Origin of the sequence: Rhodanobacter aciditrophus (genome assembly GCF_050026795.1) — a bacterium.
GTDB lineage: Bacteria > Pseudomonadota > Gammaproteobacteria > Xanthomonadales > Rhodanobacteraceae > Rhodanobacter_A.
In genome coordinates, this window is sequence record NZ_JALBWP010000008.1 from 111,072 (window position 1) to 226,414 (window position 115,343).

93 protein-coding genes and 1 other RNA gene (1 of these 94 only partly in view) are annotated in these 115,343 nt (G+C 70.0%); 44 read left to right on the plus strand and 50 right to left on the minus strand.

The window, feature by feature from the left end; translation table 11 throughout:
- On the minus strand, positions 1–633 hold the 5' portion of the coding sequence (locus ACQGNW_RS02350) for an ABC transporter ATP-binding protein (RefSeq protein ID WP_426661456.1). 54 nt of this gene lie to the left of the window's left edge; the window shows 633 of its 687 coding nt (coding positions 1–633); its start codon is at positions 631–633; its stop codon lies beyond the left edge, outside the window.
- A 63-nt stretch (positions 634–696) separates the two neighbouring features.
- The gene (locus ACQGNW_RS02355; protein WP_426661457.1) at positions 697–1,944 is read right to left on the minus strand and encodes an efflux RND transporter periplasmic adaptor subunit; all 1,248 of its coding nucleotides are present in this window, start codon (positions 1,942–1,944) and stop codon (positions 697–699) included.
- Between the two features lie 582 nt (positions 1,945–2,526).
- On the opposite strand from ACQGNW_RS02355, the gene ACQGNW_RS02360 reads away from it, so the two are divergent.
- The 4 genes from ACQGNW_RS02360 (at position 2,527) to ACQGNW_RS02375 (ending at position 5,844) form a co-directional block, all read left to right on the plus strand.
- Positions 2,527–3,090, plus strand: coding sequence for a hypothetical protein (locus ACQGNW_RS02360; RefSeq protein ID WP_426661458.1), 564 nt, complete (start codon positions 2,527–2,529; stop codon positions 3,088–3,090).
- A gap of 10 nt (positions 3,091–3,100) precedes the next feature.
- Positions 3,101–3,787, plus strand: a complete 687-nt coding sequence (locus tag ACQGNW_RS02365; RefSeq protein ID WP_426661459.1) for a fumarylacetoacetate hydrolase family protein — start codon at positions 3,101–3,103, stop codon at positions 3,785–3,787.
- 98 nt (positions 3,788–3,885) lie between these two features.
- Entirely contained in the window at positions 3,886–4,296 is a 411-nt protein-coding gene (gene mscL / locus ACQGNW_RS02370; RefSeq protein ID WP_426661460.1) for a large-conductance mechanosensitive channel protein MscL, read from the plus strand.
- Positions 4,297–4,410: 114 nt separating this feature from the next.
- Positions 4,411–5,844 carry a M20/M25/M40 family metallo-hydrolase gene (locus tag ACQGNW_RS02375; RefSeq protein WP_426661461.1) on the plus strand — a complete coding sequence of 478 codons (1,434 nt, stop codon included), beginning with the start codon at positions 4,411–4,413 and terminating at the stop codon, positions 5,842–5,844.
- 53 nt (positions 5,845–5,897) lie between these two features.
- On the opposite strand, the gene ACQGNW_RS02380 is transcribed toward ACQGNW_RS02375, so the two are convergent.
- The 3 genes from ACQGNW_RS02380 to ACQGNW_RS02390 all read right to left on the minus strand — a co-directional run bounded on the left by ACQGNW_RS02380 (position 5,898) and on the right by ACQGNW_RS02390 (position 11,056).
- Complete coding sequence (locus tag ACQGNW_RS02380) at positions 5,898–9,002, minus strand: efflux RND transporter permease subunit (protein WP_426661462.1); 3,105 nt, start codon at positions 9,000–9,002, stop codon at positions 5,898–5,900.
- 136 nt (positions 9,003–9,138) lie between these two features.
- A complete protein-coding gene (locus ACQGNW_RS02385; RefSeq protein WP_426661463.1) occupies positions 9,139–10,266 on the minus strand; it encodes an efflux RND transporter periplasmic adaptor subunit in 1,128 nt (375 codons plus the stop codon).
- 325 nt (positions 10,267–10,591) lie between these two features.
- Positions 10,592–11,056 (minus strand): MarR family winged helix-turn-helix transcriptional regulator, encoded by a 465-nt coding sequence (locus tag ACQGNW_RS02390; protein WP_426661464.1) that lies wholly within the window; start codon positions 11,054–11,056, stop codon positions 10,592–10,594.
- A 57-nt stretch (positions 11,057–11,113) separates the two neighbouring features.
- Here ACQGNW_RS02390 and ACQGNW_RS02395 point away from each other — a divergent pair, with 57 nt between their 5' ends.
- Positions 11,114–11,635, plus strand: a complete 522-nt coding sequence (locus ACQGNW_RS02395; RefSeq protein WP_426661465.1) for an O-acetyl-ADP-ribose deacetylase — start codon at positions 11,114–11,116, stop codon at positions 11,633–11,635.
- Here ACQGNW_RS02395 and ACQGNW_RS02400 read toward each other — a convergent pair.
- From ACQGNW_RS02400 to ACQGNW_RS02450, 11 genes are all read right to left on the minus strand, one after another.
- Entirely contained in the window at positions 11,622–13,292 is a 1,671-nt protein-coding gene (locus tag ACQGNW_RS02400) for a BatD family protein (RefSeq protein WP_426661466.1), read from the minus strand. The two genes, ACQGNW_RS02395 and ACQGNW_RS02400, sit on opposite strands and share 14 nt — an antisense overlap.
- An 86-nt stretch (positions 13,293–13,378) precedes the next feature.
- Entirely contained in the window at positions 13,379–15,343 is a 1,965-nt protein-coding gene (locus tag ACQGNW_RS02405) for a tetratricopeptide repeat protein (protein ID WP_426661467.1), read from the minus strand.
- Entirely contained in the window at positions 15,340–16,320 is a 981-nt protein-coding gene (locus ACQGNW_RS02410) for a VWA domain-containing protein (protein WP_426661468.1), read from the minus strand. Before ACQGNW_RS02410 ends, ACQGNW_RS02405 begins: the two co-directional genes overlap by 4 nt.
- The gene (locus ACQGNW_RS02415) at positions 16,313–16,831 is read right to left on the minus strand and encodes a DUF4381 family protein (protein ID WP_426661469.1); all 519 of its coding nucleotides are present in this window, start codon (positions 16,829–16,831) and stop codon (positions 16,313–16,315) included. Before ACQGNW_RS02415 ends, ACQGNW_RS02410 begins: the two co-directional genes overlap by 8 nt.
- A complete protein-coding gene (locus tag ACQGNW_RS02420) occupies positions 16,828–17,763 on the minus strand; it encodes a DUF58 domain-containing protein (RefSeq protein ID WP_426661606.1) in 936 nt (311 codons plus the stop codon). The genes ACQGNW_RS02415 and ACQGNW_RS02420 overlap by 4 nt, the downstream gene beginning before the upstream one ends.
- Before the next feature lie 8 nt (positions 17,764–17,771).
- On the minus strand, positions 17,772–18,767 hold the full coding sequence (locus tag ACQGNW_RS02425; protein WP_426661607.1) for an AAA family ATPase: 996 nt from the start codon (positions 18,765–18,767) through the stop codon (positions 17,772–17,774).
- A gap of 140 nt (positions 18,768–18,907) precedes the next feature.
- Positions 18,908–21,112 carry a type IV pilus secretin PilQ gene (locus ACQGNW_RS02430; RefSeq protein ID WP_426661470.1) on the minus strand — a complete coding sequence of 735 codons (2,205 nt, stop codon included), beginning with the start codon at positions 21,110–21,112 and terminating at the stop codon, positions 18,908–18,910.
- Between the two features lie 56 nt (positions 21,113–21,168).
- Positions 21,169–21,705 carry a pilus assembly protein PilP gene (locus ACQGNW_RS02435; protein ID WP_426661471.1) on the minus strand — a complete coding sequence of 179 codons (537 nt, stop codon included), beginning with the start codon at positions 21,703–21,705 and terminating at the stop codon, positions 21,169–21,171.
- Positions 21,705–22,367 carry a type IV pilus inner membrane component PilO gene (locus ACQGNW_RS02440; protein ID WP_426661472.1) on the minus strand — a complete coding sequence of 221 codons (663 nt, stop codon included), beginning with the start codon at positions 22,365–22,367 and terminating at the stop codon, positions 21,705–21,707. The genes ACQGNW_RS02435 and ACQGNW_RS02440 overlap by 1 nt, the downstream gene beginning before the upstream one ends.
- A complete protein-coding gene (locus ACQGNW_RS02445; RefSeq protein ID WP_426661473.1) occupies positions 22,364–23,095 on the minus strand; it encodes a PilN domain-containing protein in 732 nt (243 codons plus the stop codon). The genes ACQGNW_RS02440 and ACQGNW_RS02445 overlap by 4 nt, the downstream gene beginning before the upstream one ends.
- Positions 23,095–24,153: a pilus assembly protein PilM gene (locus ACQGNW_RS02450; protein ID WP_426661474.1), complete on the minus strand. Its 1,059-nt coding sequence runs from the start codon at positions 24,151–24,153 to the stop codon at positions 23,095–23,097. Before ACQGNW_RS02450 ends, ACQGNW_RS02445 begins: the two co-directional genes overlap by 1 nt.
- A 298-nt stretch (positions 24,154–24,451) precedes the next feature.
- On the opposite strand from ACQGNW_RS02450, the gene ACQGNW_RS02455 reads away from it, so the two are divergent.
- Both ACQGNW_RS02455 and ACQGNW_RS02460 read left to right on the plus strand, forming a co-directional pair.
- Complete coding sequence (locus tag ACQGNW_RS02455; RefSeq protein WP_426661475.1) at positions 24,452–26,980, plus strand: penicillin-binding protein 1A; 2,529 nt, start codon at positions 24,452–24,454, stop codon at positions 26,978–26,980.
- Between the two features lie 70 nt (positions 26,981–27,050).
- Positions 27,051–27,725 carry a hypothetical protein gene (locus tag ACQGNW_RS02460; RefSeq protein ID WP_426661476.1) on the plus strand — a complete coding sequence of 225 codons (675 nt, stop codon included), beginning with the start codon at positions 27,051–27,053 and terminating at the stop codon, positions 27,723–27,725.
- 78 nt (positions 27,726–27,803) lie between these two features.
- Here ACQGNW_RS02460 and ACQGNW_RS02465 read toward each other — a convergent pair whose 3' ends face one another.
- The 7 genes from ACQGNW_RS02465 to rpoZ all read right to left on the minus strand — a co-directional run bounded on the left by ACQGNW_RS02465 (position 27,804) and on the right by rpoZ (position 35,949).
- Positions 27,804–29,099 carry a citrate synthase gene (locus tag ACQGNW_RS02465; protein WP_426661477.1) on the minus strand — a complete coding sequence of 432 codons (1,296 nt, stop codon included), beginning with the start codon at positions 29,097–29,099 and terminating at the stop codon, positions 27,804–27,806.
- Positions 29,100–29,423: 324 nt separating this feature from the next.
- A complete protein-coding gene (locus ACQGNW_RS02470; RefSeq protein WP_426661478.1) occupies positions 29,424–29,669 on the minus strand; it encodes a type B 50S ribosomal protein L31 in 246 nt (81 codons plus the stop codon).
- A 57-nt stretch (positions 29,670–29,726) separates the two neighbouring features.
- A complete protein-coding gene (locus ACQGNW_RS02475; protein WP_426661479.1) occupies positions 29,727–30,683 on the minus strand; it encodes a nucleoside hydrolase in 957 nt (318 codons plus the stop codon).
- Between the two features lie 95 nt (positions 30,684–30,778).
- Positions 30,779–32,881 carry an ATP-dependent DNA helicase RecG gene (gene recG, locus ACQGNW_RS02480; RefSeq protein ID WP_426661480.1) on the minus strand — a complete coding sequence of 701 codons (2,103 nt, stop codon included), beginning with the start codon at positions 32,879–32,881 and terminating at the stop codon, positions 30,779–30,781.
- Positions 32,882–32,897: 16 nt separating this feature from the next.
- Entirely contained in the window at positions 32,898–33,281 is a 384-nt protein-coding gene (locus tag ACQGNW_RS02485; RefSeq protein ID WP_426661481.1) for a RidA family protein, read from the minus strand.
- Between the two features lie 81 nt (positions 33,282–33,362).
- The gene (locus ACQGNW_RS02490) at positions 33,363–35,531 is read right to left on the minus strand and encodes a RelA/SpoT family protein (RefSeq protein WP_426661482.1); all 2,169 of its coding nucleotides are present in this window, start codon (positions 35,529–35,531) and stop codon (positions 33,363–33,365) included.
- Positions 35,532–35,658: 127 nt separating this feature from the next.
- Entirely contained in the window at positions 35,659–35,949 is a 291-nt protein-coding gene (rpoZ, locus tag ACQGNW_RS02495; RefSeq protein ID WP_077484992.1) for a DNA-directed RNA polymerase subunit omega, read from the minus strand.
- Positions 35,950–36,156: 207 nt separating this feature from the next.
- Between rpoZ and ACQGNW_RS02500 the strand changes: the two genes are divergently transcribed.
- Positions 36,157–37,020 (plus strand): MlaA family lipoprotein, encoded by an 864-nt coding sequence (locus ACQGNW_RS02500; protein WP_426661483.1) that lies wholly within the window; start codon positions 36,157–36,159, stop codon positions 37,018–37,020.
- A 69-nt stretch (positions 37,021–37,089) separates the two neighbouring features.
- Here ACQGNW_RS02500 and ACQGNW_RS02505 read toward each other — a convergent pair whose 3' ends face one another.
- From ACQGNW_RS02505 to ACQGNW_RS02535, 7 genes are all read right to left on the minus strand, one after another.
- Positions 37,090–37,398: an STAS domain-containing protein gene (locus ACQGNW_RS02505; protein ID WP_426661484.1), complete on the minus strand. Its 309-nt coding sequence runs from the start codon at positions 37,396–37,398 to the stop codon at positions 37,090–37,092.
- The gene (locus tag ACQGNW_RS02510; RefSeq protein WP_426661485.1) at positions 37,388–38,065 is read right to left on the minus strand and encodes an MlaC/ttg2D family ABC transporter substrate-binding protein; all 678 of its coding nucleotides are present in this window, start codon (positions 38,063–38,065) and stop codon (positions 37,388–37,390) included. The genes ACQGNW_RS02505 and ACQGNW_RS02510 overlap by 11 nt, the downstream gene beginning before the upstream one ends.
- A 37-nt stretch (positions 38,066–38,102) precedes the next feature.
- Positions 38,103–38,999 (minus strand): outer membrane lipid asymmetry maintenance protein MlaD, encoded by an 897-nt coding sequence (mlaD, locus tag ACQGNW_RS02515; RefSeq protein WP_426661486.1) that lies wholly within the window; start codon positions 38,997–38,999, stop codon positions 38,103–38,105.
- 34 nt (positions 39,000–39,033) lie between these two features.
- Complete coding sequence (mlaE, locus tag ACQGNW_RS02520) at positions 39,034–39,807, minus strand: lipid asymmetry maintenance ABC transporter permease subunit MlaE (protein ID WP_426661487.1); 774 nt, start codon at positions 39,805–39,807, stop codon at positions 39,034–39,036.
- Positions 39,804–40,631, minus strand: a complete 828-nt coding sequence (locus tag ACQGNW_RS02525) for an ABC transporter ATP-binding protein (RefSeq protein WP_426661488.1) — start codon at positions 40,629–40,631, stop codon at positions 39,804–39,806. Before ACQGNW_RS02525 ends, mlaE begins: the two co-directional genes overlap by 4 nt.
- Before the next feature lie 69 nt (positions 40,632–40,700).
- Positions 40,701–41,321: a guanylate kinase gene (gene gmk / locus ACQGNW_RS02530; RefSeq protein WP_426661489.1), complete on the minus strand. Its 621-nt coding sequence runs from the start codon at positions 41,319–41,321 to the stop codon at positions 40,701–40,703.
- A gap of 78 nt (positions 41,322–41,399) precedes the next feature.
- Positions 41,400–42,257 (minus strand): YicC/YloC family endoribonuclease, encoded by an 858-nt coding sequence (locus tag ACQGNW_RS02535; protein WP_426661490.1) that lies wholly within the window; start codon positions 42,255–42,257, stop codon positions 41,400–41,402.
- 72 nt (positions 42,258–42,329) lie between these two features.
- On the opposite strand from ACQGNW_RS02535, the gene rph reads away from it, so the two are divergent.
- From rph to cydC, 11 genes are all read left to right on the plus strand, one after another.
- Positions 42,330–43,067 carry a ribonuclease PH gene (gene rph / locus ACQGNW_RS02540; RefSeq protein ID WP_426661491.1) on the plus strand — a complete coding sequence of 246 codons (738 nt, stop codon included), beginning with the start codon at positions 42,330–42,332 and terminating at the stop codon, positions 43,065–43,067.
- A 3-nt stretch (positions 43,068–43,070) separates the two neighbouring features.
- Entirely contained in the window at positions 43,071–43,670 is a 600-nt protein-coding gene (rdgB, locus tag ACQGNW_RS02545) for an RdgB/HAM1 family non-canonical purine NTP pyrophosphatase (RefSeq protein WP_426661492.1), read from the plus strand.
- A gap of 1 nt (position 43,671) precedes the next feature.
- Positions 43,672–44,838: a radical SAM family heme chaperone HemW gene (gene hemW, locus ACQGNW_RS02550; protein ID WP_426661493.1), complete on the plus strand. Its 1,167-nt coding sequence runs from the start codon at positions 43,672–43,674 to the stop codon at positions 44,836–44,838.
- Between the two features lie 115 nt (positions 44,839–44,953).
- Entirely contained in the window at positions 44,954–47,350 is a 2,397-nt protein-coding gene (locus ACQGNW_RS02555) for a DUF1631 family protein (RefSeq protein ID WP_426661494.1), read from the plus strand.
- On the plus strand, positions 47,347–47,676 hold the full coding sequence (locus ACQGNW_RS02560) for a PilZ domain-containing protein (RefSeq protein WP_426661495.1): 330 nt from the start codon (positions 47,347–47,349) through the stop codon (positions 47,674–47,676). The genes ACQGNW_RS02555 and ACQGNW_RS02560 overlap by 4 nt, the downstream gene beginning before the upstream one ends.
- A 76-nt stretch (positions 47,677–47,752) precedes the next feature.
- Complete coding sequence (gene pepQ / locus ACQGNW_RS02565) at positions 47,753–49,072, plus strand: Xaa-Pro dipeptidase (RefSeq protein ID WP_426661496.1); 1,320 nt, start codon at positions 47,753–47,755, stop codon at positions 49,070–49,072.
- Between the two features lie 463 nt (positions 49,073–49,535).
- Entirely contained in the window at positions 49,536–51,119 is a 1,584-nt protein-coding gene (locus ACQGNW_RS02570) for a cytochrome ubiquinol oxidase subunit I (RefSeq protein ID WP_426661497.1), read from the plus strand.
- A 3-nt stretch (positions 51,120–51,122) separates the two neighbouring features.
- Positions 51,123–52,256, plus strand: coding sequence for a cytochrome d ubiquinol oxidase subunit II (cydB, locus tag ACQGNW_RS02575; RefSeq protein WP_426661608.1), 1,134 nt, complete (start codon positions 51,123–51,125; stop codon positions 52,254–52,256).
- A 9-nt stretch (positions 52,257–52,265) separates the two neighbouring features.
- Positions 52,266–52,478 carry a hypothetical protein gene (locus tag ACQGNW_RS02580; protein ID WP_426661498.1) on the plus strand — a complete coding sequence of 71 codons (213 nt, stop codon included), beginning with the start codon at positions 52,266–52,268 and terminating at the stop codon, positions 52,476–52,478.
- A 64-nt stretch (positions 52,479–52,542) separates the two neighbouring features.
- Positions 52,543–54,273 (plus strand): thiol reductant ABC exporter subunit CydD, encoded by a 1,731-nt coding sequence (cydD, locus tag ACQGNW_RS02585; protein WP_426661499.1) that lies wholly within the window; start codon positions 52,543–52,545, stop codon positions 54,271–54,273.
- 8 nt (positions 54,274–54,281) lie between these two features.
- Complete coding sequence (gene cydC, locus ACQGNW_RS02590; RefSeq protein ID WP_426661500.1) at positions 54,282–56,036, plus strand: thiol reductant ABC exporter subunit CydC; 1,755 nt, start codon at positions 54,282–54,284, stop codon at positions 56,034–56,036.
- 5 nt (positions 56,037–56,041) lie between these two features.
- Here the strand turns inward: cydC and ACQGNW_RS02595 are convergent, their stop codons facing one another.
- Positions 56,042–57,385: an aminopeptidase P N-terminal domain-containing protein gene (locus ACQGNW_RS02595; RefSeq protein ID WP_426661501.1), complete on the minus strand. Its 1,344-nt coding sequence runs from the start codon at positions 57,383–57,385 to the stop codon at positions 56,042–56,044.
- Positions 57,382–57,951 carry a UPF0149 family protein gene (locus ACQGNW_RS02600; protein WP_426661502.1) on the minus strand — a complete coding sequence of 190 codons (570 nt, stop codon included), beginning with the start codon at positions 57,949–57,951 and terminating at the stop codon, positions 57,382–57,384. The genes ACQGNW_RS02595 and ACQGNW_RS02600 overlap by 4 nt, the downstream gene beginning before the upstream one ends.
- A gap of 169 nt (positions 57,952–58,120) precedes the next feature.
- Between ACQGNW_RS02600 and ACQGNW_RS02605 the strand changes: the two genes are divergently transcribed.
- From ACQGNW_RS02605 to ACQGNW_RS02625, 5 genes are all read left to right on the plus strand, one after another.
- Positions 58,121–58,360: a TIGR02449 family protein gene (locus ACQGNW_RS02605; protein ID WP_426661503.1), complete on the plus strand. Its 240-nt coding sequence runs from the start codon at positions 58,121–58,123 to the stop codon at positions 58,358–58,360.
- A complete protein-coding gene (locus ACQGNW_RS02610; protein ID WP_426661504.1) occupies positions 58,357–58,707 on the plus strand; it encodes a cell division protein ZapA in 351 nt (116 codons plus the stop codon). Before ACQGNW_RS02605 ends, ACQGNW_RS02610 begins: the two co-directional genes overlap by 4 nt.
- An 85-nt stretch (positions 58,708–58,792) precedes the next feature.
- Positions 58,793–58,979: non-coding RNA, 6S RNA (gene ssrS, locus ACQGNW_RS02615), on the plus strand.
- 62 nt (positions 58,980–59,041) lie between these two features.
- Positions 59,042–59,662, plus strand: coding sequence for a 5-formyltetrahydrofolate cyclo-ligase (locus ACQGNW_RS02620; RefSeq protein ID WP_426661505.1), 621 nt, complete (start codon positions 59,042–59,044; stop codon positions 59,660–59,662).
- Positions 59,659–60,126 carry an EVE domain-containing protein gene (locus ACQGNW_RS02625; RefSeq protein WP_426661506.1) on the plus strand — a complete coding sequence of 156 codons (468 nt, stop codon included), beginning with the start codon at positions 59,659–59,661 and terminating at the stop codon, positions 60,124–60,126. Before ACQGNW_RS02620 ends, ACQGNW_RS02625 begins: the two co-directional genes overlap by 4 nt.
- 311 nt (positions 60,127–60,437) lie before the next feature.
- On the opposite strand, the gene ACQGNW_RS02630 is transcribed toward ACQGNW_RS02625, so the two are convergent.
- From ACQGNW_RS02630 to kch, 3 genes are all read right to left on the minus strand, one after another.
- Positions 60,438–60,842: a type II toxin-antitoxin system VapC family toxin gene (locus ACQGNW_RS02630; RefSeq protein ID WP_426661507.1), complete on the minus strand. Its 405-nt coding sequence runs from the start codon at positions 60,840–60,842 to the stop codon at positions 60,438–60,440.
- On the minus strand, positions 60,839–61,087 hold the full coding sequence (locus ACQGNW_RS02635) for a type II toxin -antitoxin system TacA 1-like antitoxin (RefSeq protein ID WP_426661508.1): 249 nt from the start codon (positions 61,085–61,087) through the stop codon (positions 60,839–60,841). The genes ACQGNW_RS02630 and ACQGNW_RS02635 overlap by 4 nt, the downstream gene beginning before the upstream one ends.
- 88 nt (positions 61,088–61,175) lie before the next feature.
- Positions 61,176–62,384 (minus strand): voltage-gated potassium channel protein, encoded by a 1,209-nt coding sequence (gene kch, locus ACQGNW_RS02640; protein ID WP_426661509.1) that lies wholly within the window; start codon positions 62,382–62,384, stop codon positions 61,176–61,178.
- Positions 62,385–62,508: 124 nt separating this feature from the next.
- On the opposite strand from kch, the gene rpiA reads away from it, so the two are divergent.
- Positions 62,509–63,150 carry a ribose-5-phosphate isomerase RpiA gene (gene rpiA, locus ACQGNW_RS02645; RefSeq protein ID WP_426661510.1) on the plus strand — a complete coding sequence of 214 codons (642 nt, stop codon included), beginning with the start codon at positions 62,509–62,511 and terminating at the stop codon, positions 63,148–63,150.
- An 18-nt stretch (positions 63,151–63,168) separates the two neighbouring features.
- On the opposite strand, the gene ACQGNW_RS02650 is transcribed toward rpiA, so the two are convergent.
- From ACQGNW_RS02650 to ACQGNW_RS02665, 4 genes are all read right to left on the minus strand, one after another.
- Positions 63,169–64,806: a L,D-transpeptidase family protein gene (locus ACQGNW_RS02650; protein ID WP_426661511.1), complete on the minus strand. Its 1,638-nt coding sequence runs from the start codon at positions 64,804–64,806 to the stop codon at positions 63,169–63,171.
- 95 nt (positions 64,807–64,901) lie between these two features.
- Positions 64,902–66,263 carry an alkaline phosphatase family protein gene (locus tag ACQGNW_RS02655; RefSeq protein WP_426661512.1) on the minus strand — a complete coding sequence of 454 codons (1,362 nt, stop codon included), beginning with the start codon at positions 66,261–66,263 and terminating at the stop codon, positions 64,902–64,904.
- Between the two features lie 91 nt (positions 66,264–66,354).
- Positions 66,355–67,962, minus strand: a complete 1,608-nt coding sequence (locus tag ACQGNW_RS02660; protein WP_426661513.1) for a glycoside hydrolase family 30 protein — start codon at positions 67,960–67,962, stop codon at positions 66,355–66,357.
- Positions 67,963–68,151: 189 nt separating this feature from the next.
- A complete protein-coding gene (locus tag ACQGNW_RS02665) occupies positions 68,152–71,079 on the minus strand; it encodes a TonB-dependent receptor (protein ID WP_426661609.1) in 2,928 nt (975 codons plus the stop codon).
- A 254-nt stretch (positions 71,080–71,333) separates the two neighbouring features.
- Here ACQGNW_RS02665 and ACQGNW_RS02670 point away from each other — a divergent pair, with 254 nt between their 5' ends.
- A complete protein-coding gene (locus ACQGNW_RS02670) occupies positions 71,334–72,035 on the plus strand; it encodes a murein L,D-transpeptidase catalytic domain family protein (RefSeq protein ID WP_426661514.1) in 702 nt (233 codons plus the stop codon).
- Between the two features lie 65 nt (positions 72,036–72,100).
- On the opposite strand, the gene ACQGNW_RS02675 is transcribed toward ACQGNW_RS02670, so the two are convergent.
- Positions 72,101–74,041: a chloride channel protein gene (locus ACQGNW_RS02675; RefSeq protein ID WP_426661515.1), complete on the minus strand. Its 1,941-nt coding sequence runs from the start codon at positions 74,039–74,041 to the stop codon at positions 72,101–72,103.
- A gap of 179 nt (positions 74,042–74,220) precedes the next feature.
- Positions 74,221–74,601: a hypothetical protein gene (locus ACQGNW_RS02680; RefSeq protein ID WP_426661516.1), complete on the minus strand. Its 381-nt coding sequence runs from the start codon at positions 74,599–74,601 to the stop codon at positions 74,221–74,223.
- Between the two features lie 280 nt (positions 74,602–74,881).
- Between ACQGNW_RS02680 and ACQGNW_RS02685 the strand changes: the two genes are divergently transcribed.
- From ACQGNW_RS02685 to ACQGNW_RS02755, 15 genes are all read left to right on the plus strand, one after another.
- Positions 74,882–76,612 (plus strand): phospholipase C, encoded by a 1,731-nt coding sequence (locus ACQGNW_RS02685; protein WP_426661517.1) that lies wholly within the window; start codon positions 74,882–74,884, stop codon positions 76,610–76,612.
- Between the two features lie 68 nt (positions 76,613–76,680).
- Positions 76,681–78,048, plus strand: a complete 1,368-nt coding sequence (locus ACQGNW_RS02690; RefSeq protein ID WP_426661518.1) for a cytochrome-c peroxidase — start codon at positions 76,681–76,683, stop codon at positions 78,046–78,048.
- Between the two features lie 110 nt (positions 78,049–78,158).
- A complete protein-coding gene (locus ACQGNW_RS02695) occupies positions 78,159–78,881 on the plus strand; it encodes a FadR/GntR family transcriptional regulator (RefSeq protein WP_426661519.1) in 723 nt (240 codons plus the stop codon).
- The gene (locus ACQGNW_RS02700) at positions 78,878–79,810 is read left to right on the plus strand and encodes a 2-dehydro-3-deoxygalactonokinase (RefSeq protein ID WP_426661520.1); all 933 of its coding nucleotides are present in this window, start codon (positions 78,878–78,880) and stop codon (positions 79,808–79,810) included. Before ACQGNW_RS02695 ends, ACQGNW_RS02700 begins: the two co-directional genes overlap by 4 nt.
- On the plus strand, positions 79,804–80,433 hold the full coding sequence (locus tag ACQGNW_RS02705; protein WP_426661521.1) for a 2-dehydro-3-deoxy-6-phosphogalactonate aldolase: 630 nt from the start codon (positions 79,804–79,806) through the stop codon (positions 80,431–80,433). The genes ACQGNW_RS02700 and ACQGNW_RS02705 overlap by 7 nt, the downstream gene beginning before the upstream one ends.
- Positions 80,430–81,578, plus strand: coding sequence for a galactonate dehydratase (gene dgoD / locus ACQGNW_RS02710; protein ID WP_426661523.1), 1,149 nt, complete (start codon positions 80,430–80,432; stop codon positions 81,576–81,578). Before ACQGNW_RS02705 ends, dgoD begins: the two co-directional genes overlap by 4 nt.
- A 5-nt stretch (positions 81,579–81,583) precedes the next feature.
- The gene (locus ACQGNW_RS02715; protein WP_426661524.1) at positions 81,584–82,351 is read left to right on the plus strand and encodes an SDR family NAD(P)-dependent oxidoreductase; all 768 of its coding nucleotides are present in this window, start codon (positions 81,584–81,586) and stop codon (positions 82,349–82,351) included.
- Positions 82,348–83,265 (plus strand): SMP-30/gluconolactonase/LRE family protein, encoded by a 918-nt coding sequence (locus ACQGNW_RS02720; protein WP_426661525.1) that lies wholly within the window; start codon positions 82,348–82,350, stop codon positions 83,263–83,265. The genes ACQGNW_RS02715 and ACQGNW_RS02720 overlap by 4 nt, the downstream gene beginning before the upstream one ends.
- A 90-nt stretch (positions 83,266–83,355) precedes the next feature.
- Positions 83,356–84,870, plus strand: a complete 1,515-nt coding sequence (locus ACQGNW_RS02725) for a sugar porter family MFS transporter (protein ID WP_426661610.1) — start codon at positions 83,356–83,358, stop codon at positions 84,868–84,870.
- A 673-nt stretch (positions 84,871–85,543) separates the two neighbouring features.
- A complete protein-coding gene (locus tag ACQGNW_RS02730) occupies positions 85,544–88,405 on the plus strand; it encodes a TonB-dependent receptor (RefSeq protein ID WP_426661526.1) in 2,862 nt (953 codons plus the stop codon).
- Between the two features lie 210 nt (positions 88,406–88,615).
- A complete protein-coding gene (locus ACQGNW_RS02735; RefSeq protein ID WP_426661527.1) occupies positions 88,616–89,821 on the plus strand; it encodes a glycoside hydrolase family 27 protein in 1,206 nt (401 codons plus the stop codon).
- Positions 89,822–89,873: 52 nt separating this feature from the next.
- A complete protein-coding gene (locus ACQGNW_RS02740) occupies positions 89,874–90,770 on the plus strand; it encodes an aldose 1-epimerase (RefSeq protein ID WP_426661528.1) in 897 nt (298 codons plus the stop codon).
- A gap of 198 nt (positions 90,771–90,968) precedes the next feature.
- A complete protein-coding gene (locus ACQGNW_RS02745) occupies positions 90,969–93,815 on the plus strand; it encodes a beta-galactosidase (protein ID WP_426661529.1) in 2,847 nt (948 codons plus the stop codon).
- 40 nt (positions 93,816–93,855) lie between these two features.
- Complete coding sequence (locus ACQGNW_RS02750; protein WP_426661530.1) at positions 93,856–95,406, plus strand: alpha-N-arabinofuranosidase; 1,551 nt, start codon at positions 93,856–93,858, stop codon at positions 95,404–95,406.
- Between the two features lie 71 nt (positions 95,407–95,477).
- Positions 95,478–96,878, plus strand: a complete 1,401-nt coding sequence (locus ACQGNW_RS02755; RefSeq protein ID WP_426661531.1) for a DNA polymerase Y family protein — start codon at positions 95,478–95,480, stop codon at positions 96,876–96,878.
- Positions 96,879–97,106: 228 nt separating this feature from the next.
- Here the strand turns inward: ACQGNW_RS02755 and ACQGNW_RS02760 are convergent, their stop codons facing one another.
- Entirely contained in the window at positions 97,107–98,618 is a 1,512-nt protein-coding gene (locus ACQGNW_RS02760; protein ID WP_426661532.1) for a serine hydrolase domain-containing protein, read from the minus strand.
- 359 nt (positions 98,619–98,977) lie between these two features.
- On the opposite strand from ACQGNW_RS02760, the gene ACQGNW_RS02765 reads away from it, so the two are divergent.
- Both ACQGNW_RS02765 and ACQGNW_RS02770 read left to right on the plus strand, forming a co-directional pair.
- Positions 98,978–99,457 (plus strand): SRPBCC domain-containing protein, encoded by a 480-nt coding sequence (locus tag ACQGNW_RS02765; protein WP_426661533.1) that lies wholly within the window; start codon positions 98,978–98,980, stop codon positions 99,455–99,457.
- Positions 99,458–99,688: 231 nt separating this feature from the next.
- Positions 99,689–99,790, plus strand: coding sequence for a DUF1737 domain-containing protein (locus ACQGNW_RS02770; RefSeq protein WP_426661611.1), 102 nt, complete (start codon positions 99,689–99,691; stop codon positions 99,788–99,790).
- A 106-nt stretch (positions 99,791–99,896) separates the two neighbouring features.
- Here ACQGNW_RS02770 and ACQGNW_RS02775 read toward each other — a convergent pair whose 3' ends face one another.
- Together ACQGNW_RS02775 and ACQGNW_RS02780 are read right to left on the minus strand one after the other, a co-directional pair.
- Complete coding sequence (locus tag ACQGNW_RS02775) at positions 99,897–100,781, minus strand: methylglyoxal synthase (protein ID WP_426661534.1); 885 nt, start codon at positions 100,779–100,781, stop codon at positions 99,897–99,899.
- A 51-nt stretch (positions 100,782–100,832) separates the two neighbouring features.
- On the minus strand, positions 100,833–101,642 hold the full coding sequence (locus tag ACQGNW_RS02780) for a helix-turn-helix domain-containing protein (protein WP_426661535.1): 810 nt from the start codon (positions 101,640–101,642) through the stop codon (positions 100,833–100,835).
- 76 nt (positions 101,643–101,718) lie between these two features.
- Between ACQGNW_RS02780 and ACQGNW_RS02785 the strand changes: the two genes are divergently transcribed.
- On the plus strand, positions 101,719–102,483 hold the full coding sequence (locus tag ACQGNW_RS02785; protein WP_426661536.1) for a class I SAM-dependent methyltransferase: 765 nt from the start codon (positions 101,719–101,721) through the stop codon (positions 102,481–102,483).
- 19 nt (positions 102,484–102,502) lie between these two features.
- Here ACQGNW_RS02785 and ACQGNW_RS02790 read toward each other — a convergent pair whose 3' ends face one another.
- The 6 genes from ACQGNW_RS02790 to ACQGNW_RS02815 all read right to left on the minus strand — a co-directional run bounded on the left by ACQGNW_RS02790 (position 102,503) and on the right by ACQGNW_RS02815 (position 115,267).
- On the minus strand, positions 102,503–103,945 hold the full coding sequence (locus ACQGNW_RS02790; protein WP_426661537.1) for an FAD-dependent oxidoreductase: 1,443 nt from the start codon (positions 103,943–103,945) through the stop codon (positions 102,503–102,505).
- A 196-nt stretch (positions 103,946–104,141) separates the two neighbouring features.
- Entirely contained in the window at positions 104,142–108,584 is a 4,443-nt protein-coding gene (gene gltB, locus ACQGNW_RS02795) for a glutamate synthase large subunit (protein ID WP_426661538.1), read from the minus strand.
- 536 nt (positions 108,585–109,120) lie between these two features.
- Complete coding sequence (locus tag ACQGNW_RS02800; RefSeq protein WP_426661539.1) at positions 109,121–110,623, minus strand: sensor histidine kinase; 1,503 nt, start codon at positions 110,621–110,623, stop codon at positions 109,121–109,123.
- Positions 110,580–111,260, minus strand: a complete 681-nt coding sequence (locus ACQGNW_RS02805) for a response regulator transcription factor (RefSeq protein ID WP_426661612.1) — start codon at positions 111,258–111,260, stop codon at positions 110,580–110,582. The genes ACQGNW_RS02800 and ACQGNW_RS02805 overlap by 44 nt, the downstream gene beginning before the upstream one ends.
- Before the next feature lie 105 nt (positions 111,261–111,365).
- A complete protein-coding gene (locus ACQGNW_RS02810) occupies positions 111,366–112,865 on the minus strand; it encodes an alkaline phosphatase family protein (RefSeq protein WP_426661540.1) in 1,500 nt (499 codons plus the stop codon).
- Positions 112,866–112,930: 65 nt separating this feature from the next.
- Positions 112,931–115,267, minus strand: coding sequence for a TonB-dependent receptor (locus ACQGNW_RS02815; protein WP_426661541.1), 2,337 nt, complete (start codon positions 115,265–115,267; stop codon positions 112,931–112,933).
- Positions 115,268–115,343 lie beyond the last annotated feature (76 nt).

Here is a 115,343-nt window from a genome sequence, read left to right on the forward strand (position 1 = left end):
CGCGTATTCGGCGGCCTTGGGGTCGTGGGTGACCATCACGATGGTCTTGCCGTGCTCGCGGTTGAGCGTGCGCAGCAGGCCGAGCACCTCCTCGGCGCTTTGGCGGTCGAGGTCGCCGGTGGGCTCGTCGCAGACCAGCAGGGTGGGGTCGGAGACGATCGCGCGGGCGATCGCCACGCGCTGCTGCTGACCGCCGGACAGCTCGCTGGGCTTGTGCGAGGCGCGCTCCGCCAGGCCCACCAGCTGCAGAGCGATGGCCGCGTTCTTCTTGCGCTGTGCACCGGAAAGCCTGGTGAGCAGCAGCGGCAGCTCCACGTTCTTCTGCGCGGAGAGCATCGGCATCAGGTTGTAGAACTGGAACACGAAGCCCACGTTGGACGCGCGCCACTTCGCCAGCGCGCCGCCGCCGAGCTGGTCGATGCGCGAGCCGGCCACGCTGATGCTGCCGGCGCTGGGCGAATCGAGGCCGCCGATCAGGTTGAGCAGGGTGGTCTTGCCCGAGCCGGACGGCCCCATCAGCGCGAGGAAGTCGCCCTCGGCGATGTCGAGGTTGATGTGGTGCAGCACCTCGACCTTCTGCTTGCCGCGCTCGTAGACCTTGGAGAGGTCGCGGATCTCGATCAGTGTGTCCATGGCGTTGCTCCGATGGATGTTGGCCGGATGTTGGAGCCGTGCCCGCCCGTGCGGGCACGGCCATCAGGGGGAGGTCTTTTCCGTCTTCACGTCCGCACCGTCGCGCAGTGCGGCCGGCGGCGACAGCACCACCGCGTCGCCCGCCTGCAGCGCGTCCGGGATCAGTTTCATGTCGCCGTAGCGCTGCGCCGCCGGCTGCACCGCGCGCAGCTGCGCCTTGCCGCCGGCGACCACGAACACCACGCTGCGGCCGTCGCGCTGCGCGATCGCCTTCGCCGGCACCAGCACGCCCTTCGGCGCCTGCGCCACGTCCGTCGACTTCTGTTCGAGGAAAGACACCCGCACGCCCATGTCGGGCACGATGCGCGCGTCCTTGCGCTCCAGCGCCACGCGCACCTTCACCGTGGCCTTGCCGCGGTCGGCGGCGGGCACGATGGCAATCACGTGGGCGGGGATCTTCCAGTCCGGGTAGGCATCGAGCACGGCCTCGGCGGGCATGTCCGGCTTCACGCGGCCGATGTAGGCCTCGTTGACGTCCACGTCCACTTCCAGCGAATCCATGTCGACGATGGTGCCGATGCCGGTGCGGGTGAAGCCGCCGCCGGCGGAGAACGGCGAGACGATCTCGCCCACCTGGGCATCCTTGGTGGTGATGACACCGTCGAACGGCGCGCGCACCACGCAGTAGTCGAAATTCACCTGGGCCTGCTCGACCTGGGCATCCGCGGCAGCCACCTGCTTCCGCTGCGCGGCGAGCTGGGCACGCGTGCTGTCGGCCAGCGTGCGCGCCTGTTCGGCGGCCTGCTTCGGCACCAGCCCCTGTGCGGCCAGTTCCTGCTGGCGCCTGGCGTCGCGCTCGTTCTGCGCCAGCTGCGCCCGGTACTGCGCCACCAGCGCATGCGCGGCGGCGGCCTGCGCCTTGGCCGCGTCCAGCGCCGCCTTGTACGCGCTGTCGTCCAGCCTCGCCAGCACCTGGCCCTGCTTCACGTGGTCGCCTTCCTCGATCAGCACCGCGGTGAGCGTGCCGGTGATCTGTGCCGATACCGTGGCCTGCCGCCGCGCGGTGACGTAGCCGGTGGCCTGCAGCACCGCGCCGGCGCCCGGGTCGGATGCGGGCGAGACCGCAGTGGCGGTCTGCACCGCGATGGCGCGGTGGCCCACCGCCCACCACGCGCCGGCACCGACCAGCGCGAGCAGCAGCACGATCGCCAGCACGATCCATGGCCAGCGCGCCGGATCCCGGCGGTGGTCGTCGCGCTGGTGCTTCTCGATGCGCAGTTCCTTCAGCAACTCGGCCTGACTCACCGTCATCTCCATGACTCCGCGGTGCGCAACACTGTAAAGACCCCCGCGCCATCGCGGCCACGGGCGGTTATCAGCCATCGACGATGACAGATGTCATCCCGCCTGCGCAATCGGCGGCGATGGCCCGGCCCGTGCCGGCCGAATGGGCCACGCCACCCGGTCGGCCAAAGCCACGGGCGGACGAGCCGGCCGCACACGGCCGGTTCGGGCGCCGCTGCGCTTCGCGCGGTTCGGCCACCGACATCCCCGGCGCCCGGCATCGAGCCCGCCTTCCCTGTCACCACTACCCGCATCGTCCGCCTCCCGGCCGGAACATTCCACCCGGCCTCAGCTGGAGCGACGAACGGAGCCGTCGAAGATCGACGTCGCCCCCGCGGATCTTTCGGCGGCTGCCGGAAGCAGGCCTGCCGGAATCGATGTTTCGGCCCAGGCGGAATTCTCCGCCGGGATGCGGCACAGCGCCTGGCTGGTCGGGGCCGGCTCTTGCGGGCGCAGGACGGCCACGCGGGGCAATGCGGGATATTGAACAACCCTCGGGGAACCTGCACGCTGGTGTGCACCCCACCTCTCATGTCCGCGGAGCCGCCCGTGCCGAACCGTCTGCATCTCGCCTTCCTCGTCGCCGCCCTCGGGTTCGCCACCCCCGCAGCACCTGCGCTCGCCGCCGCGCCGCCAGCCGGGCATTGCACCGCGCCCGCCTACCGGCAGTTCGACTTCTGGCTGGGCGACTGGGACACCTACCGCGTGGACACCGCGGGCAAGGTGCCGCCCGGCGCGCCGTCGGTGGCGCGCAACCGCGTCACGGCCATCCTCGGCGACTGCGTGCTGCACGAGGTGTACCGGCGCACCGACGGCTACACCGGCGAGAGCTTCACCATCTACGACGCCACCCGCCACGTGTGGCACCAGAGCTGGGTGACCAACGAGGGCGAGCTGCTGGTGGCCGAGGGCGGCCGGCACGGCCAGGCCATCGTGCTGACCGGCGCCAGCCGCGACGCGCAGGGCCCCCAGCTGCAGCGGGTGAGCTGGACGCCGCAGGGCGACGGCGTGCGCGAGACGGCGCTGCAGTCGCGTGATGGCGGCAAGACCTGGACGCCGCTGTTCGACATCCTGTTCCGCCCGCATCCGCACCGGGCGGCGGCCAGCCGCTAAACTCGCGGGCATGGACTACGCCATCGCCCCGCCCGCCGTCCCCAGCCTGCCGGTCCAGGGCAGCGCGCTGCGCTTCCCGGTTCGGCGCATCTTCTGCATTGGCCGCAACTACGCCGAGCACGCGAAGGAAATGGGCGCTACGGTGGAACCCGGTCGGCCGATGTTCTTCTGCAAGCCGGCCGACGCGGTGGTGGCCGACGACGCCGACGTGCCCTACCCCTCCGCAACCAACGAGCTGCATCACGAAGTCGAGATGGTGTTGGCTCTGGGCGCGGGCGGCCGAGACGTGCCCGTGGAGCACGCCGCATCGCTGGTGTGGGGCGTGGGCGTGGGGCTGGACCTCACCCGCCGCGACCTGCAGGCGCAGGCCAAGGCCAAGGGCCACCCCTGGGACGTCGCCAAGGCGTTCGACCATTCCGCGCCGGTGTCGGCGCTGCGCAGGCTGGACGGCGCGCTGCCCGGCCCGGACACCGAGCTGCGCCTCAGCGTGAACGGCGCGTTGCGCCAACAGGCACGGCTGGGCGAGATGATCCACGACGTGCCGCATATCCTCGCCGCGCTCTCCGCGCTGTTCGAGCTCAAGCCCGGCGACCTCGTATTCACCGGCACGCCGGCCGGCGTGGCTGCGCTCTCGCGCGGCGACCGCTTCCACGCTGCGCTGGCCGGATACGCCGAACTGGACGGGCGGATCGCCTGAACCGGTCGCGGGTTCGCGCTGCGCCCTTCATGCCGCGACGGCACGTGCTGCGCTAGAGTCCGCCTGCCATCCGGCGTACCAATCGGGGAGTAGCACCAATGAGCATGCTGCAGGAGTTCAAGGCATTCGCCATGCGCGGCAACGTGATGGACATGGCCGTCGGTATCGTGATCGGCGGTGCGTTCGGCAAGATCGTCAGCTCGCTGGTCAGCGACGTCATCATGCCGCCGATCGGCGTGCTCACCGGCGGCATCGACTTCTCCGCGATGAAGTGGGTGCTCAAGCCCGCCGACGACAGCGACCCCAAGCACAAGATCGCCGAGGTGGCGATCAACTACGGCAGTTTCATCAACACCATCCTCACCTTCATCATCATCGCGTTCGCGATCTTCATGGTGATCAGGCTGATGAACCGGCTGCAGAAGAAGCAGGAAGAGGCACCCGCCGCGCCGCCGGCCGACGTGGCCCTGCTCACCGAGATCCGCGACCTGCTGAAGAACAGGCAGTGACGCCGGTCCGCGGGGCGGCCCCAGGCCGCTCCGCGCCCCGCACGCCGTGACTTCCGGCCCGAGCGGGATACCGCATCGGCGCGATAATCGCGGCTCCATCGCAAGGAGTCACGCATGCGCCGCCCCGCCCTCGCCATTCTCGTCGCCGGCCTGCTGCTGGCCGGCGGCCCCGCCAGCGCCGACACCGTCGTTCCCGCCGCGGCCGTAAAGACGGCCAAACAGCTGCGCGACAAGGCGCTGCACGACGACACCGCCTGGCAGCTGGTGAAGTCGCTGACCACCGAGGTCGGCCCGCGCCTGGCCGGCAGCCCCAGCGACCAGCGCGCCCGCGACTGGGCGGTGGCGAAATTCAAGGCACTGGGTTTCGACAAGGTTTACACCGAGCCGGTGAGCTACCCGCTGTGGGAGCGCCGCCACGAGAGCGGCGCCATCGTGGCGCCGTTCCCGCAGCGTCTCGTGCTCACCGCGCTGGGCTATTCGCCGGCCACCCCGAAGGGCGGCCTCACTGCGCAAGTGGTGGGCTTCGACAGCCTGGCCGCGCTGAAGGCCGCGGACCCGGCGACCATCAAGGGCAAGATCGTCTACGTGGGTTACCGCATGCAGCGCCACCGGGACGGCCGCGACTACGGCACCGGCTCGGCGGTGCGCGTGGCCGGCCCGGTGATCGCCGCCCGGAAGGGCGCCGCCGGCTACCTCTTGCGCTCCGCCGGCACCGACGCGCACCAGCGCATCGCCCATACCGGCGTCACCGGTTTCCGCGATCCGGCCAAGGCCATCCCCGCAGCCGCGCTGTCCAACCCCGACGCCGACCAGCTCGAACGCGTGCTGGCCTACGGCAGGCCGGTGATGGTGAAGCTCGACCTCGATTGCGGCATCGTCGGCGAATACACCGGCGCCAACGTGATCGGCGAGATCACCGGCCGCAAGCACCCGGACCAGGTCGTCGCCATCGGCGGGCACCTGGATTCCTGGGACCCGGGCACCGGCGCGATCGACGACGGCGCCGGCGTGGCCATCGCGATGGCCGCCGCCAGGTTGATCCACGACCTGCCGCGGCGTCCCGACCGCACGATCCGCGTGATCGCCTTCGCGAACGAGGAGATGGGCCTGTGGGGCGGCCGCGCCTATGCCGACAAGCACGCGGCGGAAGTGGCGAAGTTCCAGCTCGGCACCGAATCCGACCTCGGCGCCGACAAGGTGTACCGCATGAGCGCCAGCGTGAAGCCGCAGGCGCGGGGTGCAATCGCACAGATCGCCGAGGTGCTGAAACCGCTGGGCGTGGCCTACGACACCACGCGCCCCGGCGGCGGCGGCTCCGACCTGTCGCAGATGCACGCCAGGGGCATGGCCGCGCTCACCCTGGACCAGGACGCCACCCGCTACTTCGACTGGCACCACACCGCCAACGACACGCTGGACAAGATCGACCCGCAGCAGCTGGCGCAGAACGTGGCGGTGTACGCGGCGTTCTCGTACATGGCTGCCGAAGCGGACGGCGACTTCGGTTCGGCGCCGGGCGCGTTCGCGGGGGATGGCGCGGAAGACTGACGCCTGCGGAAAGCTGCGGAACGAAGAAGGCGGCTCCGGGGCCGCCTTCTTCGTCATGACGCCGGCAGGCTCTCGGGGGCCGGCTTGCGCTTGTGCCCGAAGCGCCGCTGCAGGCGGTCCATGTAGAGGTAGATCACCGGCGTGAGGTACAGGGTGAGCACCTGCGACACCAGCAGGCCGCCCACCACGGCCAGGCCCAGCGGGCGGCGCGAGGAGGCGCCAGCGCCGATGCCCAGCGCGATCGGCAGGGTGCCCGCGAACGCGGCCATGGTGGTCATCATGATCGGGCGGAAGCGCACGTGGCAGGCCTCGACGATGGCTTCGGCCGGCGACATGCCCTCCACGCGCTGCCGCTCCAGCGCGAAGTCGATCAGCATGATCGCGTTCTTCTTCACGATGCCGATCAGCATCACGATGCCGACGAAGGAGAACAGGTCCAGCGGCGCGTGGAACAGCATCAGCGTGAGCAGCGCGCCCACGCCCGCGGCCGGCAGGCCGGAAAGGATCGTCAGCGGGTGGATGAAGCTCTCGTACAGGATGCCCAGCACCAGGTAGATCACGAACAGCGCCAGCACCAGCAGCAGGCCCATGCCCTGCATGGATTGCTGGAACGCCTGCGCGGTGCCCTGCACGCTGCCGGTGATCGAGGCGGGCAGGTCGAGCCGGCGCATCGCGCCGTCGATCTCGTTCACCGCCTGGCTGAGGCTCACGCCCGGCGCCAGATTGAACGATACGGTCACCGCCGGCAGCTCGCCCTGGTGGTTCACGGTGAGCGGCCGTGCCTTGCGCGTGAAGCTGGCCACCGTGCCGAGCGGCACCAGCTTGCCGGTGTTCGAGGTGACGTAGAGCTGCGACAGGATGGCCGGATCGTTCTGCAGCGCGTGCTCCACCTGCAGAATCACCCAGTACTGCGTGGCCGCACCGTAGATCGTGGAGACCTGGCCTTCGCCGAACGCGGTGCCCAGCGCGCCCTGCACCTGGCGCATGGTGAGGCCGAGCGGCGCCAGCTTGGCGCGGTCCACCTTCACGTCGATCGCCGGACCGTTGAGATCGAGGTCACTGGTGACGTCCTGGAAGCCGGGCAGCTTCGCGAACGCGGCAAGCACCTTGCCGGACCCGGCGTACAGGGCGTCGAGATCGGTGGACTGCAGTGTGTACTGGTACTGCGCCTTCGACGCGCGGCCGCCCACCTGGATCGCCGGCGGGTTCTGGATGTAGGCGCGGATGCCCGGCACCCTGGCGAACTTCGCCCGCAGTTCCTGCACGATCTGCCCGGGGTCGAGCTTGCGCTGGTCCGCGGGCTTCAGGCGCATGAAGATCGAACCGTTGTTGGTGGTGGTGCGCGGGCCGCCCGACCCCACCGAGGACATGTAGCTGGCGACGTTCGGATCCTGGCCCACGATCGCGGCCAGCTGCTGCTGGCGCGCCGCCATGCCGGCGATGGAGATGTCGTCGGGCCCCTCGGTGTTGACGAACAGCTGGCCGGTGTCGCCGGCGGGGATGAAATCCTTGTTCACCACCACGAACAGCACCGCCGTGACGACGAGGCTCGCGAAGAACACCCCCAGCACCGCGCGCGGATGCGCCACCGCCCACGCCAGCGATCGGCTGTAGTCGTCGCGCACGCGGTTGAAACCGCGGTCGAAGGCCAGCGCCACGAGCGATTTCTGCTCGTGCTCGGCATGCTTCACGAAGCGGCTGCACAGCATCGGCGTGAGCGTGATCGAGACGAAGCCGGAGATCAGGATCGCGGTCGAGATCACCACCGCGAACTCGTGGAACAGCCGGCCCACGATGCCGCCCATGAACATCACCGGCAGGAACACCGCCACCAGCGACAGCGTCATCGAGAAGATGGTGAAGCCGATCTCGCCGGCGCCGACCAGCGAGGCCTGGTAGGGATCCATGCCGGTCTCGACGTGGCGCACGATGTTCTCCAGCATCACGATCGCGTCGTCCACCACAAAGCCGACCACCAGGGTCAGCGCCAGCAGCGAGAGGTTGTCGAGGCTGTAGCCCAGCGCGTACATCACGCCGAAGGTGCCGATCACCGACACCGGCAGCGCCAGCGCGGGGATCAGCGTGGCCGAGGCGTTGCCGAGGAACAGGTAGATCACCAGCACCACCAGCAGGCCGGCCAGCAGCAGGGTGAACTGCACGTCGTCCACCGAGGCGCGGATCGAATCGGAGCGGTCGTACAGCGTCTGCAGCCTGATCGACGGCGGCAGCGTGGCCTGGAACTGCGGCAGCACCGCACGGATGCGGTCGATCGTGGCCACGGTGTTGGAGCCGGGCTGGCGGTCGATCGCCAGCACCACCGCGCGACGGCCGTTGAACCAGCTCGCCACCTGGTCGTTCTGCACGCCATCCCTGGCGTGGCCGAGCTGCGAGAGCGTGACCGGCGCGCCGTTGCGCCACGCCACGATGAGGTCGTTGTAGGCCGCGGCATCCTTGAGCTGGCCGTCCGAACTCACCTGCAGCAGCTGCCGCTGGCCGTTGAGCGAGCCGGTGGCGAGGTTGACATTGGCGTTCGCGATCGCCTGCTGCAGCGTGTCGATGCCGATGCCGTGCGCGGCCAGCTTCGCGGGATCGATGCTGATGCGCACCGCGTACTTCTGCGAGCCGAACACGCTCACCTGGGCCACGCCCTGCACCATCGACAGCTCCTGCGCCAACCGCGTCTCGCCGTACTCGTCCACGGTGGACAGCGGCAGCGTGTCGGAGCTGAGCGCGAGGTAGAGGATGGCCTTGTCGGCCGGGTTCACCTTGCGGAAGGTGGGCGGCGTGGGCATGTTGGTGGGCAGCTGGCGCTGCGCCGCGGAGATCGCCGCCTGCACGTCCTGCGCCGCGCCGTCGATGTTGCGGCTGAGGTCGAAGGTCAGCGTGATCGAGGTCGAGCCGAGCGCGCTGGTCGAGGTCATCTGGCTGATGCCGGCGATGGTGGAGAACTGGTTCTCCAGCGGCGTGGCCACCGCGGTGGCCATCGTCTCCGGCGAGGCACCGGGCAGGTTCGCGCTCACCGAGATGGTGGGAAAGTCCACGTTCGGCAGCTCGTTCACCGGCAGCTTCGGGTACGCGGCCACGCCGAACACCACCAGCGCGACCATCAGCAGCGCCGTCATCACCGGCCGGCGGATGCACAGGGCGGGAAGGTTCAAAGGACACGACCTCCGTGCAAGCCCCGTGCTCCATGTTTACCGCACCATCCGGCAGGCGAACCCGCACGGCACGCTTGCCCCCTCGCCCCTCCGGGGAGGGGGTTGGGGAGAGGGGTCACGCTCGCCGCAGTCCCCATCACCCTTCCACCACCTGCACCTTCGTGCCGTTCGTCAACAGCATCTGCCCATCGGTGACCACCCGCTCGCCGCCGGCCAGGCCCTTCTCGATCACGACGCGGCCGCTGTTGCTCACGCCCGCGTTGACCATGCGCTGCTGCGCCTTGCCGTCCGCGTCCACCACGAACACGAAGCTGCCGTTCGGCGAGTTCTGCAGCGCCGTCACCGGCACCGACACCACGTCGTGCAGGCGCGCGGTGGGCAGGGTCACCTGCACGAACTGGCCGGGGGTGAGGCGATCGTCGGTGTTCGGGTAGTTCGCCTTCAGCTGGATCGTGCCGGTGCCGCTGTCCACCGCGTTGTTGATGAAATCCAGCGTGGCCTGCAGCGGCGCCGTCGTCGCGCCCGGCACCTGCACGCTCACCGCCAGGCTGCGGCGCGCACCCGCCGCCTTGATGCCGTCCAGCGCCGACTCCGGCACGGCGAACGTCAGGTGGATCGGCCGCACCTGGTTGAGCACGACGAGATCGGTGCTGTTCGCGGCCACCTGGGCGCCGGGGTAGACCAGCGGCGCGCCGGCGATGCTGTCCACCGGCGCTGCGATCTGCGCGTAACCGAGCTGGGTCTGCGCCATCTCCACCGCGGCCTGGTCCGCCTTCACCGACGCGGCATAGACGCCCACGTTCGCCTTGTAGCCGTCGTAGTCAGTCTTGGCGACGTAGCCCTTGGCGACCATCGGCGTGTAGCGGCGCAGCACCTGCTTGGCGTTCGCGAGCTGGGCCTGGTCCCTGGCGAGGTTGCCGCGCGCCTGGTCCAGTTGCGCCTGCAGCAGGCTGGGGTCGATGCGCGCGATCACCTCGCCCTTGCGCACGCGGCCGCCCGGCGTGAACGCGATGGCCTGCAGCTGGCCGCTGACGCGCGACTGCACGGTTACGGTGGAGTACGCCTCGGCATAGCCGTTGACCTTGAGCGAGAGTTCGAGATCGCCGCGCTGCGCCACCGCCACCTTCACCGGCACTGCCCGGATCGCCGCCGGCTTGTCTGCGCCGGTCTTGCCGCCGCCCGACCAGACATGCGCGGCCAGCGCGGCCAGCACCACCACGGCCAGCAGCGCGGCGGGTTTCTTCAGGGGAATGCGCTGCGGCATGAGGTCTCCGCTATGTAATCCGGACTTTCCCGCCGAGTGGGGAACCCCGGCATCGGAATGCCGGGATATCGGCGGGAATCAAACAATGGCTCAACGCACCGTGCGCCGATGCGTTGACTGTCACGACATATTTTGTGCCGGTGCGCCATCGCGTCGCCCGTGGCGCCGGGCACCTGGCAGATGCGACGGATGCCGCCAGGGCCTGTTCAGGCCCTACGCGCGGGCAGCGGCGGGCAAACCGGCCCGACCGCGGGGCCGCCTTCGCACGCCGTCATGCGGGGGCAACACCGTTGCGTGGCGACATCGACAAGGTGCCGGGTCCGCGTCATTCCTTGCGCGCCGCCGGCGGTTCGGCCGCATCCAGCGCCTGCAGGTTCTCCTTGATCCGGCCGATCACCGCCAGCGCCTGCAGCAGTTCGTCGTACTCGATGCCCTCGGTGACCTCGCGGCGCAGCTCGCGCGCGATCTGCTCCATGTCGTCCACCACCTCGTGCGCCTGGGCAGTGACGTACAGCCGCCAGGCGCGGCGGTCGCGCGGGTCGGGGCGGCGCTCCACGAAGCCCGCCGCCTGCAGGCGGTCGATCACCCGGCCCACCGCGATCGGCTCCATCTCCAGCGCTTCGGCCAGCTCGCTCTGGCGCATGCCCTCGCGGTGGTACAGCATCTTGGTGGCGCGCCACTGCGCGCGGGTGAGGCCGAACTTCACCGCCCGCCGGTCGAAATGCTTGCGGAACAGCAAGGTCACGTCGTTCAGCAGGTAGCCGAAGGAAAGCTCTTCCGTTTTCGCCATGATGGTTGCAACCTCGCCGTCACCTGCCTCAAGCATAAGCCGAAAGCCGCCGCGCACATGCCCATTGCCGTGATCGCCGCCGACATCACCACGCTCGCCGCCGATGCCATCGTCAACGCGGCGAACGAGGCCCTGCTGGGCGGCGGCGGGGTCGACGGCGCCATCCACCGCGCCGCCGGTCCGGCCCTGCTGGCCGCCTGCCGCGCATTGCCGGAAGTGGCGCCCGGCGTGCGCTGTCCCACCGGCGAGGCGCGCATCACGCCCGGCTTCGCGCTGCCGGCGCGCTGGGTGATCCACACCGTGGGACCGGTCTGGCACGGCGGCGGACGCGACGAAGCGGCGCTGCTGGCGGACTGCCACCGCAATGCCCTGCGGCTGGCGCGCGGACATGGCCTGCGCCGCATCGCGTTTCCCGCGATCAGCTGCGGCGTGTACGGCTACCCCGCGCCGCTGGCCGCCGGGGTGGCGCTGGGCACGCTGCGCGAAGTGCTGGAGCGCGATCCGGCGTTCGACATCGTGCTGTGCTGCTACAGCGAACCGATGCGCGCGGTGTTCCAGGCCGCGCTCACTTCAGCTTGAACGGGTACAGCGGCGGCAGGGCATCGCCATCCGCCTTGTCCACCTCACGCCACGCGAAGCCGCGCCTGAACGCTGCGGCTAGCTCGTCGTCCGCCGCAGCGGCCGGCGCGGCGGCACCATAGCAGCGGCGCTGCAATGCGACGAGCGCCTGCCGTTGTGCCGGGTCCGCCAGCGCCTCAGCCAGTGCGCCAGGATGGCGGATCGCCGGCCGTTCCGCCTGCGCCCACGCCAGCAGGCTGCGCAGCTGCGTCGCTGCATCGCTGCCGCGCGCGGCGGCGAGGAACGCCTGCTGCAAGCGGCGCGCGGATTCACCATGGCGATCGCCGGGTGCCGCGGCGGCGATCCGCTGCGGCGCCGCACGCCGCCGCCACAGCCACCACGCGAGCGCGCTGAGCAGCCACAGCAGCAGGCTGGCCAGCGCGATGGCACGCCATGGTCCGCCCTTCGACGGCGCACTTGCCGTTGCCGCCACTGACGGCGCGGCCGACGCGGCGGCCGGCGCGGCGGCGACGGGCGACGAGGTGGCCGCACCCGCCGCCGGCAGCACGGTGATGCTGTGCGCGGGGATTTCGGCGACCCGGGCCTCGCCGGTGCTCACGTCGAACCAGCGCAGCGTGGTGGCCGGCAGGGTGAGCGTGCCGGCCTGCTCGGGCACCACCGCGAATGCCCGCTGCCGGCTGCCGACCAGCCACGGCCCGTCGTTGGTGGTGGCGCTGGCCGGCTGGTCGGGATAGACCGTGGCGCCCTGCAACGCGGGCAGGCTGAGCTGGGGCAGGGTCTCGAACGGCAGGCCAGTGGCGCTGAGCTTCATCGTCAGGTTGATCGGCTGGCCCACGCGCACCGTGGCGTTCGCATCGGGCCAGCCCGTCAGCGTGAGGCTGAGCGCGCGTGCCGGCAGCCACGCCGCCTTGCCCCAATCCGCGGGCGCGGCCTGCACCTGCGCCGCGAGCGGGGGCGCGCTGGCCGACACCGGCGTGCCCGCGCCGAAGAAGCTGTCGGGATCGGCCGGATCGAGCGCCTCGCCCTGGAAACCCAGCGCGGGAATCCGCAGCGTGCCGGCACGCTGCGGCACCAGCGCATAGTGCCGCTCGATCACGTGGTACTGGCGGCCGCCGCGCACCGCGTCGTAGCGCAGGTCGCCGCCCACCTGGCTGAGCTGCACGCCGTCGATCCGCGGCGTGTCCAGCGAACCGCTGCTGATGTTGCCGCTGTAGTAGAGCCGCACTACGTAGCTGAGCTGCTGCCCCACCCAGGCCTGCTGCGGCGTGACCTCGGCCTCCATGAACACGCTGCGGTGCATGGCGGCGGCCGCGGCCGGGTTCGGCGGATCGACCTCGAGCTGCAGCGGCGCGGTCTGCGCGCCCGCCACCGTGAGCGACGGGATGGTGATCGTGCCGGCATGCTTCGGCCGCAGCACCACGCCGATGACCAGCTCGGAGCTGCTCCTGCCGTTGACGATGCTGAGGCTGCTGCTCTGCGAGCGGCCGAGGATGTCGAAATCCTGCTGCAGGGCGCCGAGGTCGGGCATCGCCACGTTGCCCCCGCTGCCGGCAACGTGCAGGTTCAGCGTCACCGTCTCGCCCAGCTGCATCGTGCCGCGATCCAGCGTGGCCTGCACAGTGGCGGCCCGCGCCAGCAGCGGTACCGCCAGACACAACAGCAGGCACAGACACTGAAGAGTGCGGCCAGGGATGGCCACCCGTTTGACCTCCGCGGTCAGGGACGACCGCACAAATGAAAGCATCACGGCCCGTCCTCGTCGGGTGCGCCGCCGTGGCGGCGCTGGTATTCCAGCTCGAACTTGCGGCGCAGCAGCGCGCCCGGATCGTCGGGCACGCGCTGCAGCGCCTGGCGCAGGTCCGCCGGCAGCTTCGATTGCGGATCGCCTGCACCGTCCGCGCCGAGCTGGTGCGCGGGCGGCACGGCGGCCGCGGGTTTGCCCGCCGCGCCCAACGCCTGGTCCAGCTGCCGCTTCAGCGCCTGCTGTGCCTTCGCGGCCTGTGCCTGTTGCGCGGCCTGCTGCCCGGGCGTCGGCGGCGGCTCGTTCCGCGGCGCGGCGGGCTCACCGGAAGACTTCCCGCTGGTTGGCTTCGCCTTGTCCTGCGGAGACTGGCCCGCGTCGTTCGACGAGTCCGGCTGCTTCTGCGACTGCGCTGGATTGCTGTCTTGTGGCGACGAATGCCCGGCCTGGCTGCCGTTCTTGTCCTGCCCGTCCTTGCCTTGCCCGTCGTTTCCGTGGCCGTTCTGGCCCTGCTTGTCCTGCCCGCTGGTGCCCCCCTGCCCCTGCGTCGAGGACGAACCGCCTTGCTTCTGCTGCTGCGGTGACGAGGACTTCTGCGGCGGCGGCTGCTTGCGCAGCCAATCCTCGACGGCTTGCCGGTTCGCCTTCGCATCGAGATTGGCAGGGTCGAGCCTGAGCGCCCGGTCATAGGCCTTGATCGCATCCTGGTACTTGCCTTCCCGTGCCAGCGCATTGCCGAGGTTGTAGGCCGCGTCAGTGCCCTTCGCCTCGCGCAGCGCCTGCGCGGCGGCGGCATAGTCGCCCGCGCGGTAGGCCGCGGCGCCGCGCCATGCCGGATCGCGCGCCAGTTGCATCGCCTGCTTCGCGTCGCCCCGTTGCAGTGCCGTGGCGGCCTGCTGGTCGCGGCGCTGCCACAGGTCGCGCCAGCTCGCGGCATGCGCGCTGCCGGGCAGCATCGGCAGCAGCGCCAACGGCAGCAGCAGCAGCCAGCCGCGGCGGAAAGCCAAGGCGGCCAGCGGCAGCAGGAGCAGCAGCAGCCAGGGGCCGCGATCCTGCCATTCATCGCCGAGCTGGCCCTGCGCCGTTTGCGTGGCGCCCGCGCGCAGCTCGCCGCGCAGCGCGGCGACATCGGCGTCGTTCGCGCTCATCGGCACGTAGCGCCCGCCGCCGGCAGCGGCGACGGCGGCGAGTGCCGCGTCGTCGCGGCCCGCCAGCTGCAGGTGGCCCTGCGCGTCGTGCAGGAAGCCCCCACCCGGCAAGGGTACCGGCGCGCCGTTCGGCGTGCCCACGCCCAGCACTGAAACGCGCACGCCTTCGGCGCGTGCCTTGCGCGCGGCAGCCTGCGCCGCCACGTCGGCGGTATCGGCGATCAGCACCAGCGAGCCGCCGCCGATCTTGGCATCGCGGATCAGCGCCGCGCCGCGCTCGATCGCCGCCGCCGCGTTGTCGCCGTCCACCGGCATGGTGTCCGGCGCCATCGCATCGAGCAGGGTGCCGAGACTGTGCGCGTCGGAGGTGAGCGGTGCCACCACGAAGGCTTCGCCGGCGTAGCCGATCAGCGCATTGAGGCCATCGCGGTTCGCCGCCAGCAGGTCGTGCGCCTTGAAGCGTGCGCGATCGATGCGGCTGGGCGCCACGTCGTGCGACAGCATGCGTTGCGACAGCGAGATCGCCACCACCTGGGCGGCGCGACGCGCGTACAACGGCTGTTCGACGCGGCTCCAGGCAGGCCCCGCCAGCGCCAGCACCGCCAGCAGCCACGCCAGCGCGAGCAGGCCGAGCGGCAGGCGCTGTCGCGCGCCGCGGCCACGCAGTTGCTGCGGAAGCAGCTCCGCATCGACCAGCCGCGACAGGGCCTGCAGGCCGCGGCTGCGCCGCGAGGCCTGCCACAGCAGCCACGGCAGCACGGCCAGCGCGCACAGCCACCAGGGCCGCAGGAAGTGGAACTGCGCCAGCACCGCGTTCATGCCGGCATCTCTCTCGTTCGCCAGCGCGGCAGGCCGGCCAGCAGCCACAGCAGCAGCGCGGCGCCCAGTGGCCAGGTGAACCATTCCTGGCGCGGCCGCAGGCTCGGGCCGTGCTGCGGCATCGGTTCCAGCGCGTCGATGGTGCGGTAGGCCTCGATAAGCTGGTCGCTGTCGGTGGCACGGAAGAAGCGGCCGCCGGTCTCGTCGGCGATCTTCGTCAGCATGCCCGCATCGAGATCGGCCGACGGATTGACGATCTGGCTGCCGAAGAAGCCCGGCACGCGCATGCGGGTGGCGCCGATGCCTACGGTGTAGATGCGCACGCCGGCTGCTTTCGCGGCGCGCGCGGCCTGCCGCGGGGAGATGCTGCCGGCGTTGTTGACACCATCGGTGAGCAGCACCAGCACGCGTGCCTGCGCAGGCAACGCGGACAGGCGCTTCACCGCGATCGCGATGGCGTCGCCGATCGCCGTCTCGCTGCCGGCCAGGCCCACCGCCACACCCTGCAGCTGCGCGCGTACCGCGTCCAGGTCGTAGGTGACCGGCGTCACCAGGAACGCCTGGCTGCCGAACAGGATCAGTCCCATCTCGTCGCCGCGGCGGCGGTCGATGAAGTTGCCGGCAATCGCCTTCACCGCGCCGAAGCGGCTGACCGGTTGGCCGGCCAGTTCCATGTCGGGCGTGCGCATGCTGCCGGAGAGATCCACCGCCAGCATCAACGCACGGCCGCTGCGCACCTGCGCCTGCGGCGGTCCCACCCATTGCGGGCGGGCGGCTGCCACCACCAGGCACAGCCAGGACAGTGCCAGCAGCCACGGCGTGAAGCTGCTCGCCGTGCTGCCGCCCGCCAGCGCAAGCCGCAGGCCCGGCTGCGGCAGGCGCAGCGCCTGTGCCGGCGTGGTGGGCGGCAGCGCGCGGCGCAACAGCCATGGCAACGGCAGCAGCAGGAACAGCCAGGGCCAGGCGAACTCAAACATCGCCATGCTCCATCGCCGCCGGCTTCCACGCGCGCGGCCGCGCGGCCACCTGCAGCCAGTCGCGCGCCGCAGCCAGCGTGGCCGGCGCGTCGAAGTCCGGATGCGGGCGGTAGATCACCGTCTCCAGCGCGAGCAGGCGCTCCAGCACCGGTATCGCCACCGGCACGCGTGCCAGTGTCTGCCGCCAGCGCTCGCCGCGCTGCTGCGTGGCGCCGGCGTCGTGCCGGCGCGCCACCCTGCGCAGCAGCTGCTGCAGGGCTGCGGCCAGTGCCGCGTCGTCGCCGTCGCACTCGTGCCGTTGCGCGAGGCGGTCGAGCTCGTCGAGGATCAGCCGATACCGCTGCCGCCTGCGGCGCCACCGGCGCCAGCACCATGCCGTCGCCAGCACGATAAGCAGCGCCAGCGCGGCCAGCAGCCACCAGCCCGGCGCCGGCGGCCACCACGCGGGCGCGGGCGGCAGGTGGATGTCGCGCAGCACCGGGCCGGCCTGCGGGGGCACCGGCGAGGTCATCGCCGTTTCCTCGCCACGCCCAGCAGGGCGCTTGCGGCAGGCAGCGGATCGTCGCGCGTGTCGAGCACGCGGCAACGAAGTCCCATGTCACGCGCCAACGCTTCCAGTCGTGCCGGCCCGGCACCCAGCGCCTGCTGGAACTCGTGTCGCTGGCGCTCGCCCAGCAGCACCACGTCGCGGCGTTCGCCGGCGTGCTCCAGCGGATAGCGCCCGGGTGGCGGCGGCTCGCGCTCCAGCACGTCGGCCACCACCAGCACGCCGACAGCGGCCCGCGCCCGGAGGTCGAGCAACTGGCGGCGGGAGGCTTCGTCCGTGCAGAAACCGTCGCTGACCAGCAGCACCCTGCTGGCGCCGTGCTGCAGGCGCCGCGCGCGCAGCAGCGCGTCGGACAAGGGCTCGGCATGCCCCGTGAGCGGCAACGCGTCCCAGTCCGCCAGCGCGCCGCACACCGCGAGTGCCCCATGCACGCCGCCCTGCGGGCGCAGCAGGCGATCGTTGTCACCGAAGGCCATCAGTCCCACGCGCTCGCCGGCGCGCACGGCAAGCCACGCCGCGACGGCGGCGGCGCGCGCGGCCTGCACCGACTTGAAGCGGACGCGGGTGCCGAAGCGCAGGCTGGCATGCGTGTCGAGCAGGATCAGCAGACGCCCTTCGCGCTCCTCCTGGAACAGCTTGGTGTGCAGCCGGCCGCTGCGTGCAGTGAGCCGCCAGTCCAGCCGGCGCACGTCGTCGCCGGGCTGGTAGATGCGCGATTCGGCGTAGTCCATGCCGCGGCCGTAAAGGCGGCTGGACTGCTGGCCGCTGCGTTCCGCGCGGCTTTCCGTCGGCGCCAGCTTCACGCGTCCCGCGCGGGCGCCCAGCGCGATGAGCTCGGCCAGCGACACGCGCGTACGGCCGTCTCCATCGACACGATGCGGCAAGGCGGCGTCCATCGCCACGCTCACGGCAGCGGCACGAGATCCAGCAACCGCGCGATCACCTGGTCGCTGCGCACGCCCTCGGCTTCGGCCTCGTAGCTCGGCAACACGCGATGGCGCAGCACCTCGTGCACGATCGCGTGCACGTCCTCGGGCAGCACGTAATCGCGACCGCCCAGCCAGGCCTGGGCACGGGCGCATCGGTCGAGTGCGATGGTGGCGCGCGGGCTTGCACCCCACGCGATCCAGCGCTTCAGTTCCGAGCCATAGCGGCCGGCGTCGCGCGTGGCCAGCACCAGCTGGGCGAGGTACTCCTCCAGCGCCGGCGCCATGTGTACCGCCATCGCGGCATCGCGCGCGGCGAACACCTCGGCTTGCGTCAGCAGGGCCGCCGGCGCCGGAGCGGGGTGCGCCCGGCGCTGCGCCTGCTCGCGGGCGAGCCGCAGGATCGCCAGCTCCGCTGCCGCATCGGGATAGCCGATGGTGACGTGCAGCAGGAAGCGGTCGAGCTGGGCCTCGGGCAGCGCGAACGTGCCTTCCTGCTCGATCGGGTTCTGCGTGGCCATCACCATGAACAGGTCGGGCAACGGCCGGGTCGCGCGGCCCACGGTGATCTGCCGCTCGGCCATCGCCTCCAGCAGCGCCGACTGCACCTTGGCCGGTGCTCGGTTGATCTCGTCGGCCAGCACGATGTTGTGGAACAGCGGCCCGTGCTCGAACTCGAAGCTGCCCGTCTGCGGCCGGAACACGTCGGTGCCGGTGAGGTCCGCGGGCAGCAGGTCGGGGGTGAACTGCACGCGGTGGAAATCCGCCTCGACGCGCGCCGCCAGCGCCTTCACCGCGGTGGTCTTCGCCAGTCCCGGCACCCCTTCCACCAGCAGGTGGCCGTCGGCGAGCAGCGCCACCAGTAGGCAGTCGACCAGTTTCGGCTGGCCGATGACGCAGGCGCGCAGGTCGTCGCGCAGCTGCGCGAAAGCCTGCTGCAGGCGGCTGCGGGGCGGGGTTTCGGGCATGTCCATCATGGGGGATTCCGGCAGCAGGTCGCCGCTGTTGACCACGGCGGGGCCCGGAAGTTTAGTCGACGGCACCAGCGCGTTCAGACGCTCAACGCAAAGAGGCGGCCGAAGCCACCTCTTTGCGTGCCGCTGAACGCGGAGCCTTACTGCAGCGAATCGTTGAGGATGCGCGGCGTCACGAAGATCAGCAGTTCCGCCTTGGTGTTGTTGCGCTGAGTGTTGCGGAACAGGTAGCCGATGCCGGGGATGTCGCCCAGGCCAGGCACCTTGGTGATGGTGTTGGTCTTGTTGATCTCGTAGATGCCGCCCAGCACCACGGTCTGGCCGTTGTCCACCAGCACCGACGTATTCACCGACTGGGTGTTGATCTGCGGCACCTGGCCGTTCGGCGTGGTGAGGAACTTCGCCAGCGAATCCTTCTTCACGTTGATCGCGAGGTAGACGCGGTTGTCGGCGGTGATCGTGGGCGTGACCTTGAGCTCCAGCACCGCGTCCTTGAACTGCACCGACGCGGTGGGCGCGGCGGTGCCGCCGATGCCGCCCTGGTAAGTCACGTAGCCGATCTCCTGGCCTTGGCGGATCACCGCCTCCTGCTGGTTCGCGGTGATCACGCGCGGACTGGAGATCACTTCGCCGCGGCCTTCGGTCTGTGCCGCCGACAGCTCCAGGTCCAAGGCGTAGTTCTTGCCGAGGATGGCCAAACCAAGCACGCCGCCCGCAGATGCTGCGGTCGATGCCGGCAGGTTCACGTTGAGGCCACCGCTGCCGAGCGTGCCGGGGCTGGTGTTGTTACCCTGCTTGGTGCCCAGCCCGCCGCCAACCTGCAGCACCTGGCCACTGGGGTTGGTGCGATTGCCGTTCGCCCCCCACTTCACGCCCAGCTCGCGGGTGAAGTCGTCGGTGGCGATCACGATGCGCGACTCGATCAGCACCTGCTGCACCGGCTTGTCCAGTTCCGCCACCAGCTTGCGGATCTGCTCGGTCTTGTCCGCCGTGTCGTTGAGCAGCAGGGTGTTGGTACGCTCGTCGTAGGAGACGCTGCCGCGCGGCGACAGGAAGCCGCGTGACACGCCGGCCCCGCCGGCCCCGGCGCCGCCGCCACCACTGCTCTGCATGCTGCCGGTGGTCAGCAGCTTGGCGATATCGGCCGCTTTGCCGTAGCTGATCGGGATGTAGGTGGTGACCAGCGGTGCGTTGTCTTCGGCCTTGATGCGCGCGGCGGCGACGTCCTCCTCGTACTTCGCCAGTTCCGACTGCGGCGCCACCCAGATGACGTTGCCGTCACGACGCTTGTCCAGGCCCTTGGCGCGCAGGATCACGTCCAGTGCCTGATCCCACGGCACATTCACCAGGCGCAGCGTGATGCTGCCGGTGACGCTGTCGGAAGCCACGATGTTCAGGCCCGAAGTGTCGGCGATCAGCTGCAGCACCGAGCGCACCGGGATGTCCTGGAAATTGAAGGTGGCGCGCTTGCCGGTGTAGGCGGGTTGCTGGCCCAGCGCCGGCTGGCCGCCGGCCGCGGCAGTGTTCTCGCCTTTCTTCGCCGCTACCTCGACCACGTACTGGTTGCCTTCCTGCCAGGCCGAGGTGTCCACCACGCCCTTGGTCGCGATCGTCATCTGCACGCCGCCCGCGGCACCGGTGCGGGTGCTGATCGACTGCACCGGGGTGGCGAAGTCCAGCGTGTCCAGCCGCTGCGCGAGGTTCGCCGGCACGCTGGCGTTGGGAATGCTGACCTCGACCTTGTCGCCGATCGTGCGCATCTGCGCATCGGCGCCCGGGCCACTGAAGCTGACCAGCACGCGGCCCTGGCCGTTCGCGCCGCGCCGGAAGTCGATGTTGGTGACGCTGATGCCGCCGGCGGCTGCGGCCGGCAGGTGCTTGGACGGATCGATGATCGCCGCGGTGGTGATGCTGTGCTGCGCCGGCGCCGGAGTGGCTGCCGTCTGCGGCGCGCTGCCGTTGGCCACGGTGAGCACCAGGCTGTCGCCCTCGACCGCCGACTGGTACGACACGGGGCGCATCAGCTCCACGATCACCCGCGTACGGCCACCGGCCGACACGGCCGAAACGCCCGAGGTGGCGCCCTGGCCGATGTCCGTGTGCCGCTGGGCGGTGGTGCCGGTGTTGGCGAAGTCGATCGCGATGCGCGCAGGGTTGTCGGTGGTGAAGATGCGTGGTTGCGGCACCGCGCCGGCGAAGTTCAGGTGCAGCTGCACGCTGCCGCCGGGCAGGGTGGTGTAGCTGATGTCCTTCAGCGTGCTGTTGCCGGCGGCCAATGCGGCCTGACCGAAGCCCGCACCGGCGAGCAGCAGCAGAGACAGGAGACAACGAATGGCGTGGCGCATGACCCGGCCCCGGACGGATTGAATGTGGTTGCTCATTGCATCAGCCCCTGTGTCCCCTATTTCTCGCCGAGCGCGATACTGGCCGGACGTTCCATCCAGCCACCATTGCCGTTGGATACCAGTTCGATCAGATCGATGTGGTCGTCGCTGATGGCGGTGATGTGGCCGTAGTTCTGGCCCATGTATTCACCGCGGTGCACCGGATGGATCACGCCGCTGGGATCCTTGATCAGTGCCTCGGTGCCCGGACCGGTGCCGATCGTGCCGACCATCTTCAGGCTGTCCAGCGCGAACATCTCCAGCGGCTGCTTGGGCCGGTTCTGGTCCGGTCGCGGCCCGCTGGTGGCGGTCGACTGCTCCGTGGCGCTGGGGCCGAACGGATCGCGCAGATCCTGATCCGCGTAGGTGAAGGTTTCGAAGGTCTTGATCACCGGCAACGGCGGAATAGGCGCGCCCTTCTTCGCCTTCTGCTGGGCGATCCACTCGCGCAGATCCGAGGTGCCGCGCGTGCAGCCCCCCAGCATCAGCGCGGCGAGCAGCAGCAGGGCGAGACGCGCGAGCATCGAAGGCTTCGTGACAGTGGACAGCTTCATCACTTGCGCCCCCCTGCCTTGGCCGGATTCTTCTTCGCCTCGGCGGCGGCCTCGTCCTCGTCCAGGTAGCGGTAGGTCTTCACCGTGCCCTGCAGCACCAGCTGGCCGTCCGCGGAAGTGCCGTTCTTGCCCGCATGCTCGGGCGTCAGCGAGACGTCATGCATGGTCAGGATCACCACGCGCGGCAGCGAGGCCACGCCGCTGATGAAGGTGCCGAACTGGTGGTAGGTGCCCACCATCTTCAGCTGGATCGGTTTCTCGGCGTAGAAGTCCTTCGGCACCTCGGGTTGCGGCACGAAGGAATCCACCTGCAGGCCGGCCGACAGCGCGGTCTGCGAGATGTCGATCAGCAGTTCGGGCATTTCGGTCTTGCTGGGCAGCTGGCGCAGCAGCTGGCGCAGCATGTCCTTCATCTCGTCGAGCTGCTGCTGCAGTGCGTCGAGGTTCACCGCCTTGGCCTGCTTGGTGGTGAATTCCTGCCGGAGCTGGGTTTCCTTGCCCGCCAGCGAGGCCAGTTCGTCCTGCTGGCTGCTGACGTAGAAGTACCAGCCCAGCAACACCACCAGCAGGAACAGCAGCGCGGTGAAGAAGATCTTGACCGACTGGGGCCAGCCGCCGACGTTGTTGCGGTCGAGGCTGCGCAGATCGTCGAGGAGTTTCATGCCTTGGCCCCTCCCTTAGCGACGGCGGCGGTCGGCTTGCTTTCAGGCGCCGGCCCGGCTGCCGGTTTCGCTGCGGGCGCGACGGCGTGCGCGGACGGCAGGGATGCCGGAACGCTGCCGGCATGTGCCGGCGCCGCGGCCGAAGCCGCACCCGCCGGCACGTCGGCGGCGCCGGCCTCGTCCGGCTTGGGCTTGTTCAATTTCACGCTGAGGCCGAAGCCATAGGGCATGCGCGTGGCGTCATGGCTGTTGACGGTGCTGCGCAGGTCGACGTGGCCCATCCACGGCGACACCTCGATATTGCGCATGTATTCGGCCACGCTGGCGTTGGACTGCGCCACGCCGTCCAGCGACATGGTGTCGCCGGCCTGCTTGAGGGCGGTGAGGCGCACGCTGGCGGGGATCGTCTTCACCAGCTCGTCGAACAGGTGCACCATCTTCGAGCGATCGGACTGCAGCTGCTCGATGATCTGCTTGCGCGCCAGCAGATGCTCGCGCACCTTTTCCAGATCCTTGATCTTGGCGATCTTGACGTCGAGCTGCTTGATCTCGCCCTGCAGGATGGCGTTGCGGTCGTTCTGGTTGTCGATGCGCGCGCTCATCCAGATCGCCCACAGCAGCACGAAACCCAGTGCGGCCACGAAGGCGGCGCCAAGCTGCCCGTAGAACTCGCGTTCGCGCAGCTTGCGCCGCTCCGCACGCCAGGGAAGGAGGTTGACGTGGGCCATCAGTCGAAACTCCTCAGGGCGAGGCCGACCGCGATCATCAGCGCCGGCGCGTCCTGGGACAGCGACTGCCCCTGCACCTTCGGCGACATCGACATGCGCGCCAGCGGATTGGCCACCACGCAGGGCACGCCGATGTGCTCTTCCAGCATCGCGGCGATGCCGTCGATGGTGGCGCAACCGCCGGCCAGCACCACCTGGTCGACCTTGCTGTATTCGCTGCCGGCGAAGAAGAACTGCAGCAGGCGACTGACCTGCTGCACCAGCGATTCCTTGAACGGCTCCAGCGCCTCGCTGTGGTACGACTCGGGCAGGCCGCCCTTGCGCTTGGCGCGGCCGGCCTCCTCGTAGGACAGGCCGTAGCGGCGCATGATCTCGTCGGTGAGCTGCTTGCCGCCGAACACCTGTTCGCGCGAGTAGATCGTGCGCTGGTTGCGCAGCACCGACAGCGTGGTCATCGTCGCGCCCACATCCACCACCGCCACCAGCGCGTCGCGGCCCACGTTGAGCTGGTCGGTGAGCAGGGCGAACGCGTTCTCCATCGCGAACGCCTCCACGTCGATCACCTTGGCGGTGAGGCCGCCCAGCTCCAGCGCAGCCACGCGCATGTCCACGTTCTCGGTGCGCGAGGCGGCGAGCAGGATGCTGTTCATCTCGGGGTTGTCGCGCACCGGACCCAGCACCTCGAAATCGAGGCTCACTTCGTCGATCGGATAGGGGATGTACTGGTTCGCCTCGACCTGGATCTGGCCTTCCAGGTCCTCCTCGCTCAATTCGCTCGGCATCGGGATGATACGGGTGATCACCGCCGAGCCGGCCACCGCGGCGGACGCGTGCTTGAGCTTGGAGCCGGAGCGCGCCAGCGCGCGGCGGATCGCCTCGCCCACCGCCTCCACCTCGACGATGTTCTTCTCGACCACGGCATTGGGCGGCAGCGGCTCCACCGCGTAGTGCTCGACGCGGTAACGCCCGCCCGCCTGGCTGAGCTGCAGCAGCTTGACCGCGGTCGAACTGATGTCGACGCCGATCAGTGCCGGCTTCTTGGGTGTGAAGAGCCCCACGGTGTTCCCCCTTTGCCCCTGGGCGCCAACCGCCGGAGTTCCGGCGTGATGTGCGCAGGCATTAGATCGAAAATTTAACGGCCCCGCAATGGCCTGCCGCAGCTTTCTCAAGTATTTCCCGTGATGGCGCCCACATTTGGACCACCGCCTTCGCGCAGCGTGACGGAGGCCTCGTTTCGACGCAGACGGACGATCTTGCGGTCGATCCTGTCACGCTCCCGCAGATGTACCCCTCCGCGGCGGTTTGCGGCACAACCTCTATACTCAGCCGGGTTTTGACACGGGCCATCCGCCACACATGCGTATTCTCAAGCGTCTGCTGCGCTGGGCATTGATCCTGGCGTTCTCGGGTTTTCTGCTGGCGGTGCTCGCGGTCGGGGTGGCGTACTGGCTGGTGGCGCCGCGGCTGCCTTCGGTGGCAGTGCTGAAGGATTACCACATGCAGGTGCCGCTGCGCGTGGAAAGCGCCGACGGCAAGCTGATCGCCACCTTCGGCGAGACGCGGCGCATCCCGGTGGCGATCGCCAACGTGCCGGCCAACCTCAAGCATGCCGTGCTGTCGGCCGAAGATGCCGACTTCTACCATCACCCCGGCATCGACCTGCGCGGCATCGTGCGCGCCGGCTGGCACGTGATCCTGGCCGGCGGCGACAAGGTGCAGGGCGGCTCGACGATCACGCAGCAGGTGGCGCGCAACTTCTTCCTGAGCCCCGAGAAGCTGTACTCACGCAAGCTGATCGAGGTGTTCACCGCGCTGCGCATCGAGCACGAGCTCTCGAAGGACCAGATCCTCGAGCTCTACCTCAACAAGATGTTCCTGGGCCACCGCTCCTACGGCGTGGCCGCGGCCGCGTCGTACTACTACGGCAAGACGCTGGACCAGCTGACCATTGCGGAGTGCGCGGCAATCGCCTCCACCTTCCAGCTGCCTTCGGTGGTGAATCCGCTGAACAGCTCGGCGCGCCTGCTGGCGCGGCGCAACTGGGTGCTGGGCGAGATGCTGCGTCACCATTACATCACCGACGCCCAGTACAAGGCGGCCGTCGCCGAGCCGAACGACGCCGCCCCGCACGAGGCGCCGATTCAGGTGGACGCGCCCTACCTCGCCGAGATGGTGCGCCGGCAGGTGCTTGATCGCCTCGGCAACGACGCGCTCACCGAAGGTTACGTGGTGAAGACCACGATCCAGAGCGGGCGCCAGCAGGCCGCGACGGAAGCGGTGCGCAAGGGCCTGATCGACTACGACCGCCGCCACGGCTGGCGCGGCCCGGAGGCGCACCAGGATCTCGCCGCCGACGCCGGCCCGCAGGACTACCAGCGCATGCTTGCCGGCTACACCGACACCTCCGGCCTCGTCCCCGCCCTGGTCACCGCCAGCTCCGCCGATGCCGCCACGGTGTTCGTCGCCCCCAACCAGAGCATCCGCCTCGACCTCGCGGCCGTGGCGTGGGCACGGCCCTACGTCAACGACAGCCGCACCGGCCCCGCGCCGACGCGGGTGGATGCGGTGCTCAAGCGCGGCGACATCGTGCGCGTGTCGCAGGACGACAAGGGCGCCTGGCAGCTGGCGCAGATTCCCACCGCGCAGGCCGCGCTGGCCTCGATCCGGCCGGAGGACGGCGCGGTCGAGGCTCTGGTGGGCGGCTTCAGCTTCACCCGCAGCAAGTTCAACCGCGCCGTGATGGCGGCGCGCCAGCCCGGCTCCAGCTTCAAGCCCTACCTGTATTCGGCCGCGTTCGACCACGGCTTCACGCCGGCCTCGATCATCAACGACGCGCCGCTGGCGCTGCCCGATCCCTCGCGCCCCGGCGGCCTGTGGACGCCGAACAACGACGACGACAAGTTCGCCGGCCCGATGCGCCTGCGCGAGGCACTGGTGCAGTCGAAGAACCTGGTCTCGATCCGCCTGCTCGACGCGATCGGCGTGCGTTACGCGCGCGAGTTCATCACCCGCTTCGGCTTCCCGCTCGACGCGCTGCCGCCGAACCTGTCGATGGCGCTCGGCACCGCGTCGGTGTCGCCGATGAACATGGCGCGCGGCTACGCGGTGTTCGCCAACGGCGGCTACCTGGTCACACCCTACTTCATCAGCGAGATCGACGACCGCAGCGGCAAGCCGGTCTACATCGCCAATCCCGCGCGCGCCTGCCGCGAATGCCAAGAGCGCCTGCTGGAGAACACTCCCCCTGGACCGCCGCCCGCCGACATGAGCAAGCGCCCGGCCAACCGCCTGGCGGAGACCGCCAGCGCTCCGGCGCCCGCCGGCGCGGCCAGCGTCGACGACTCCGGCGTGGAGACCCTTCCGGCCGACGCCCACGGCACCGGTGCGCACCCGCCGGTGCTGGCGCCGCACGTGCTCGGACCGCGCACCGACTTCCTGATCACCTCGCTGATGAAGGACGTGATCCTGCGCGGCACCGGCGCGGCGGCGAGGGCGCTGGACCGCGCCGACCTCGCCGGCAAGACCGGCTCCACCAACGACCACCGCGACGCGTGGTTCGTGGGCTTCAACGGCGACGTCTCCACCTCGGTATGGGTGGGTTTCGACAACTACGGTTCGCTGGGCCGCGGCGAGTTCGGCGCCAAGGCGGCACTGCCGATCTGGATGGACTACATGGGCACGGTGCTGAAGGGGACCCCGCTGGATTCGCTGCCGATGCCGCCGGGCATCGCCACCGTGCTGATCGATCGTGCCAGCGGCCTGCCCACCACGCCCGACGACCCGGACAGCATGAACGAGTACTTCAAGGTCGAGGACGTGGACCGCCTGCGTGCCCAGGCCACCCAGCAGCAGCAGGAACAGCAGAACCCCTACAACATCTTCTGATCCCGCGGCCGCTGTTCCCGCCTTCCGCCGCTTGCGCTAGTCTGGAGGCGCAAGCGGCGGAGGAACCGACATGGCCCGAGGCGAACATCACCGCATCCATGCAAGCGACCGCCAGCAGCGCAACCGGCGGCGCGTAGCCCAGGAAGCGGCCCGCCTGATGAGCGAGCACGGCATCCGCGACTTCCACCGCGCCAAGCTCAAGGCCGCCGAGCGGCTGGGCATCCTCGACACCCAGGCGCTGCCGCGCAACCAGGAGATCGAGCAGGCGCTGCGCGAGCACCAGCGCCTGTTCCTTGCCGACAGTCAGCCGCAGTTGCTGCGCACACGCCGCGAGGCAGCGCTGGAGGCGATGCGCTTCCTCGCCCGATTCGAGCCGCGCCTGGTCGGTGCGGTGCTGGACGGCACCGCCGACGCGCATTCGGCGATCTGCCTGCACGTGTTCAGCGACGATCCCGACGCCGTGCACCGCTACCTGCACGAACACGGCGTGCCGTACGAGACGCAGACGCGCCGCCTGCGCACCAGCCGCGACGGGCAGGCCGAGTTCCCGGTGCTGCTGTTCGCCGCCGATGCGTTGCCGTTCGATCTCACCGTGCTGCCGCGCGACGCGCTGCGCCAGGCGCCGCTGGACCGCGTCGACGAGAAGCCGATGCGCCGCGCCGCGCTGGCCGCCGTGGAGGCATTGCTGGCCGAAGACGATGCCGGCGACGAACTCGAACGCATGCTTGCCGCCGTGCGGCGCTGAACCGCGCATTCCAGGAACCGCGAAACGCGAACGCCCCGGCATGACCGGGGCGTTCGCGTTTCGACGAGGCAGCCGCGCTCAGCGCTTGTTCGACGCCTGGTAGTCGCGCACGTCGTGCCCGGTGTAGATCTGGCGCGGGCGGCCGATGCGCGAGCCGGGGGTCTCGTGCTGCTCGATCCAGTGCGCGATCCAGCCGGCGGTGCGTGCGATCGCGAACATCACCGTGAACATCTCGGTGGGAATGCCCAGCGCCTTGTAGATGATGCCGGAGTAGAAGTCCACGTTCGGATACAGCTTGCGCTCGACGAAGTACTCGTCCTTCAGCGCGGCCTCCTCCAGCTTCATCGCCACGTCCAGCAGCGGATCGCTGACGCCCAGCTCGGCCAGTACCTTGTGGCACATCTCGCGGATGATCTTTGCGCGCGGATCGAAGTTCTTGTAGACGCGGTGGCCGAAGCCCATCAGGCGGAAGCTGTCGTTCTTGTCCTTGGCGCGCTTCACCGCCGACTCGACGTTGTCCGGCGTGCCGATCTCCTCCAGCATCTTCAGCACCGCCTCGTTGGCGCCGCCGTGCGCGGGCCCCCACAGCGCGGTGATGCCGGCGGCGATCGACGCGTAAGGGTTGGCACCGGTGGAGCCGACCAGGCGCACGGTCGAGGTGGAGGCGTTCTGCTCGTGATCGGCATGCAGGATGAACAGAAGGTCGAGCGCCTTTGCGGCCACCGGGTTCATCTCGAGCGGTTCGCTCGGCACCTCGAACATCATGTGCAGGAAGCGGTCGACGTACTCGAGGTTGTTGCGCGGGTAGCGGAACGGCCAGCCAATCGAATAGCGGTAGCAGGCCGCGGCGATGGTCGGCATCTTCGCGATCAGGCGGATCGCCGCAAGCTTGCGGTCGGCCGGGTTCTCGACGTCGAGATCGTCGTGGTAGAACGCCGAGAGCGAGGCCACCGCCGCGGCCAGCATCGCCATCGGGTGCGCATCGTGGTGGAAGCCCTGGAAGAAGTTCTTCAGCGACTCATGCATCATCGTGTGATGCGAGACGTCGTGCTCGAAGGCGGCAAACTCGGCCGGCTTCGGCAGTTCGCCGTTGAGCAGCAGATAGGCCACCTCGAGGAAGCTGGATTTCTCGGCCAGCTGTTCGATCGGATAGCCGCGGTACAGCAGCACGCCCTTGTCGCCGTCGATGTAGGTGATCGCGCTCTTGGTGCTGGCGGTCGAGCCGTAGCCCACGTCGTAGGTGAAGTGGCCGGTGTCCTTGTACAGCGTGCTGATGTCGATGCAGGCCGGGCCAAGGGTGCCGGCGACCAGCGGCAGTTCGCTGCTGCGCTGATTCGACTCGTCCACCAGCTTGACAGTCTTGGGATCGGACACGGGAACCTCCTTAGCGTGGGTCGTCGCCAGCCGGGGCCGCGGGGCGACGCTGGCCAGCGAGGGGAAACGGGCATCGTGCGGGGGAAAGCGCCGATGCGATCCGGGCATTATCGCACATCGATCCCGCGCACATCCGTTCGCGGATGGTCGTACGGACGGCGCAAAAAAATCGCCTGCGGCAATATCGGCAACGTGCCGGTGATGGCGCGAACGGTACCTGCCGACGATGGCCGGCACAAAAGCGCACGGGGCAGGCCTTGGCCTGCCCCGTGCGGGGGTTCGTCGCTCGCCGCCGCCGACTGGCGCGACGGCAGCGGAGCGCGCTTACTTCTGCGCGTAGCGCTTGCGGAACTTGTCCACGCGGCCGCCGACGTCCAGCGTCTTCTGCTTGCCGGTGTAGAACGGGTGCGAATGGCTGGAGATATCCACCTTGATCAGCGGGTACTCGTTGCCGTCCTCCCACTTGATGGTTTCCTTGGCGGCGATCGTCGAACGCGTCAGGAACGCGAAGTCGGACGACAGATCCTGGAACACCACCGGGCGGTAATTCGGATGGATATCGGGCTTCATGACGGGCTCAGTGCAACGTGAAAAGAGGACAAGTGTAGCCAGCGATGCGGCGTCGCGTCAACCAAGCCCGACGGCCATCCCATGCCCCACTCCCAGCGCCCTGCGCACCATCGCGGCGAACCGCTCCTGGTCCACCTCGAGCACGATGCGCGCCTGCGCGGGCCGGCCCAGCCGGTTCGCCCAGTCGACCACGGTGGCGCCGCGGGTCAGCCGACCGTCCAGCTCCACCGCCACCGCGCACGTTTCGCTGCGGGTCACGATCGCGGGATCGATCGCCACCGCCATCGCCAGCGCGTCCGCCGCGACCACGCCGCGGCGGTCGCGTTTCGCGTTGTAGTCGCGTGCGCTGCGGAACACCCGGCCGAAGAATTCCGCACGCCGGTCGCCGGCCGCCAGCCAGCCGTCGAATACGGCATCGTCGAAACCGTGGCGCAGGGTGGCCTCCCAGTCGACCAGCTCGAACGCGGGGAACGCCTCGAACACCACGTGCGCGGCCTCGGGGTCGAAGCCGACGTTGAACTCGGCGGGAATCTTCCCGGTGTTGCCGTGGCCGGTCACCGCGCCCCCCATCACCACCAGGCGCTTCACCCGCTGCGGCAGGGACGGATCCAGGCGCAGCGCCAGCGCCAGATTGGTCAGCGGCGCCAGCGCCACCAGGGTCAGGTCGCCGGGGCGTTCGCGGGTGAGCCGGAGCAGCGCCAGCGCGGCAGCCTCGGCATCGGCCGGCGTCCTGGGCTCAGGGAAGCCCACGTCGCCGAGGCCGTCCATGCCGTGCACGAACGCGGCATCCTCCTCCGGTGCGCGCACCAGCGGCGTGGCGCAACCCGCGAACACCGGAAACGAAGCGCCCAGCAGGTCGCGCAGGATACGCGCGTTGCGTACGGTGTGGCCCAGGCCCACGTTGCCGGCGGCCACGCTCAGGGCCGCGATGTCGGCATGCGCGTGCGCCATCATGATGGCCAGCGCGTCGTCCACGCCGGGGTCGGTGTCGATCAGGAGTTGGGGCTTGCTCATGGCCGACTTTTCCTCGGAAAAGTCGGCAAGTCTAACTCAGCATGCTCTAGGCAATTCTGTCGCCACCCTGCCCCTGCGCTCGCACAATACCAACGCTACGCCCGCGCATAGCGTGCCGCGCCGCCGATCCAGCGCGCGATCAGGCGGTCCGCCGCGCGCGGATGCTCGGCCAGCAGGTGCTCGCCCACCCGCTGCACCGCGGGCAGGAGATGCGCGTCGCGCGCAAGGTCGGCGATGCGGAAGCTGAGCTGGCCGGTCTGGCGCGTGCCCAGCACTTCGCCGGGGCCGCGCAGCTCCAGGTCCTTCTCGGCGATGCGGAAGCCGTCGTTGGTTTCGCGCATCACCGCCAGCCGCTCGCGCGCCAGCTGGCCCAGCGGTGGCTGGTAGAGCAGCACGCAGTTCGAGGCCACCGCGCCGCGCCCCACCCGTCCGCGCAGCTGGTGCAGCTGGGCCAGGCCGAGGCGCTCGCTGTTCTCGATCACCATCAGGCTGGCGTTGGGCACGTCCACGCCCACTTCGATCACCGTGGTGGCCACCAGCACCGCGAGCTCGCCGGCCTTGAACGCGTCCATCACCGCCTGCTTCTCCTTCGGCTTCAGGCGACCATGGATCAGGCCGACCCGGCAGCCGGCGAGCGCGGCGGTCAGCTCGGCATGCGCCACCTCGGCGGCCTGCGCACGCAGCTGTTCGGATTCCTCGATCAGGGTGCACACCCAATAGGCCTGGCGCCCTTCGGCGCAGGCCGCGCGGATGCGCTCGATCACCTCGGCGCGGCGCGCGCTGGACACCGCCACCGTCTGCACCGGGGTACGCCCGGGCGGCAGCTCGTCGATGACGGAAACGTCGAGGTCGGCGTAGGCGCTCATTGCCAGCGTGCGGGGAATCGGCGTGGCGGTCAGCACCAGCTGGTGCGGCACCTCGCCGCGCGCGTGGTCGGCGCCCTTGTCGTGCAGCGCCAGGCGCTGCTGCACGCCGAAGCGGTGCTGCTCGTCCACGATCACCAGGCCCAGCCGGGCGAACGCCACTCCCTCCTGCATCAGCGCATGGGTACCCACCGTCACCGGCGCACCCTCGGCCACGCGGCGCATCGCCGCCTGCCGTGCGCGTCCCTGCTGCTTGCCGGCCAGCCATTCCACCTCCACGCCCAGCGGCGCCAGCCAATGGCGGAAGTTGCGCAGGTGCTGCTCGGCCAGGAGTTCCGTGGGCGCCATCAGCGCCACCTGGCAACCGGATTCCACCGCGGCCAGCGCGGCCAGCGCGGCGACCACCGTCTTGCCCGAACCCACGTCGCCCTGCACCAGCCGCAGCATGGGGTGCGCCCTGGCAAGGTCGCGCCGCACTTCCGCATCCACGCGCTGCTGCGCGGCGGTGAGCGCGAACGGCAAGGCTGCGATCAGTCCGCGCCGCAGCGGCCCAGTCACGGCGAGCGTCGGCGCCTTGCGCCGCTGCACCGCCGCGCGCATGCGCTTCAGGCTGAGGTGCTGGGTCAGCAACTCCTCGAAGGCCAGGCGCTGCTGCGCGGGATGCCGGCCGTGCAGCAGCAGGTCCAGTCGCGCGTCGGGCGACGGGTGGTGCACGGTGAGCAGGGCCTCGCGCAGCGAGGCGAGGCCGTATTCCGCGCACAGCTCGTGCGGGATCAGCTCCAGCGCCGAGTCCGGCGGCAGCAGCGCCAGCGCCTTGGCAATCACGCCGGCCAGCCGCTTCTGGCCGAGGCCTTCGGTGGTCGGATAGACCGGGCTCAGCCGGTCTTCCACCGCCACCGCCTCGCCAGCGCCAAGCCGGCGATACTGCGGGTGCACCATCTCCAGGCCCTGCGCCGCGTGGCGCACCTCGCCGAAGCACACCAGGCGCGCACCCGGCGCCAGCTGCTCGGCCTGCGCGCGGTTGAAATGGAAGAAGCGCAGCTGCAGTGTCTGCCGCGACTCGTCGGCCAGCGCCACCTTCAGCTGCGGGCGATAGCGGAAGCCGCGCTCCACCGCCTCGACCGTCCCTACCACCTGCGCATCCTGGCCAGGGCGCAGGGCGGCGATCGCGGTGACACGGGTACGGTCCTCGTAGCGCAGCGGCAGGTGGAACCACAGGTCCTGCACGCGCTCCAGCCCCAGCTTGTGCAGCAGGGCCGCAAGCGCCGGGCCCACGCCCGGCAGCGTCGACACGGCTTGCGCGCCCGCGTCGACCGTCGCGCTGGCGGCGTTCATCGCCGGAGGGGACGACTCAGCCCAGCACCATGATCGCGTCGACTTCCACCTGCACGCCCTTGGGCAGCGCGGAGACCTCGATGGTGGAACGCGCGGGATACGGCGCCTGGAAATACTCGGCCATCACCGCATTCACCGCGGCGAAGTTGGCGAGGTCGGTGACGTAGATGCCCACGCGCACCACCTGCGTCAGCGAGCCGCCGGCCGCCTGCGCCACCGCCACGAGGTTGTCGAACACGCGGCGCGCCTGCGCCGTGATGTCGCCTTCGACCACGCTGCCGGTGGCCGGGTCGAGCGGTATCTGCCCGGAGAAGTACACGGTGTCGCCGGCGCGCACGGCCTGCGAGTACGGACCGATCGCGGCGGGGGCCTTGTCGGTGGCGATGATCTGACGGGTCATGGGTTGTCCTCGGGATGGGGGCGGATTCGCAAAGGCCAAAGCGTAGCGCGCCGGCCCCGCCCTGCCCACCCGAACCCCGCATCACAGGGGATAGCGGTAGACCCCGCTCACCACCCCGGTGCGGCGCACGCGGCGGATCACGTCGGCGAGGTGCTTGCGGTTCTTCACCTCGATGGCGAACAGCAAGGTGGCGGCGGCGAGGTCGCGCTCGGCGTATTCCACGTTCTCGATGTTGGAATCCGCGGCCGCGATCGCCGCGGCGATGGTGGCGAGCACGCCGGGGCGGTTGATGACCTCGATGCGCAGCTCCGCCCGATAGTCGCCCTGCACGTCGTGGTCCCATTCGATCGCCACGCAGCGCTCGGGCGACTTGCGCAGCTCGGCCACGTTCGGGCATTCCTCGCGGTGCACCACGATGCCCTTGCCCGGCGACAGGTAACCCATGATCGGATCGCCCGGCAGCGGATGGCAGCAATTGGCGAAGCTGAGCACGCCGCGCTCGGCACCGGTGATGCGTATCTTCTCGTGCACCGGACTGGCGCCCGGCGCCACGTCGTCGGATTGGCCGTCGCGCAGGGCGAGCAGGTGGCGCGCCACCAGGTCTGGCATGCGGTTGCCCAGCGCGATCTCGGCCAGCAGTTCCTCCAGCCGCTTGAGCCGCGCCTCGTGCAGGAAGCGGTCCAGCACCTCCGGCGGGATCGCGTCGAGGCTGCCGCCGCGGGCGTCCAGCGCGCGGTCGAGCATGCGGTGGCCGAAGTCCACCGCGTCCTCGTGCTGCAGGTGCTTGAGGTACTGGCGGATCGCGGTGCGCGCCTTGCCGGTGACCACCGACTCCAGCCAGGCCGGGTTCGGCACCGCCGACGGCGCGGTGATGATCTCCACCAGCTGGCCGGATTCCAGCCGCGTGCGCAGCGGCAGCAGCTTCTTGTCCACGCGCGCGGCCACCGCGTGGTCGCCCACATCGGTGTGCACGGCGTAGGCGAAGTCCAGCGCGGTGGCATTGCGCGGCAGCGCGAGGATGTCGCCGCGCGGGGTGAACAGGTAGACCTCGTCGGGAAACAGGTCGATCTTGACGTTCTCGATGAACTCGGCCGACGAAGCGGTGTTGATCTGGCTGTCGGCCAGCGAGGACAGCCACTCGCGGGCACGCGCCTGCGCACTGTTCGCCGGGCCGGAATCGGTCTTGTAGGCCCAGTGCGCGGCCACGCCGCGCTCGGCCACCGAGTCCATCTCGGCAGTGCGGATCTGCACCTCGATCGGCGCGCCGAACGGACCCAGCAGCACGGTGTGCAGCGACTGGTAGCCGTTCGCCTTGGGGATCGCGATGAAATCCTTGAAGCGCCGGTCCACCGGCTTGTACAGCCCGTGCACCACGCCGAGCGCCATGTAGCAGTTCATCGCGCTCTCGACCACCACGCGGAAACCGTACACGTCCATCAGCTGGGCGAAGCTCTTGTGCTCGCCGTGCATCTTCGAATAGATGCTCCACGGCGACTTGATGCGCCCCACCACGCGCGCCGGCAGATGCTCGGCAGCCAGCCTCTGCGACAGCGCCGCCTCGATCTTGCCCATCGCCTCGCGGCGGTTGCCCAGCGCGGCGCGGATGCGCTCGCTGATGACGCGATAGCGGTCCGGGTACAGCGCACGGAAGCCGAGGTCCTGCAGCTCGGCCTTGATCTTGTTCATGCCGAGCCGCTGGGCGATCGGCGCGTAGATCTCCAGCGTCTCGCGCGCGATGCGGCGGCGCGAGGAGGCATCCTTCGCCCCCAGCGTGCGCATGTTGTGCAGGCGGTCGGCCAGCTTGATCAGGATCACGCGCAGGTCGCGCGCCATCGCCAGCAGCATCTTGCGGAAGCTTTCGGCGTCGGCCTCCTGGCGGGTGCCGAAGCGCATCTTGTCCAGCTTGGTGACGCCGTCGACCAGCTCGGCCACGGTCTCGCCGAACTCGCCGGCCAGCGCGGTGCGGCTGAGCGCGGTGTCTTCCAGGGTGTCGTGCAGGATCGCCGCGATGATGGTCTCGGCGTCCATGCCCAGTTCGGCGAGGATGCCGGCCACGGCGACCGGGTGGGTGATGTAGGGCTCGCCGCTCTTGCGGGTCTGGCCCGCATGCGCATGCGCGCCGACCTGGAACGCGCGCAGCACGCGCTCGAGTTGCGGCGCCGGCAGGTAGCCGAGCTGGTCCTTCAGCGCCAGCACGTAGGACGGCAGCGCAGCGGGATCGGTGGCGGCTGGCGTGCTGGCGGCGGTCATGGCTGGACTTGCCGGCGGCGCTGCGTCACCGGCGCGGTCATGCGGCAGGGCGGAACGCGGCAGGCTGCGCATGCGTGCGCATCGGCCGCCCCGATGCGATGCATGCGCGGTCTACAGCCGCCCTCCATCAATCGTCGCCGACCTTGGACAGGTCGTCGTCCACCTCGGCGGCGGCCCACTCCAGCGCCTCGCGCTCGGCGCGCTCGCGCTCGGCCTTGTCGATCTCGTCGATGGTGGCCTGGTCGATGCGGCGGCCGGCGATCTCGCGCAGTGCCAGCACCGAGGGCTTGTCATTGTCGGGATTGACCGCCGGCTCGGCACCCTTGGCGAGCTGACGGGCGCGCTTGGTCGCCATCAACACCAGCTCGAATCGGTTGTCGACCACCTCGAGGCAGTCCTCCACGGTAATGCGTGCCATGCCAAATCCTCAGGGAAATAGAGACTTATACAGATGGTCAGTGTAGAGCAGCCGGCGCTGGCCTGGCAATGCGGACCGCGCGTACCATGTGGGGTTTCGCCACCGGCACGCGGAAGCAGGACAAAACGCGTGCAGAATATAAAACCAGACAGTACACTATTGAAGTTCCAGCGTTTCCAGCCACGCCCCCACCCTGGCCGCGACCCCATGCCGACGCTTTCACCGCTCCGCTCCTTCCTGCCGCGCCGCGGCCCGCGCCTGCCCACCGCGGCGCTCCTGCTCACCGTGGCGCTGCTGGCCGGTTGCGCGATCGCGCCACCGCGCACCGATGACCCGCTGCAGAAGATCAACCGCAAGGTCTACGCGTTCAACGACCGCCTCGACAAGGCGGTGCTGCGCCCCGCCGCTGTGGGCTATCGCAAGGTGACCAACCCGCCGGTGCGGCGCTCGGTCAGCAACTTCTTCACCAACATCCAGATGCCGATCACGATCGCCAACGACCTGCTGCAGGCGCGGCCTTCCGACGCGCTGGGCAGCACCGGGCGCTTCCTGATCAACCTCACCATCGGCGTGGGCGGCATCTTCGACCCGGCCACGAAGATGGGCCTGCCGCTGCAGACCACCGACTTCGGCATCACGCTGGCGCGCTGGGGTGCGCCCGAAGGCGACTTCCTGATGCTGCCCCTGCTCGGCCCCAGCACCGTACGCGACGTATGGCACTACCCGGTGGACGGCTACTTCTTCGACCCGCTGAGCATCGTCGCGCGCACCCACTACTTCGACTATGGCCAGTACTACCTGCCGCAGGTGCTGTACGTGGTGTCGATGCGCTCGCAGCTGATCGACGCCGAGGGCTTCCTGCAGTCGGCCTACGACCCCTACGCCTTCCTGCGCGATGCCTACCGCCAGCGCCGGCTCTACATGCTGTACGACGGCAACCCGCCGGCGGAGGTGATCGAGAAGATGCAGGGCATCGACCAGCAGGGCTTCGACCCCGACGAGCTGCTGCAACAACAGAAGCAGTGGGAGCAGCAGCACTCGACGTCAAAGCCGGCGCCGAGCAAGAACTGAAGCGCAGCACCGGCGCATACGGAAACAGGGCCGATGGCCCCGTTTCCGTATGCGTGTCCCGACGCCGCCTCAGGCCGGCGCCAGCAACGCCTCCACGCCGCTGACCCGGGCCAGCGTGCGCAATCCATCCGGCACGTGCTGCAGGCTCACCGGTCGACCGTGTCCGCGCGCCTCGGCCAGCACCGCGAGCAGGCAGGCCAGGCCGGCACTGTCGCAGCTGCCGATCCCGGCCAGATCGAGCCGCGACCGGTCGCCCGCCCGCAGCGCCTCGTTCATGGCCTGCAGCGCGCCGGCCGCGGTGGCAAAGCCCAGCGTGCCGGATGCGGCCAGCGTGTCCGGTTCAACGGGGAGCAGCCGGAACGCGCGCTCAGCCGTCATGGGGCTTGCCGTTCTGCTCCATCGCCTTCAGCGCCTGGTCGCCCTGGGTCTGCAGGTTCTTGATCAGCTGGTCGAGACCCACCTTGCGGATCTCCGCGTCGACCTGGTTGCGGTAGTTGGTGATGTAGGAGATGCCCTCGATCACCACGTCGTAGGCCTTCCATTCGCCGCTGGCGGTCCTGCGGAACGCGAAGTCCACCGACACCGTCTTGCCGTCGCCGGTGGCCACCTGGGTGCGCACCACGCTGCGCTTGGCATTGAGGTCGCCGGCGAACGGCAGCACCTTCACCGCGCCGTTGGTGTAGTCGAGCAGGCCTTCGGCGTAGCGGTGGGTGATCGAGTTGTAGAACGCCTTGGCGAACTCCGCACGCTGGCCGGGCGAGGCCTCACGCGCATGCTGGCCGAGCACCAGGATCGCCGCGTAGTCCACGTCGAAGTGCGGCAGGAACACCTGGTTGATGATGCCGATCAGCTTTTCGCGGTTCTTCTGCAGCTCGGTCTTGTGGCCGGCCACGTCAGCATCGAGCTGCCTGGCGATGCCCTGCACCACCTGCTCAGGCGTCTGCTGGGCGGCGGGCTGCTGGACGGGGGACTGCTGGGCCATGGCCGGCGCCGCGAGGGTGCCGCCGAAAGCCACGGCGATGGCGAGAGCCAGATGACGCATCATGCGGAAACTCCTGTGCGAACCGTTCGGGGTGCCGGCTTCACTGCTTGCCGGCAGGGGTGGTGGACGAGCCGGCATCCTTCTTGTTGCCGGAGTTGCCGGAGTTGCCGGAGTTGCCGGAGTTGCCGGAACCGTTGACCAGGAACTTGCCGATCAGGTCCTCCAGCTGCAGCGCCGACTGGGTGAGGATCATCTCGTCGCCATTCTTCAGCATCTCCGGCGAGCCGCCGGGCTGGATCGCAACGTACTGGCTGCCGATCAAACCGCTGGTGAACACCGCGGCGGAGGAATCGTCGGGAATCTGGTTGTAGCGGTTGTCGATCGCCAGCGTCACCAGCGCGTCCAGCTTGGCCGGCTCGGCCTGCACCGACACCACCTGGCCGATCGGCACGCCCGCCATCTTCACCGGCGCGCCCGTCGACAGCGTACCCACGTTGGTGAAGCGGGCGGTCACCTGGTAGGTACCGCCGATGTTGTCGGCCGCGCCGCCCGCACCGAAGAACTTGCCGAGCATCTCCTCCAGCGGCGCACTGGAACGTGTGAATGCCAGCTTGCCGCCGTCACCCACGTACTTCCTGGCGTGGCCGTACTCGATGCCCACGTACTGGTCGCCGAGCAGGCCGCTGGTGAACACCGTGGCCACCGAATCGGCGGGGATCGTGTCGTAGCGCTTGTCGATAGACAGCTTCACGTCGGCCACCGCCTTGCCCGGCTCCAGCGCGATCGACTGCACCTGGCCCACGCGCACGCCGGCGATCTTCACCGGAGCACGCTCCTTCAGCTGGCCGATGTTCTCGAACTGCGCATCCACCGTGTAGCTGGCGCCCTGCTGGCGGTTCGCCACCGAACTGGTCTGGGTGGCGAGATAGGCCAGCGCGGCGAAGCCGAGCACGATGAACAGGCCGGTGCCGACGGCATAGGATTTTCTCTGGCTCACGGCAACATCCTCGAAGAAAGTCGGTGCATGCGGGTCACATCAGGAAGGCGGTCAGCACGAAGTCCAGCGCCAGGACGGCGATGGACGAGGCGACCACGGTGCGGGTGGTGGCGTAGGCCACGCCCTCGCTGGTGGGCGGCGCGGTGTAGCCCTGGAACACGGCGATCAGCGCCACCACGGCGCCGAACGCGAGACTCTTCCAGACCACGCCGCTGACGATGTCTTCCCACACGTCCACGGTGGCGGTCATGTTCGACCAGAACGTGCCGTTGTCGATGCCGAGCCAGGTCACGCCGACCAGGTGCCCGCCGAAGATGCCCAGCGCGGAGAACACGCAGCACAGCAGCGGCAAGGCGATCAGCCCGGCGAGGAAGCGCGGCGCCGCCACGTAGGCCAGCGGGTCCACCGCCATCAGCTCCATCGCGGCGATCTGGTCGGTGGCGCGCATCAGGCCGATCTCGGCGGTGATCGCGGTGCCGGCGCGGCCGGCGAACAGCAGCGCGGTGATCACCGGCCCCAGCTCGCGATAGATCGAGATCGCCACCACGGTGCCGGTGGCCGCGGTGCCGCCGAAGATCGACAGCACGTGGTAGAGCTGCAGCGCCAGCACCATGCCCACGAACAGGCCGCAGACCATGATGATGGTGAGGCTCATCGCGCCCACGAACCACAGCTGGCGCACCGTCTCGCGCACATAGCGCAGGCTGCGCGGCACCGCCGCGAGGATCTGCAGCAGGAACAGTCCGCAGGCGCCGATCTGGCCCAGCGCCTGGGTCACCACGTTGTCTTTGCCGATGCGCGCGTTCATGCCTTGCCCCGCGGAAAACCCAGTGCCTCGGCGTAATCGCCGGCCGGATACTGGAACGGCACAGGGCCGTCCGCCTCGCCGCCGAAGAACTGCCGCGTCCACGGCGAGCCGTCGTCGGCGATGGTGCGCGGGTCGCCCTGCGCCACCACCTTGCCGTTCGCGATCAGGAAGACGTGGTCAGCCACCTGCTTGATCGCGTCCAGCTCGTGCGCCACCAGCACGCTGGTGATGCCCAGCGTCTCGTTGAGCGTGCGGATCAGCTTCAGCACCTGGTTCAACGCGATCGGGTCGAGGCCCACGAACGGTTCGTCGTAGAGGATCAACATCGGGTCGAACACGATCGCCCGCGCCAGCGCCACGCGCCGCGCCATGCCGCCGGACAGCTCGCTGGGCATCAGCTGCGCCGCGCCGCGCAGGCCCACCGCCTGCAGCTTGGTCAGCACGATGTTGCGGATCAGCACCTCGGGCAGCCTGGTGTGCTGGCGCAAGGGAAACGCCACGTTCTCGAACACGTCGAAGTCGGTGAGCAGGGCCGAGTTCTGGAACAGGTAGCCGATCTTCTCGCGCAGCGTGTACAGCGCCTCGCGGCTCAGCTCCGGCACGTTGTTCCCGTCGACCAGCACCTGGCCGGCATCGCCGCGCATCTGCCCGGTGATGTGCTTGAGCAGCGTGGTCTTGCCGGTGCCGCTGGGGCCCATGATCGCGCTGACCTTGCCGCGCGGGATGTCCAGGTCCAGCGCGTCGAAGACCTTCTTGCCGCTGAGCACCGTGGTGAGGCCGCGAATGCGGATCAGCGTGTCGTCGGGGGTGGCGGCGGCGTTCATAAGCGGCCTACGTTAGCTGAGCGGCGGGAGGCCGCCAAGCCGCCAGGCACCCGCAAGATGGCGCGGCGTTCAGGCCAGCAGCTCGGCGATCAGGGTTTCGTGCCGGCGGCACTGCAGCGAACCGCGCAGGCGCACCGCGCGCACGATGGCCTGCAGCTCGTCCAGCGCGTCCTCGAAGCGGTCGTTGACGATGATGTAGTCGAACTCGTGCGCGTGCGCGATCTCGCCGCGCGAGTTGGCCAGGCGCCGCTCGATCACCTCCGGCGCGTCCGAGCCGCGACCGCGCAGGCGGCGTTCCAGCTCGGCCCGCGACGGCGGCAGGATGAACACGCTCACGCAATCGGGCTTGCTCCGGCGGATCTGCGCCGCACCCTGCCAGTCGATCTCCAGCAGCACGTCGCGCCCCTGCGCCAGCAGCGCGTCCACCTTGTCGCGCGAGGTGCCGTACAGGTTGCCGTGCACCTCGGCATGCTCGAGGAAGATGCCTTCGGCGATCTCGCGCTCGAACTCCGCACGCTCGGTGAAATAATAGTGCCGCCCGTACTGCTCGCCCGGCCGCGGCGGCCGCGTGGTGTGCGACACCGACAGCGAGATCGCCGGTTCGCGCTCGAGCAGCGCGTTGACCAGGGTTGACTTGCCCGCGCCCGACGGCGCGGCGACCACGAACAGCGTGCTCGCTTCAATAGTCATAAAGCCGCGCAGCGCGTTTGCCCCCTCTCCCCGCCGGGGAGAGGGTTGGGGTGAGGGGCCAAGCCTTGCCGGGAGCACTCATTCAATGTTCTGCACCTGCTCGCGCATCTGCTCGATCAGCACCTTCAGCTCCACCGCGGCATTGGTGCTGCGCGCGTCCACCGACTTCGAGCCGAGCGTGTTCGCCTCGCGGTTGAACTCCTGCATCAGGAAGTCGAGGCGACGGCCCACCGGCTCCTTCAGGCCCAGCACGCGGCGTGTCTCGGCGATGTGGGTGGCGAGCCGGTCCAGCTCCTCGTCCACGTCGCTGCGGGTGATCTGCAGCACCAGCTCCTGCTCCAGCCGGCCGGGATCGGCGGGCTGCTTGAGATCCGCCAGCCGCACCTCCAGCCGGGCGCGCAGCGCGGCGCGGATCTCCGGCATCCATTCGCGCACCTGCGCCACGATGCGTTCGACGGCGTCCAGCCGCTCGCGCAGGACCTGCTCCAGCTTGGCGCCCTCGCGCTCGCGGGTGGCGGTGAGCGCATCGAGCGCGCGGTCCAGCACCTCGAACAGCGCGGCCTGGCGCGCTTCGGGATCGACGGCCTGCTGCCGCAGCACGCCGGGGAAGCGCAGCAATTCGGTGAACTGCACCTGCATGCCCGGGAAGCGCGCCTGCATGTCCAGATTCAGTTCGGACAGACGCGCCAACAGCGCATTGTCGACCTGCAGCGATTCGCTGCGCGCGTCGCCGCTGCGCACGGTGACGTCCACCTTGCCGCGCGAGAGCTTCGCCGCAATGCGTTCGCGCAGGGCGGGTTCCAGGCTGCGCAACTCGTCCGGCAGGCGCGGCGACAACTCCAGGTAGCGGTGGTTGACCGTGCGCAGCTCGCAGCTCAGCGTGCCGGCGGAGCCGCCGGTTTCGGCGGAGGCATAGGCGGTCATGCTGCGGATCATCGGCGGCCTGCGGACGGCGGGGAAGGCCGCAATGGTAAACTTTCCCGCCCAGCCTTGCCCAAGAGCCTGTTCATGACCTCCAGTCCAGGCGGACGCCCCAGCGGCCGCGCCAGCGACCAGTTGCGCGCCGTCGCCATCGAACGCCACTACACCCGTCACGCCGAAGGTTCGGTGCTGGTGAGCTTCGGCGACACCCGCGTGCTGTGCACCGCCAGCATCGAAGACCGCGTGCCGCCGTGGCTGCGCGGCAAGGGCGAAGGCTGGATCACGGCCGAATACGGCATGCTGCCGCGCGCCACCCACACCCGCATGCAGCGCGAGGCGGCCAAGGGTGGCCAGGGCGGGCGCACCATGGAGATCCAGCGGCTGATCGGTCGCAGCCTGCGCGCCTGCGTCAACCGCCAGGCGCTGGGCGAACGCGTGATCACGCTGGACTGCGACGTGATCCAGGCCGACGGCGGCACCCGCACCGCGGCGATCACCGGCGCCTACGTGGCCCTGGTCGACGCGGTGAACGGACTGATGAAGCGCGAGAACCTCAAGCGCAACCCGATCGTGGGCGCCGTCGCCGCGGTGTCGGTGGGCATCTACCGGGGCGTGCCCGTGCTCGACCTCGACTATGCCGAGGACTCGGACTGCGACACCGACATGAACGTGGTGATGAACGACGGCGGTGGCTTCATCGAGGTGCAGGGCACCGCCGAGGGCCACGCCTTCCGCCGCGACGAGATGGACGCGCTGCTGGCACTGGCCGAGAAGGGCATCGCCGAGCTCATCGCCGCGCAGCGCAGCGCACTGGCCGCGGACTGAGCGATGGCTCGCATCGTCCTGGCCAGCGGCAACCGCGGCAAGCTCGCCGAATTCGGCCACCTGCTGGCCGACGCCGACTTCGAGGTCGTCGCACAGGGTGAGCTGGGCGTGGAAGACGTCGAGGAAACCGGCCTCACCTTCGTCGAGAACGCCCTGCTCAAGGCCCGCCATGCCACCCGTGTCACCGGCCTGCCCGCGCTGGCCGACGACTCCGGCCTGTGCGTCGACGTACTGGGCGGCGCGCCGGGGCTGTACTCGGCGCGCTACGCCGGCGGCCACGGCGACAGCGCGGCGAACAACGCCAAGCTGCTGCGCGCACTGGACGGCCGCCCAGACGCCGAGCGCCGCGCCTTCTTCATCTGCGTGCTGGTGCTGCTGCGCCATGCCGACGATCCCGCCCCGCTGATCGCCGAGGGCCGCTGGCACGGCCGCGTGCTGCACGCGCCGCGCGGCGAAGGCGGCTTCGGCTACGACCCGCTGTTCCTGCCCGACGGCCACGCGCTGGCAGCCGCCGAGCTGGACAAGACGCTGAAGAACCGCATCAGCCACCGCGGCCAGGCGCTGGCGCAGCTGCACGCACGGCTGGCCGATCTCGCCGCCTGACATGGCCCTGGTCGCACCGCCGCTGTCGCTGTACGTGCACATGCCGTGGTGCGTGAAGAAGTGCCCGTACTGCGACTTCAATTCACACGGCCTGCGCGACACGCCGCCACCCTACGCCGAGTACACCGGACTGCTGCTGGCCGACCTCGATGCCGACCTCGCCGACTTCGGCGCCGCCGCACGAGGCCGCGCGATCGTCAGCGTGTTCTTCGGCGGCGGCACGCCCAGCCTGTTCGCGCCGGAGCTGATCGCCCGCTTCCTCGACGGCGCCCGCGCGCGGTTGCCGTTCGCCGAAGACGCCGAGATCACGCTGGAGACCAACCCCGGCACGGTGGAGCACGGCCGCTTCGACGGCTACCTTGCCGCAGGCGTGAACCGGCTCTCGTTCGGCATCCAGAGCTTCGACGACGACAAGCTGAAGCGCCTGGGCCGCATCCACTCCGCCGCCGAGGCCGAGGCCGCGGTGAAGTCGGCGCAGGACGCCGGCTTCGCCAACCTCAACCTCGACCTGATGTACGCCCTGCCCAGGCAGGAACTGGCCGGCGCGCTGGACGACGTGGAGCGCGCCATCGCGCTCGCCCCCGCGCACATCTCGCACTACCAGCTCACGCTGGAACCGAACACCGCGTTCGCCGCCAACCCTCCGCCGCTGCCCGACGACGACCACGCCTGGGCGATGCAGGAAGCCTGCGAGGCGCGCCTCGCGCAGGCCGGCTACGCGCAGTACGAGATCTCCGCCTACGCCCGGCCGGGCCGGCGCTGCGTGCACAACCTCAACTACTGGCAGTTCGGCGACTACCTCGGCATCGGCGCCGGCGCCCACGGCAAGCTCAGCGATGCGGCTGCCGGCACGGTGCGCCGGCGCTGGAAGACCCGCCATCCGCGCAACTACATGGAGGCCGCCGGCGGCCCCGCGCGCATCGGCGGCGACGGCGCGGTCGAGGCAAAGGAGCTGCCGTTCGAGTACATGCTCAACGCGCTGCGCCTGATCGACGGCGTGCCGCTGGCGGACTTCGCGCAACGCACCGGCCTGCCGCCGGAACGCATCGCCGCGCCGCTGGCCGAAGGCCGCCGGCGCGGCTGGCTGGCCGACGACCACGCGCGGCTGCAAGCCACCACGCTGGGGCAACGCTTCCTCAACGACGTGATCGCCAGCTTTCTCGACTGAGCCGGAAGGCCACCCCGTCCCCATGCGCCCCGCAGGGCCGTGGGCCGGCTCCAGGCCATGGCGGCCCTGCGGCATCCCGCCTACACTTCCGCAGGGGAATCGACGGAAACGCGTCATGGACGCCGAGCATCGGGAACGCCACTCGACCACCGCCACGGGCGGCCGTACGCACGGCCGCTGGCCCGTGCGCACGCAACGCCTGCTCAACGTGATCGGCCCGCTGTGCGGGCAATGGCTGGAGCCGGCGCTGCAAGGTTGCCTGGACCGCTACGACCACGAGCTGTACCTGCAGGCCGAGCGCTCGCGCAGCCACCTCGAACAGCAGCGCTGCTTCGACAGCCGCGCGCAGCTGCAGCTGCAGCGCCCGGTCTTCATGCAGGCCTACGCGGACCGCCTGCGCAAGGGCTTCGCACGGCTGGGCGAAGCCGAGGAACCCGCGGACGAGGTGCCCGCGCACCAGCCGCTGAGCCTGCTCGAACGCGGCGAACACGAACTGACCGCCACGCTCGACAAGCTCGCCGCGCGCGGCGAGGCGCACCACGGTCCGCTGCTCACCGAACTGGCCTACCGTTTCGCCGTGCTGGTCGGCGCCGCGCCGCTGGAAGGCGCAGCGCTGCCGATCGCGCCGGCCGGACTCGCCGCCGCGATGCGCGACGCGATCGCCACGCTGGACCTGCCGCCGGAACACCGGCTGCTGCTGCTGCAGAGCTTCGAGCAGACGGTGGTCGCGGCGGCAGGATCGCTCTACGAGGCCGTCAATGCGCAGCTGCTGGGCGACGGCCTGCTGCCGCAGCTGCGCCCGTACGCGCCACCGCGCGCGGCGCCGGCACCGCGCGGTTCGCCCGTGAACGAGGCCGCGGTCACGGCGGCGACCGCCGAAACCGCCGCGGCCGCCGGCACCCCGCAGGCGCCGATCACCGTGCTGGAAACCCTGCGCGACCTGCTCGCCCAGCGCCGCGTCGGCGTGAGCGGCACCGCCGCCGTGGGGCGGGCGGCCACGCCGGACGAACTGCAGACCGCGCTCGGCGCCTTGCAGCAGCACCTGGCCCAGGTCACCGACCAGGCCAGCCGCGAACTGCGCAGCGCCCAGCGCCTGCGCGACGAACTGCTGTTGCAGCTCAACGCCGGCAAGCCGGAAGGCGCCGTGCCGACCCGGCTCAGCGCCGAACAGGACGACACGGTGGAGCTGGTGGCGATGCTGTTCGAGCAGATCGGCCGGCAGCTGCACCACGGCCCGCACGCCCGCTCGGTGCTCGACGACCTGCAGCTGCCGATGCTGCGCCTCGCCGTCACCGACCGCGACTTCTTCGACCAGCGCGAACATCCCGCGCGGCGCCTGCTCGGCGCGGTGGCCGAGGCCGCCAACGACTGGCTCGACGGTCCCGACGGCGATGCCGACCAGCAGCTCACCGCACGCCTGCACCAGCTGGTCGAGCGCGCCCGTCACGAACCGCCCAGCGCCGGCCTCTACACCAGCCTGCTGGCGGACATCGAGCACCACCTCGCCCAGCTGAGCCGCCGCGCCCAGGCCAGCGAACGCCGCCATGTGGAAGCGATGCAGGGCCGCGAGCGGCTGGACCTGGCCCGCCACCGCGCCGGCGAGGTGCTCGCCGAACGCTTCGCCGCGAATCCGCCGCGCGGCCTGCTGCGCACGCTGCTCGACCGCGCCTGGGCCGACGTGATGGCACTCACCCTGCTGCAGCACGGCGAGGACAGCCCCGCCTTTGCGCAGCGCCTGCGCGTCACCGACCAGCTGCTGGGCCGTCTGCCGGTGGACGACGCCGACCTGCTGCGCCGCGAAGTGCAGGCCGGCCTGCAGCAGATCGGCATGCACGCCGAGGAAGCCGGCCAGGTGGCGCTGCGCCTGGTCGGCGAGGAAACGGCCGCGCCCGTGCCCGCGCCCGCACCGCCGGCCCCCATGCCCGCAGCGGCGGCAACGCGCCGCGCCGAGGCGCCGGCACCCGATGCCGCCGCGCTCCCCGGCGACGCACCCCGCCCTGCCACCACCACCGCGGCCGCTCCCATCGCGGCCGCCGCCGCGCCGTCCCCTGCACCGGCGCCGCCGGCGCCCGCCCACGACCTGCCCAGCGCCACCGACCTGGCGCTGCGGCTGAAGCAGCGCCAGCGACTGGGCGAGTCGACGCAGGCGAAGGCCGCGACGGCGGGCGACGACGCCGAGCCGCCGCTGGGCCCGCAGGAGGCGCGCATCCACAACCGCCTGCGCCAGCTGCCCTATGGCAGCTGGTTCGAGTTCAGCGACCCGGCCACGGGCGAGGTCAGCCGGCGCAAGCTGGCCTGGTTCTCGCCGGTCACCGGCAACAGCCTGTTCGTCACCCGGCGCGGCCAGCGCGGCGAGGAGCTGAACCTGCGCGAGCTGGCGCGCGCAATGGCCGCCGGCCGGGTGCGCGAGCTGCCGCCGCAGCGCGACGGCCTGCTCGACCGCGCCTGGCACGCACTCACCGGCAACTTGCTGCGCAGCGACCCGCCACCCGCGCCCGGAGCCCGCCCATGAGCACACGCGAGCAGCGCCGTGCGCCGCGCAAGCCGGTCGACGCCGGCATCGTGGCGATCGACACCATCGCCGAGCAGCCGCTCGGCCACCTGTGCAACCTCTCCGCCAGCGGCCTGATGCTGATCGGCGGCCGCGCGCCGCGCAACGAAGGCATCTACCAGGTGCGCCTGCCGCTGCCGGACGCCAGCGGCCACATCGAGCTCGGCCTGCAGGAACAGTGGCACGAGCCGGCGGCGAGTCCCGGCCAGTACTGGGCCGGCTACCGCATCATCGCGATCAGCAGCGCCCACGGCGAACTGCTGGAGCGCTGGCTGCGGCAGGCCTGACCGGGCCCGCGCCGCGCCGGGCCGCCCCGCTGCCGCGCGTTACACTGGTGGGCCGACGTCCCCGCCTGGAACCCGCATGAACGCCCAGTCCGCCCAGCTCTACCCCGCCCATCTCGCCGTCTTGCGCGAACGCGCGGACCGGGCGCTGGCGCTGGGCGGCTTCGACCACCTGCTGGTGGCCGCAGGCACGCCGCCCGGCAAGTTCCTCGACGACCAGGACTATCCGTTCGTCGCCAACCCGCACTTCATGCACTGGCTGCCGCTGACCGACGCGCCGGGCAGCTGGATCGCGTACACGCCGGGCAGCAAGCCGAAGCTGGTGTTCGTGCAGCCGCGCGACTACTGGCACGTGGTTCCGGAGGCACCGCACGGCTACTGGGTGGAGCACTTCGACATCGTCACCGTGCGCAGCGCAGAGGAAGCGGTGGCGCAACTGCCGAAGGGCCGCAGTGCGGTGCTCGCGTCGGCCTGCCCCACGATCGACGGCGTGGCGGCGAACAACCCGCAGGCCGTGCTGGATTGCCTGCACTGGCACCGCAGCTGCAAGACGCCCTACGAGCTTGAGCTGATGCGCGAAGCCAGCCGCATCGGCGCGCGCGCGCACCGCGCGGCGGAGGCCGCGTTCCGCGCCGGCGAAAGCGAGTTCGGCATCCATCTCGCCTATCTCGCCGCCGCGGGGCAGATCGATGCCGAACTGCCCTACGCCAGCATCGTCGGCCTCAACGAACATGGCGCGGTGCTGCACTACATGCACTTCGACCGCACGCCGCCGGCCGCGCACCGCTCCTTCCTGATCGACGCCGGCGCCAGCTGCGCGGGCTATGCCAGCGACATCACGCGGACCTACGCGGCGAATGGCCACGGCGAATTCCAGGCGCTGATCGCCAGCATGGACACCGCGCAACAAGGCTTCGTGGCGAAGGTGCGCGCCGGCCAGAGCTATCCCGAGCTGCACATCCATGCCCACCACGTGATCGCCGGCGTGCTGCGCGAACACGGCTTCATCCGCATGAGCGCGGAGAGCGCGGTGGAATCCGGCGTCACCTCCGCGTTCTTCCCGCACGGCCTCGGCCATTCCATCGGCCTGCAGGTGCACGACGTGGCCGGCTTCCAGCAGGACGAGCGCGGCGGCAGCATCCCGCGCCCCGCCGGCCATCCCTACCTGCGCATGACCCGCGTGCTGGAACCCGGCATGGTGGTGACGATCGAGCCCGGCCTGTACTTCATCGACATGCTGCTGGCCGGACTGCGCGACCGGCCGGTGGCGGCCGACATCGACTGGGCGAAGGTGGACGCGTTCCGCCCCTACGGCGGCATCCGCATCGAGGACGACGTGGCCTGCACCGGCGGCTTGCCGGAAAACCTCACCCGCGACGCATTCGCCGCCGCCGGCTGAGCGGCACGCCGCCGGCGGCCGGCCATCCCGCGATCCGTCACCCGCCGCGCGGCGCACCCGGGCGTGGCCCTTTCGCCGCGCCGCGCAGCCCTCCGTGGCCCGTCGCCCTGCGACAAGCCGCCATGCGGCCGTTCGACGCAACGCGCGTGGCGCGCAGGCCAGTTGATCTCCGTCAACATCGCGAAAATCCAGGGAAAAACAATGTTGGCGCTGCGCCGGGTGCACGATGGCTGGCACATTTTTTCCTGCCCGGCTGACGCATACGATGCGCACCACACGCTGGGAACACGCAGAACCATGACCGGCCCGGAACGACATCACGCCTACCCCTCGCGCCGCCGCGGGCATCGACCGGGCCCGCCTGGCCCGGTGCCCGGGCTGTCCGCCCCGCGGCACTGCCGGCGCGCCCAACCGCCGGGGCCGCCCACGTGCTCCACCGCATTCCCGTAAGGATGCCCTCGCCATGCACGACATCAACGTTGTCGATCTCTCGCGGCTGCAATTCGCGCTCACCGCGCTCTACCACTTCCTGTTCGTGCCGCTCACGCTGGGCATGTCCTTCCTGCTCGCGGCGATGGAGACGGTGTACTTCGTCACCGGCAAGGACATCTACAAGCGCATCACCCAGTTCTGGAGCAGGCTGTTCCTGATCAACTTCGCGCTGGGCGTGGCGACCGGACTCACCATGGAGTTCGAGTTCGGCACCAACTGGTCGTTCTACTCGGGCTTCGTCGGCGACATCTTCGGCGCGCCGCTGGCGATCGAGGGCCTGATGGCGTTCTTCCTCGAGTCCACCTTCGTCGGCCTGATGGCCTTCGGCTGGGGTCGCCTGCGCCGCGGCCAGCACCTGGCGGTGACCTGGCTGGTGGCGCTGGGCTCGAACCTGTCAGCGCTGTGGATCCTGGTCGCCAACAGCTTCATGCAGGCGCCGACGGGCGCGCACTTCAACCCGGCCACGATGCGCATGGAGCTGACCAGCTTCACGGACCTGATCTTCAGCCACGACGCGCAGGCCAAGTTCGTGCACACCAGCATCGCCGGCTACGTGACCGCCGCGGTGTTCGTGGCGGGCGTCAGCGCCTGGTACCTGCTCAAGCGTCGCCACGTGGACATCGCCCGCCGCTCGTTCCGCATGGCGGTGCTGTTCGGCGTGCTGGCCACCGCCGGCGTGATCACGCTGGGCGACGCGCTGGGCTTCATCGGCGGGCAGGCGCAGCCGATGAAGCTGGCGGCGATGGAAGGCCTCTGGAAGACCGAATCCGCGCCGATGCCGTTCAACCTGGTCGCCTTTCCCTCGCAGGAGGACCAGGCCAACCACGGCGCCGTGCGGGTTCCCTACGCGCTCTCCCTGCTGGTCACCCACTCGCTGACCGGCAGCGTGCCCGGCATCGACCGGCTGGAGCAGGACGCCGCCACGCGCATCCGCGACGGCATCCCTGCGGTGACCGCGCTGCAGACGCTGTCGGCCCAGCCCGGCAATGCGGACGCGCTGGCCCAGTTCCACGCGCACGAGAAGGACCTTGGCTACGGCTTCCTGCTGCAGCGCTACGCACCCGACGTGGGCAAGGCCACCGACGCGCAGGTCGCCGCGGCCGCGCGCGACGCGATCCCGCAGGTGGCGCCGGTGTTCTGGTCGTTCCGCGCGATGGTGGCGCTGGGGCTGGCGATGCTCGCCTACTTCGTGCTGGCGGTGATCTACACCATGCGCAACAACGTGGAGCACAAGCGCTGGTTCCTGAAGATCGCGGTGTGGATGATCCCGGCCCCGTTCCTGGCCTGCGAGACGGGCTGGCTGGTCGCCGAGCTGGGCCGCCAGCCGTGGACGGTGTACGACGTGCTGCCGACCTGGATGTCCGCCTCCACCCACAGCGTCGGCTACATGATCTTCTCGCTGGTGGGCTTCGTCACGCTGTACACGGCGTTCATCGTGGTCGAGATGTACCTGATGGTGCGCGCGATCCGCCAGGGGCCGGGCGAAAGCCACGGCGACGCGCCGCTCAACGACAGATCGCAGGCGGCGCGGCTGGCCGGCTATGCGGAGGGCTGAATGATGGAACTGTACGGAGCACTGCAATTCATCTGGTGGCTGCTGCTCGGCGTGCTGCTGGTCGGCCTGGCGGTGATGGTCGGCATGGACATGGGCGTGGGCACCATCCTGCGCTACGTCGGCCGCAGCGACACGGAGCGCCGGGTGGCGCTGAACATCATCGGCCCGCACTGGGACGGCAACCAGGTGTGGTTCATCCTGGGCGGCGGCGCGGTGTTCGCGGCCTTCCCGCTGATCTACGCCACCGCGTTCTCGGGCTTCTACGTGGTGATGCTGCTGCTGTTGTGGAGCATGATCATGCGCCCGCTCGGCTTCGAGTACCGCAGCAAGCTGCCCTCGCCAGCCTGGCGCGGAACCTGGGACTGGGCACTGTTCGTCAGCGGCTGCGTGCCGATGGTGGTGTTCGGTGCGGCGTTCGGCAACCTGTTCCGCGGCGTGCCGTTCCATTTCGAATGGAACCTCACCTCCACCTACACCGGCTCGTTCCTTGGCCTGCTCAATCCGTTCGCGATCCTGTGCGGGCTGCTGTCGCTGTCGCTGTCGGTGTTCATGGGCTCGGCGACGGTGATGAACGGCGCCGAGGGCGTGATGTACGAGCGTGCCCGCGGGCTGGCGCGCGTCGCGGCGATCGCGGCCGTCGTGCTGTTCGCGGCCGGCGGCTTCTGGGTGCACGGCATGGACGGCTATACGCATGCCGGGGGCCCCGGCGCGGGCGTGCCGCAGACGCCGCTGCAGCAGAGCGTGGCGCTGGCGCCGGGCGCCTGGTTCGCCAACTATCGCGCGCAGCCGCTGCTGTGGCTGGTGCCCACACTGGGGTTCGCCGGTATGCTGGCCGGCCTGGCCGCCGCAGGCGCGCGCCGCTCGCACCTAGCCTGGTGGCTGGGCGCGGCGGCGTGGCTGGGCGTGGTGGGCACCGCCGGCGTGGCGCTGTTTCCGTTCCTGCTGCCTTCCAGCAGCGTGCCGGCGCAGAGCCTCACGGTGTGGAACGCCAGCTCCAGCCGGCTGACCCTGGCGTGGATGGTGGGCTTCGCGCTGGTCTTCGTGCCGCTGATCCTGTGGTACACCAGCTGGGCCTTCTACGTGATGCGCGGCAAGGTCAAGGCCGCCGAAGTCGCCGCCGACGAGCACGCCTACTGAGGAGTCGCCATGAAGACCTTCCTGCAATTCCTGCTGTTCATGGCCATGGCGGTCCTGGTGATCCTGATGGCCACCATCCTGGGCAGCCTGGGCGCCTGGTACTTCGCCTGGCTGGTCGGCACCGCGATGATCGTGCTGATCGCCGCGGCCGGCGGCGCGCTGCTCGACCTCCAGGACGAGCACGCCGCGCAGGCCGGCGACGAAGGCCCGCGCCGCGCATGAACGCACGCCCCGGAGACGTGCCGCGGGGCCGGCCTTGCGCCGGCCCCGTGTTCTGAACCCTGCGATGGCCACCGACACGTCCATCTGGCTGCGCGCGCAGGCGCGTCCCGTGCGCGGCCTGCTCGCGGGCGGCATCGCCGCCGGCGCCGCACAGGCGATGCTGATGTGCGCCGGCGCGTGGCTGGTGGCGCACCTGCTGGCGCAGGCGATCTTCGGCGACCGTTCGCTGGCGGTGCTGTGGCCCGCGCTGGCCGTGCTGCCGCCGATCGCGGCACTGCGCTTCGCACTGGCGCTGCTGCAGCGGCGCGCGACGTTCGAGGCCGGCGCCCGCATCGGTGTGCAGGTGCGCGCGGCGCTGGAGGCACGCATCCGCGCGCTGGGTCCGCTGTGGGCGGCACGCCAGTCCAGCGGCGACCTGGTCACCCGCTTCGTCGACGGCGTCGACGCGCTGGCTCCCTATTACTCCGGCTACCTGCCGCAGGTGGCGCTCGCCGCGCTGGTGCCGGCGGTGATCCTGCTGGCCGCCGTGGGTGCGGATCCCTGGTCGGCGCTGGTGCTGGCGGCCACCGCGCCGCTGATGCCGCTGTTCATGGTGCTGGTCGGACGCGCCGCCGAACAGGCCAGCCGGCGCCGCTGGAAGCAATTGCGGCGGATGGGCGCGCGCTTCATGGACGCGCTGGCCGGCCTCACCACGCTGCGCCTGTACCGCGCCGCGGCGCGCGAGCAGGCCTTCCTCGACCTCACCGGCCAGGCCTACCGGCAGGAGACCATGGCGGTGCTGCGGATCGCGTTCCTGTCCGCGCTGGTGCTGGAGTTCTTCGCCACGGTGAGCATCGCCGTGGTGGCGGTGCTGGTGGGGTTCCGCCTGCTGTCCGGCAAGATCGCCTTCGAGCCGGGCCTGTTCGTGCTGCTGCTCGCGCCGGAGTTCTACCTGCCGCTGCGCGCGCTGGGCACACAGCGGCACCGGCGGATGGAGGCGGCGGCAGCGGCGGAAGACCTGTCGCGGCTGCTGGCGGCCGCGCCGCCAGCCACGCCGGCCGCGCCACGGCAACCGGTGCAGACGCGGTGCCCCGCGCTGCGTTTCGAACAGGTCCGCTTCGCCTACGAGGCAGGGCGCGAGGTGCTGTGCGGCCTGGACCTGGACGTCCCGGCCGGCGGCCGGCTGAACCTGGTCGGCGCCAGCGGCGGTGGCAAGAGCACCCTGTTCGCCCTGCTGATGGGGTTCGCCGCGCCGGGCAGCGGCCGCATCCGGATCGACGGCGTGGATCTCGCGGACCTCGATCTGGACGCCTGGCGCCGCCGCATCGCCTGGGTGCCGCAGCGCGCCCACGTGTTCCACGGCAGCCTGCGCGACAACCTGCGCATCGCCGCCCCCGACGCCGGTCCGACGCAACTGGAACACGCGCTCCACGCGGCCGCTCTGGCGCCGGTGGTGGCGCGCCTGCCGCAAGGGCTGGACACGCCGCTCGGCGAACACGGCCAGGGGCTGTCGGGCGGCGAACGCCAGCGGCTGTCGCTGGCGCGCGCCTGGCTGCGCGACGCGCCGCTGCTGCTGCTGGACGAGCCCACCCAGCACCTCGATGCCACCACCGCGGCCGCTATCGAGCCCGGACTGGCGAAGCTCGCCGAAGGCCGCACCACGATCCGCATCGCACACCGCCTGGATGCGATCGGCGACGACGAGACCGTGGCAGTGATGGCGCAGGGACGCATCGTCGAAACCGGCACCGCCGCCGAGCTGCGCCGCATGCGCGGTGCCTTCGCCCGCCTGCTGGCGGCGGACCGCGCGGCATGAGCGGCGGCGTGCCAGCTCCGTCCACGGCATCGACCGGAGCCCTGCTGCGCCGCCTGGCCGGCCTGCTCCGTCCCGAGCGCGGCTGGCTGGCGGCCGGCGTCGCGCTGGCGCTGCTCAGCAGCGCTTCCGGGATCGCCCTGATCGCGGTGGCCGGCCACTTCATCACCGCCATGGCGCTGGCCGGTGCCAGCGGCGCGGCGATCAACTACTACACGCCGGCGGCGCTGATCCGCCTGCTCGCCATCGTGCGTACCCTGGGGCGCTACCTGGAGCGCCTGGTCGCCCACGACGCCACCCTGCGCGTGCTGGCGCGCCTGCGCAGCTGGCTGTTCGGCCGGCTGGTGCCGCTGGCGCCCGCGCGACTGGGCGGGCTGCGCAGCACGGGGCTGTTCTCGCGCCTGCGCGCCGACGTGGACGCGCTGGAGCACGCCTACCTCGGCGTGTTGATCCCGCTGTGCGTGGCCGGGCTGGTCTCGCTCGGCGTGCTCGCGCTGACGATCGGCTACCTGCCCTGGCTGGGCGCGGGCCTGCTGCTGCCGCTGTGCGCCGGCGGCGTGCTGCTGCCGCGCTGGGCGCTGCGCCGCGGCGAAGCGCCCGGCGCGGCGGCAGTCGCCTGCGACGAGGCCTTGCGCGCGCTGGCGGCCGACGGCCTGCGCGGCCGCGCCGAGCTGGTGCTGTACGGCGCCGAGGCGGCGCATGCCGGGCGCGTGGCCGCACTCACCGCGCAGCAACAGCAGGCGCGCCGCACGCTGGATCGGCTGCAGGCGGCCGGCGGCGCCGGCGTGGCGCTGGCCGCCCAGCTGGCCGTGGCCGGCGCGTTGGCGCTGGGCCTGCCGGCACTGCGCGCCGGCGCCCTGGCGGGGCCGGACCTCACCATGCTGGTGCTGCTCGCCCAGGCCGCGTTCGAGGCCATCGCCCCGTTGCCAGAGGCCTGGGCCCAGCTCGGCGCGACACTGGCTTCCGCACGGCGCGTGTTCGCCCTCGCGGATACCCCGCCCGCGATCGTCGACCCGCCCCGCCCCGCGACGGTGCCGGACCGCTGCGATCTGTCGATCCGCGGCCTGCGCCTGCGCTATGCGGACGACGCGCCATGGGCGCTGGACGGCGTGGACCTCGAGCTGCCGCAGGGCGGCCGGCTCGCCCTGGTCGGCCCGTCCGGTGCCGGCAAGAGCAGTCTGCTCGGCGCGCTGGCGCGGCTTTATCCCTGCCAGCAGGGCGAGATCCTCCTCGGCGGCGTGCCACTGCAGGACTGGGCGGGCGACGCGGTGCGCGCGCGCATCGCGGTGGTGGAGCAACAGCCCTACCTGTTCGATGCGAGCCTGCGCGAGAACCTGCTGCTGGCCCGGCCACAGGCCAGCGACGAGGCGCTGGCCGCGGCGATTGCCCAAGCGCAATTGGACGTCTATGTGGCCAGCCTTCCGCACGGCCTGGATACCTGGATCGGCGAGAACGGCGTGCGCGTTTCCGGTGGCGAGGCGCGCCGCATCGCGATCGCCCGCGCACTGCTCGCCGACGCGCCGATCCTGGTGCTGGACGAGCCCACCGAAGGCCTGGATGCCGGCACTGCGGCCGGGCTGTACGAGGCGCTTTCCACCGCCATGCGCGGGCGCAGCGTGCTGCTGGTGACCCACCGCCTCGGCAAGCTGTCCACCCTGGTGGACGAGGTGGCGGAGATGCGCGAAGGCCGCATCGGGGCGCGGATGGCCAGCAAGGCCTATCTGCGGGCGTCGCCCGGCGGCGCGCCCGCGCGCGCAAGCGGCTGAGCGCCTCAGCCGCGCCCGGCCAGCAGCGCCTCGATCGCCTCGGCTTCCTTGGGCACAGCGGCGCTGAGCACCTCGTTGCCGTCGCGGGTCACTGCCACATCGTCCTCGATGCGGATGCCGATACCGCGCCAGCGTTCGTCCACGCCGGCCTCGTCGGGCGGCACGTAGATGCCCGGCTCCACCGTCACCACCATGCCGGGCTCCAGCACGCGCGAGGCGCCGTCGATGCGGTAGTCGCCCACGTCGTGCACGTCCAGGCCCAGCCAGTGGCCGGTCTTGCTGGGGAAGTAGCGCTGGTAGCTGCCTTCGGCGATCGCCGTGTCCGCGTCGCCGCGGAGCAGGCCCAGCGCACACAGGCCCTCGGCGAGCACCCGCACCGCGGCGTGGTGCGCGGCATCGAACGGCTGGCCCGGCCGCACCTCGTCGATCGCGGCGAGCTGGGCGGCCAGCACCACTTCGTACAGCGCGCGCTGCTCGCGGCTGTAGCGGCCGTTGATCGGGATGGTGCGGCTGATGTCGGAGGCGTAGCAGTCCAGCTCGGCGCCGGCGTCGATCAGCAGCAGGTCGCCGTCGTCGAGCCGGGCGCGGTTGTGCTGGTAGTGCATCACGCAGGCATTCGTGCCGGCCGCGACGATGGGCGTGAACGCGGGCACCGCGCCGCGGCTGCGCAGCGCATGCAGCAGCTCGGCCTCCACCTCGTACTCGTACCGGCCCGGCCGCACGTGTCGCCACGCGGCGAGGTGGGCCTCGCCGGCGATGGCGGCGGCGGCGCGCATCAGCTTGAGCTCGGCGCGCGACTTGTACAGGCGCAGGTCGTGCAGCAGGTGCCCCAGCGCCACGAACTCCTTCGGCACCACGCCGCCGCCGCGCAGCTGGCGCAGGCGGCGCATCCAGCCCAGCAGCTGCGCGTCGAACGCGGGCTCACGGCCGAAGTGGCAGTACACGCGCGCACGGCCCTCGATCATGCCGGGCAGGATGTCGTCGATGTCGTCGATCGGGAAAGCGTCGTCCAGCCCGAAGTCGGCCACTGCGCGCTCGGTGCCGATGGAGCGGCCGTGCCAGCGCGCCTGCTCGGCGTCGCGCTCGCGGCAGAACAGCACCACCTCGCCGTGCAGGCGGCCGGGCAAGAGCGCCAGCACCGCGTCGGGCTCGGGGAAACCGGCGAGGTAGTGGAAGTCCGAATCCTGCCGGTACGGCCAGGTGGCGTCGGCGTTGCGCGTGCGCTCGGGCGCGGCGGCCACCAGCAGCACCGCGTCCTCGCCGGCCATCTGCATCAGCTGGCGGCGGCGACGGGCGAACTCCTCGCCCGCGATCGCCGGCACGGCGCTGCGTTCGAGCGGCGCGTTCAATGCAGGCGGTCGCTGCCGGGCTGGCCGTGGCGGCCGGCGGACTCGGTGTACAGCAGCAGCGCGCCCACGCGCAGGAATTCCTGCACCTCGATCAGCGCGTCCTCGTCCTCGGCGGCGTCGCCGAAGTCGAAGGTCGAGGCGGCGATGGTGCCGAAGTCGCGCAGCACTTCCTGCGCATCGTCCGACAGCTGCGCGTGCGCATCGGTGCCGGCGAGGCCGAAGCCGCCGAGGAAACCGCGGCACCAGTCCACCACCGCGTCGGCGCGCTCGGCCAGCGGGCGGTCGGCGTCCGGCAGCAACGGCTCGAAGCCCAGCTCGGGGTCGGCCAGGGCGTCGCGGCACTGCTTGAGCAAGGCCTCCAGCGCGGCCTGGTCCGCCGGCGTGGGCGTCGCTTCCTCCGCGCCGTCCAGCTGCAGCGCGGCCAGCAGGTTGCCGCCGCGCGGCGCGGCGCCGCCGGCCAGGTAGCCGCACAGCGAGCCGTGCAGTTCGCTGGCGTCCACGCCCAGGCGCAGGCGCACGATCAGCGCGTCCAGCTGGTCGTGACTGAGCGGTTCGGTGGCCGGCATGGGGCGTTCCTCGGGGACGGCCCGCCATTCTACGCCAGGCGCGTCGCGGCGCCCCTGGAACCGGCTCCATGGCCTCTCGCCGGAAGCCGCTTGCGCGCTTCGCGGAACCACCGTGGAGGGCGTGGAAACGCCCGCAGTTCCGGGGTGTCCTGCTGCTATAGTTCCGCGCATGAACCCCTCCGACTCCCTTCCGCCCGACGCCGTCCAGCTGGAGCTGGAGGCGCTGGGCCGCCAGGTCGACCGCCTGCTCGACACCGTGCGCCGGCTCAGCGAGGAGAACCGCAGCCTGCGGCACAGCCAGGAGCAGCTGTCGGGCGAGCGCGCCAGCCTGCTCGCGCGCAACGAGCAGGCGCGCAGCCGGGTCGAGGCGATGATCCAGCGACTGAAGTCGCTCGAAGGCAACCCATGAGCGACGTCGCCACCAACGAACCGGTCGCGCTGCGGCTGATCGACCGCGAGTTCCTGATCGCCTGCGCGCCGGAAGAGCGCGAAGGCCTGGTCGAGGCTGCCACCCTGCTCGACCGCAAGATGCGCGAGCTGCGCGCCAATGCCCGCGCGCCCAGCTTCGAGCGGCTGGCGGTGCTCGCCGCGGTGAGCATGACCCACGAGCTGCTGGCGCTGCGCAAGCAGCAGGGCGGCCACGACCAGCAGACCGCCCATCGCCTCGCCGCGCTGCGGCAGCGCCTGGAGATCGCGCTGGAAGGCACCGACGCGCAGCACCGCGCCACACAGGCGGACTTGCTGCCGAAAGCCTGAGGCGCCGCTTGGCGCAAGCCGCCCCGCGCCGACCTTGCCTCGCCTGCTTGGTTTCTACCGCCGAGGCGCCTAGAATCATTCCCGGCGTTTTCTGCGGTGTGCGCCGGCACACTCTTACATTTGCCTTGTTCCTAAATACGGCCCCGGGTCGGCTTTCCATCGGTCGTTGTGCATGTCCGCCGCGTGCGGAAAGCCTCGAGACCATGTCGCCCTCCCACCTGATCCATCGTGGATCAAGGTCGTTCGGTGGGCAGCGGCATCGCGGTTGACGCCACCTATTCCGCGCCCCGTTCGTCAGCCGATGGACGGGGCGTTTTCCGATGGAGAGCACGCCGTGGACGCTGCCGCCCACCGCCGCAACCTGCGAGAGCAGCTGGCCGAGCGCCGCCGAGCGCTGCCGCCACCGGCGCGCATGGCCGCCGCCCAGGGACTGCGCCGTTCGCTGGAGCAGTTGCCGGAATACCTCACCGACGTGCGCGTGGCCGGCTACTGGGCCACCGGCGGCGAGCTGCCGCTGAACCTCGTCATCCCCCCCCTGGCCGCGCGCGGCCAGCGCTTCCTGCTGCCGATCCTGGCCAGGGGCAGGCAACTGCACTTTGCGCCGTGGCGCGAGGGCGACGCGATCCAGCCCAACCGTTACGGCATACCCGAGCCGGTGGCGCCGCACGAATGGTTCGCGCCGTTCCAGCTCGACCTGGTGCTGGTGCCGCTGCTCGCGTTCGACCGCCGCGGCCACCGGCTGGGCCACGGCGGCGGCTACTACGACCGCAGCTTCGCCTTCCTCAACGAGCAGTCGCGGCCCACCGAACCGTTGCTGGTGGGCGTGGCCTACGCGTTCCAGGAGGTCGAGAGCCTCGCCACGGAGCCGTGGGACGTGCCGCTGGACTACGTGGCCACCGACCGCGAGCTGATCGATTGCACCGCCTCCGCACAAGACGGGAACCCCCACGCATGAGCCCGCGCGAACGCCACTACTGGCTGATGAAATCCGAACCCGACGCGTTCTCCATCGACGACCTCAAGCGCAAGAAGCAGGAGGCGTGGGACGGCGTGCGCAACTACCAGGCGCGCAACTACATGCGCGACGGCATGCGCGTGGGTGACAAGGTGTTTTTCTACCACTCCAACTGCGCCGAGCCCGGCATCGTCGGCATCGCCGCCGTCGCCACCGGCGCCTACCCCGATCCCAGCCAGTTCGATCCCAAGAGCAAGTACTTCGACCCCGGCAGCACCCGCGACAACCCGCGCTGGATGCTGGTGGACGTGAAGTTCGTGAAGAAGCTCAAGCGCACCATCACGCTGAAGGAACTGCAGGCCGACGCCGCGCTGGACGGCATGCTGCTGCTGCGCAAGGGCAGCCGGCTGTCGGTGCAGCCGGTGGAGGCGGCGCACTGGGAGCACATCCTCGCGCTGGAGTGAGGCGAAGATCGGCGTGCCTGAATCCATCCGCTTTACTCGCGGCGTGGCGGCAAGGCGTTGGCGAAGCCACTTTGAATCTGGCTTGGCTGGCGTTACGCATGCGTCACATCCAGCTCATCGGTCGGTGACTGATTAAATTCAAGGGAATCGTCGCGGCATCCGTGTTATCCACGAATCGATGCCATGGGCACTGGTCTCCAGACATTCGATTGAGGTGACCGCGCATACTCACCATGACCGTGGCATGCACCGGTGGCATGCTGGCAACACACACATTTGCGGGCACTCATGGAGAGCACACCACGCGCGGCTCACGGGCAGATCAATTCAAGTGTCGGATAGTACGTGCGGTAGCGCTTAGCGTCCCGAGTCAACAGCGCCATGCCTTCGATGGCGGCGTGCGCGCCGATGTAGAAATCCGGCAGCGGCGAACTGCGCGCACCCTTGGCGCGGCGGTATTGCAGGAACACCTTGCCGGCGAGGAAGCCCGCTTCCCACGGCAACTCCAGACGAGTGAACGCATCGGGTGGCAGGACCTCGTCCAGTTGTTCGATGCGTTCGAAGCCGACCGAGACCTCGGCGTAGACGATGGGGTTGATGCACAACTCGGCGCGGGCAACGCACGCGTCCAGCTGCGCAGCCGACCAGCTGTACCACTCCGGATCGTCGGTCAGCACGTCCAGCAGGACGTTGGCGTCCACCAGCACCCTATTCATGCGCCGCGCGTGAGCCGCATGATTTCGTCGGTGGAAAGGCGCGCGGTGGCGCGACCACGCAAGCGCGCGGACAGGCTGCCAGTCCGCCCCTTGGGCGGATGGGCAATGATCGCGTCGGCTTCGCGCAAGGCGGCTTCGCGGACGAAGGCTGCCAGCGGCACGCCGTGCAGGTCGGCGGCGCGGCGGATACGGTTCTTGTCCTCGGCGCTCAGGCGCAGGTCGAGACGGTCGGCGGTTGCGGTCATGACGGGCCTCCTTGTACGGTACATTACCGTACACCCGTTGAATGCGCCATGAGTCCGCCGGCCGGCGCGACTCATCGATACCAGCAGGTCACCCCTTGCCCGGCGCCGCCGGCACCTGCTGGAACACCCGCTGCAGCACGAAATCGCCGGTCACTTCCTCGCCCGACAGCAGCATCGCCATCAACTCGCCACCCAGCACCTGCGGCGCGATCACCACGTCGGGCTGCACCAGCCTGACCCGGCCGAGGTGGCTGGCGTCGTTCACCGCGGCCACGGTGCGTGCGCTGCCGGCCAGCTCCTTCACCGCGAGCACCACGAAGGCATTTTCGGAATCGTCGGCGAGCATCGCCAGCACGGCCTCGGCCTTGTGCGCGCCGGCCTGACGCAGCACGTCGAGATTGCTGGGGTCGCCCACCACCACGTCCACGCCTGCCAGCTCGCCGTCGGACGGCGCCTCGCGCAGCAGGCGGGTGACCGGTCGCGCGCGCCTGGCCAGCTCGCGCCAGGTGTTGATGGCCAGCGAGGAATTGCCGATCACGACGAAGTGGTTTTCCCGTTTCATGCCCGAACCTTTGCGGTTGACGATGCGTTGCAGGCTGCGGCTCACCATCGGCGCGATCACCGCGGTCAGCGAGGTGGCGAACACCGCCACGCCGAGCACGATCACCGACACCGCGAACAGCTTGGCCTCGGGCGTCACCGGCACGATGTCGCCGTAGCCCACCGTACTCATGGTGACCATCGCGTAGTACAGCGCGGTGGTGAGATCGGTGATCGCCGGCCGGAAATCGGCGCCCAGGTAGTAACTGCCGAAGGTGGCGTAGGTCAGCAGCATCGCCACCGAAGTCAATGCGAACAGCGTGCTGGCCGCCACGCTGGAACGGCTGAACTGCCGCCACGCCGCCAGCAGCGCCGCCAGCAGCAGCAGGAAGTAGGCGAACAGCACGTGGCCGTGGTGCGCGCCCATCAGCAGGTTCACCAGCGCGGTGGCGGCGAGCAGCAGCGCCATCGTCCAGGCCAGCCGCGAGCGCAGCAGCAGGCCGATCGCCATGGTGAGCAGGCCCAGCCCGATCAGCAGCGGCGGCAGCACTCCGGGCCTGAGATCGAACTGGCCAGCGGCGAGGCGCCCGAGGTAGTGCTGCCAGTCCACGCCCAGGTCCAGCCGAAGCAGCGCCAGCGCACCCAGGCCCAGCAGCAGCGCCAGTGGCACGTGCGGAAACCAGTACGGCATGCGCAGCGTCCGCTGCACGCGCTGCAGGCTGGCGCGCCAGCGTTGTCGCGTCGTCCTAAGCCACACGATGCGTCGTCCCCGTATCTCCGACAGGCATGCACCGTAACACGCACCGCGCCGCACCTACGCGGCGCGTGCGGTGCGCAGCCAAATCGGGGATCATGGCGCCCTTTCCAGATCAGGTGCCGCCATGAGCAACGCGAACGAGAAGAAGCTGGCCGGCGAAGCCGCGCTGCATTACGTCGAGGACGGCGCCATCGTCGGCGTGGGCACCGGCAGCACGGTGGCGTACTTCATCGACGCGCTGGCGGGCATGAAGGACCGCATCACGGGCGCGGTGTCCAGTTCCGAGCAGTCCACCGCGCAGTTGAGGAAGCACGGCATCGATGTGCTCGACCTGAACGCCACCGGCCCGCTCGCCCTCTACGTCGACGGCGCCGACGAGTGCGATCCGTTCAAGCGCCTGATCAAGGGCGGCGGCGCCGCGCTCACCCGCGAGAAGATCGTGGCGGCGGCGGCGCGGAAGTTCGTCTGCATCATCGACTCCAGCAAGCGCGTGGACCTGCTGGGCCGCTTCCCGCTGCCCATCGAGGTGATCCCGATGGCGCGCAGCCTGGTGAGCCGCGAGATCGTGAAGCTGGGCGGCCAGCCGGTGTGGCGCGACGGCATCGTCACCGACAACGGCAACTGGATCATCGACGTCCACGGCTGGCAGATCGCCGATCCGGTGGCGCTGGAGCAGCAGCTCAACCAGCTCGCCGGCGTGGTCACCGTGGGCCTGTTCGCGCAGCGCCCGGCCGACGTGGTGCTGGTGGGCGACAAGGAAATCTGAGCCACCGTCGGGCGGCGCTCACGGCGCCCCACCCGGCAGCGCATCCAGCGGCGAGACGCGGCGGCGGTCCAGCGCCGCCAACAGCCTGCCGTCGCGCTGGTAGATGTCCGGCCGGTAGCTGACCCGGCCGTCGCGGTGCAGGTGCACCGTCCAGTAGGCCAGCAGCAGGGGCACCGGCCTGGCCAGGTTCACCGTCTGCGTCCTGCCGGTGTCGATCGCACGATCGAGCGCTACCCTGTCCCACTTCGCCGGGTCGCCCAGCAGCAGCACCGCCAGTTCGCGCGCATGCTGCACGCGGATGCAGCCGGAGCTGAAGTCGCGCCGGCTCGCACCAAACAGCTCCTGGTGCGGCGTGTCGTGCAGGTACACCGCGTAGGGGTTTGGGAAACGGATCACCAGCCGCCCCAGCGAATTGCCGGGGCCGGCATCCTGGCGCAGCACGATGCCACGGGGGTTGTTCCAGTTCACGCTCCGCGGCGGAACCAGCTGGCCCTTGCTGTCCAGCACGCGGATGCGGTTGGCGGCGAGGTAGCCGGGATCGGCGCGGATCTTGGGCACGATGTCGTGCTTCAGGATGGTCGGTGGCACGGTCCAGGTCGGGTTGAGCGTTATGTAGGTGATGCGCGACTTGAACACCGGCGTGCTGCGGTAAGGCTTGCCCACCTGCACGCGCGAGCTCCACACCGACTTGCCGTCCTTGTAGTAGCTGACCTTGTAGCCAGCGATGTCGACCACCACGAAATCACCCTGCACCTCGTGCATCAACCAGCGCGCGCGCTCCAGGTTCACCCGCAGCTGGTCGACGCGGCGGTTCGCCGTCACGTTGAGCGCGGCGCGGGTGGCGGCGCCCACGCCGCCGTCGGCGGCGAGGTACTGGTCTCGCTGGAATTGCTTCACCGCCGCCTCCAGCGTGGCGTCGTAGCGCTCGCCCGCGGCTTCGCCCGCCGGCAGGTAACCGCCGGCGACCAGCCGCTGGCGCAGCAACGGCACGCGCGCGTCCCGCATGCCGGGCTTCAGGGTCGGGCCATCGGGCAACCCTGGCCAGCCGCCGCGCTGCGCCACCGCGCGCAAGCGCGCCAGTGCGTCGCGCAACCGGTCGTACAACGGATCCTGTGGACGGGCACGCGCGAACAGCTCGGCCACCCTGCCGCTGTCCACCGCATCGATGGCGGCCTGCAGGTCCTGCGCGGGATCGAGCGGGCGCTCCTCGAAATTCCAGTGCGGGTCCAGCGTGACCGGCGCGACCTTGCCGCGATACAGCTGCACCAGCGCAGCGAGGTAGGCGTCGGTGGCGCGTAGGTCGAACCGTGCGCGCTGCGCCGGCGCGGCCTTGTCATCGGCCAGCGCGGCGCGCATCGCCTTGAGGCGCGACAAGCCGTAGTCCTCCGGATCGAGTCCGTCTGAAGCCGTGCCGGCCAGTGCGGCCAGCAACTGGTCCACCGTGGCCGGCCTTGTCCACGCGGGCGCGTATTGGCGCTGCCGGTAGAAATCCGTCAGCGCGGACATCGCACCGCCGGCCGCGGCGAGCTGCTCCACTTGGCTGCGGATGCTCGCGGTCTCGGGATCCGGCGCCCGCGCCCGGCCCGCCAGCGGCAACAGGCACAAGGCGATCAGCAGCACACGCAAGCGCGACGACAAGGGCGACACGGCCGGCATCCTTCTCCCAGGCGATGTGTATAGCGCATCGCGCATGATCAGGCGATGATCGCGCGTCCTGCTTCATCCGCGCGCCAGGCGCCGGCCGCGGCCACTCAATCGCCCGGCTCGAGGATGGCCGTCAGCGGCTTGCCCTGCACGTTGCCGAGGCGGACGTGCAGGAGACGCGCCAGCGTAGGCGCGATGTCGACGTCGGGGAACGCCGGAATTTCCCCCGCACGCCGGATGCCGTGGCCCGCAGCGATGAAGATGGCCTGCATCAGCGGATCCGAGTTGGGGTAGCCGTGGGCGCCGACCTGCAGCGTCGGCGCGTCGTAACGGCGGGCGTCCTTGTCGCTGAATTCGTAGTCGTCGGCCGCATAGAGCAGCAGGTCGGGCGCCTGGTTGCTCGTGGCCGGCGTGGGCCAGCCACGCTGCGCCGCCTCGTCCGGCGTCAACGCCGCGCGGATGCCGGGCTTGCCGGCGAACAGCGCCTTCAGCGCCAGCCGCGATGCCGGCGTGGCATGCGCCTGGAAAACCAGGGCGAAGCCGCCCTCGGGGAGGCAGAACGCCGGCTGGCCGGTGCCGCCGCCCTGCAGCCCGGCCTGCCGCAGCAACACCTCGGGATTCAGCCGGTGATGGACGCTCTGCTGACCATGGTCGGAGACGATGATGAAGGTGGTGCGGTCCAGTTCGCCGGTGGCGCGCACCGCATCGACGACCTCCTTCACGCGGTCGTCGAGGAAGGCGATGGTGTTGCGCCCGGAATCATTGCCGTAGCCGGTCTCGTGCTCGATGCTGTCCAGCGCGAGCAGGTGCAGCAGCAGCAGATCGGGATGGTGCCGCCGGATGATATCGACGGCCGCACGGGTATAGACCAGGTCGCGCCATGCCTGCGAAGGCCGGCCGAAATGCACGAGTTCGTCGCGAGTGACGACGCCCTCGCGCACCAGTTCCTGCTCGACGGTGCCGTCGGGGTCGGGGTTCTCGGGGAAGCGCCAGTCGATGGTCGGCGCGTTCATGATGGCGACCCAGTCCACCTCGGCCGTGGTGAGCCCCGCTGCATGCGCGACGTCGTAGACAGTGGGCACGGCGACCAGCGCGGATTTCGGCGCCTTCATGTCGATGTGCGGCGGCGTGGCCCGGCGCTGGTTGACGATCAGCCCGTTGACCAGCACGTGGTGCCGGCTGGCGTCGACACCGGTGACCATGCTGGTGTGGTTCGGCCAGGTGATGGTGGGGTTGATCGGCTGCATGGAAACCGCGTGCACGCCCTGGCGCATCAGCGCATGCAGCGTGGGCGCGGGCAGTTCGGGATCCCTGAGGCTTCCGGCGCCGAAAGCATCCAGGCTGATGACGATCACCCTGGGCCGCGGCGCGGCCGTCGCCGCGCGTGCGCCAGGCGCCAGCGCGGCGATGCCTGCAAGGAAGATGACTGCGGCCGACAGGTGTCGCCGCCACATGCTGCCTGGACTCATCGCGCGATTCTCCGTCTTGGAAAAACTTCGCCAGCGTTCCGCAGGGTGCCGTCGCCGGGGCCGGCCGCGACCGCGGTGCATCCGACCTGCCTCACTGCGTGCCGCCCTGCGCATCCAGCGCCGCACCCGGGGTGACGGCGCGCAACGCCTTCTCCAGGAAGCGGCGCGTGCGCTGCTCCCACGAGTCCGCGGCCAGGTCCGGGTTCCAGGTGAGCGTCGCCACGCTTTCGGGCGGCATCGTGTACTGGAAGTACACCTTGTCCTGCGCGACGCTGACGCGGCGCACCTGCGGCTTGCTGTTGACCACCACCAGCACGATCGATCCGTCGTCGGCGTTGCGGAACGCCACGTTGTCGAGATCCGGGCCGGTGGCGGTGGACCACACCCGCACGGCGTCGGGGCGCACGAAGCGGCTGTAGTGGGCGAACGCGTAGTACTCGTCGTTGCGGCTCACGGCGCCGGTGTGCGAGTCGATCACGACCATGCCCTTGCAGTTGTTGCAGCCGCCGGAATGCGGCCCGTGCCGCTCGTCGAGCGCCAGGTTCCAGTAGACCACGCCGCGTGCCCAGTTGCGCAGGCCGCCAAGCAGCAGGTCGCGCGCGAACCACAGCAGTTCGCCGTTCTTCGCGGACTCCCAATCGCCGCCCGAGCATTCGGTCACATAGGCGTCCTTGTGCGGAAAGGCGCGGTGCACGCGGCTCTGCGAGGCCGGGTCGCCCACGTAGCAATGCCAGGCGACGCCGTCGACGTAGCGTGCGGCGGCGGGGTCGGCCAGCACGCTCAACGGCTGCCCCGGCGCATCCCAGTTGTGGTCCCACTCGAGGATGCGGGTCTGCGGATCTCGGTTGGCCAGGGCCGGACCGAGGTACTGGCCGATGATCCGTGCGCGCGCCGCCGCGGACAGCAGCATGCCGGGGTAGGTCAGCGGCTCGAAGGCAGGCTCGTTCTGCACGGTCAGCGCCCAGATCGGGATGCCCTTGCCGCGGAACGCGTCGACGTACTTGGCGAGGTACTGCGCATAGCTGGACTCGTACTGCTCCAGCAACGTCCCGCCGATCAAGCTGTCGCCGCTCTTCATCCACGCCGGCGCACTCCATGGCGTGGCGATGACGCGCAATTGCGGGTTGATCGCCAACACCTCGCGCACGACGGGTATCACATCCTGCTGGTCGGCCGCGATGTTGAAGTGCGCCAGCCCGGGGTCGAGCTGGCCGTTGGGAAGGTCGTCCAGCGTATAGGGCTCCAGCGAAAAATCCGAGGCGCCGATGGTCAGCCGCAGCATGTCCAGGTTGAGTCCCGGCGGCGGCCCGAACATCTCCCGCAGCAGGGCGAAGCGCTGCAGCGCATCCATGCGGTTCCGCAGCAGCCATGCCGACGAATCCGTCAGCGCCGCGCCGAAGCCGACGATGCTCTGGTAGGTCCTGCCGATGTCGATGGTGATGTCGGCCGCGGCGGCAGCCGACGACGCCCGCGCCGGCGCGGCGATCGGGATATCCGGCTGCCGCGCCAGCCGCAGTCGGCGGTCCTGCGTGCTCAGCCACAGCTCGGCCGCCGGCCCCGCCGGCAGCGTCGGCGGCAGCAACAGCGTCGGCGCAGGAGGCAGGCGCAGAGGCAGGCGCAACGCGGTGAGTGCGCACACGGTGAGCGCCACGACCGACGCGATGGGAACCCAGCCGGAAGTACCCCTGCCCTTACCCATGCACGGCGCTCGCGCTGCAGGAACTCGTCGATGGCATCGCGATCACCATGCACTGGATTCGAACCATGGCCAACCTCATCCGAACGTCTGGAACACCGGCCCGCCGTGGCGCTGCGCCGGGCGACGGCGAGGCACCGCCCGGCATGCAGGAGCCGGAAGCCTGGGCGGCAGCGACCAGGCTCCACGAGGCTACAGCTTGTAGTTGAAACCTAGTAGCACGGTGCGCCCCCAGGTGTCGTATTCCAGCGGCCGGGTCATCGGCACGTTGTTGGCCAGCGTGGCGTACTGCACCGTCGCATCCGGCGAATTGCCCAGGTTGTTCACCTGCAGAAGGATCGACAGCCCCTTCCAGCGACCGTCGTCGAACTCGTAGCCAAGCTGCAGGTCGGTCTGCCGGTTCGCCAGGATCTTGGTGTAGCCGAGCTGGTCGAACAGCGCCACCGCCTCGCCGGTGAACGAGGAGCGGTAGCGCTGCGCCACGCGCACCGAGAAACCGTAGCGCTCGTAGTACAGGACGATGTTGCCCACCTTGTGCGACAGGCCGGGCAGCGTCTTCGGGCCGCCAGGGATCGACGAGACGGAGCTGGTGGGGATGTTGCTGTTCGTCAGCGAGTAGTTGAGCTGCACGCCGAAGCCCTCCAGCGCGGGCGTCAGCAGGCCGCCTTCCAGCGCGCCGGCCAACTCCAGGCCGTTCATCGAGCCGCCGGTGCCGTTCTCCGGCAGGGTGAACGAACCGTACGGGCTGCTCGGCTGCAGGGTGGGCGAGTTGTTGATGTAGCCGGTGAAGTCGTAATGCAGGATGGTCTTGTTGTAGATGTAGTTCAGCAGGTTCTTCCGGAACACCGCCACCGACACGTAGCTGGCCTTGCCGAAGTACTTCTCCCACGACAGGTCGGTGCCGACCGCGACGTAGGGTTTCAGCTGCGGGTTGCCGCCGCTGCCCGACCACACCACCTGCCCGGCCTGCGGGCCGTCGGTAAGCTTCGACACCCATGCGGAGGAGGACACCTTCTCGTCGTCGATGCGCCCGCGCGCCATGGTCTTGGCCAGGCCGAAGCGCAGGTACTGGCCGTCGCCCAGCGTGGCGACCAGGTTGAGGCTGGGCAGCACGTTGTTGTACGTGGTGCCGCCGTGGATCGAGCCGGCCAGCGCCCCGCTGCTGTCGGTCTGCAGCGCGTCGGAGGACTGGTCGGTGTGCACGAACTGCACGCCGACGTTGCCGCGCAACGGAATGCCCGCCAGCTCGGTGTCGATGTTGAACTTGACGTAGGCCAGCGGCACCTTCTCCTCGACCGTGTAGTTGCGGCTCCAGTCGCCCGCGCCGTTCTCCGGCGTGAGGTAGAACTGGCTGTACATCGCGCCCAGCACGTTGTAGTTGAGGATGCGCGGGATGCCGCCGTAGCCGAGCGAAGTGGGGCCGTAGAGGAAGGCCGGATCGACCGGCGCGCTGAAGTGGTTCTGGTAGGTGATGTCCGTGCTGCCGTTGCCGTTCAGCCATGCGAAGTCGACCGCGGCGTGCTTGGTCTTGGTGCGGTCCGAATAGTCGAGGCCGAGGTCCACGCTGCTGAAGATCCAGCCCAGCGGATGGCTCACTTGCAGCCGGAACGCCTTGATCCGGTCGTTCTGGCGGTCGAATTCCTCGCGACCGTTGTAGCCGTAGTTGTCCGGATCGGTGAAGACCATGTTCGCCGGGCTGGCCAGGTCGACGCCCGGCCTGAAGTCCGGATAGCCCTCGCCCGCCGGCGTGTTGAAGGCGACGTCGGTGAACGCGCCGTTGGCGAGGCCGCTGAACAGGTAGGCGTCATGCAGCTTCACCCGCGCCGAGGACGTGGACAGGTCCAGCGACGTCGTCCAGTCGCCCAGATAGAGCCTGTTGTTCCAGCCGAGCGAATACAGCTTGTCGTGTTCCTTGGTGTACTCGTTCTGCAGGATCGGCGCGATGCCGGCGATGGTGCCCGAGGTCACGATCGGCAGCGGCGTGCCGGGCGAGGTGCCGACGTTGCTGTACGACACGTTGTCCCACGGGCTGCTGGACCACTGCGCGCCGTTGGTGAACTTGCGCCGGTTGAAGGTGGAGTAATACATGTCCAGCTTCGAGTAGTAGACCTCGTTCGGCGCCCACTCGAGCACGGCCATCAGGCCGTTGCGCTTCTCGTTCTGCGACTGCGCGCGCAGCTGCATGCCCTCCTGCGAGATCACATTGTCCGGCATGCCCGGCGTGTGCGGTCCACCCCAGTTCTGGTCGATGCCCGCGCTGCCGTTGTCGGCGCTCCACCACCAGGCCTGGTACTGCTTCTCCTGGATCGGCTGGTCGAGCTGCGCGAAGCCGACGGCGACGCCCAGCGTGTGGTCGAGGAACTGGTCGATGTAGGAGAAGCTCGCGCGATGGCCGCTGGTGCCCGTGCCGGTGCCGGGGTTGAGGCTGCCGTTGGTGTTGTGCTCGCCGCGCAGGTCGAACACCATCGTGCGCCTGGGCAGGTCCAGCGGGTTGATGGTGTGCAGGTCCACCGTGCCGGACAGGCCCTGGCCGACCACGCTGGCGTCCGGCGTCTTGTACACGACCGCGCCGTTGATCAGTTCGGCCGGGTACTGGTCGTATTCCACGCCGCGGTTCTCGCCGATCGTCGCCTGCTCGCGCCCGTTCAGCGTGGTGCCGGCGAAATCCGGCGACAGGCCGCGGATCGAGATCGCGCTGGCCTGGCCGTCCACGCGCTGCGTGGCCAGGCCCGGCAGGCGCGCGAGGCTGTCGGCGATGCTCACGTCCGGCAGCTTGCCGATGTCCTCGGCGGAGATCGCCTCGACGATGTCGTCGGAGTTCCGCTTCGTGTCCAGCGCGCTCTGGATGCTGCTGCTGATGCCGGTCACCACCACGGCGCCGAGCTGGCTGGCCGCCACCTTGGTCTTCTTGCCCTTGCCGGTGGCCGGCGCCGGCTTCGCCGCCTGCCCAGACGGCACCTGCTCAGGCGGCACCTGTTCCCCTGGGGCCGGCTTCGCTACGCTCCGGCCCGTGGTCTCCTGCGCCAGAACCGTGCTGGCCGGTGCGGTGCAAAGCCATGCGGCGGCACACGCCAGGGCCAGCATCCGTCGCTTCCCGGGAACGGCTCTCCCCTCCGACATCCACATCTGACGACTGCTCATCCGCTTGCCTCCCTTGTCGCTTCTGTCGGGATCCCCCCTGGTTCCGCCGGGCCATCGTGCTCGGCCCCGTGTGAACCGTTATGTGAAGATGAAGCCGCCCGCTCCATTCCGGAACCGTCATTTCGGTCCGCGAGGCGGCGCGACGCGCGACGCGGAGCGCCTGCATGGGCGTGAATGAATTCTTAACGCCTCGCGATTAGCATCGCTGCTTCGCACCGCCTGCCCTCCGCTTCATGAACCCCATCATTCGCCGTGCCGCTTTGCTGGCGGCCCTCGCCACCGGCGCATGCTTCCTGTCCGCCCATGCCGCCGAGACCCCGCTGGCCGCCGCACTGCACCAGCTGGCGCCGGCGGCGAATCCAGCCGTGATCGCGCTGGCGCTGCAGGCAACCGATTGCGCCACCGCGCGCGGCCTGCCGCCGTCGGACCGGCTCGCCGTGATCGACTACTCGTTGCCTTCCACCGAACCGCGGCTGTGGGTGTTCGACCTGGCGCACCGCAAGCTGCTGTTCCGCGAACTGGTGGCGCACGGCCGCAATTCCGGCGGCGATCTCGCCACCAGGTTTTCCAACCGGCCTGACAGCCTGGAGTCCAGCCTGGGGCTGTTCCGCACGCTGGGCACCTACGACGGCCACAACGGCTATTCGTTGCGGATGGAAGGGCTGGACCCCGGTTTCAACAACAACGCGCTGGAGCGTGCGCTGGTGATCCACGGCGCCGCCTACGTCAACCCGGCGCTGGCCCGCAAGGAAGGGCGCATCGGCCGCAGCTGGGGTTGTCCGGCGGTGCGCACGGCGGTGGTGCACCCGCTGATCGACGCACTCAAGAACGGCCAGTACGTGTTTTCCTACTACCCGAACCCGCAATGGCTAAGCGCCTCGCGCAACCTGCAGTGCAGCCCCGCGCAGACCGCCACGGCCAGCCTGGCGCATTGAGCGCAGGCGCATCGCGCCACCCGTGAAAACGGCCCCACGGGGCCGTTTTCGCCATGCCGCGCGGATCACCCCGCGTTGTGCCTGAAGCCCTTGCGTGCTCCGGCCGGGACATCCTCCGGGCGCGGCTTGAGGCCGTCGCGGAAACGCAGGTAGCGCGCGGAATGGCGCGCCTCGCGCAGGCGCCGCGCATGCGCGGCGAGGATGTCGCCGCGGGTGAGGATGCCGACCAGCTTATGCGGGTCGTCCTTGCCCACCACCACCAGCCGGCCCACGCCCTCGGCCACCATGTGATCGGCCGCCTCGCGCAGCGAGTGACCTTCGTTCACCGCGATCGGCGGCCGCGTCACCAGCTCGCCCAGCGTCAGCGTGTAGTGCCATTGCGGATCGAGCAGGCTGCGCCGGGTCAGCACGCCCTGCACGCGACCGCGCTCGTCCAGCACCGGAAACCCCTGGTGCAGCGAGTCCGGCGTGCCCTCGTTGAGCCAGCGGCGCACCTCGGCCAGTGTCTGCGCGGTCTTCAGCGTCACCACCTCGCGGGCGCAGGCGTCGCCCACCACCACCTGGTCGAGGTAGTCGGCCGCGTACTCGGCGGGCACGCGCACGCCGCGGCGGGCGATCTTCTCGGTCATGATGGTGTTGCGCATCATCAGCGCGGAGATCAGGTACGCCGCGGTGCAGCCGCCCAGCAGCGGCAGCAGGCCGGCGGGCTGGGCGGTGGTCTCGAACGCGAACACCACCGCGGTGAGCAGCGCGCGAGAGGCGCCGGCGAAGATTGCCGCCATGCCCACCAGCGCGGCGATGCGCGGATCGATGCCGAAGCGCGGGGCCAGCGCGGCCACGCCGATGCCCATCATCGCGCCCAGCGCGCCGCCGATGGTGAACAGCGGCGCCAGCGTGCCGCCGGAAGTGCCGCTGCCCAGCGAGATCGACCAGGACAGGAACTTCATCACGCACAGGAAGGCCAGCGCCGCCAGCGTCAGCCGGCCGTTCACGATGTCCTCGATGTTGGTGTAGCCCACGCCCAGGGTCAGCGGCGCGAAGTAGCCGACCACGCCGACCACCACGCCGCCGATCGCCGGCCACCACATCCAGTGGATCGGCAGCTTCTCGAACCAGTCCTCGATGCCGTAGACGATGCGCGTGGTCCACACGCTGAGCAGGCCGACCACCGCGCCGACCAGCACGTAGGTGGCCAGCGCCCAGCCGCCCGGCGAGGCCAGCACCGGCATCTGGAACACCGGCGCGGTACCCATCAGCACGTAGCGCATGCCGGTGGCGGCCACGCAGGCCAGCGCCACCGGGATCAGCGAGCGCGGGCGCAGTTCGAACAGCAGCAGTTCCACCGCCAGCACCACCGAGGCGATCGGCGCGGAGAAGATCGCCGACATGCCCGCCGCCGCGCCGGCCGCCAAGAGCACCTTGCGCTCGCTGCCGGTGACCTTGAGGATCTGGCCGATGAAGGAGCCCAGCGCGCCACCGGTGGCGATGATCGGGCCTTCCGCGCCGAACGGGCCGCCGGTGCCGATCGCGATCGCCGAGGAGATCGGCTTCAGGAAGGTGATGCGCGGCGGGATCTTCGACTCGTTGAGCAGCACCTGCTCCATCGCCTCGGGAATGCCGTGGCCGCGGATCGCGCGCGAACCCCAGCGCGCCATGAAGCCCACCACCACGCCGCCCAGCGCGGGGATCAGCACCACCCACCAGCCCAGGTGCGGTACCGCGCCGGCGGGCGAGGAGAACGCGGCGGAGACGCGGCCGTAGAACACCAGGTTGGTGATCAGGCCGATCAGCATGGTGAGGATCTTCGCGATCAGCGCCGCGCCGATGCCCAGCGCCACCGACACCGCGGTGATGCGCAGCACGCGGCGGTCGACCAGGGTGGAGCGGCGCGGCATCTTCGCCGCATCCAGCGTCGCGCCCAGCGAGGGCGACAGCGGCAGCGCGTCGGTGCTGCCTTCGGTGCGCACGTCCGCGTGGCCGGGAGGATTGTCAGCCGGGGAGGTCATGGAGAGGTCCGTCGCAACTCAAAGGCGGAAATTCTACGCCGCGTCCCGTGCGAACCGAAGCTGCAGGATCTTGCGTCGACCCGACCCACCGGATGGGGATGGACGTCCAGACGGCCGAACCGGGCCGCTGCCGCCGGCGGAACGGAGGGCGGACGCCCCCGTTCCGCGGCGTGCCTGCCTCAGCGATGCAGCATGCCCATCATCATGCCGCCGAACACCAGCGCCAGCACGAAGGCCAGCACGAAGAAGATCACCATGTACAGCAACTGCACCAGGCAGGACTTGCCATAGCCGATCTGGCTGCCGTCCTGCGCCGGCAACAGCAGGTTGATGACCAGCGCGCCCACCAGGAACTGCGCCACGAACGACAGCAGGTGCCCCGCACCGCCGTGCAGGACCAGCCCCACCACCACCGATGCCAGCCACGACGCCAGCACCGTGCCCAGCGCCCGCGCGAAGGACGGCATGTGGCCGACCACCAACCTATAAGCCAGGCTCAGCACCAGCGCCGAGACCACCACGGCGACCACGATCATGACCAGGCCAAACACCAGGCCCATGCCTGCCAATGCTCCGAATACCGACATCCCCAACATGGCAACCCCCGATCGTCCGATGAATCGCCGCGTCCCCTCTGGCGCGGCGCTGGCGCCAGCGTAACCGATGGCCCGACCGGTGTCGCAAACTTTTGCTGTCCCGCAACCTTCATACAAGAGTGGTGCAATCCCGCGCACGCCCCGGGATGCGGACGACGCGACCCGGGGCGCGCCGCGAGGGGGAATCCGTATCAGGAATGTCTCGCCCATCCAGCGTCACCGCATCCACTCCGGGAGTTTCCACATGCGCAGCCTCCGCTTGCTCCGCAAGGCATTGTTGCCCGCGTCGATCGCCGCCATGGGATTGGCGCTCGCCGCCCATGCACAGACCGCCCCCGTTCCGCGCCGGCATGCCGGCGACGTTCGGCATGCGCCCTGGCCATCGCCGCAGGACAGGATCCGCACCGCCACGCCGATCAAGCACCTGGTGGTGATCTTCGACGAGAACCGCTCGTTCGATCACTACTTCGGCACCTATCCGGTGGCCGCGAATCCGGCGGGTGAGCCCGCGTTCAAGGCCCGGCCGTTCACGCCGCACGTGGAAGGCCTCACGCCGGCATTGCTCAACGCCAACCCGAACAAGTTCAACGCGATCAACGGCGCCAACGCGGTGAATCCGTTCCGCCTCGACCGCACCCAGGCCAACACCGAAGGCCAGAACCACAACTACACGCCCGAGCAGCTCGCCTACGACAACGGCGCCGCCGACCGCTTTCCCGCCTACACCGGCAACAACACGGTGACCACCACCGGCGCGTTCGGCGCGCACGGTCTGGTGATGGGCTACTACGACGGCAACACCGTCACCGCGCTGTGGAACTACGCACAGAACTTCGCGATGGACGACAACGCCTACACCGATACCTATGGCCCCTCGACGCCGGGCGCGATCGCCGTGGTGTCGGGCACCAACAACGGCGCCAGGGTGGTGCTGGGTTCCGCCGCCACCATCCCCGACGGCCAGGGCGGCCTCAGCCTGATCGGCGACACCGACCCGGGCTACGACGTCTGCTCGTCCACCAGCAAGACGGTGATGATGTCGTCGCGGAACATCGGCGACCTGCTCAATGCCGGACACATCACCTGGGGCGGCTTCATGGGCGGCTTCGACCTCGGCGCCACCAACGTGAACGGCAGCACCGGCTGCGCGCGCAGCACCTATTCCGGCGTGCTGGACGCCTCCATCGCCGACTACATCCCGCACCACAACTGGTTCCAGTACTACGCCAGCACCGCCAACCCGACGCATGCGCGCCCGACCTCGCTGGCCGAGATCGGCCGCACCGACGACAAGGACGCCACCGCCACGCCGGTGCACCACGAGTACGACGTCAGGGATTTCTTCAAGGCCGTGGCGGCGGGCAACTTCCCCTCGGTGAGCTACATCAAGCCGCCGGCCGTGAACGACGCGCACCCGGGCAATTCCGATCCGCTGGACGAACAGGCCTTCCTCGTGAAGCTGCTCAACTTCCTGCAGCACCAACCCGACTGGGGCAGCACCGCCGTCATCGTCACCTACGACGACTCCGACGGCTGGTACGACCACCGCTACACCTCGCCCACCACCTCGTCGTTCGACGCCACCACCAAGGAAGGCTCGGTCATCGGCGCCGACCAGCTCAACGGGCCGGGCGTGTGCGATGCCAAGGGCGCCAGGCCGGGCGTGGGCGTGAACGGCAACACCGTCAACGGCCGCTGCGGCCCCGGCACGCGCATTCCGTTCCTGGTGATCTCGCCGTGGGCGCGCAGCAACTACCTGGACGACACGCAGATCACGCAGGCCTCGGTGGTGCGCTTCATCGAGGACAACTGGCTGCACGGCCAGCGCATCGGCCAGGGTTCGAACGACGCCACCGCCGGCAGCATCATGGGCATGTTCGACTTCCACCGCCGTGCATTCGACATGACGCCGCGCCTGTTCCTGGATCCCGAGACCGGCCTGCCGGTGGACAAGCGTTGGCATTGGCATTCCTGACGCCAGCCGCCTCGCCCCCCTCGCCGCAAGCCGGTGAGGGGGGCGTCGCACGCCACGCTCCCCGCGCCATGCCCCCGTCGCGCCGCCTGGCCGGGCTGCTGCTCGGCGCGGCCGGCGCCTTCGGCTGTCTCGCCAGCCACGCCTTCGTCGACCGGGCGACCAGGCCGCCGGACGATGGCAGCAATCCGCACCCGGTGCACCTGCGCCTGCCGAAGGCGCAGCCGCTGAGCGCGGTGGCGCAACTCGGCAAGGCGCTGTTCTTCGATCCGCTGCTGTCTGGCTCGGGCAGGCAATCCTGCGCGTCGTGCCACAGCCCCGCGTACGGCTACAACCCACCCAACGCGCTCGCCGTGCAGCCGGGCGGCGTGCACCTGCACAAGGCCGGCTACCGGCCGCCGCCGTCGCTGGCCTACCTGTACCGGCAGCGCCCCTTCAGCATCGGTCCGGACAGCTCCGCCGACGACGTGGTGCCCAATCTCAATGCGCTGGCCGCCGCCGCGCGCAACGATCCGCGCGCCGGCAAGCTGGCGAACGCCGCCCCCGCCGCGCCCGCGATGGTCCCGCAGGGCGGCCTGTTCTGGGACGGCCGCGCCGACTCGCTGCAGCGGCAGGCCTACCTGCCGCTGCTCAATCCGGTGGAAATGGCCAATCGCAGCACGGCTGCGGTAGCCGCAAAGCTGGTGCACAGCCGCTACCGCGCGAGCTTCGTGCGCTTGTTCGGCACGGGCATCGTCGACGATCCACAGCAGCTCGTCGACGAGGCGATGTTCGCCATCGGCCGCTTCGAGATCGAGGATCCGTCCTTCCATCCCTTCACCAGCAAGTACGACGCGTGGCTGCAGGGCCATGCCCGCCTGACCCCCGCCGAGGCGCGCGGCCTGCGCCTGTTCGACGACCCCGCGAAAGGCAACTGCGCCGCCTGCCACCTCGACCGCCCCACGCGCGACGGCCTGCCGCCGCTGTTCACCGACGCCCAGTACGAGGCGTTGGGCGTGCCGCGCAACACGACGCTGGCGGCCAACCGCGATCCGCGTTTCCACGACCTCGGCCTGTGCGGGCCGTTCCGCAGGGACCTCGCCGCGCAGACGCAGTACTGCGGCATGTTCCTCACGCCCACGCTGCGCAACGTGGACCGGCGCGCCGTGTTCTTCCACAACGGCGTCTACCGCTCGCTGGCCGAGGTGCTCGACTTCTACAACCTGCGCAGCGTCGCGCCGGAAAAGATCTATCCGCGCGACGCGCAGGGCCATGTGCTGGTCTACGACGACCTCCCCGCGGCCTACCGCGCCAACGTGGACACCATCGACGCCCCGTTCGACCGCCGCGCGGGTGACCCTGCCCCGCTCTCGGCGCGGGACATCCGCGACATCGTTGCCTTCCTGCACACGCTGGACGACGGCTGGCGGGCGCCGGCAGGCGGCAGTCCGGACGGGTAAGCTGCCGCCCTGCTCCCCGGCATGCATCGCGCCCCGCGACACGCTCCGCATTATGTAGTACAAATAGCATGCAAGACCGCGAAGCACGCGGTCGCGGCAGGGAGAACGGCATGGTAAAGCCCGTCGTGGTGCGCAACCTGCACGGCCAGGTGGTGCAGGAGCTGGGCCGGCTGATCGTCGGCGGCGAGATCGCGCCGGGCGAGAACCTGCCGCGCGAGGAGCTGCTGGCCGAGCGCATGAAGGTGAGCCGCACGGCGCTGCGCGAGGCGATGAAGGTGCTGTCGGCCAAGGGCCTGATCGAGTCGCGGCAGAAGACCGGCACCCGCGTGCGCAAGACCGTGTACTGGAACCAGCTCGACGCCGACGTGCTCGCCTGGCGCTGCGCCTCCATGCCCACCGACGACTTCGTGGAGAAGCTGGTGGAGATGCGCGAGGTGATCGAACCCGCCGCCGCCGCCGCCGCGGCGCGGCGGCGCACCGGCGAGCAAATGCTGCGCATCGAGTCGGCCTACGCGGCGATGGAGGCGGCGGCCAGCCTCGACGCCTGGACCGTGGCGGACCTGGCCTTCCACGAGGCCGTGCTGCACGGCACGCACAACGAACTGATGATCTCGCTGTTCTCGGTGATCGAAACTGCGCTGGGCAGCTACTTCCAGCTGTCCGCCAGCAGCGCCGGCGACTTCCGGTATTCGCTGCCGCACCACAAGAAGGTGATGGACGCGATCCGCCGCCGCCAGCCGGAAGTGGCGCGCGAGGCGATGCAGAAGATGGTGGCCGACTCACGCAGCAACATCCGCCGCCATGCCAGGGATCGCGCGGCCGCCAAAGCATGACCGGATTGATCGCACTCGACTGGGGCAGCAGCAGCCTGCGCGCGTTCCGCTTCGACGGCGCGGGCCGGCTCGCGCAGACGCGTGCGCGCCCGTGGGGCGTCCGCCAGCTGCCCGCGGGCGGCTACGACGCCGCGCTGGCCGACGTCACCGCCGGCTGGCCTGCGCTGCCGCGGCTGGCCTGCGGCATGGTGGGCAGCCGCAACGGCTGGCGCGAGATGCCCTACCTCGACCTGCCCGCGGACGCCGCGCAGCTCGCCGGCGCGCTCGGCGCCGTGCATGCCGCCGATGGTTCGGATGTCCACCTGGTTCCGGGCCTGCGCGACCCGCACGGCCCCGACCTGATGCGCGGCGAGGAAACCCAGCTGGTCGGCGCGCTGGCGTTGCGCCCCGCGCTGGCCGGAGCCGGCACCTTCATCCTGCCCGGCACGCACAGCAAGTGGGCCACGGTGCAGGGCGGCGCCGTGACCGGCTTCCGCACCCTGATGACCGGCGAGCTGTTCGCGGTGCTGCAGCAGCATTCCATGCTCGGCGCCATCGGCGCCGAGGCGGCGGACGATGCGGCAGCGTTCGCGCGCGGCGTCGCCACCGCGCGCGACAGCGGCGCGGCCGGCGCGCTGAGCCGCCTGTTCTCCGCGCGTGCGCTGATGCTGGACGGCGCGCTGGCGCCGGCATCCGTGCCCGATTATCTCTCCGGCCTGCTGATCGGCGAGGAGTTCCGCGCCGCGCTGGCCGACGGCCTCGCCCGCCCTGACGCGCCGTTGCAACTGGTCGGCGACGACGCCCTGTGCGAACGCTATCGCCGCGCCGCCGCGCTGTTCGGCATCGAGCTGCCCGCGCCGCTCGCAGACGCCGCCGCGCATGGCCTGTGGCAACTGGCGGTGCAGGCCCGTCTCGTCCAGCGCCATCCCGAGGAATCCCGCGCATGCTGACTCCCTGGCTGAAGCCCTTGCCGCTGGTGGCGATCCTGCGCGGCCTCGCGCCGGGCGACGCGGTGGCTACCGGCCGCGCGATCGTCGCCGCCGGCTTCCGCGTGCTGGAGGTGCCGCTGAACTCGCCGCAGCCGTTCGACAGCATCGCCCTGCTCGCCGAGGCGCTGGGCGCGAACGTGCTGGTGGGCGCGGGCACGGTGATGACGCCGGCGCAGGTCGACGCGGTGGCGCACGCGGGCGGCCGGCTGATCGTGATGCCGCACGCCGACGCCGCGGTGATCCGCGCCGCCAAGGCTGCCGGCCTGCTGTGCGTGCCCGGCGTGGCCACGCCCACCGAGGCCTTTGCCGCGCTGGCCGCCGGCGCCGACGGCTTGAAGCTGTTCCCCGCCGAGCAGTTCTCGCCCGCCGTGCTCAAGGCCTGGCGCGCGGTGCTGCCGCGCGAAGTGCCGGTGCTGCCGGTGGGCGGCATCGCGCCCGACACCATGGCGCCGTGGATCGCCGCGGGCGCCGCCGGCTTCGGCATCGGTTCGGCGCTGTACGCTCCGGGCCGCACCCTCGACGACACCGCACAACGCGCCCGCGCCTTCGCGCAGGCCTGGGAATCACTGGACAAGCACGCATGAAGATCACCCGCCTCACCACCTATCAAGTGCCTCCGCGCTGGCTGTTCCTTCGCATCGACACCGACGCCGGCGTCACGGGCTGGGGCGAGCCCGTGGTCGAGGGCCGCGCGCACACCGTGGCCGCCGCGGTGGAGGAACTGGCCGACTACCTCGTCGGCAAGGATCCGCGCCACATCGAGGACCACTGGAGCGTGCTCTACCGCGGCGGCTTCTACCGCGGCGGCCCGGTACTGATGAGCGCGATCGCGGGCATCGACCAGGCACTGTGGGACATCAAGGGCAAGGATCTCGGCAAGCCCGTGCACGAGCTGCTCGGCGGCCCGGTGCGCGAGCGCATCCGCGTGTACTCGTGGATCGGCGGCGACCGCCCGGCGGATACGGCCAGGGCGGCGCAGGAGGCGGTAGCGCGCGGCTTCACCGCGGTGAAGATGAACGCCACCGAGGAACTGCAATACGTCGACAGCCACGCCAAGGTCGAGCGTGTGCTGGAGAACGTGCAGGCGATCCGCGACGCGGTGGGCCCGGACATCGGCATCGGCCTGGATTTCCACGGCCGCGTGCACAAGCCGATGGCCAAGGTGCTGATGCGCGAGCTGGCGCCGTACAAGCTGATGTTCATCGAGGAGCCGGTGCTCTCCGATCACCTGGAGGCGATCCCCGAGCTGGCCGCGATCTCGCCGGCGCCGATCGCCCTGGGCGAACGGCTGTACTCGCGCTACGACTTCAAGCGCGTGCTGCAGACCGGCGGCGTGGACATCATCCAGCCCGATCCCTCGCACGCCGGCGGCATCACCGAGACGCGCAAGATCGCCGCGATGGCCGAGGCCTGGGACGTGGCGCTGGCGCTGCACTGCCCGCTCGGCCCGATCGCGCTGGCGGCGAACCTGCAACTGGACGCGGTATGCCACAACGCCTTCATCCAGGAGCAGAGCCTGGGCATCCACTACAACGCCGGCAACGATCTGCTCGACTACGTGACCGACCGCAAGGTGTTCGCCTACGCCGACGGCTACGTGGGCATGCCGAAAGGCCCCGGCCTCGGCATCGAGGTGAACGAGGCCTACGTGACCGAACGCGCCCGGGTGGGCCACAAGTGGCACAACCCGGTGTGGCGCCACGCCGACGGCAGCGTGGCGGAGTGGTGAGCGCGATGGCCGACCGCTACGCCAGCTATCCCAGCCTGCAGGGCCGCAGCGTGCTGGTCACCGGCGGCGCCAGCGGCATCGGCGCGTCCTTCGTCGAGCACTTCGCGCGACAGGGCGCCAAGGTGGCCTTCCTCGACGTGGACGAAGCGGGCGCGCAGTCCGTGCTCGCCGGCCTGGGGGACGTGGCGCACGCGCCGCGGTTCCTGCGCTGCGACCTCACCGACCTCGACGCGCTGCGCGCCGCCATCGCCGCGGCGCGCGCGCACATCGGCCCCGTCGCCGTGCTGGTCAACAACGCCGCCAACGACGTGCGCCACGCGCTGGCCGACGTGGATGCCGCCCTGTTCGAGCGCAACGTGGCGGTGAACCTGCGTCACCAGGTGTTCGCCACGCAGGCGGTGATTCCCGACATGCGGCAGCTGGGCGGCGGTTCCATCATCTGCCTCGGCTCCACCGGCTGGATGAAGAAGAACGCCGGCTACCCGCTGTACGCGATGGCCAAGGCCGCCGTGCGCGGCTTCGTCAACGGCATGGCGCGCGAGCTCGGCCAGCAGCGCATCCGCATCAACGCGCTGGTGCCCGGCTGGGCCATCACCGAGAAACAGCGCGCGCTGTGGCTGGACGCCGAGGGCGAGGCCGAGATCGCGCGCGTGCAGTGCCTACCCGGCTACCTGATGGCCGAGGACCTGGCGCGCATGGCGCTGTTCCTCGCCGCCGACGACAGCCGCATGTGCACCGGCCAGGATTTCATCGTGGACGGCGGCTGGGTATGAGCACAGCAGTGCAAGCGGCCCTGCAAGCCGCGCTCGACGCTCGCAACACGCTGGGCGAAGGCATCACCTGGTGCGAGCGCACGCAGGCGCTGTACTGGACGGACATCCCCGCGTGCACGCTATGGCGCCACTCGCCTGCCAGCGGCGAGACGCGGCAATGGCAGCTGCCCGAGCGCCTCGCTTCCTTCGCGCTGTGCGAGGCGGACGGCTGGCTGCTGCTGGCACTGGCCTCGCGGCTGGCGTTCTTCCGGATCGAAGACGGTGCGCTGCACACCGTGCGCGAGGTGGAACCCGGGTTGCCCACGCGCTGCAACGACGGCGCCTGCGACCGCCAGGGCCGCTTCGTGTTCGGCACCCTGCACGAGCCCTCCGGCGGCGGCGCGAAGCAGCCCATCGGCGGCTTCTGGCGCCTGAACGCCGACCTCACGCTGGAAAAGCTGCCGCTGGAAGGCGTGGCGATCAGCAACAGCCTCGCCTTCAGCCCCGACGGCAACACGCTGTACTACTGCGACTCGCTGACGCGCACGATCCGCTGCTGCGACTACGGCGACACAGTCTCCCACCCGCGCGACTTCGCCGACCTGCGCGGCACCGCGGGCGAACCCGACGGTTCCTGCGTGGACGCCGACGGCGGCCTGTGGAACGCGCAATGGGGCCTGGGCCGCGTGGTGCGCTACCGCGCCGACGGCAGCGTGGACCGCATCCTGCCGGTGCCCGCCAGCCAGCCCACCCGCCCCGCCTTCGGTGGCGCCGCGCTGGATACGCTGTACGTCACCAGCGCCCGCGACGGCCTGGATGCCGAATCGCTGGCGAACGAGCCGCTGGCCGGCGCGCTGTTCGCCGCGCAGGTGGGGAGATGCGGCTTGCCGGAGCCCCGCTTTGCGGGTTCGCCACCCGCGGACGACACTGCATGAATAGCCGGGAGCCGCCCGGGCCGAGCACGGCGGAGCGAAGTTCCTCCAGGCCGGGACGCGCGATTCCCGCCGGCCGTCCGGCATCCGCGCATCCGGAAGCATGGACGTCCAAATCCCCTATGCGCGGCGTGCCTTCGGCGCTACGCTCGGCCGGATGGATTTGAAGCAGTTCCGCACCAGACCGCACGCACGCCATTCCACGGGGAGAAACCGATGAGCGACACCACCGCACCACCCGCCGCCGCGCACGGCAAGGCCGCCGCCGTCTTCGTCTGCATCCTTGCCGCGCTGGCCGGCCTGATGTTCGGCCTCGACATCGGCGTGATCTCGGGCGCGCAGCAGTTCCTGCAGAAGGATTTCGGCATCAGCGACGACACCCTCGGCTGGATCGTCAGCGTGATGATGCTCGGCGCCGCACTGGGCGCGCTGGTGGCGGGCTGGCTGTCCAGCCACCTGGGCCGCAAGCGCACGATGATCCTCGGCGCCGTGCTGTTCGTCGGCGGCTCCGTGCTGTGCGGCCTGGCGTGGACGCCCGAGGTACTGATCGTCGGCCGCCTCGTGCTCGGCGTCGCCATCGGCCTGGCCAGCTTCACCGCGCCGCTGTACCTCGCCGAGGTCGCGCCGGAATCGATCCGCGGCGCGATGATCTCGCTGTACCAGCTGATGATCACCATCGGCATCCTGGTCGCCTTCCTCTCCGATACCGCCTTCAGCTACTCGGGCAACTGGCGCTGGATGCTGGGCGTGATCGCGATACCCGGCGCGCTGTTCCTGCTCGGCGTGGCCTTCCTGCCGGAAAGCCCGCGCTGGCTGATGATGAAGGGCCGCGAGCCCGAGGCCGAGCACGTGCTGCAGCGGCTGCTCGGCAACCGTGATGCCATCGCGCGGGAAATCGGCGAGATCCGCGAGCAGCTCAAGACGCCCCAGCGCGGCGTGCACATGTTCATGCAGAACGCCAACTTCCGCCGCTCGGTGGGGCTGGGCGTGCTGCTGCAGGTGATGCAGCAGCTCACCGGCATGAACGTGGTGATGTACTACGCGCCGCGCATCTTCCAGGGCATGGGCTACGACACCGAGTCGCAGATGTGGTTTACCGCCATCGTCGGCCTGGTCAACGTGCTCGCCACCTTCATCGCGATCGGCCTGGTGGACAAGCTGGGCCGCAAGCCCATCCTCTACATCGGCTTCGTGGTGATGGCGATCGGCCTCGGCGTGGTCGGTACCATGATGAAGCTCGGCATCCACACGCACGGCCAGCAGTTCTTCACCGTGGGCATGCTGCTGGTGTTCATCGTGGGCTTCGCGATGTCGGCCGGCCCGCTGATCTGGACGCTGTGCTCGGAGATCCAGCCGCTCAAGGGCCGCGACTTCGGCATCGGCTGCTCCACCTTCACCAACTGGGTGGCGAACTGGCTGGTCGGCCTGTCGTTCCTGCCGCTGCTCAACGGTATCGGCCAGGCGGAGACGTTCTGGCTGTACGCCGCCTTCAACGTGGTGTTCATCGCGTTCACGTTCTGGCTGGTGCCGGAGACCAAGGGCGTCACGCTGGAGCAGATCGAGCGCAAGCTGATGGCCGGCCAGCCGCTGCGGCGGATCGGCCAGTAAGCGCCGGCAGGCGGACGACCGTCGCGACGACGGTCGTCCCGCCGCCGATGCAGGGCGCCGCGGCTGTCGCAGGTAGAGCGGCGACCGCGGCAGGCCATTGACCACCGCCGCGACCGGCGCGGCGCCGACGCGCCGCGATCGGGCCGCGCGAAGAACCTCGAAGCAAGCCGTCCCGCGCCACCGCCTGCGGGACCCGCCCCGACCGGCGTCGAGCCATCGAGCGCCGATGCACGCGATGACCACCACGATGCACGGCAGTCGCCCGCGCGACGGCGCCGCCGTGATCGCGTGCCCGCGGCATCGGCCTGCGGGCAATCGGTGTCGGACGCCGGCGCAAACCGCCCGGAACCATCGCCACATCCCTTGCGCCCCACGGTCCACCAAAAGCACCGCCTCGATGTTGCGGCGCAGCTTGACGCCCTGCATATAAATATTTTTATCCTAAAATACTACTAATTGACGAGAGCGAGTGAAACGCCCCAAACGACCGGACCTCCGGCTCGCTTTGGCTTGCTTTGCGGCGAGTGGCCGATCGCCACGCGTCGGCGACATCTGAACCGCGCGACCGGGGGGCAAGCGCGGCTCGATCCGAGTGGATCGACGTGGCGCAGCGCGACGTCAGGTCCGCCGTTCACACAAATGTCAACGAGCATCACGCATCTAGGGGCAATCCATGCAACGAACCAAATTGACGTTCTCCGTGCGCCAAGCCCTTGCCGTCATGGGTGGCGCCTGCCTGCTCGGCTACGGCGCGCAGGGCTATGCGCAGACCAGCGGCGCCGCACCAGGCACCGGCGCCGCCGTGGCGGCACCCGTCCAGGGCGCTTCCGCCGGCAGCACCCAGAAGAGCGGTGACAAGAAGAAGGTGACCGAGCTGAACGCGATCAACGTCACCGGCCAGCTGGCGGCGATCCGCCGAGCCCAGTCGATCAAGCGGGACGCGGTCAACGTGGTCGACTCCATTTCCGCGGAAGAGACGGGCAAGTTCCCCGACCCCAACGTCGCCGACGCCCTGCAGCGCGTGCCCGGCGTGTCGGTGAACCGCAGTGGCGGCGAATCCAGCCAGATCGCCATCCGCGGCTTCGGTCCCGATTTCGTCGCCGTGACGGTGAATGGCCGCCAGATGGCCTCCGCTTCCGGCTCGCGCGCCTTCGATTTCGCCGTGCTCCCGTCCGACATCATCAGCGTCGCCCAGGTCAACAAGACCTCGTCCGCCGACATTCCCGAGGTCGACATCGGCGGCGTGGTGGACATCCAGACCGCGCGCCCGCTGGATTTCAACGGTTTCCACGCGACCGGCTCGGCCGCAGGCGTCAACAACAACCTGACCGGAAGCTGGTCCGGCAAGACCACGCCCGACGTGTCCGGCCTCACCGGGTGGACCAATGCGGACCACACCTTCGGCTGGCTGGCGTCGGTGCAGTACTACAAGCGCGACGACACCCAGATCAACACCCAGGCCAATTCCTGGTACGCCAACCAGAACATCTCCCAGCTTTCCGGGCTGAGCGATCCCAGCTACACGCACGTCGCGATCCCGGAAACGCTCGCCAACAACGTGATCGACGAGCGCCGCACGCGCAGGAGCTTCACCGGCTCGATCGACTGGCGCCCGTCCGACCGGCTCACCGTGCAGTTCGACACGCTGTACGCGGGCTACCGCATCGATCCGCTGGAGCACGAGTTCGGCGAATACGGCAACGCCAGCGACATCCAGTCGCTCACCACCGACGGCAACAACACCGTGCTGAACTACGTGCGCAAGAACACCGGCGTGATGTCCAACGACTACGTCGTGTCCTACAACCCCAGCAATGAAAAGATGCTGCAGAACGGGTTGAACGTGGCGTTCAACCTCGACCCGTCGACCACCCTCACGCTGGACGTGTCCAGGTCCAAGGCCTGGAACAAGCAAAGCCCCTACGGCTACTTCTCCGTGATCGGCACGCGCAACGTCGGCGTCAATCCGACCTGGACCAACAACGGCGACAGCACGCCGCCGAGCTACACCAACATCCTGTCCACCACGGACACGAGCCACCTGTACGCGCACTGCTGCAACCAGGGCGGCCAGTCGAACAACGTCACCGACGGCATCACCCAATACCAGCTCAACCTCACCAAGAGCTTCGACGGCGTCCTGTCCACGCTCGAGTTCGGCCTGCAGGAAAACCGGCACCACAACAAGTCCGTGCAGTGGGTTACGCCGCAGGGCATCCTGTGCAACGCGTACTGCGGCTACGCCGTAGCGGTGCCCGCCGATGCCGTCGGCACCTACGTCTACACGCCTCCCGCGCCGATCAGCGGCGTCTCGCAGCCCGGCCTGCCGTCGCAGTGGCTCCAGTACGATGCCTTGGCCTACATGAACTGGCTGACCACGCCCGCGGCCTACAACCAGCTGACGCCCGACAAGCGCGCCGCCCTGCTCGCCGCGCTCGCGCAGTACGGCAGCTTCGGCCCGAAGCTCAACCCGGGCAGCTTCAATGAAGTGCAGGAGACCGACAAGGCCGCGTTCGCCAAGGCCGTCTTCGAAGGCACGATGTGGGAGAAGCCCTGGACGCTGGATGCCGGCGTGCGCTACGTGCACGTGAGCTCCGAGTCGCAGGCGATCTTCCAGGAACCGATCAGCTATCGCGTGGACCCCAACGACAGCAGCGCAAGCCAGGTGGCCTACGGGCCGCTGCAGCCCCAGTCCGCCACCGGCGGCTACCACAAGTGGCTGCCGTCGCTGAACTTCAGGCTCAACCTGCTCGACAACCTGGTCTATCGGCTGGCCTTCTCCAAGACCCTGACGCCGCCGACGCTGAACAACCTGTACTACAACCAGAGCTTCGGCACCCGGCCGGAGTCGCTGACGATCTCGCAGGGCAACCCGAATCTCCAGCCCTACACGTCGATCAACTACGACACCGGCTTCGAGTGGTACATCAACGACTCGAGCTACCTTGCGCTCGAAGGCTTCTACAAGAAGGTCAGCAACTTCAGCACGATCGTCAGCACGCCGGTGCAGTTCCTCGGCCAGACCTGGTCGCTGAGCGAGCCGATCAACCTGAACTCGGCGAACATCTACGGCGAGGAACTGACCTTCAACTATCAGTTCACCCACCTGCTGCCGGCGCCGTTCGACGGCCTGGGCATGGCGTTCAACTACACCCACGTCAGCAGCAGCGCCAGCCTCAACCCGGGCACGATAGCGGCATCCGGCAAGTTCGCGGTTCCGGGCATCGGCGACTCGGCCAATCTCAGCGGCTACTACGAGAAGGGGCCGTGGCAGGTACGCCTGGCCTACAACTGGCGCGGCAAGTACCTGGAGAGCATCGCCTACGGCTCCGGTGCGCAGCCTGCCACGCGCACCGACTACGGCGAGCTGGACATGAGCGCCAGCTACAAGCTCAACCGTCACGTCTCGCTGTTCGTATCCGGCACCAACCTCACCCAGTCGCACCTTTACGACTACTCCACCTACCCCAACCGCTTCCTGTATGCGGAGGCGGACGGCACGGTGTACACCGCAGGCGTGCGCGGCACCTTCTGAAACCTCTCCCCTGCACCGGTTCCATGAAGGGTTTCGGAGCCGGTGCCTCTTTTTATGATGGGACGCCCTCGCTTCGACGCATCCGAACGAAGCTTCCCGCACCCGCAGTTGGAAACCGATCGACGAGGCGTCGAATGCCGCCCCGACAGGCACCGGGTTCGACGCACCGCCACCCGGCCCGGATCCATCCCACCCGCCCTGGAGAAATCCATGAACCGATTCATTGAACGCCTGCTGCGCCCGGCAGCCCCGCTTGCCCTCGCCCTTGCCACCGTGTGCGGCGCCGCACCCGTGCTGGCCGCCGGAGCAAAGCCTGCGCTGCCGCAGATGGGCTTCAACAACTGGAACTCCACGCACTGCCGCGCCGAATTCAACGAGGCGATGATCCGCGGCGTCGCGGACAAGTTCATCAGCCTCGGCCTGCGCGACGCCGGCTACCGCTACGTCAACATCGACGACTGCTGGGCGAACTGGCAGCGCGACAAGAACGGCCGGCTGATGCCGAACCCCAAGCGCTTTCCCAGCGGCATCAATGCGCTCGCCGACTACATCCACAGCAAGGGCCTGAAGTTCGGCCTGTACTCCAGCGCCGGCACGTCGACCTGCGAGCCGCTCAAGGAAAACCGCGGCTTCCCGGGCGGCCTGGGCCACGAGAAGCAGGACGCCGCGACGTTCGCCTCCTGGGGCGTGGATTACCTGAAGTACGACAACTGCAACAACCAGAAAGTCGACGCGCGCCGACGCTACGCCGCGATGGCCGAAGCCCTGCGCGCGACCGGCCGGCCGATCTTCTACAGCGTCTGCGAGTGGGGCGAGAACAAGCCCTGGCTGTGGGCCGGCAAGCCGCCGGTCAGCGCCGGCTCGTGGCGCACCACGGGCGACATCAGCGACACCTATGCCTCGATGCTGAAGAACTTCAAGCAGAACGTGGTACTCGACAAGTACGCCACGCCCGGCCACTGGAACGATCCGGACATGCTCGAAGTGGGCAACGGCGGCATGACCGACGTCGAATACCGCAGCCACTTCAGCCTGTGGTCGATCATGGCCGCGCCGCTGCTGATCGGCACCGACCTGCGCACGATCAGGCCGGACGCGCTGAAGATCCTGCTCAACAAGGAAGTGATCGCGGTGGACCAGGACCCGCTCGGCGTGCAGGGCCATCAGGTAAGCGACGCGAACGGCATCCACGTGATCGTCAAGCCGCTCAAGGACGGCAGCGAGGCCGTGGCGGTGTTCAACGAAACCGATGCGGCGCGCGCCGTGAACGTGGGTGCGCGCGAGATCGGCCTGCGGAGCGGCATGCACTATCGCCTGCGGGATCTCTGGGCGCACACGGACGCGACCGGCGACGGCTCGATCAAGCTCGACCTGCCGGCGCATGCCACCGCGATGTACCGCATCAGCCGCCTCTGAGATGGCGGCGGTCGTCCATGCCCGCACGCCAACCGCGCAACGGTGACCCGCGATGCTGCAGATAAGGAACGGGACGCTCAGCCTGCAGGTGCTGGCCGAAGCCGGCGGCGGAATCGCCGGCTTCGACTGGCATGGTCGGGGCGCGCCGATTGCGCTGATGCGTCGCTGCGAGCCGGCGCCCGGCACCCCGGAACGCCGCATCGATCCGCGGCGGTTGTCCTGCTTCCCGCTGCTGCCATGGAGCAACCGCATCACCGACGGCGGCTTCACGGTGGACGGGCGCCGGGTCGAGCTGCCGCCCAACTGCGAAGGCGAGCCGTGGCCGATCCACGGCGACGGCTGGCAACGCGCATGGCAGGTGGAATCGCATGGGATGCACGAGCTGCTGCTGTCGTTGCGAAGCACCTCCGCCGCCGCGTACTGCTACGAGGCGACCCTGCACTACGCCCTGCTCGACGACGCCCTGCAGGTCGAGCTGGCGGTCACCAACACCGGCCCGGCAACGATGCCGTTCGGGCTGGGCCTGCACCCCTACTTCGACCGCCACGGCGGCGCGCGCCTGCGGGCGCCCGCCTCCCGGGTGTGGCTCAACGATGGCCGCACGCCGCTGCCGACGGCGTGCGTCGACGTTCCCGCCGCCTGGGATTTCCGCACCGAACGCACGTTGCCGGAGCACGGCCTCGACCACGCCTTCGAGGCCTGGACCGGCGAGGCCGCGATCCACTGGCCGGCGCTGCGACTCGGTCTGCGGATCGACGCCGAGGCGAGCGCGTTCGTGCTCTACACGCCAGCCGGCGAGGACTACTTCTGTTTCGAACCGGTCGACCACCCCATCGACGCCGTGCATCTGCCGGGAGGCGCGATGGCGCACGGCATGACGCTGCTTTCGCCACGCGCCACGCTGCGGCGCCGCTATGCCTTCGGCGTGCTCGACATGGCGGGCGGTTGATGCGCGGCGGACCGGCAGCTTGAGAAATCCGCCCATGGGTCTTGCGAAATTCGTTCCCGCCGCCGTGGATGTCCCCATCGACCCCCGCCGTCGCAGCACAATCCGGGTACGCGGGAGATCCATCCCGGCGGAACGGCGACATCCGGAAAGACCGGCGGCGGTACCCGTCCGGTCGATCACCCTACGAGGAGAGTTGCAGTGAAGCATCGTCCATGGATCAAGGCCGCGCTGGTCGCCGGCAACCTCGCCTGCGCGGCAGCCGCATCGGCCAGCGCCGCAGCCGCGGCACCCGCGCCGACGGCCCACCGCATCGGCTTCGACAAGTACAGCTTCCAGATCGACGGCAAGCGCGTCTACCTCTGGTCGGGCGAAGTGCATCCCTACCGCCTGCCCAGCCCCGGGCTGTGGCCGGACATCTTCCAGAAGATGAAGGCGGCGGGATTCAACACCGCCTCGATCTACTTTTCCTGGGGCTACCACTCGCCGCGCGAGGGCCAGTACGACTTCAGCGGCGTGCGCGACCTCGACCGCCTGCTCGACGACGCCCGCGATGCCGGCATCTACGTGATCGCGCGCCCCGGCCCCTACATCAATGCGGAGGTCGACAGCGGTGGCTTCCCGCTGTGGCTGACCGAGAAGCCGGTGAAGAACCGCAGCCCGGATCCCGCCTACCTCAAGCTCGCCGACCAGTGGATGACGCAGATCGACCGCATCCTCGCCCGGCACCAGCTCAGTGACGGGCGCGGCACGGTGATCGCGTACCAGGTCGAGAACGAGTACTACAACGGCTCGCCCGCAGGCCGCGCGTACATGCAGCACCTGGAGGACAAGGCCCGCGCCGACGGCATCACCGTGCCGCTGGTCGGCAACCACAACGCCACCTTCGTCAGCGGCAAGGGCGCGGTCGAGGTCAGCGGCTGGGACTACTACCCGCAGGGCTTCGACTGCTCGCACCCGTCGCAATGGAAACCGGCGCCGGACATGGCCGAGCACCGCTTCGCCGGCGAGCCGCTGTTCACCGCCGAGTTCCAGGGCGGCGCGTTCGACCCGTGGGGCGGGCCGGGCTACGCCAGGTGCGCGCAGCTGATCAGCGACCGCTTCGCCAACGTCTTCTACAAGCAGAACATTGCCGCGGGCGCTACCGCGCAGAACTTCTACATGCTGTTCGGCGGCACCTCGTGGGGCTGGCAGGCGATCCCGCAGAACTACACCTCGTACGACTACGGCGCCGCGATCACCGAGAGCCGGCAGTTCGATCCCAAGTACTACGAGGACAAGCGCATCGGCTACTTCCTCCACGCCGCAACGCCAATCACGAAGACCGATGCGATGGCGCCGGGCCGGCTCGACAATCCGCGCCTCGTCGACCGCGCGCGGATCAACCCCGACACCGGCACGCAGTTCCACCTCGTCCATCAAGGCGACAGCACCGCATCGGCCGTCGAGCAGACGCACCTGGCCTTGTCGCTGAAGGAAGGCGCCTTCGAGGTGCCGCAGCAAGCCGGCACCGCGATCACCGTCGACGGCCGCGAAGGCAAGCTGCTGGTGGCCGACGCCATGCTCGGCGCGACGCGGATGGTCTACTCGACCTCGGAGCTGATGACCGATGCGACGATCGGCGACCGCGACATCGCCGTGCTCTACGGCCGCCGCGGCACCGACGGCGAGACCCTGCTCGGCTTTGCCGCCCGGCCGAAGGTGACCGTGCTGTCGGGCCAGGTGACGCAGCACTGGGGCAAGAACGGGCTGCGGCTGGACTACCGGCACGACGGCCTGGCGCGGGTGCTGGTCGAGGGCGGCCCGCGGCCGCTGTTGCTGCTGCTCGGCGACGACCAGGCGACCGAGCGCGTCTGGCGCCAGGACACGCCCCGCGGGCCGGTGCTGCTGCTCGGCTCGCACCTGCTGCGCAGCGCGCGCTACGACGGCAGCACGCTGGCACTGACCGGCGACGGCGACAGCGATGCCCACGCGGAGCTGTTCGCCGCCGGTGCCGCCGCGGTGCGCTGGAACGGCCAGCCGCTCGCCGTCGCGCGCACCGCCTCCGATGGCCTGGCGCTGACGCTGCCGGTGCCGCAGCCGGTCGTGCTGCCGGCGCTCGACCACTGGACGCGCCGCGCCGGCGCGCCGGAGATCGCCCGCGGCTTCGACGATGCGAAGTGGCGCGTCGCCAACCTCACCACCACCCGCAGCGTCACCCGGCCCGGCACGCTGCCGGTGCTGTTCGCCGACGACTACGGCTTCCATACCGGCAACACCTGGTACCGCGGCCACTTCACCGTCGATGCGCGCCACGCCGCGCCCACGGGCCTCAGGCTCAAGGTGATGAGCGGCGGCAACGGCGGCGCCTACTCGGTGTGGCTCAACGGCCACTTCCTCGGCAGCGTCACGCGCAACGACGTCGGTTCCTTCGGCTTCCCCGCCGGCATGATCGTGCCGGGCGACAACGTCGTGTCGGTGCTGACCGTCGACATGGGGCACGAGGAGGACTACGACTCCACCGGCGAGAACCGCACCGCGCGCGGCATCGTGTCGGCCGAGCCGCTCGGCGCCGATGCCAGGGCGATCACCTGGCGCCTGCAGGGCGCGATCGCGGACGAGGACCCGCAACGCGGCCCCTACAACTTCGGCGGACTCTACGGCGAGCGCCAGGGCTGGCCGCTCCATCCCGGCCCGGCCGCCGACTGGCAACCCGCCACGCTGCCCTCCGCCGACGCCACGCCCGGCGTGACCTGGTACCGCGCCAGCGTGCCGCTCGACCTGCCCAGGGGCCAGGACACCTCGCTGGGCCTGCAGATCAAGGATGCACCCGGCCGGCACTACCGCGCGACGATCTTCGTCAACGGCTGGCAGATGGGCAACTACATCGCCGACCTCGGCCCGCAGCATCGCTTCCCGATCCCCGACGGCGTGATCGACCCGCACGGCAACAACGACATCACCATCGCCGTGTGGAAGACCGACGCATCGCCGGGCGGCCTCGGCACCGTGTCGCTGGTCGACTTCGGCTCGTACACGTCGCCGGTCGACGTCGACACGGTCCGCTAGAAACATGCCACGGTCGCGACGCTTCAAGCCGAGGAACGACATGAAACGAGCCCTGCTTGCCGCGCTCGCGACCCTCGCCCTGTGCGGGCCGGCGGTCGCGCAGACCGCGCCGGCCGAGGTCAGGCTGAGCATCGACCTCGATCACCCCGGCGCGGTGATCGCGCCGGCGGTCGAGGGCCAGTTCGCCGAGAACCTCGGCCGCGGCATCTACGGCGGCCTCTGGGTCGGGCGCCATTCCTCGATCCCGAACCGCCACGGCTACCGCACCGACGTGATGGATGCGCTGAAGGCGCTGCACGTGCCGGTGATCCGCTGGCCCGGCGGCTGTTTCGCCGACACCTACGACTGGCGCGACGGCATCGGCCCGGACGCCAGGCGGCCCAAGGGCATCAACACCAACTGGGGCGGCGTCACCGACGACAACAGCTTCGGCACCCACGAGTTCATGGATTACACCGAGGCGCTCGGCGCGGCGGCCTATGTCTCGCTCAACCTGGGCTCACTGCCGGCCTACGACGCGCGGCAGTGGGTGCAGTACATCACCGACGGCGGCGATTCCGCGCTGGCGCAGCTGCGGCGCGCCAACGGCCGCGACAAGCCGTGGAGCAATCTCAAGTACGTGGGCTACGGCAACGAGCTGTGGGGCTGCGGCGGCAACATGACGGCCGGCTACGCCGCCAGCCTGTTCAAGCGCTACGCCACGTTCGTGAACCCGGCGCCGGGCGCGCCCGACTTCGTCAAGGTCGCCTCGGGGCCCAACGAGGGCGACTACGCCTGGACCGCCACGATGATGCGCGACGCGGCCGGGCAGATGGGCGCGCTCTCGCTGCACTACTACACCATCCCCGGCCCGTCCTGGCAGCACAAGGGATCCGCCACCGGCTTCAACGAGGACGCCTGGGCGACGACGCTGGAGAAGGCGCGCCGCATCGACACGCTGATCGCCCGGCACGCGGCGATCATGGACAAGTACGACCCCGGCAAGAAGGTCGCGCTCGCCGTGGACGAATGGGGCACCTGGTACGACCCCGCGCCCGGCAGCCATCCCGGCTTCCTCTACCAGCAGAACACGCTGCGCGACGCCGAGGTGGCGGCGCTGACGCTGGACATCTTCTTCCGCCACAGCGACCGGGTGAAGCTCGCAGCGATCGCGCAGATGGTCAACGTGCTGCAGGCCATGGTGCTCACCGACGGCGACCGCATGCTGCTGACGCCCACCTACCACGTCTTCCGCATGTACGTGCCGTTCCAGGGCGCCACGCCCTACCCGGCGACCGTCAGCGGGCCGCATTACGTGGAAGGCAGGCACGTGCTGCCGATGGTGGATGCCTCGGTCGCGCGCGGCACCGACGGCAGGCTCTACCTTGCGCTCGTCAACCTCGATCCCGAGCGCGCCGCGCACGTCGTCACCGCGCTGGCCGGCACGGCGAGCGGCCAGATCCTCACCGGGCCGGAGATGGACAGCCGCAACACCTTCGCCGCGCCGGACGCGATCCACCCGGTTGCCTATGCGGGACGCAGCGAGCACGGCAAGCTGGCCTTCGAGCTGCCCGCCAAGTCCATTGCGGTGGTCGCCATCGACGGGCAATAGACGTGGCGCGGCGGCGGGCGGGCCGCCTCGGGGAAGTTGCGCGATACTGGGTCTCGCCCCGCGCAACAGCGGTGCGCCATACCTCCGCCATGACCCTGCGCAGCCTGTTCATCGACTTCAACAGCTACTTCGCCTCGGTGGAACAGCACGAGACGCCGGAGCTGCGTGGGCGGCCGGTGGGCGTGGCGCCGGTGGCGGCGGAAACCACCAGCCTGATCGCCGCCAGCTACGAGGCCAAGGCGCACGGCGTTGGCACCGGCACGATGGTGCGCGACGCGCGGCGGCTGTGCCCCGGCATCGCCATCGTCGCCGCGCGGCCGCCGTTGTACGTGGCGTGGCATGGGCGCCTGAAGCAGGCCATCGACCGCGCCATCCCCATCGCCCATGTCGGCTCCATCGACGAGATGGCCTGCGAGCTGGTGGGCCGCCAGCGCCAGCGCGCGGAAGCCGAACGCATCGCGCAGCAGGTGAAGGCGGAGATCGCCCAGGCCGCGCCCGGCGGCGCGATCCGCTGCTCCATCGGCATCGCGCCCAACGACTTCCTCGCCAAGACCGCCACCGACATGCGCAAGCCCGACGGCCTGGTGGTGATCGAGCAGGCCGACCTGCCGCGCGCGCTGCACAGGCTGAAGCTGCGCGACCTGTGCGGCATCGGCGCCTCGATGCAGGCGCGCCTCAACGCCGAAGGCGTCTTCACCGTCGAACAGCTCACCGCCGCGTCGAAGCTGGTGCTGCGCCGCGCCTGGGGCGGCATCGTAGGCGAGCGCATGTGGGGCCTGCTGCGCGGCGCGTGGCTGCCGGCCGCGCCGACCTCACGCAGCGCGCTGGGCCACTCGCACGTGCTCGGCCCGGAACTGCGCACGCCCGAAGGCGCGCTGGCGGTGCTGAAGAAACTGCTGGTGAAAGCCGCCATGCGCCTGCGCCGCGACCAGCTGCTGGCCGGCGCGATGACGGTGGCGATCCGCTTCGTCGGCTACGACGAACGCTGGGAAAGCGGCATCCAGTTCGACCCCACCGACGACAGCCGCAACCTGCTGCACCTGCTCAGCGCCCTGCTCGACACCGGCCGAGTGCGCCAGCGCCCCCTGCCCGGCCCCGCCCGCGCCGTGCCGCTGTCGGTGAGCGTCACCCTCACCCGCCTCGCCGAGCGCGGGCAGACCAGCGGCTCGCTGTTCGCGCCCACCGCCCACGCGCGCCCGGTCGACGCCGTGGTTGACCGCATCAACGCGAAATACGGCCTCAACAAGGTCTACTTCGGCGGCATGCAGGCCGCGCTGGAACACGACGCCGCGCCCATGCGCATCCCGTTCAACCGCATCCCCGACGGCGCCAGCGAACAGGAAGCCGAACACAACGCGCTATGGCTGCAATCGCTCAACCGCTTCAAGGCGATGGCGGAGGGGGAGCATCGGCGGCGGGAGAAGGAGCGCGGCGGTGGGCGCGGGGGAACGCCTTCGCTCGGAGGGAGATAACCGTACCCTCTATGACGCGCTCCACCGGAAAGCGGATCCGGATTCATCATTGCTGGTTCATTGTTCCGAAGCGCTACCTTCGCACACACGCTTACATGGTCTATTTTCGACCCAAAGCAAACATCCTCCCGGCTCACCCGCTTTCCGTCAGCTTTGTCTGACCACATCATCGGTGTGGAGAAGAGGATAGCGACGTCTGGTTGGTTGTTGCCGCGGAGAATGATTTGTTCATTGGGGCACACTCAAATGAGTTAGATCGATGCGGAACGGCACCACCGCCATGCGATCGACCGTGACGCCCCAAGCAACAGCTTCACCTGACAGCCGGTCGCCGCTGCGGCGTACGTCGAGCGACAACTTCTGCAAATGCTCGCGCTTTGCGTCCTGGCCCTTGATGACCCCGGTGGTATCGCCGACCAGCCGCTTGTCGAGCAGCCCTAGTCCATCGACCCTGGCAGCGGGCGCATCGCCCACCGCAAACGTCGCCTTGCCGTCCGGCGAGACGCGCAGTGTCACCGGGATCGCCTTCCCCTGTGCAGTCAGCTCGCCCTTCCACACCCCGGCGTATTCGCCCGCTGAGTGCAGGGGGATCGGCTTCGGGGCTTCGAATGAGAGCCCCTGCCATCCAGGCACCAGGCTGGCGACCAGGCGATCCCGGACCTTTTCGATGAACTGCCGGTCTGCGTGGCTATTGCTGAGGACCACGCAGCCCACGTCGGCACCCGGCACCAGCACGAATTCGGACCGAACACCGCTCTGCCCACCTGGATTGCCGACCACGTGCGAGCCATCGGCGCGCTTCCAGACATCCCAGCCCAGGGCGTAGTACTGATCTCTCCCGATCAACACCTGGGGTTCGTGCAGCTGGTCGAGTTCATGGTCGGACAAAATCGGCGTCTGATCGGCGCGGTGGTCCTTCAGATTGAACATGGCCCAGCGCGCAAGATCGTGTGCGCTGGCGTACACCCCGCCGGAGCCGGGGGTTGCGGTCACGTAGAACGGCATGGGATGCCCATTGTCGTCGTAGCGAACGGCACGCGAGGAACGAGGCTTCGCGTCAGTCTCGAAGAAACTGTCTTTCATGCCAAGCGGCTGGAAGATGTGCTTCTCCAGGTAGGCCCCGAAATCTTCGTGCGCACTGCGCTCGACGATGTCATCCAGCACCTGGTAGCCCAGGTTCGAATATTCGTAGTGCGTGCCGGGTGGCGCGACCACCTCGCCGTAGTCCCGCAGCAGGGCATCTGTGGTCGGCGGCCGAGGTTTCGCGCCCCGCATATACATCAGGAAGAATGAGGGCAGGCCTGACGTGTGCGAGGCCAGCATGCGCACGGTAGCTGCCGACGTCGGCCCCTGGTCGTCGACGATCTTGTCCTCGCCAAGGTAATCGTTCGCGGACGCATCCAGCTTGATCTTGCCTGCCTTTACCAGGGTCATCATGGCGGCGGCGGTAAAGGTCTTGCTGGTAGAGGCGATCGAAAACGGAGTGTGCGCCGTCACCTTCCGCCCTGCTTCTCGATCGGCCCAACCGAACCCCTGCTCCCACACGATGTGCCCGTGCTGGACGAGCGCCAGGGAAACGCCGGTCAGGTGTCCTGTGGCGATCTCTGCCTGGATGTCATGTGCAATCTGCGCATAGGCGGGACCGGGGGCATTGCCGCCAATGGCACGCGCTGGCAACACCAGCGATGTGCTCAGCAAGGCAAGGCCAGCAACTAACATACGCGGAAAGAACAAAGCCATGTCATCCCCAGTTTTGTCAGATCGCAGGTGTGATGTCACTGCACGCGCAAAAGGTTTAAATCTGTTGGGATGCGACGCTTTCCGGACAGGGCTCGGCGCCCGCGGGGCCAGCACGTACGAACGTTCTCAGCTCGCATGTCGATGCATCCTCTTCACCGGCCTTGCGCTCCATGTGCGGCATTGGTCACATCGGATACGCGGAAGAAGGCTGGCTCCACGCTGGGCGCACCGCTGGCACACTTCGCTGGACTAGTATTGGCCTGACAACCTTGTTCACGACGGATGCGCAAGCTGTGCGCCATTCAGCCCTGGCGTTGGGCGGCAACTCGATCCGCTTGAGTACACGGAGCCGGAGAACGATGTCCCCAAGAATCGACTCAGCGTCGCGGTTTATCTCGGCATCACCTCAAACCGTCTATCGAGCCTTCGTCGAGCGGCGCGCGATGGAGCAATGGCTTCCCCCGGAAAACATGTTTGGCAAGATGTTGAAATTCGACTTCCGCGAAGGCGGCTCGTATCGCATGCGGCTCACATACTTGCCACAAGAGCAAGGACGAGGGAAATCCTCGGAGGACTCCGACGAAGTCGAAGTGCGCCTGACCAAGATCGAGGCCGGAAGAAGGATCGAGCAAGAAGTTACCTTTGAGAGCGAGGACTCGGCGTTCTCTGGCGTCATGTACATGATCTGGACGTTCGAGCCCCTGGACGAAGGAACGCTCGTGATGATCCGAGCCGAGAATGTGCCGGAAGGGATCCGGCCGGAGGACCACGATGCAGGCCTGAACTCATCGTTGGAAAAGCTCGCGAGATTCGTGGAAGAAGATAGGCGGCGCCGGTAGCGAGAGCGCTCGCTCCACAATTGCATATGGCGGACGGCGCCGCGCGCCGCCGCTGATGCTGGGTGTTTGGCGCCCGCTTCCGGTCAATCACGCCCCATGCAGACTCGATAGCTACACCGCACACTGCGACAGGATGAGACATATCCGAAGCAGACATGATCAATGACCTGAAGAAGTGTCAGGAACCCCCAGTGTCAGATCTACCGCCCCATTGGTCCTCCTCGGTATCGCCTGCCTAGGGGCAGGGCCGACGCTGCATTTTGCCATCGCGTCTCGGAAGCACTGGATGTTGGCTATGCGCTGCGCGCCCCCGGCTGCAACATTCGGCGGTGATGATGTCTTCGTGGACCAGGCGATACTTTGGCTGACAAAAGGCTAGCTGTCCGGAGAGAGTCCAACAGCAGCTCCAGCATGTCCGCTTCCGGCCCCAAACAGGCCGTCAGCCGCCCGGCCGCCGCTTCCGCCGCAGTTCCGCCGCCTCGGCCCAGCGCGTGGCCACGCGTGGCGTGGTGATGCACACCGCGGTGTCGGTGACGGTGGTCACCGCGCGTTCCAGCAGCTGGATGTCGGCCTCGTGCTGGCGCGCCACGTGCGGGTCCTCGAAGAAGATCGCGCGGTGGCAGCGGCGTTCCAGCACCAGGTCGGCGATCTGCGCGTCGCCGCCCATCGGGCCGCTCTGGTAGCGGTCGGCCCACGCCTGGCCCTGCGGCCAGCCGCGGCTCCAGGCCAGTTCGTTGAGGCGCGATCCGGTGGTGCCGGTGGCGACGCGGCGGGCGAAGCGCGACAACGTGTCGAAGTGCTCGGCCGCGTAGGCCAGCATCGCGGGCTTCATCGCGTCGTGCGCGATCAGCGCCAGCGTCTGCGACTCGAACGCATGCAGGTCATCCGCGCCGGGGTCGGGCGCCAGCCCGGCGTGCATGCGCTCCAGCTCGATCCAGTCGCGCGCCGAGGCCACGGTGGAGAGGAAGGGCTTGGCGTGGATCACGCATTGGCGCTTGAGCGCCGCCGCCTCGGGAAACACCGAGGACGGGTCGACCGGATCGATGAAGTAGATCGCGCCGTCAAGCGTGCGCGCGTCGCCGTCCATGCCCACCACCTCGGCCACCAGCTTCATCAGGCCGCCCGCGCGGCCGTAGGGGTAGCGGCGCAGCGGCGGGTAGTCCGCCAGCAGGCCGGCCCGCGCGATCGCGTCGCGGGTACGGCCCACCGCGTGCAGGCCGAGGTTGAGTTCGCGGATGCCGCGTTCGCAGGCATGCAGCCAGCGGAACAGCGCCGCGTCACGGTGGCTGTGGTGCAACTGGTTGGCGGCAAGGCCCATACGCATCGAGTCACTCCTGGCATAGACGAATAAGAAACGGCAGAAGCCCGCGGCCGCTCACGGGGTGTCGGCGCCGGCCGGCCATGGCAGCAGCATCACCAGCTTGTGGTCGGCGTGGCCGGCGGGCACGAGGGTGAGCTGTTCGTAGGCGACCGCGCCCCACGCAGGATGGAGGAAATCGCGGCGGCCGCCTTCGCGCGCCAGCACGTCCTGGCGGTGCCAGCGCCCGGCGAAGTCCGCGCTGGCGCCGCAGAGCTGCTCCACCAGCGCGAGCAGGCCGGCGTCGTCCGGATGCAGCGCGGTGTCGGCGCGGAATTCGGCGACCAGGCGCGCGGCGCGGGCATCCCAGTCGGCGACGAAGCGCCGCGCCGAGGCGTCGAGGAACATGTAGCGCAGCAAGCACGGCTCGCCGCTGTCCGCCCACGGTGCGAACAGCTGCACGGCGGCCGCGTTCCAGGCGAGCCGCCGCCAGTGGCGATCCAGCAGGTAGGCCGGCATCGGCAGCGCCTGCACGGCGGCCAGCAGCGTGGCAGGCGCGGCCTCGCCGCCGGCGTCGCCGGGCGGATGCGGATCGCGCCGCCGCGCCAGCTCGAACAGGTAACCGCGCTCGGCCGGCGTGAGCGACAGCACCTCGGCCAGCCGCGCCAGCGCTTCGGCCGACAGCGCGATGTCGCGGCCCTGTTCCAGCCAGGTGTACCAGGCGGTGCTGATGCCGGCGTGCTGGGCCACCTCCTCGCGGCGCAGGCCGGGCGTGCGTCGCCGCCCGGCGGCGTCCCGCGGCGGCGGCATCGCCTCGCGGCGCGCGCGCAGGAAGCGCGCCAGGCGCTGGCGCCGTTCGCCGTCGATGTCGTGGGAGGTAGCGTTCATACCGGGATAAGTGCGCAACTTACACCGGCCGCGGCGCGCACGCAGAATCGCGCCACCCGCCGCCCGGAGACCCTCGATGGACCCGAACGCCACCTTCGTCGTCGACCAGTACGCGCCGCGCGCCGCCGACTACGTGACCAGCGCGGTGCACGCCGGCGGCGCCGACCTCGACCAGGTCGAAGCGCTGCTGCGCCAGCACCGGCCGGCGCGGCTGCTCGACCTCGGCTGCGGCGGCGGCCACGTCAGCTATCGCGCCGCGCCGCTGGTGACGTCGGTCACCGCCTGCGACCCGACGCCGAGCATGCTCGACGCGGTGCGCGCCACGGCGCGCGAACGCGGCCTGGACAACATCGCCGTGCAGCACGCCGTCGCCGAGCGGCTGCCGTTCGCCGACGGCGCCTTCGGCGCCGTGGTCGCGCGCTTCACCACGCACCACTGGCAGGACCGCGACGCCGGCCTGCGCGAGGCGCGCCGCGTGCTGGCACCGGGCGGGTTGGCGGTGTTCATCGACGTGACCTCGCCCGAACCGGCGCTGCTGGACAGCTGGCTGCAGGCGATCGAGCTGCTGCGCGACGTGTCGCACGTGCGCAACTACCGGGTGTCCGAATGGACCGCCGCGCTGGCGCGCGCCGGCTTCGCCATCGACAGCCTGACCCCGCGGCGGCTGCCGCTGCCGGATTTCGGCGAATGGACGGCGCGCACGCGCACCCCGGCCGACCGGGTGGCGGCTATCCGCGGGCTGCAGCAGGCCGCGCCGGAGGCGGTGCGTCGGCACTTCGCCATCGCCGCAGACGGCGGGTTCACGCTGGACACGGTGACCCTGGTCGCGCACGCGGACTGAGCGCCGCGTCGGCGCGGACTCAGGCCACCCGCTCCGCCGCATCCATCGCCTGCATCGACAGCATGCGCGCGATCGCCGCGGCGGCCTCGCGGCCGTCGTGCACCGCGCGCACCACCAGGTCCGCACCGCGCACGTTGTCGCCGCCGGCGAAGATGCGCGGGTGGCTGGTCTGCTGCGGCAGCGCGCCGTCGGCACCGGCGACGATGCGGCCGGAGTGGGCCAGCTTCACGCCGTGCGAGGCCAGCCAGTCGGGCGGGCTGGGCAGGAAGCCGAACGCCTGGATCACCACGTCGGCGCGCAGCTCGCTCTCGCTGCCCTCGACGTTGCGCGGGCGCGGGCGGCCGTGGCCGTCGTCCACCAGCTCGGTCTCCACCACGCGCACCGCACGCGCGCGGCCGTGCTCGTCGCCGAGGATCGCCAGCGGCTGGCGCCGGAACAGGAAGTTCACGCCCTCCTCGCGGCTGTAGCCCACCTCGCGCGCGGAGCCCGGCATGCTGGCCTCGTCGCGGCGGTAGACGCAGGTGACCGAGGCGGCGCCGAGGCGGATCGCGGTGCGGTTGCAGTCCATGCCGGTGTCGCCGCCGCCCAGCACCACCACGTGCTTGCCGCGCAGGTCGAACGCGGGTGGCGGCGGCTCGTCGCGCAGCAGGCGCTCGGTGTTGCCGATCAGGAACGGCAGCGCGTCGTGCACGCCGTGCAGCTCGCGGCCCGGCAGCCTGCCGTCCACGTAGGTGTAGGCACCGGTGCCCACGAACACCGCGTCGTAGTCGTCCAGCAGCTCGCCGAACTCGATGTCGCGGCCCACCTCGCGGCCGAGCAGGAAACGCACGCCCATGCCTTCCAGCAGCTCGCGGCGCAGGCGCATCACCTGCTTGTCGAGCTTGAACGGCGGGATGCCGTAGGTGAGCAGGCCGCCGATCTCCGGCTGGCGGTCGTACACGTCGGCGGCGATGCCGGCGCGGCGCAGGCGGTCCGCGCAGGCGAGGCCCGCCGGGCCGGCGCCGACGACGGCCACGCGCCGGCCGGTCTCGCGCACCCCGGAAAGGTCGGGCCGCCAGCCGCGGCGCAGCGCCTCGTCGGTGACCCAGCGCTCCACGCTGCCGATGGTCACCGCGCCGAAATCGGTCTGCTCCAGCGTGCACGCGCCTTCGCACAGGCGATCCTGCGGACACACGCGACCGCAGATCTCCGGCAGCGGGTTGGTCTCGTACATCAGCGTGGCCGCTTCCATGATGCGGCCGTGCTGCACCAGCTTCAGCCACTCCGGGATGTAGTTGTGCACCGGGCAGGCGTGCTCGCAGTAGGGATTGCCGCAATCCAGGCAGCGCTCGGCCTGCGTGGCCGCCTGCGGCGCCGCGAAATCGCCGGAGATTTCCCCGTAGCCCAGCACGCGGATCGCCACCGGCACCGTGCGCGGCGTCTGCCGCGGCACGTCGAGGAACTGGAACAGCTTGTCGCTCATGCGAACCTCCCACCACACCGGCTTTGCTTCGGCTCGAAGGCGGCCAGGATGGCCGCGGCCGCCGACAGGCGGACGGAACCGCTTTGTCTCTCATGAAGAGAGCACCGAGGCGAGCACCCGCCCCTCACCCCACCCTTCTCCCCGGCGGGGAGAAGGGGCAAACGCAAGGAGCGCATCGCTTGATTGAAGCAGGACATCACGCGGCCCTCCGCAGTTCTTCCGCCAGCACGGCCAGGCTCGCCGCCTTCGGCTTCACCAGCCAGAACTTGTATTGCAGGCCGCGGAAATCGCGCAGCACCTGTCGGCCCCAGTCGCTGCCGGTGAGCTCGGCGTGGCGCGTCACCAGCCCGCGCAGGTGCTGCATGTGGTGCTCCATGCCCTCGGGCGAGATGCGCAGGATGTCCACCAGCTCGTGGTTGTAGCAGTCCACGAAATCGCGCTCGAGGTCGAGCACGTAGGCGAAGCCGCCGGTCATGCCCGCGCCGAAGTTCAGGCCGACCTTGCCGAGCACCGCCACCACGCCGCCGGTCATGTACTCGCAGCAGTGGTCGCCGGCGCCTTCCACCACGGCCACCGCGCCGGAGTTGCGCACCGCGAAGCGCTCGCCGGCGCGGCCCGCGGCGTACAGCTCGCCGCCGGTGGCGCCGTACAGGCAGGTGTTGCCGATGATCGAGGCGTCCTGGCTGGCGAACGGCGAATCCGCGGGCGGACGCACCACGATGCGGCCGCCGGCCATGCCCTTGCCCACGCCGTCGTTCGCCTCGCCGGTGAGCTCGATGTGCACGCCGCCCGCGTTCCACGCGCCCAGGCTCTGGCCGGCCGCGCCCTCCAGCTGCAGCACGATGGGCCGCTCGTCCATGCCGTGGTCGCCGTGCCGGCGCGCGATGGCGCCGGACAGGCGCGCGCCGATCGCGCGGTCGGTGTTGGCGATCGCGTAGCTGAAGTGCCCGCCCTCGCCCAGCTCCACCAGCGGCGCGGTGTCCGCCGCGATGCGCGTGGCCAGCGCGGCGGCGTCGCGCACCGGGTTGCGCGCCATCGCGCAGGCGCTGTCGCTGGCCGCGCCGAGGCTGGCGCCGTCGAGCAGCGGCGCGAGGTCGAGGCCGTGGCGCACCGGCGTGGCGCCGTCGCGCTGCGCCAACAGTTCGCTGCGACCGACCAGTTCCGCCAGCGAACGCGCGCCCAGCCGCGCGAGGTGTTCGCGCACGTCGGCGGCGATGAAGCGGAAGTAGTTCATCACCATTTCCGGCAGGCCGGTGAAGTGCTCCCTGCGCAGCACCGGATGCTGGGTGGCGATGCCGGTGGCGCAGTTGTTGAGGTGGCAGATGCGCAGGTACTTGCAGCCCAGCGCCACCATCGGGCCGGTGCCGAAGCCGAAGCTCTCGGCGCCGAGCAGCGCTGCCTTGACCACGTCGAGGCCGGTCTTCAGGCCGCCGTCGGTCTGCAGCCGCACGCGGCCGCGCAGCTCGTTGCGGCGCAGCGTCTGCTGGGTTTCGGCCAGGCCCAGCTCCCACGGCGTGCCGGCGTACTTGATCGAGGTGAGCGGGCTGGCGCCGGTGCCGCCGTCGTGGCCGCTCACCGTGATGAGGTCGGCACCAGCCTTCACCACGCCCGCCGCCACCGTGCCCACGCCCGCGTGGCTGACCAGCTTCACCGAGACCAGCGCGTCGGGATTCACTTCCTTGAGGTCGTGGATCAGCTCGGCGAGGTCCTCGATGGAGTAGATGTCGTGGTGCGGCGGCGGCGAGATCAGGCCGATGCCGGGCTTGGCGTAGCGCAGCCGCGCGATGGTGGCGTCCACCTTGTGGCCAGGCAGCTGGCCGCCCTCGCCGGGCTTGGCGCCCTGCGCGATCTTGATCTGCAGCACCTCGGCGTTGACCAGGTAGGCCGGCGTGACGCCGAAGCGGCCGGAGGCGACCTGCTTGATCTTCGACATCTTCTCGGTGCCGTAGCGCGCGGGGTCCTCGCCGCCCTCGCCGGAATTGCTGCGCGCGCCCAGCCGGTTCATCGCGGTGGCCAGCGCCTCGTGCGCCTCAGGCGACAGCGCGCCCAGCGACATGCCGGCGGAGTCGAAGCGCTTCAGGATCGCCTCGACCGGCTCCACTTCGTCCAGCGGCACCGGCGCGCCCAGCGGCTGCACGGCGAGCAGGTCGCGCAGCGCCGACGGCGGGCGGCGGTCGACGTGGTCGGCGTAGGCGCGGTAGTCGGCCGAGTCGCCGGTGCGCACCGCCTGCTGCAGCGTGGCGATCACGTCGGGGTTGTACATGTGGTACTCGCCGCCGTACACGAACTTGTACAGGCCGCCCGCGCGCAGCGGCTGCGCCGCGTTCCACGCCTCGGCGGCGAGCAGGCGCTGCTCGTTCTCCAGCTCGGCGAAGCCGGCGCCGCCGATGCGCGAGGGCGTGCCGGGGAAGCACAGCGCCACCACCTCGGGCGCCAGCCCCACGATCTCGAACAGCTGCGCGCCACGGTAGCCGGCGATGGTGGAGATGCCCATCTTCGAGAGGATCTTCAGCAGCCCCTTGCGGATGCCGCGACGGTAGCTGCGGCCGATCTCCAGCCGGTCGCCCTCGATGTGGCCCTCGCGGCCCAGCTCGAACAGGCTCTGGTAGGCCAGCCACGGGTAGATCGCGGTGGCGCCGAAGCCGAGCAGGCAGGCGAACTGGTGCGCGTCGCGCGGCGTGGCGGTTTCCACGACGAGGTTGCACTGGCAGCGCAGCCCCTGCTCGACCAGGTGCGCGTGCACCGCGCCGGTGGCGAGCAGCGAGTGGATCGGCAGCTTGTCGCGCTCGGGGTAGCGGTCGCTGAGGAAGACCAGCGCGTTGCCCTCGCGCACCGACTGCGCCACGTCCTCGCAAAGCTTGCGCAGCGCCGCTTCCAGCCCCAGCTCCGGCGCGTACATCAGGTCGAAGCGCGGCGTGTTGGCGAACTGCGGCAAGGCCAGCAGCTGGCGCAGCTTGCGCTGGGACAGGATCGGCGAATTGATCAGGATCTGCTTCGCGTTCTCGGGCTTGAGCTCGAACACGTTGCCTTCCGGGCCGATCTGGGTGACCAGCGACATCACCAGCTTCTCGCGCAGCGGGTCGATCGGCGGGTTGGTGACCTGGGCGAACGCCTGGCGGAAGCGGTCGAACAACGGCCGCACCTGGCGCGACAGCGCGGCGACCGGGGTGTCGTCGCCCATCGCGCCGGTGGCCTCGGCCTCGAGCTCGGCGATCACCTTCAGCACCGTCTCGCGCTCCTCGCGCGAGAGGCCGTACAGCTTCTGGTAGCAGCGCAGCTGCTCCACCGGCAGCGGTTCGGCGGCCAGCGAGGGGTCGATCAGGTCAGATTCGAGATAGCTCACGCCGGCGCGCAGCCAGTCGCGGTACGGCGCGCGGGCGCGGTTGACCGCGTCGATGTCGGCGTCGCGCAGCAGGCGGTGCTCGCGGAAATCCACCGCGATCATCTCGCCCGGCGCGAGGCGGCCCTTGGCGATCACGCGCGCCGAGGGGATGTCCCACAGGCCCGCCTCGGAGGCGATGATGAAGTGGTTGTCGTCGGACAGTGCCCAGCGCGCGGGGCGCAGGCCGTTGCGGTCCAGCGTGCAGGCGGCGTAGCGGCCGTCGCACATCACCAGGCCGGCGGGGCCGTCCCAGGGCTCGCTGTGCAGCGCGTAGTACTCGTAGAACGCCGCGAGGTCCTCGTCGATGTTCTCGCGCGCGGCGAACGCCGGCGGCACCAGCACGCGCATCGCGGCGAGCAGGTCGAGGCCGCCGGCCAGCAGCACCTCCAGCGCGTTGTCCAGGCTTTCCGAGTCCGAGCCCTGCTGGCGCACCAGCGGGCCGAGGTCGCCCAGCTCCACGCGCGGCGAGCGCCAGATCGTCTCGCGTGCCTGCATCCAGCGGCGGTTCGCGCGGATGGTGTTGATCTCGCCGTTGTGCGCCAGCAGGCGGAACGGCTGCGCCAGCCGCCACTGCGGCGTGGTGTTGGTGGAGAAGCGCTGGTGGAACACCACCGCGTCGGCGACCAGCCCCGGATGCGCGAGATCGGCGAACACCTCGCGCAGGCGCCCCGGCGCGGCCATCGCCTTGTAGCCGATCAGTTCCGCCGACAAGGTCACCACGTAGAACGACGCGTCCTCGCGCAGTGCGTGCTCGGCACGGCGGCGCGCACGGAACAGCGCGCGCTCGAACGCCTCGTCGTCCATGCTAGCGCCGGCGTCGACGAAGAGCTGGCGCACGCGCGGCCGTGCGGCGGCAGCCAGCGGGCCGCAGGCCGCCTCGTTCACCGCCACCTCGCGCCAGCCCGCCACCCGCACGCCCTCCTCGGCGAGATGCCGTTCCAGCACGGCCGCCGCCGAATCATCGGCCGGATCGAGGAACACCAGGCCCGCTGCGAAGCGTTCGCCCACCGCGATGCCCGCCTCGTTCGCCAGGGCGCGCAGCCACGCCTGCGGGCGGCGGATCAACACGCCGCAGCCGTCGCCGCTCACGCCGTCCGCGTTCACCGCGCCGCGGTGCGAGAGTTTCGCCAGCGCCTCGAACGCGGTATCGACGACCCACGCGCTGGCGCGGCCGTCGATCTGCGCGACCAGGCCAAAGCCGCAGCTGTCGTGTTCGAAGGCCGCATCGTACAGGTTGGTTCCGCCGGACTGCTTCATCTTGCTCGCTCGCTGGATGGCAGGGCACAGAAGGCCAGTGGCGCCAAGGCGCCGGTCTGGATTCGTGGATTGCGGTTCGACTACAACACAATTGCTGCGTCGCGTCAAAGCCTTCTATACGTCCAAACGGAATCTGGCGTCCGGGAGTGGAACAGCCGCTCCGATCGCACGTCCGCCGCAACGGAGGGCGATGGCCGCCGCATTGCCGCTGGCGGATGCTCCCCTGCGGCGCCCGGATGGCCGGGAAGACGGCCATTCACGCGAACCGCCCGGCCCGCCGAGGAACCATGCAGCCGACGTCGCCACACCGATCGAGCTACTGGAGTCCGCGAGCCAGCGAGCCTTCAAACCCAGCCGGATCCGGATCGCCCGAAGGCTTTCCGGCGCCCAGATCAAACAGGCCATCACCAGTGTGCCGTACGCCGCGGCCGGCCGTGGCGCGCCGCCAGACAAGGCCCTGCTGCCCGCCGCGCTGACGCGGACGCGGCTGCTGTCGGCGCCAATGCGCGAGCAGGCGGACACCCCCCGCGTCTGCGTCAGTGCTCCTCGCCGGGGGCATCCAGGCACGGACGCGCCGCGTGGTCGGAGCGACCCGCCCGGCGGGGTGACCACGGGCCCGGCCGGGTGCGTGTGGCGTCCTGCGTGCCGGCGAACGCCAGGCTCACCGCCAGACCCGGCGCGGCGTCCTCCAGCCGCAGCGTGGCGCCATGCAGCTCGGCGACGGAGCGCACCAGCGCGAGTCCGAGTCCGTTGCCTTCGGTGTGGCGGCTGCGGTCCAGGCGCATGAAGGGTTGCAGCACCTCGCCGCGCGCCGGCGCCGGGATACCGGGGCCGTCGTCGCGGACGCCCGCGTGCACGACCTCGCCGGCCATCGCCAGCCAGACCGTGACGGTCGTCGCCGGCGGCGTGTGGCGAATCGCGTTCTCGATCAGGTTGACGAACACCTGCACCAGCAGCTCGCGGTCGCCATGCACCGGCGGCGACGGACGGATGTCCGCGCGCAGGATCCCGGACTCGGCCTCGGCGACCGGGGCGTAGGCATCCACCAGCTCCTCCAGCAGCGGCGCGAGGTCCACCGGCGCGAAGCCGCTGCGCGGCTCGCCGGATTCGACCCGGGCGATACGCAGCAGCGCCTGGAATATGTTCAGCAATTCGTCGATCTCGCCGAGCGCGCCGTCCACCGCGGCCGCCAGCCCGGGATCGGACGCGGCGGACGGATGGCGATGCATGCGCTCCAGCCGCTGGCGCAACCGGGTCAGCGGGGTGCGCAGGTCGTGCGCGATGTCGGCGCCCAGCCGGCGCACGTCGGCCAGCAGCGAGGCGATGCGGTCCAGCATCTGGTTCACGGTGAGCGCGATCATGTCGAGTTCGTCGCCGCTGCCGCGCAGCGGCATGCGCTCGGCCAGGTCGCCCTCGCTGATCCGTCCGGCTGCGTCCGACATCGCGCCGACCCGGCGCAGCAGCTGCCGTCCAATCAGCCAGCCGACCACCAGCGAGCCCGCGACGATCAGCAGCAGGGCCAGCGCGAAGATGCGCGCCGCCACGTCCTGCATCTGGCGGATGTAGTAGCTGTCGCGGCCGACCACCAGCCAGCCGTTGCGCGCGGTGCGTACGGTGTAAAGCATCAGCAGGTGCGAGCGCGGCGCCGGCAGGCGGCTGGTGGCGCGGGGCGTGAAGCGCTCCACCGACCAGCCCTCGCGCGGTGGCCGGTCGTCGAGGTTGCCGGCCAGCTTGATGCCGTTGGCGGCGTACAGCGCGTACCAGCGCGGCAGGCCCGCGCCGAGGATGGTGCGCTCCTCGATCTCCGTGCTTAACGCGTCCAGGCCCTGCTGGTAGGACAGCAGCACCAGGTCGCGCGTGTCGGCGCGCAGCTCCTCGCGTTGCTCCAGGCGCGCCTCGCGCTCGGTGCCCAGCCACAGCACCGCGGCGGTCAGCACGGAAAACAGCGCGAACAGCCCGGCCAGGATCAGCGCGAGGCGGAACGCGCTGGTCTGCCTATGCCGGGCGCGGCCGGGCCTGGAGCCGATAGCCGTAGCCACGGACCGTCTCGATGAGGCTCTCGCCGCCGTTCACGCGCACCTTGCCGCGCAGGCGCGACATGTGGGTCTCCACGACGCCGGTGCGCGGATTGAAGTGGAAGCGCCAGACCTGCTCCAGCAGCATCGAGCGCGTCACCACCTTGCCGGCGTGGCGCATCAGGATCTCGAACAGGCGGAACTCGGTGGGCGTGAGGTCCAGCGGCTCGCCCATGCAGGTCGCCGAATGCCTGGTCGGGTCCAGCGCCAGCGGGCCCCATTCCAGCGACGACGATTCGCGGCTGAGCGCCGGCCGGCGCGACAGCGCGCGCAGCCGCGCCACCAGCTCGGCCATCGCGAACGGCTTGCCGAGGTAGTCGTCGGCGCCGGCATCCAGGCCCTCGATGCGCTGGTGGGTCTCGCACAGCGCGGTGAGCATGATGATGCCGGACTGCACGTCGGCGCTGCGCACGGCGCGGATGAAGCTGATCCCGTCCAGCCCCGGCAGCTTGCGGTCCACCACGATGCCGTCGAAGCCGCCCTGCACGGCCAGCGCCACGCCCTCGCGGCCGTCGCCGACCGCGTGCGTGGCGTAACCTTCCTCCAGCAGCCCGCCGTCGATCCAGTCGCGGGTCTCGCGGTCGTCCTCGACGATCAGCACACGCAAGGCAACCTCCGGCTCGATTCCGTCGGCGTCGGACGCACCGCCGGCATCAGAGTCCGTTACGGTAGGCGGCGATTGTGACGGTCCGGTGAAGCCGGGCATTCAATCCACCGGACCGCCGCGACGGCTGCCCAGCCGGTTCCACGCCACGCCAGGCAGGGACGGCGTCTGCTGCTCGCGCGCCGCCTGCAGGGCGTCCGGATCGAGGCCCAGTGCCGAGAGCATGGTCGGCGCCACCGCGGTGGTCGACACCGGCATGTCCAGCCGGCGGCCCGGCTCCGGCAGCATCGGCCCGGAGACCAGCAGGGCCACGTGGGTGTCGTCCATGTCGAAGCCGCCGTGCTCGGCGCGCTTGGCGGCCCCCGCCTTGGCGTAGATCACGCCGGGCTGCGGGATCACGATCAGATCCGGCGTGCGCACGTCGTGCGCCGGCGAGGGGAACAGCAGGCCGAGCCGGCGGCCCCACAGCACGCGCTCGATGCCCAGCCGCTTGCGGTCGGCCAGCAGGGTGCGCGCCACCGTGCCGGTGGTGCGCTGGTCATGCAGCCAGATCAGCGCGCTGCGATCGGTGGTGAGCTGGGCCGGCTCGCCGTCCGCCGCCGCCGCGATCACCGCGCGCAGCCAGCCGGACGGCACGTGGCGGAGCTGGTCCGGGTCGATCGGGCCGTTGCCGTGCTTCGCGGTGAGGACCACCAGGGTGCTTTGCTCCAGGTGGCGGCGCGCCAGCTCGGCCATCAGCTGGCCGATCAGGTTGTCCACGTGGGTCAGCGCCGCGTCCAGCGAGGGCGTCGGCGTGCCGTCGGCACTCTGGTAGCCGGCGAGCTTCTCGGCCACGTTGATGCTCTGCAGGTTGAGCCCGAACAGCGCCGGCACCGGGGCGCGGGTGCGGCCGTCGTGGCGGTAACCGTCCACCTCGTGGATCACCGCCTGCATCTTGCCGGTGTCGTAGGTCTCGGTGCGGGCGATCGAGGCGGTGACCGCGTCGGTGTCGGGATGCCCCTCGCCGTCGTTGCCGATCTCCGGCGTATACAGGTCGGCCACGCCGTCGCCGGAGGGGCCCTGCACGATCGCGTAGGCGGGGTGCTTGTCCGCCCAGGCGGTGTAGCCGCCGGCGGCGCGCACCACGTTGAACACCGTGTTCACGCGCAGGTACTGCCAGGGATAGACCGGGCGGCAGCCGTGCGCGGGGTCGCGGGGCAGCTTGGCCGCGTCGATGCCCCTGCCGCCGGGCGTGTCCACCGCCTCGTTGTAGAGCACGTGCGCACCGGTGGCGCTGCACGGGCCGGTCGGCGGCGCCAGCGAACGATCCCAGCTGTTGTCGTAGTAGACGCCGGTCACGGCAGGTGTGCCGCCGGTCAGCAGGGCAAGCAGGCCGGGGAACGAGTCAGCCGGCACCACCGTGCTGGCATGGGTGTACTCGATACCGCGCGCGGCGAGTGCGGCCAGGTGCGAATCGGGATGGATCCGGATGTAGGTGCGCAGGTCCAGTGCGTGCAGGCCATCGACGCTGATCAGCAGCACATGCCTGACCGGCGCGGCCGCGACCATGCCGGGGCCGGCGGCCAGGCATGCCGCCAGCGCGAATCGGAGGAATCGTGTCATGGGACTCGGGATACGGGAGGTGGGTGCCCGCCGCGGGGCACACGGCCCGGCGGCGGGCGGGGCGTTCAGAACGGCAGCGAGAACGTGCCCATCACCGCGCGGCCGGCGACGGCGTAGAACAGCGGCACGCCGTTGGCGGTACTGGTCTCGTCGATCAGCGGGGTCTGGTCGGTGAGGTTGCTGACGCGCAGGCCAAAGCGGCTGCCGCGCGGCAGCAGCCCGCCGTCCTGCAGGGTGTAGTTCAGCGACAGGCTGACCAGCGTCACCGCCGGCAGACGATAGACCAGCGCCGGATTGCCGTTCGCATCGACGCCGGTGTCGCCATAGCTGACGCCCAGATGCTTGGCCAGCAACGATCCGCTGAATGCCCCGGCGCGATACAGGACACCGGCGGCGGCGGTGGTCTTGGGCACCTTCTTCAGCTGCAGCCCGGTCTTGTTCACGGTCGCCTTGTTGTAGCTGGCGTTGCCGTAGAGGCTGAAGCCGTCACCCACGTAGACGCTGCCCTCGACTTCGGCACCGCGGTAGCGGGTGCCGCCGAGGTTGGTGAAGAAGGTCTCCTTGCCTACCTTGCGGCTGCTGATCTGGTTGGAGAAGTTGATCGCGTACACGTCGCCGGACAGGCTCCACGTGCCGTTCTGCCAGCTGGTGCCGAGCTGGTAGTTCCTGGTCGACTCGGTCTGCAGGCCCTGGTTGGCGGTGGCCGGGTTGGACACGTAGTACTGGTTCTCGTTCGGCGCCAGGTAACCTTCGGCGGCCTGCAGGTAGGCCGACCACTCCGGCGTGATCGCGTAATGCAGATCGAACGAGGGCAGCGCCTTCTTCCAGGTCTGGCTGTAATCGAACGCGGTGCGCACCTTCTGCTGGATCGGCGCGACGTCGTGGCGCTTGAAGGTGACGTACTTCAGGCCAGGCGTGAAGGTGAGCTGGTCGGTGATGTGCCAGGCGTACTGCAGATAGGGCTGGATCACCCAGAAGGTACCGTCGATGCGGCGGTCGGTGGCCTGGCTCACCGGGTCGCCGCCCTTGAGGACCGGGTTCAGCGCGCCGCCGAGGCTGAAGTCGATCTCCGCCTCGTAGCGGTGGTAGAGCTGCTTGTTGGCCCACACGCCGTAGTCCAGTTCGCCCGGGCCCAGCGACTGCGACAGGCGCAACAGGTCGCCCCAGTTGCGGTACAGCAGGTACATCTTCTGGCCGGGGATGTTGTTGTCGCCGTAGACGGTGCCGTTGGGCGTGCCGAGGCCCGCCGGGAAGGTGCCGTCGCCGGTGGAGCCGGCCGGGCCGCTGAGCTGGCCGTAGTCCATGTTGCCGCCGTTCGGGTCGAGGCCGTTCCAGCCGCGGTGGTAGTACGAGTAGGTGTAGAGCTTGTTGTCGAGCGTCACCGCGCCGAGTTCGGAGGCGAGGTCGACGTATTCGAAGTCGCTGTTGAAGTGGTCGTAGTTGTAGCCGGTGTAGGCCTGGCTGCGCGGGTCGTTCGAGAGGCCGTAGCGCTTGCCGAACACCTGCATCTGGCCCTGCATGCCGCCGGTGTAGGGGTAGTTGCCGTCGGACACGTACGGATACGAGGTGGCACCGACGATGGCCGCGTTGCTGCCGCCGTTGGTATTGCGCATCGCCAGCAGGGTGAGCGTGGTCGAATCGCCGAACGGCTGCACGAACTTGGCGACGACGTTGCTGCGGTCCACGCTGGCGCCGGAAAGATAGCCGTCCGAACGCAGCTGGCGGTAGTCGAGGTAGCCGCTGCCGCCGTTGGCGAGCGTGCCGGTATTGAACTTCACGCCGGCCATGCGGGTGGCGAAGCTGCCGTAACCACCGTACAGCTCGGTGGTGGTGCGTGCCAGCGGGTCGCGGGTCTGCATCGCCACCGTGCCGCCGAAGGTGGCGTAGCCGATGGTCGAGGCCTGGCCCGGGCCGCGGTCGACGACAACCTGGCCCAGGTCCTGCGGCATGAAGTAGTTCGCCGAGTGGTGGGTGAAGTCGTTCGAGTCGCCGACCGGAATGCCGTCCATGGTCAGGTTGTACTGGCCATCGCTCATGCCGCGGATGGTGAAGCCCTTGTTGTTGCCCAGGCCCGGGCCGTTCGGCTCGATGTCGACCACGCTGGGCGCCAGCGCGGCGATCGAGCTGTAGCTGCCCATCGGCATGGTGTTGTTGTCGATGTAGGACCGGCCGATGATCGACTTCGGCTCGATCGCCTTCAGCGAGGCATGCGTCGGCATCTCGTTCTGCAGCGGCGCGGCGGCCACCACATGGACGCCCTTGAGGTTCTTCACATGGCTGCTGTCGACCGCGGGGCTCGCGGGCGGTGTCGGTGTATCGGCGGCCCGCGCCGCGGGAAGGACGGCGGCGGCCACGGCCAGCGCAAGCACGGTAGGCAACGGAAAGCGGCGACGCAACGACATGGGAAAGTCTCCGTAAGGACGCGAGAATTCCCGGCATGCTGGACGTCGGGTATGGCGGCGGCTTTACCGTGGACTG

What these genes read in the sequence shown, in the direction of transcription:
- ACQGNW_RS02355 (WP_426661457.1), bottom strand. Translation starts at nt 1,944, where the DNA reads ATGACGGTGAGTCAGGCCGAGTTGCTGAAGGAACTGCGCATCGAGAAG.
- ACQGNW_RS02365 (WP_426661459.1), top strand. Translation starts at nt 3,101, where the DNA reads ATGGACTACGCCATCGCCCCGCCCGCCGTCCCCAGCCTGCCGGTCCAG.
- mscL (WP_426661460.1), top strand. Translation starts at nt 3,886, where the DNA reads ATGAGCATGCTGCAGGAGTTCAAGGCATTCGCCATGCGCGGCAACGTG.
- ACQGNW_RS02375 (WP_426661461.1), top strand. Translation starts at nt 4,411, where the DNA reads ATGCGCCGCCCCGCCCTCGCCATTCTCGTCGCCGGCCTGCTGCTGGCC.
- ACQGNW_RS02385 (WP_426661463.1), bottom strand. Translation starts at nt 10,266, where the DNA reads ATGCCGCAGCGCATTCCCCTGAAGAAACCCGCCGCGCTGCTGGCCGTG.
- ACQGNW_RS02390 (WP_426661464.1), bottom strand. Translation starts at nt 11,056, where the DNA reads ATGGCGAAAACGGAAGAGCTTTCCTTCGGCTACCTGCTGAACGACGTG.
- ACQGNW_RS02395 (WP_426661465.1), top strand. Translation starts at nt 11,114, where the DNA reads ATGCCCATTGCCGTGATCGCCGCCGACATCACCACGCTCGCCGCCGAT.
- ACQGNW_RS02405 (WP_426661467.1), bottom strand. Translation starts at nt 15,343, where the DNA reads ATGAACGCGGTGCTGGCGCAGTTCCACTTCCTGCGGCCCTGGTGGCTG.
- ACQGNW_RS02410 (WP_426661468.1), bottom strand. Translation starts at nt 16,320, where the DNA reads ATGTTTGAGTTCGCCTGGCCCTGGCTGTTCCTGCTGCTGCCGTTGCCA.
- ACQGNW_RS02415 (WP_426661469.1), bottom strand. Translation starts at nt 16,831, where the DNA reads ATGACCTCGCCGGTGCCCCCGCAGGCCGGCCCGGTGCTGCGCGACATC.
- ACQGNW_RS02420 (WP_426661606.1), bottom strand. Translation starts at nt 17,763, where the DNA reads ATGGACGCCGCCTTGCCGCATCGTGTCGATGGAGACGGCCGTACGCGC.
- ACQGNW_RS02425 (WP_426661607.1), bottom strand. Translation starts at nt 18,767, where the DNA reads ATGGACATGCCCGAAACCCCGCCCCGCAGCCGCCTGCAGCAGGCTTTC.
- ACQGNW_RS02430 (WP_426661470.1), bottom strand. Translation starts at nt 21,112, where the DNA reads ATGCGCCACGCCATTCGTTGTCTCCTGTCTCTGCTGCTGCTCGCCGGT.
- ACQGNW_RS02435 (WP_426661471.1), bottom strand. Translation starts at nt 21,705, where the DNA reads ATGAAGCTGTCCACTGTCACGAAGCCTTCGATGCTCGCGCGTCTCGCC.
- ACQGNW_RS02440 (WP_426661472.1), bottom strand. Translation starts at nt 22,367, where the DNA reads ATGAAACTCCTCGACGATCTGCGCAGCCTCGACCGCAACAACGTCGGC.
- ACQGNW_RS02445 (WP_426661473.1), bottom strand. Translation starts at nt 23,095, where the DNA reads ATGGCCCACGTCAACCTCCTTCCCTGGCGTGCGGAGCGGCGCAAGCTG.
- ACQGNW_RS02455 (WP_426661475.1), top strand. Translation starts at nt 24,452, where the DNA reads ATGCGTATTCTCAAGCGTCTGCTGCGCTGGGCATTGATCCTGGCGTTC.
- ACQGNW_RS02460 (WP_426661476.1), top strand. Translation starts at nt 27,051, where the DNA reads ATGGCCCGAGGCGAACATCACCGCATCCATGCAAGCGACCGCCAGCAG.
- ACQGNW_RS02470 (WP_426661478.1), bottom strand. Translation starts at nt 29,669, where the DNA reads ATGAAGCCCGATATCCATCCGAATTACCGCCCGGTGGTGTTCCAGGAT.
- ACQGNW_RS02475 (WP_426661479.1), bottom strand. Translation starts at nt 30,683, where the DNA reads ATGAGCAAGCCCCAACTCCTGATCGACACCGACCCCGGCGTGGACGAC.
- recG (WP_426661480.1), bottom strand. Translation starts at nt 32,881, where the DNA reads ATGAACGCCGCCAGCGCGACGGTCGACGCGGGCGCGCAAGCCGTGTCG.
- ACQGNW_RS02485 (WP_426661481.1), bottom strand. Translation starts at nt 33,281, where the DNA reads ATGACCCGTCAGATCATCGCCACCGACAAGGCCCCCGCCGCGATCGGT.
- ACQGNW_RS02490 (WP_426661482.1), bottom strand. Translation starts at nt 35,531, where the DNA reads ATGACCGCCGCCAGCACGCCAGCCGCCACCGATCCCGCTGCGCTGCCG.
- rpoZ (WP_077484992.1), bottom strand. Translation starts at nt 35,949, where the DNA reads ATGGCACGCATTACCGTGGAGGACTGCCTCGAGGTGGTCGACAACCGA.
- ACQGNW_RS02500 (WP_426661483.1), top strand. Translation starts at nt 36,157, where the DNA reads ATGCCGACGCTTTCACCGCTCCGCTCCTTCCTGCCGCGCCGCGGCCCG.
- ACQGNW_RS02505 (WP_426661484.1), bottom strand. Translation starts at nt 37,398, where the DNA reads ATGACGGCTGAGCGCGCGTTCCGGCTGCTCCCCGTTGAACCGGACACG.
- ACQGNW_RS02510 (WP_426661485.1), bottom strand. Translation starts at nt 38,065, where the DNA reads ATGATGCGTCATCTGGCTCTCGCCATCGCCGTGGCTTTCGGCGGCACC.
- mlaE (WP_426661487.1), bottom strand. Translation starts at nt 39,807, where the DNA reads ATGAACGCGCGCATCGGCAAAGACAACGTGGTGACCCAGGCGCTGGGC.
- ACQGNW_RS02525 (WP_426661488.1), bottom strand. Translation starts at nt 40,631, where the DNA reads ATGAACGCCGCCGCCACCCCCGACGACACGCTGATCCGCATTCGCGGC.
- gmk (WP_426661489.1), bottom strand. Translation starts at nt 41,321, where the DNA reads ATGACTATTGAAGCGAGCACGCTGTTCGTGGTCGCCGCGCCGTCGGGC.
- ACQGNW_RS02535 (WP_426661490.1), bottom strand. Translation starts at nt 42,257, where the DNA reads ATGATCCGCAGCATGACCGCCTATGCCTCCGCCGAAACCGGCGGCTCC.
- rph (WP_426661491.1), top strand. Translation starts at nt 42,330, where the DNA reads ATGACCTCCAGTCCAGGCGGACGCCCCAGCGGCCGCGCCAGCGACCAG.
- rdgB (WP_426661492.1), top strand. Translation starts at nt 43,071, where the DNA reads ATGGCTCGCATCGTCCTGGCCAGCGGCAACCGCGGCAAGCTCGCCGAA.
- hemW (WP_426661493.1), top strand. Translation starts at nt 43,672, where the DNA reads ATGGCCCTGGTCGCACCGCCGCTGTCGCTGTACGTGCACATGCCGTGG.
- ACQGNW_RS02555 (WP_426661494.1), top strand. Translation starts at nt 44,954, where the DNA reads ATGGACGCCGAGCATCGGGAACGCCACTCGACCACCGCCACGGGCGGC.
- ACQGNW_RS02560 (WP_426661495.1), top strand. Translation starts at nt 47,347, where the DNA reads ATGAGCACACGCGAGCAGCGCCGTGCGCCGCGCAAGCCGGTCGACGCC.
- pepQ (WP_426661496.1), top strand. Translation starts at nt 47,753, where the DNA reads ATGAACGCCCAGTCCGCCCAGCTCTACCCCGCCCATCTCGCCGTCTTG.
- ACQGNW_RS02570 (WP_426661497.1), top strand. Translation starts at nt 49,536, where the DNA reads ATGCACGACATCAACGTTGTCGATCTCTCGCGGCTGCAATTCGCGCTC.
- cydB (WP_426661608.1), top strand. Translation starts at nt 51,123, where the DNA reads ATGGAACTGTACGGAGCACTGCAATTCATCTGGTGGCTGCTGCTCGGC.
- ACQGNW_RS02580 (WP_426661498.1), top strand. Translation starts at nt 52,266, where the DNA reads ATGAAGACCTTCCTGCAATTCCTGCTGTTCATGGCCATGGCGGTCCTG.
- cydD (WP_426661499.1), top strand. Translation starts at nt 52,543, where the DNA reads ATGGCCACCGACACGTCCATCTGGCTGCGCGCGCAGGCGCGTCCCGTG.
- ACQGNW_RS02600 (WP_426661502.1), bottom strand. Translation starts at nt 57,951, where the DNA reads ATGCCGGCCACCGAACCGCTCAGTCACGACCAGCTGGACGCGCTGATC.
- ACQGNW_RS02605 (WP_426661503.1), top strand. Translation starts at nt 58,121, where the DNA reads ATGAACCCCTCCGACTCCCTTCCGCCCGACGCCGTCCAGCTGGAGCTG.
- ACQGNW_RS02610 (WP_426661504.1), top strand. Translation starts at nt 58,357, where the DNA reads ATGAGCGACGTCGCCACCAACGAACCGGTCGCGCTGCGGCTGATCGAC.
- ACQGNW_RS02625 (WP_426661506.1), top strand. Translation starts at nt 59,659, where the DNA reads ATGAGCCCGCGCGAACGCCACTACTGGCTGATGAAATCCGAACCCGAC.
- ACQGNW_RS02630 (WP_426661507.1), bottom strand. Translation starts at nt 60,842, where the DNA reads ATGAATAGGGTGCTGGTGGACGCCAACGTCCTGCTGGACGTGCTGACC.
- ACQGNW_RS02635 (WP_426661508.1), bottom strand. Translation starts at nt 61,087, where the DNA reads ATGACCGCAACCGCCGACCGTCTCGACCTGCGCCTGAGCGCCGAGGAC.
- rpiA (WP_426661510.1), top strand. Translation starts at nt 62,509, where the DNA reads ATGAGCAACGCGAACGAGAAGAAGCTGGCCGGCGAAGCCGCGCTGCAT.
- ACQGNW_RS02650 (WP_426661511.1), bottom strand. Translation starts at nt 64,806, where the DNA reads ATGCCGGCCGTGTCGCCCTTGTCGTCGCGCTTGCGTGTGCTGCTGATC.
- ACQGNW_RS02655 (WP_426661512.1), bottom strand. Translation starts at nt 66,263, where the DNA reads ATGAGTCCAGGCAGCATGTGGCGGCGACACCTGTCGGCCGCAGTCATC.
- ACQGNW_RS02660 (WP_426661513.1), bottom strand. Translation starts at nt 67,962, where the DNA reads ATGGGTAAGGGCAGGGGTACTTCCGGCTGGGTTCCCATCGCGTCGGTC.
- ACQGNW_RS02665 (WP_426661609.1), bottom strand. Translation starts at nt 71,079, where the DNA reads ATGTCGGAGGGGAGAGCCGTTCCCGGGAAGCGACGGATGCTGGCCCTG.
- ACQGNW_RS02670 (WP_426661514.1), top strand. Translation starts at nt 71,334, where the DNA reads ATGAACCCCATCATTCGCCGTGCCGCTTTGCTGGCGGCCCTCGCCACC.
- ACQGNW_RS02675 (WP_426661515.1), bottom strand. Translation starts at nt 74,041, where the DNA reads ATGACCTCCCCGGCTGACAATCCTCCCGGCCACGCGGACGTGCGCACC.
- ACQGNW_RS02680 (WP_426661516.1), bottom strand. Translation starts at nt 74,601, where the DNA reads ATGGGCCTGGTGTTTGGCCTGGTCATGATCGTGGTCGCCGTGGTGGTC.
- ACQGNW_RS02685 (WP_426661517.1), top strand. Translation starts at nt 74,882, where the DNA reads ATGCGCAGCCTCCGCTTGCTCCGCAAGGCATTGTTGCCCGCGTCGATC.
- ACQGNW_RS02690 (WP_426661518.1), top strand. Translation starts at nt 76,681, where the DNA reads ATGCCCCCGTCGCGCCGCCTGGCCGGGCTGCTGCTCGGCGCGGCCGGC.
- ACQGNW_RS02695 (WP_426661519.1), top strand. Translation starts at nt 78,159, where the DNA reads ATGGTAAAGCCCGTCGTGGTGCGCAACCTGCACGGCCAGGTGGTGCAG.
- ACQGNW_RS02700 (WP_426661520.1), top strand. Translation starts at nt 78,878, where the DNA reads ATGACCGGATTGATCGCACTCGACTGGGGCAGCAGCAGCCTGCGCGCG.
- ACQGNW_RS02705 (WP_426661521.1), top strand. Translation starts at nt 79,804, where the DNA reads ATGCTGACTCCCTGGCTGAAGCCCTTGCCGCTGGTGGCGATCCTGCGC.
- dgoD (WP_426661523.1), top strand. Translation starts at nt 80,430, where the DNA reads ATGAAGATCACCCGCCTCACCACCTATCAAGTGCCTCCGCGCTGGCTG.
- ACQGNW_RS02715 (WP_426661524.1), top strand. Translation starts at nt 81,584, where the DNA reads ATGGCCGACCGCTACGCCAGCTATCCCAGCCTGCAGGGCCGCAGCGTG.
- ACQGNW_RS02720 (WP_426661525.1), top strand. Translation starts at nt 82,348, where the DNA reads ATGAGCACAGCAGTGCAAGCGGCCCTGCAAGCCGCGCTCGACGCTCGC.
- ACQGNW_RS02730 (WP_426661526.1), top strand. Translation starts at nt 85,544, where the DNA reads ATGCAACGAACCAAATTGACGTTCTCCGTGCGCCAAGCCCTTGCCGTC.
- ACQGNW_RS02735 (WP_426661527.1), top strand. Translation starts at nt 88,616, where the DNA reads ATGAACCGATTCATTGAACGCCTGCTGCGCCCGGCAGCCCCGCTTGCC.
- ACQGNW_RS02740 (WP_426661528.1), top strand. Translation starts at nt 89,874, where the DNA reads ATGCTGCAGATAAGGAACGGGACGCTCAGCCTGCAGGTGCTGGCCGAA.
- ACQGNW_RS02750 (WP_426661530.1), top strand. Translation starts at nt 93,856, where the DNA reads ATGAAACGAGCCCTGCTTGCCGCGCTCGCGACCCTCGCCCTGTGCGGG.
- ACQGNW_RS02760 (WP_426661532.1), bottom strand. Translation starts at nt 98,618, where the DNA reads ATGGCTTTGTTCTTTCCGCGTATGTTAGTTGCTGGCCTTGCCTTGCTG.
- ACQGNW_RS02765 (WP_426661533.1), top strand. Translation starts at nt 98,978, where the DNA reads ATGTCCCCAAGAATCGACTCAGCGTCGCGGTTTATCTCGGCATCACCT.
- ACQGNW_RS02775 (WP_426661534.1), bottom strand. Translation starts at nt 100,781, where the DNA reads ATGCGTATGGGCCTTGCCGCCAACCAGTTGCACCACAGCCACCGTGAC.
- ACQGNW_RS02780 (WP_426661535.1), bottom strand. Translation starts at nt 101,642, where the DNA reads ATGAACGCTACCTCCCACGACATCGACGGCGAACGGCGCCAGCGCCTG.
- ACQGNW_RS02785 (WP_426661536.1), top strand. Translation starts at nt 101,719, where the DNA reads ATGGACCCGAACGCCACCTTCGTCGTCGACCAGTACGCGCCGCGCGCC.
- ACQGNW_RS02790 (WP_426661537.1), bottom strand. Translation starts at nt 103,945, where the DNA reads ATGAGCGACAAGCTGTTCCAGTTCCTCGACGTGCCGCGGCAGACGCCG.
- gltB (WP_426661538.1), bottom strand. Translation starts at nt 108,584, where the DNA reads ATGAAGCAGTCCGGCGGAACCAACCTGTACGATGCGGCCTTCGAACAC.
- ACQGNW_RS02810 (WP_426661540.1), bottom strand. Translation starts at nt 112,865, where the DNA reads ATGACACGATTCCTCCGATTCGCGCTGGCGGCATGCCTGGCCGCCGGC.
- ACQGNW_RS02815 (WP_426661541.1), bottom strand. Translation starts at nt 115,267, where the DNA reads ATGTCGTTGCGTCGCCGCTTTCCGTTGCCTACCGTGCTTGCGCTGGCC.